The organism is Gordonia tangerina (genome assembly GCF_021556435.1).
Lineage (GTDB): Bacteria > Actinomycetota > Actinomycetes > Mycobacteriales > Mycobacteriaceae > Gordonia > Gordonia tangerina.
In genome coordinates this window covers 57,672-161,779 of record NZ_JAKGCU010000009.1, presented here as the reverse complement: position 1 = coordinate 161,779, position 104,108 = coordinate 57,672, and the positions used below count along the sequence as shown (strand labels likewise).

89 protein-coding genes and 1 riboswitch (1 of these 90 only partly in view) are annotated in these 104,108 nt (G+C 67.1%); of the genes, 40 read left to right on the top strand and 49 right to left on the bottom strand.

Features of this window, described 5'->3' with window-relative positions; translation table 11 throughout:
• Positions 1 to 165: 165 nt before the first annotated feature.
• From L1892_RS12385 to L1892_RS12375, 3 genes are all read right to left on the bottom strand, one after another.
• On the bottom strand, positions 166 to 1,473 hold the full coding sequence (locus L1892_RS12385; RefSeq protein ID WP_235723886.1) for a SatS C-terminal domain-containing protein: 1,308 nt from the start codon (positions 1,471 to 1,473) through the stop codon (positions 166 to 168).
• Positions 1,474 to 1,671: 198 nt separating this feature from the next.
• A complete protein-coding gene (locus tag L1892_RS12380; protein WP_235723885.1) occupies positions 1,672 to 2,604 on the bottom strand; it encodes a C40 family peptidase in 933 nt (310 codons plus the stop codon).
• Positions 2,604 to 2,957, bottom strand: coding sequence for a type VII secretion target (locus L1892_RS12375; protein WP_235723884.1), 354 nt, complete (start codon positions 2,955 to 2,957; stop codon positions 2,604 to 2,606). The genes L1892_RS12380 and L1892_RS12375 overlap by 1 nt, the downstream gene beginning before the upstream one ends.
• Before the next feature lie 69 nt (positions 2,958 to 3,026).
• Here L1892_RS12375 and upp point away from each other — a divergent pair, with 69 nt between their 5' ends.
• On the top strand, positions 3,027 to 3,650 hold the full coding sequence (upp, locus tag L1892_RS12370) for a uracil phosphoribosyltransferase (RefSeq protein ID WP_235723883.1): 624 nt from the start codon (positions 3,027 to 3,029) through the stop codon (positions 3,648 to 3,650).
• A 108-nt stretch (positions 3,651 to 3,758) separates the two neighbouring features.
• Here the strand turns inward: upp and L1892_RS12365 are convergent, their stop codons facing one another.
• Genes L1892_RS12365 through L1892_RS12355 form a run of 3 tightly spaced genes read right to left on the bottom strand, consistent with a single transcriptional unit; the run spans position 3,759 to position 7,069 of the window.
• Complete coding sequence (locus L1892_RS12365) at positions 3,759 to 4,550, bottom strand: ABC transporter ATP-binding protein (RefSeq protein ID WP_235723904.1); 792 nt, start codon at positions 4,548 to 4,550, stop codon at positions 3,759 to 3,761.
• A gap of 29 nt (positions 4,551 to 4,579) precedes the next feature.
• On the bottom strand, positions 4,580 to 6,259 hold the full coding sequence (locus L1892_RS12360; protein ID WP_235723882.1) for a phospho-sugar mutase: 1,680 nt from the start codon (positions 6,257 to 6,259) through the stop codon (positions 4,580 to 4,582).
• Positions 6,260 to 6,265: 6 nt separating this feature from the next.
• The gene (locus tag L1892_RS12355) at positions 6,266 to 7,069 is read right to left on the bottom strand and encodes a purine-nucleoside phosphorylase (protein WP_235723881.1); all 804 of its coding nucleotides are present in this window, start codon (positions 7,067 to 7,069) and stop codon (positions 6,266 to 6,268) included.
• Positions 7,070 to 7,105: 36 nt separating this feature from the next.
• Between L1892_RS12355 and L1892_RS12350 the strand changes: the two genes are divergently transcribed.
• A complete protein-coding gene (locus tag L1892_RS12350) occupies positions 7,106 to 7,804 on the top strand; it encodes an enoyl-CoA hydratase/isomerase family protein (protein WP_235723880.1) in 699 nt (232 codons plus the stop codon).
• A 10-nt stretch (positions 7,805 to 7,814) separates the two neighbouring features.
• Positions 7,815 to 9,008 (top strand): amidohydrolase, encoded by a 1,194-nt coding sequence (locus L1892_RS12345; protein WP_235723879.1) that lies wholly within the window; start codon positions 7,815 to 7,817, stop codon positions 9,006 to 9,008.
• A gap of 11 nt (positions 9,009 to 9,019) precedes the next feature.
• Here L1892_RS12345 and L1892_RS12340 read toward each other — a convergent pair whose 3' ends face one another.
• Positions 9,020 to 9,496: a gamma-glutamylcyclotransferase family protein gene (locus tag L1892_RS12340; RefSeq protein ID WP_235723878.1), complete on the bottom strand. Its 477-nt coding sequence runs from the start codon at positions 9,494 to 9,496 to the stop codon at positions 9,020 to 9,022.
• Between the two features lie 216 nt (positions 9,497 to 9,712).
• Between L1892_RS12340 and L1892_RS12335 the strand changes: the two genes are divergently transcribed.
• Positions 9,713 to 11,116, top strand: a complete 1,404-nt coding sequence (locus L1892_RS12335; protein WP_235723877.1) for an NAD(P)H-quinone dehydrogenase — start codon at positions 9,713 to 9,715, stop codon at positions 11,114 to 11,116.
• A gap of 63 nt (positions 11,117 to 11,179) precedes the next feature.
• On the opposite strand, the gene glpK is transcribed toward L1892_RS12335, so the two are convergent.
• Entirely contained in the window at positions 11,180 to 12,688 is a 1,509-nt protein-coding gene (gene glpK / locus L1892_RS12330) for a glycerol kinase GlpK (protein ID WP_266062012.1), read from the bottom strand.
• Between the two features lie 54 nt (positions 12,689 to 12,742).
• On the opposite strand from glpK, the gene L1892_RS12325 reads away from it, so the two are divergent.
• Positions 12,743 to 14,485 carry a glycerol-3-phosphate dehydrogenase/oxidase gene (locus tag L1892_RS12325; protein WP_235723876.1) on the top strand — a complete coding sequence of 581 codons (1,743 nt, stop codon included), beginning with the start codon at positions 12,743 to 12,745 and terminating at the stop codon, positions 14,483 to 14,485.
• A gap of 104 nt (positions 14,486 to 14,589) precedes the next feature.
• Positions 14,590 to 15,012: a pyridoxamine 5'-phosphate oxidase family protein gene (locus L1892_RS12320; protein WP_235723902.1), complete on the top strand. Its 423-nt coding sequence runs from the start codon at positions 14,590 to 14,592 to the stop codon at positions 15,010 to 15,012.
• A gap of 98 nt (positions 15,013 to 15,110) precedes the next feature.
• Here L1892_RS12320 and L1892_RS12315 read toward each other — a convergent pair whose 3' ends face one another.
• Positions 15,111 to 15,908, bottom strand: coding sequence for a DNA-formamidopyrimidine glycosylase family protein (locus L1892_RS12315; protein ID WP_235723875.1), 798 nt, complete (start codon positions 15,906 to 15,908; stop codon positions 15,111 to 15,113).
• Positions 15,901 to 20,538 (bottom strand): ATP-dependent helicase, encoded by a 4,638-nt coding sequence (locus L1892_RS12310; protein ID WP_235723874.1) that lies wholly within the window; start codon positions 20,536 to 20,538, stop codon positions 15,901 to 15,903. Before L1892_RS12310 ends, L1892_RS12315 begins: the two co-directional genes overlap by 8 nt.
• A gap of 37 nt (positions 20,539 to 20,575) precedes the next feature.
• A riboswitch (cobalamin riboswitch) is annotated at positions 20,576 to 20,715 on the top strand.
• A 32-nt stretch (positions 20,716 to 20,747) separates the two neighbouring features.
• Between L1892_RS12310 and L1892_RS12305 the strand changes: the two genes are divergently transcribed.
• From L1892_RS12305 to L1892_RS12290, 4 genes are all read left to right on the top strand, one after another.
• Positions 20,748 to 20,984, top strand: a complete 237-nt coding sequence (locus L1892_RS12305) for a CbtB domain-containing protein (protein WP_235723873.1) — start codon at positions 20,748 to 20,750, stop codon at positions 20,982 to 20,984.
• 26 nt (positions 20,985 to 21,010) lie between these two features.
• Positions 21,011 to 21,832, top strand: coding sequence for a CbtA family protein (locus L1892_RS12300; RefSeq protein WP_235723872.1), 822 nt, complete (start codon positions 21,011 to 21,013; stop codon positions 21,830 to 21,832).
• 2 nt (positions 21,833 to 21,834) lie between these two features.
• Positions 21,835 to 22,323, top strand: a complete 489-nt coding sequence (locus L1892_RS12295) for a histidine phosphatase family protein (RefSeq protein WP_235723871.1) — start codon at positions 21,835 to 21,837, stop codon at positions 22,321 to 22,323.
• 156 nt (positions 22,324 to 22,479) lie between these two features.
• On the top strand, positions 22,480 to 23,706 hold the full coding sequence (locus tag L1892_RS12290) for an acyl-CoA dehydrogenase family protein (protein ID WP_235723870.1): 1,227 nt from the start codon (positions 22,480 to 22,482) through the stop codon (positions 23,704 to 23,706).
• Here the strand turns inward: L1892_RS12290 and L1892_RS12285 are convergent, their stop codons facing one another.
• The 5 genes from L1892_RS12285 to L1892_RS12265 form a co-directional block, all read right to left on the bottom strand.
• Positions 23,707 to 24,984 carry an Nramp family divalent metal transporter gene (locus L1892_RS12285; protein WP_308191706.1) on the bottom strand — a complete coding sequence of 426 codons (1,278 nt, stop codon included), beginning with the start codon at positions 24,982 to 24,984 and terminating at the stop codon, positions 23,707 to 23,709.
• A complete protein-coding gene (locus tag L1892_RS12280; protein WP_235723869.1) occupies positions 24,962 to 27,733 on the bottom strand; it encodes a molybdopterin-dependent oxidoreductase in 2,772 nt (923 codons plus the stop codon). The genes L1892_RS12285 and L1892_RS12280 overlap by 23 nt, the downstream gene beginning before the upstream one ends.
• A complete protein-coding gene (locus L1892_RS12275; RefSeq protein ID WP_235723868.1) occupies positions 27,730 to 28,548 on the bottom strand; it encodes an FAD binding domain-containing protein in 819 nt (272 codons plus the stop codon). The genes L1892_RS12280 and L1892_RS12275 overlap by 4 nt, the downstream gene beginning before the upstream one ends.
• Positions 28,548 to 29,906, bottom strand: a complete 1,359-nt coding sequence (locus L1892_RS12270) for an 8-oxoguanine deaminase (RefSeq protein ID WP_235723900.1) — start codon at positions 29,904 to 29,906, stop codon at positions 28,548 to 28,550. Before L1892_RS12270 ends, L1892_RS12275 begins: the two co-directional genes overlap by 1 nt.
• A 91-nt stretch (positions 29,907 to 29,997) precedes the next feature.
• Positions 29,998 to 31,449 (bottom strand): MFS transporter, encoded by a 1,452-nt coding sequence (locus L1892_RS12265; protein ID WP_235723867.1) that lies wholly within the window; start codon positions 31,447 to 31,449, stop codon positions 29,998 to 30,000.
• A 416-nt stretch (positions 31,450 to 31,865) separates the two neighbouring features.
• Here L1892_RS12265 and L1892_RS12260 point away from each other — a divergent pair, with 416 nt between their 5' ends.
• On the top strand, positions 31,866 to 35,255 hold the full coding sequence (locus L1892_RS12260) for a pyruvate carboxylase (protein WP_235723866.1): 3,390 nt from the start codon (positions 31,866 to 31,868) through the stop codon (positions 35,253 to 35,255).
• A gap of 86 nt (positions 35,256 to 35,341) precedes the next feature.
• On the opposite strand, the gene L1892_RS12255 is transcribed toward L1892_RS12260, so the two are convergent.
• From L1892_RS12255 to L1892_RS12245, 3 genes are all read right to left on the bottom strand, one after another.
• Positions 35,342 to 35,821 (bottom strand): nucleoside/nucleotide kinase family protein, encoded by a 480-nt coding sequence (locus L1892_RS12255; protein WP_308191705.1) that lies wholly within the window; start codon positions 35,819 to 35,821, stop codon positions 35,342 to 35,344.
• Between the two features lie 98 nt (positions 35,822 to 35,919).
• Entirely contained in the window at positions 35,920 to 37,533 is a 1,614-nt protein-coding gene (locus L1892_RS12250) for a 4-hydroxyphenylacetate 3-hydroxylase family protein (RefSeq protein WP_235723865.1), read from the bottom strand.
• Between the two features lie 50 nt (positions 37,534 to 37,583).
• Entirely contained in the window at positions 37,584 to 38,150 is a 567-nt protein-coding gene (locus L1892_RS12245) for a flavin reductase family protein (RefSeq protein WP_235723864.1), read from the bottom strand.
• Positions 38,151 to 38,270: 120 nt separating this feature from the next.
• Here L1892_RS12245 and L1892_RS12240 point away from each other — a divergent pair, with 120 nt between their 5' ends.
• Positions 38,271 to 39,215, top strand: a complete 945-nt coding sequence (locus tag L1892_RS12240; protein WP_235723863.1) for an AraC family transcriptional regulator — start codon at positions 38,271 to 38,273, stop codon at positions 39,213 to 39,215.
• A 94-nt stretch (positions 39,216 to 39,309) separates the two neighbouring features.
• On the opposite strand, the gene uraH is transcribed toward L1892_RS12240, so the two are convergent.
• From uraH to uraD (L1892_RS12225), 3 genes are read right to left on the bottom strand one after another with little or no spacing between them, the layout of a single operon-like run.
• Positions 39,310 to 39,636, bottom strand: a complete 327-nt coding sequence (uraH, locus tag L1892_RS12235) for a hydroxyisourate hydrolase (protein WP_235723862.1) — start codon at positions 39,634 to 39,636, stop codon at positions 39,310 to 39,312.
• Positions 39,633 to 40,166 (bottom strand): 2-oxo-4-hydroxy-4-carboxy-5-ureidoimidazoline decarboxylase, encoded by a 534-nt coding sequence (uraD, locus tag L1892_RS12230; protein ID WP_235723861.1) that lies wholly within the window; start codon positions 40,164 to 40,166, stop codon positions 39,633 to 39,635. The genes uraH and uraD (L1892_RS12230) overlap by 4 nt, the downstream gene beginning before the upstream one ends.
• Before the next feature lie 10 nt (positions 40,167 to 40,176).
• The gene (gene uraD / locus L1892_RS12225) at positions 40,177 to 42,165 is read right to left on the bottom strand and encodes a 2-oxo-4-hydroxy-4-carboxy-5-ureidoimidazoline decarboxylase (protein ID WP_235723860.1); all 1,989 of its coding nucleotides are present in this window, start codon (positions 42,163 to 42,165) and stop codon (positions 40,177 to 40,179) included.
• A gap of 155 nt (positions 42,166 to 42,320) precedes the next feature.
• On the opposite strand from uraD (L1892_RS12225), the gene L1892_RS12220 reads away from it, so the two are divergent.
• Entirely contained in the window at positions 42,321 to 42,917 is a 597-nt protein-coding gene (locus tag L1892_RS12220) for a nucleotidyltransferase family protein (RefSeq protein ID WP_235723899.1), read from the top strand.
• Positions 42,918 to 42,925: 8 nt separating this feature from the next.
• Here the strand turns inward: L1892_RS12220 and L1892_RS12215 are convergent, their stop codons facing one another.
• The 8 genes from L1892_RS12215 to L1892_RS12180 all read right to left on the bottom strand — a co-directional run bounded on the left by L1892_RS12215 (position 42,926) and on the right by L1892_RS12180 (position 51,002).
• Complete coding sequence (locus tag L1892_RS12215) at positions 42,926 to 43,297, bottom strand: hypothetical protein (protein WP_235723859.1); 372 nt, start codon at positions 43,295 to 43,297, stop codon at positions 42,926 to 42,928.
• 13 nt (positions 43,298 to 43,310) lie between these two features.
• The gene (locus L1892_RS12210; RefSeq protein WP_235723858.1) at positions 43,311 to 45,119 is read right to left on the bottom strand and encodes an acetyl/propionyl/methylcrotonyl-CoA carboxylase subunit alpha; all 1,809 of its coding nucleotides are present in this window, start codon (positions 45,117 to 45,119) and stop codon (positions 43,311 to 43,313) included.
• A 192-nt stretch (positions 45,120 to 45,311) separates the two neighbouring features.
• Entirely contained in the window at positions 45,312 to 46,838 is a 1,527-nt protein-coding gene (locus tag L1892_RS12205; protein ID WP_235723857.1) for a condensation domain-containing protein, read from the bottom strand.
• Positions 46,835 to 47,287, bottom strand: coding sequence for a SufE family protein (locus L1892_RS12200; protein ID WP_235723856.1), 453 nt, complete (start codon positions 47,285 to 47,287; stop codon positions 46,835 to 46,837). The genes L1892_RS12205 and L1892_RS12200 overlap by 4 nt, the downstream gene beginning before the upstream one ends.
• Positions 47,284 to 48,180 (bottom strand): sulfurtransferase, encoded by an 897-nt coding sequence (locus L1892_RS12195; protein WP_235723855.1) that lies wholly within the window; start codon positions 48,178 to 48,180, stop codon positions 47,284 to 47,286. Before L1892_RS12195 ends, L1892_RS12200 begins: the two co-directional genes overlap by 4 nt.
• A 295-nt stretch (positions 48,181 to 48,475) precedes the next feature.
• The gene (locus tag L1892_RS12190; protein ID WP_372475010.1) at positions 48,476 to 49,135 is read right to left on the bottom strand and encodes a Maf family protein; all 660 of its coding nucleotides are present in this window, start codon (positions 49,133 to 49,135) and stop codon (positions 48,476 to 48,478) included.
• The gene (locus tag L1892_RS12185) at positions 49,132 to 49,377 is read right to left on the bottom strand and encodes an acyl-CoA carboxylase subunit epsilon (protein ID WP_235723853.1); all 246 of its coding nucleotides are present in this window, start codon (positions 49,375 to 49,377) and stop codon (positions 49,132 to 49,134) included. Before L1892_RS12185 ends, L1892_RS12190 begins: the two co-directional genes overlap by 4 nt.
• Entirely contained in the window at positions 49,374 to 51,002 is a 1,629-nt protein-coding gene (locus L1892_RS12180; RefSeq protein WP_235723852.1) for an acyl-CoA carboxylase subunit beta, read from the bottom strand. The genes L1892_RS12185 and L1892_RS12180 overlap by 4 nt, the downstream gene beginning before the upstream one ends.
• 138 nt (positions 51,003 to 51,140) lie before the next feature.
• Between L1892_RS12180 and L1892_RS12175 the strand changes: the two genes are divergently transcribed.
• Complete coding sequence (locus L1892_RS12175; RefSeq protein WP_235723851.1) at positions 51,141 to 51,938, top strand: biotin--[acetyl-CoA-carboxylase] ligase; 798 nt, start codon at positions 51,141 to 51,143, stop codon at positions 51,936 to 51,938.
• Positions 51,939 to 51,966: 28 nt separating this feature from the next.
• On the opposite strand, the gene L1892_RS12170 is transcribed toward L1892_RS12175, so the two are convergent.
• On the bottom strand, positions 51,967 to 52,572 hold the full coding sequence (locus L1892_RS12170; RefSeq protein ID WP_235723850.1) for a DUF6069 family protein: 606 nt from the start codon (positions 52,570 to 52,572) through the stop codon (positions 51,967 to 51,969).
• A gap of 110 nt (positions 52,573 to 52,682) precedes the next feature.
• On the opposite strand from L1892_RS12170, the gene L1892_RS12165 reads away from it, so the two are divergent.
• The 3 genes from L1892_RS12165 to L1892_RS12155 are packed head-to-tail and all read left to right on the top strand — an operon-like array spanning position 52,683 to position 55,294.
• Entirely contained in the window at positions 52,683 to 53,264 is a 582-nt protein-coding gene (locus L1892_RS12165) for a PH domain-containing protein (protein WP_235723849.1), read from the top strand.
• Entirely contained in the window at positions 53,261 to 53,935 is a 675-nt protein-coding gene (locus L1892_RS12160) for a response regulator transcription factor (protein WP_235723848.1), read from the top strand. Before L1892_RS12165 ends, L1892_RS12160 begins: the two co-directional genes overlap by 4 nt.
• 15 nt (positions 53,936 to 53,950) lie before the next feature.
• A complete protein-coding gene (locus L1892_RS12155) occupies positions 53,951 to 55,294 on the top strand; it encodes a sensor histidine kinase (protein ID WP_235723847.1) in 1,344 nt (447 codons plus the stop codon).
• Here L1892_RS12155 and L1892_RS12150 read toward each other — a convergent pair.
• Positions 55,266 to 55,826, bottom strand: coding sequence for a GtrA family protein (locus tag L1892_RS12150; RefSeq protein WP_235723846.1), 561 nt, complete (start codon positions 55,824 to 55,826; stop codon positions 55,266 to 55,268). The two genes, L1892_RS12155 and L1892_RS12150, sit on opposite strands and share 29 nt — an antisense overlap.
• A 78-nt stretch (positions 55,827 to 55,904) precedes the next feature.
• On the opposite strand from L1892_RS12150, the gene L1892_RS12145 reads away from it, so the two are divergent.
• Together L1892_RS12145 and purE are read left to right on the top strand one after the other, a co-directional pair.
• Positions 55,905 to 57,122 carry a 5-(carboxyamino)imidazole ribonucleotide synthase gene (locus tag L1892_RS12145; protein WP_372475008.1) on the top strand — a complete coding sequence of 406 codons (1,218 nt, stop codon included), beginning with the start codon at positions 55,905 to 55,907 and terminating at the stop codon, positions 57,120 to 57,122.
• Positions 57,119 to 57,664, top strand: coding sequence for a 5-(carboxyamino)imidazole ribonucleotide mutase (purE, locus tag L1892_RS12140; RefSeq protein ID WP_235723845.1), 546 nt, complete (start codon positions 57,119 to 57,121; stop codon positions 57,662 to 57,664). The genes L1892_RS12145 and purE overlap by 4 nt, the downstream gene beginning before the upstream one ends.
• Positions 57,665 to 57,743: 79 nt before the next feature.
• On the opposite strand, the gene L1892_RS12135 is transcribed toward purE, so the two are convergent.
• The 4 genes from L1892_RS12135 to L1892_RS12120 all read right to left on the bottom strand — a co-directional run bounded on the left by L1892_RS12135 (position 57,744) and on the right by L1892_RS12120 (position 61,679).
• Complete coding sequence (locus tag L1892_RS12135) at positions 57,744 to 58,562, bottom strand: dienelactone hydrolase family protein (protein WP_235723844.1); 819 nt, start codon at positions 58,560 to 58,562, stop codon at positions 57,744 to 57,746.
• Positions 58,563 to 58,567: 5 nt separating this feature from the next.
• On the bottom strand, positions 58,568 to 58,942 hold the full coding sequence (locus tag L1892_RS12130; RefSeq protein ID WP_235723843.1) for a nitroreductase family deazaflavin-dependent oxidoreductase: 375 nt from the start codon (positions 58,940 to 58,942) through the stop codon (positions 58,568 to 58,570).
• A gap of 61 nt (positions 58,943 to 59,003) precedes the next feature.
• A complete protein-coding gene (locus L1892_RS12125) occupies positions 59,004 to 59,726 on the bottom strand; it encodes a TIGR03089 family protein (protein ID WP_235723842.1) in 723 nt (240 codons plus the stop codon).
• A gap of 3 nt (positions 59,727 to 59,729) precedes the next feature.
• Positions 59,730 to 61,679 (bottom strand): LCP family protein, encoded by a 1,950-nt coding sequence (locus L1892_RS12120; RefSeq protein ID WP_235723841.1) that lies wholly within the window; start codon positions 61,677 to 61,679, stop codon positions 59,730 to 59,732.
• A gap of 377 nt (positions 61,680 to 62,056) precedes the next feature.
• Between L1892_RS12120 and rfbD the strand changes: the two genes are divergently transcribed.
• The 3 genes from rfbD to manB are packed head-to-tail and all read left to right on the top strand — an operon-like array spanning position 62,057 to position 65,018.
• Entirely contained in the window at positions 62,057 to 62,977 is a 921-nt protein-coding gene (rfbD, locus tag L1892_RS12115) for a dTDP-4-dehydrorhamnose reductase (RefSeq protein ID WP_235723840.1), read from the top strand.
• A gap of 51 nt (positions 62,978 to 63,028) precedes the next feature.
• Positions 63,029 to 63,922 (top strand): glycosyltransferase family 2 protein, encoded by an 894-nt coding sequence (locus L1892_RS12110; RefSeq protein WP_235723839.1) that lies wholly within the window; start codon positions 63,029 to 63,031, stop codon positions 63,920 to 63,922.
• Positions 63,912 to 65,018 carry a mannose-1-phosphate guanylyltransferase ManB gene (gene manB, locus L1892_RS12105; RefSeq protein ID WP_235723838.1) on the top strand — a complete coding sequence of 369 codons (1,107 nt, stop codon included), beginning with the start codon at positions 63,912 to 63,914 and terminating at the stop codon, positions 65,016 to 65,018. Before L1892_RS12110 ends, manB begins: the two co-directional genes overlap by 11 nt.
• Before the next feature lie 22 nt (positions 65,019 to 65,040).
• On the opposite strand, the gene L1892_RS12100 is transcribed toward manB, so the two are convergent.
• Positions 65,041 to 65,709, bottom strand: a complete 669-nt coding sequence (locus L1892_RS12100) for an O-methyltransferase (RefSeq protein WP_235723837.1) — start codon at positions 65,707 to 65,709, stop codon at positions 65,041 to 65,043.
• 266 nt (positions 65,710 to 65,975) lie between these two features.
• Here L1892_RS12100 and sigE point away from each other — a divergent pair, with 266 nt between their 5' ends.
• The 4 genes from sigE (at position 65,976) to tatB (ending at position 69,484) form a co-directional block, all read left to right on the top strand.
• Positions 65,976 to 66,584, top strand: a complete 609-nt coding sequence (sigE, locus tag L1892_RS12095; RefSeq protein WP_235723836.1) for an RNA polymerase sigma factor SigE — start codon at positions 65,976 to 65,978, stop codon at positions 66,582 to 66,584.
• Between the two features lie 199 nt (positions 66,585 to 66,783).
• Positions 66,784 to 67,359, top strand: a complete 576-nt coding sequence (locus tag L1892_RS12090) for a hypothetical protein (RefSeq protein ID WP_235723835.1) — start codon at positions 66,784 to 66,786, stop codon at positions 67,357 to 67,359.
• Positions 67,360 to 67,509: 150 nt separating this feature from the next.
• Positions 67,510 to 68,976 (top strand): S1C family serine protease, encoded by a 1,467-nt coding sequence (locus L1892_RS12085; protein WP_235723897.1) that lies wholly within the window; start codon positions 67,510 to 67,512, stop codon positions 68,974 to 68,976.
• A 49-nt stretch (positions 68,977 to 69,025) separates the two neighbouring features.
• Positions 69,026 to 69,484, top strand: a complete 459-nt coding sequence (gene tatB / locus L1892_RS12080; protein ID WP_235723834.1) for a Sec-independent protein translocase protein TatB — start codon at positions 69,026 to 69,028, stop codon at positions 69,482 to 69,484.
• Positions 69,485 to 69,499: 15 nt separating this feature from the next.
• Here the strand turns inward: tatB and L1892_RS12075 are convergent, their stop codons facing one another.
• From L1892_RS12075 to L1892_RS12060, 4 genes are all read right to left on the bottom strand, one after another.
• Positions 69,500 to 70,645 (bottom strand): Mrp/NBP35 family ATP-binding protein, encoded by a 1,146-nt coding sequence (locus tag L1892_RS12075; protein WP_235723833.1) that lies wholly within the window; start codon positions 70,643 to 70,645, stop codon positions 69,500 to 69,502.
• Positions 70,646 to 70,724: 79 nt separating this feature from the next.
• A complete protein-coding gene (locus tag L1892_RS12070; RefSeq protein ID WP_235723832.1) occupies positions 70,725 to 71,852 on the bottom strand; it encodes a lytic transglycosylase domain-containing protein in 1,128 nt (375 codons plus the stop codon).
• 287 nt (positions 71,853 to 72,139) lie between these two features.
• Complete coding sequence (locus L1892_RS12065; RefSeq protein ID WP_235723831.1) at positions 72,140 to 72,679, bottom strand: DUF1003 domain-containing protein; 540 nt, start codon at positions 72,677 to 72,679, stop codon at positions 72,140 to 72,142.
• On the bottom strand, positions 72,676 to 73,998 hold the full coding sequence (locus L1892_RS12060) for a magnesium transporter MgtE N-terminal domain-containing protein (protein ID WP_235723830.1): 1,323 nt from the start codon (positions 73,996 to 73,998) through the stop codon (positions 72,676 to 72,678). The genes L1892_RS12065 and L1892_RS12060 overlap by 4 nt, the downstream gene beginning before the upstream one ends.
• Before the next feature lie 160 nt (positions 73,999 to 74,158).
• On the opposite strand from L1892_RS12060, the gene L1892_RS12055 reads away from it, so the two are divergent.
• From L1892_RS12055 to L1892_RS12035, 5 genes are all read left to right on the top strand, one after another.
• Positions 74,159 to 74,647: a YflT domain-containing protein gene (locus L1892_RS12055; protein ID WP_235723829.1), complete on the top strand. Its 489-nt coding sequence runs from the start codon at positions 74,159 to 74,161 to the stop codon at positions 74,645 to 74,647.
• Positions 74,648 to 74,816: 169 nt separating this feature from the next.
• A complete protein-coding gene (locus L1892_RS12050) occupies positions 74,817 to 76,301 on the top strand; it encodes an ABC transporter substrate-binding protein (protein WP_372475007.1) in 1,485 nt (494 codons plus the stop codon).
• Entirely contained in the window at positions 76,298 to 77,452 is a 1,155-nt protein-coding gene (locus L1892_RS12045) for an ABC transporter permease subunit (RefSeq protein ID WP_235723828.1), read from the top strand. The genes L1892_RS12050 and L1892_RS12045 overlap by 4 nt, the downstream gene beginning before the upstream one ends.
• An 8-nt stretch (positions 77,453 to 77,460) precedes the next feature.
• Entirely contained in the window at positions 77,461 to 78,291 is an 831-nt protein-coding gene (locus L1892_RS12040; protein WP_235723827.1) for a carbohydrate ABC transporter permease, read from the top strand.
• A 3-nt stretch (positions 78,292 to 78,294) separates the two neighbouring features.
• Positions 78,295 to 79,473: an ABC transporter ATP-binding protein gene (locus tag L1892_RS12035; protein ID WP_235723826.1), complete on the top strand. Its 1,179-nt coding sequence runs from the start codon at positions 78,295 to 78,297 to the stop codon at positions 79,471 to 79,473.
• A gap of 78 nt (positions 79,474 to 79,551) precedes the next feature.
• Here L1892_RS12035 and L1892_RS12030 read toward each other — a convergent pair whose 3' ends face one another.
• Both L1892_RS12030 and L1892_RS12025 read right to left on the bottom strand, forming a co-directional pair.
• The gene (locus L1892_RS12030) at positions 79,552 to 80,409 is read right to left on the bottom strand and encodes a chromosome partitioning protein ParB (RefSeq protein ID WP_235723825.1); all 858 of its coding nucleotides are present in this window, start codon (positions 80,407 to 80,409) and stop codon (positions 79,552 to 79,554) included.
• The gene (locus tag L1892_RS12025; RefSeq protein WP_235723824.1) at positions 80,399 to 81,073 is read right to left on the bottom strand and encodes a metallophosphoesterase family protein; all 675 of its coding nucleotides are present in this window, start codon (positions 81,071 to 81,073) and stop codon (positions 80,399 to 80,401) included. Before L1892_RS12025 ends, L1892_RS12030 begins: the two co-directional genes overlap by 11 nt.
• Before the next feature lie 48 nt (positions 81,074 to 81,121).
• Between L1892_RS12025 and L1892_RS12020 the strand changes: the two genes are divergently transcribed.
• Positions 81,122 to 81,697: a suppressor of fused domain protein gene (locus L1892_RS12020; protein ID WP_235723823.1), complete on the top strand. Its 576-nt coding sequence runs from the start codon at positions 81,122 to 81,124 to the stop codon at positions 81,695 to 81,697.
• Positions 81,698 to 81,734: 37 nt separating this feature from the next.
• On the opposite strand, the gene L1892_RS12015 is transcribed toward L1892_RS12020, so the two are convergent.
• Entirely contained in the window at positions 81,735 to 82,808 is a 1,074-nt protein-coding gene (locus tag L1892_RS12015) for a magnesium and cobalt transport protein CorA (protein WP_235723895.1), read from the bottom strand.
• Positions 82,809 to 82,846: 38 nt separating this feature from the next.
• On the opposite strand from L1892_RS12015, the gene L1892_RS12010 reads away from it, so the two are divergent.
• On the top strand, positions 82,847 to 83,467 hold the full coding sequence (locus L1892_RS12010; protein ID WP_235723822.1) for a MarC family protein: 621 nt from the start codon (positions 82,847 to 82,849) through the stop codon (positions 83,465 to 83,467).
• Positions 83,468 to 83,480: 13 nt separating this feature from the next.
• The gene (locus L1892_RS12005; RefSeq protein WP_235723894.1) at positions 83,481 to 84,419 is read left to right on the top strand and encodes a glycine betaine ABC transporter substrate-binding protein; all 939 of its coding nucleotides are present in this window, start codon (positions 83,481 to 83,483) and stop codon (positions 84,417 to 84,419) included.
• Between the two features lie 22 nt (positions 84,420 to 84,441).
• On the opposite strand, the gene L1892_RS12000 is transcribed toward L1892_RS12005, so the two are convergent.
• Together L1892_RS12000 and L1892_RS11995 are read right to left on the bottom strand one after the other, a co-directional pair.
• Complete coding sequence (locus tag L1892_RS12000; RefSeq protein WP_235723821.1) at positions 84,442 to 85,272, bottom strand: SDR family NAD(P)-dependent oxidoreductase; 831 nt, start codon at positions 85,270 to 85,272, stop codon at positions 84,442 to 84,444.
• A gap of 22 nt (positions 85,273 to 85,294) precedes the next feature.
• On the bottom strand, positions 85,295 to 86,830 hold the full coding sequence (locus tag L1892_RS11995) for a flavin-containing monooxygenase (protein WP_235723820.1): 1,536 nt from the start codon (positions 86,828 to 86,830) through the stop codon (positions 85,295 to 85,297).
• A 185-nt stretch (positions 86,831 to 87,015) separates the two neighbouring features.
• Between L1892_RS11995 and L1892_RS11990 the strand changes: the two genes are divergently transcribed.
• A complete protein-coding gene (locus L1892_RS11990; protein WP_235723893.1) occupies positions 87,016 to 87,588 on the top strand; it encodes a TetR/AcrR family transcriptional regulator in 573 nt (190 codons plus the stop codon).
• Between the two features lie 151 nt (positions 87,589 to 87,739).
• Positions 87,740 to 88,633, top strand: a complete 894-nt coding sequence (locus L1892_RS11985; protein ID WP_235723819.1) for an endonuclease domain-containing protein — start codon at positions 87,740 to 87,742, stop codon at positions 88,631 to 88,633.
• Positions 88,634 to 88,813: 180 nt separating this feature from the next.
• Here L1892_RS11985 and L1892_RS11980 read toward each other — a convergent pair whose 3' ends face one another.
• From L1892_RS11980 to L1892_RS11965, 4 genes are all read right to left on the bottom strand, one after another.
• Positions 88,814 to 92,626, bottom strand: a complete 3,813-nt coding sequence (locus L1892_RS11980; RefSeq protein WP_235723818.1) for a multifunctional oxoglutarate decarboxylase/oxoglutarate dehydrogenase thiamine pyrophosphate-binding subunit/dihydrolipoyllysine-residue succinyltransferase subunit — start codon at positions 92,624 to 92,626, stop codon at positions 88,814 to 88,816.
• 161 nt (positions 92,627 to 92,787) lie between these two features.
• Positions 92,788 to 96,618 (bottom strand): ABC transporter ATP-binding protein, encoded by a 3,831-nt coding sequence (locus L1892_RS11975; RefSeq protein WP_235723892.1) that lies wholly within the window; start codon positions 96,616 to 96,618, stop codon positions 92,788 to 92,790.
• 20 nt (positions 96,619 to 96,638) lie between these two features.
• A complete protein-coding gene (locus tag L1892_RS11970) occupies positions 96,639 to 97,394 on the bottom strand; it encodes a hypothetical protein (RefSeq protein WP_235723817.1) in 756 nt (251 codons plus the stop codon).
• Entirely contained in the window at positions 97,387 to 98,463 is a 1,077-nt protein-coding gene (locus L1892_RS11965; protein ID WP_235723816.1) for a glutathione S-transferase family protein, read from the bottom strand. The genes L1892_RS11970 and L1892_RS11965 overlap by 8 nt, the downstream gene beginning before the upstream one ends.
• 103 nt (positions 98,464 to 98,566) lie before the next feature.
• Between L1892_RS11965 and L1892_RS11960 the strand changes: the two genes are divergently transcribed.
• The 4 genes from L1892_RS11960 to L1892_RS11945 form a co-directional block, all read left to right on the top strand.
• Positions 98,567 to 99,196: a PadR family transcriptional regulator gene (locus tag L1892_RS11960; protein WP_235723815.1), complete on the top strand. Its 630-nt coding sequence runs from the start codon at positions 98,567 to 98,569 to the stop codon at positions 99,194 to 99,196.
• A complete protein-coding gene (locus tag L1892_RS11955; protein ID WP_235723814.1) occupies positions 99,193 to 100,716 on the top strand; it encodes an MFS transporter in 1,524 nt (507 codons plus the stop codon). The genes L1892_RS11960 and L1892_RS11955 overlap by 4 nt, the downstream gene beginning before the upstream one ends.
• 220 nt (positions 100,717 to 100,936) lie before the next feature.
• Positions 100,937 to 102,082 carry a metallophosphoesterase family protein gene (locus L1892_RS11950; RefSeq protein WP_308191707.1) on the top strand — a complete coding sequence of 382 codons (1,146 nt, stop codon included), beginning with the start codon at positions 100,937 to 100,939 and terminating at the stop codon, positions 102,080 to 102,082.
• Positions 102,079 to 104,108 carry the 5' portion of an ATP-binding protein gene (locus L1892_RS11945; protein WP_235723812.1) on the top strand. Its footprint extends 583 nt past the window's final position, so only the first 2,030 of its 2,613 coding nucleotides appear in the window; the start codon lies at positions 102,079 to 102,081; its stop codon lies off the right edge, out of view. The genes L1892_RS11950 and L1892_RS11945 overlap by 4 nt, the downstream gene beginning before the upstream one ends.

The following is a 104,108-nucleotide window of genomic DNA, read 5'->3' as shown; positions in this document are numbered from 1 at the left end:
CACGACTCAATCGACTACCGTGAGACACGACATCCTCCTTGATGTGATTTGGGATACCAAGCCCCTCGACCACATCAGGAGGATGTCTCGGCTCTCACACCTTTCAAGGAATTACTAGGAGACCCGGAGCGCTAGCGCTAGCGGAGGGTCGTCACGAAGGGTCGCTCAGCCCTTCTTGACCAGACGGCCCTCGAAGTCGTGCACCAGGGCGCGCCATGCCTCCGACTCGTTCTCGAACGGGGGGCTCGGCGCCATCCGCTTGGGATCCGGGTTGATGGCGTAGTCCACGAACCATCCCAGCGGGGTGGTCGATCCGAGGGCTTCGCTCACCGAGTCGTCGTCGGCGTAGTCGGCCGCGTCGGAGAGCAACTCCACTGCGAGGTCGAGTTGGTTGCGGTCCATCCGGCGCGGTCCGTCGGCGATGTCGTCGGCGAGACCGGGCAGCACGTAGACGTTGTCGTCGATGACGTCGAACTCCAGCGACCCGTCAGTGGCTCCAGTGCGCACATCCTCGAACGTCGACAGGTCAGCGAGGTCGTGATCATCGGAGTCCGCGAGGAATCGGCTCAGCGAACGCGGCGAGGTGAAGACGAAAATCTTGCCGTTCGCCCCGAGGAAGACCGGGTCATCGCCGAGATAGCAACGCAGCGAGAGATATTCGTCGGCGTCGGTGACGATCCGGATCGGGTCGATGCCGACGCCTGCCCAGAAGTCGTCGTCGATCTCATCGTCGCTGTCGACCTCGTCGTCGGCATTCTCGGCACTGTCGTCGTCGGACTCGTCGCTGTCGTCGGACTCGACGGTGTCGTCGCCGTTGGTGCTCTCGACGAGATCCAGGTCATCATCGTCGGGTTCGTCTTCGTCCTCGGCGGACGCGGCAGCTTCGAGTTCGGCTTCGGCGGTCTCGACCGCGGACCGGTCGACCTTCGGGGTCGTGATGACATCGTCGATGGCGTCGATGACGTCGTCCCAATGCTTGGCGATGAGCCGACCGATGCGAACCCACAGATCCACGCCTTCGCGACCCTCGAAGTTGCGGGTTCCAGTGGTCACCGCACCCAGGATCGGGTTGCCGTTGAAGAACTTGGTGATGATGGTGAGTTCGCAGACCTCGCCGAGGATGCGAACGATCTCGAGCGCATCCTCCAGCTCCGCGATGACCTCGGGATTGGGATCCTCGGCAGCCAGTTCCGGCACACCGACGAGGTCGTAGCTGTGTCGGTCGTCGGGAACGAGTTCGTCGGCCTGCAGGCCCGCGACGGTCTCCCACGCCGGGTGGTCGACGAGGTCGTTGTCGTCGTCGGTGCGGATGAAGGCGGCCAGTTCGGCGACACCGGGGAATCCGTAGAGGTCCTCGTCGAGTCCGAGGAAGGCCTCCCACTCGTCGTCACCCTCGCGCCACCGGGGTGCCCAGAGGGTGAAACTGTTTCCGTCGGTGAGTCCGAGCTCGATGGGGACAATGTCTCCGGCCATGAGGACACAGCGTACTGATCGGACCTGTGAACTCCGGTAGCGGCCCCGCGACGGTCCGGTGAACGGCCGGAGCGCGAGCGGTCGCCGGGCCGGGGTCGTCGAGGTGGTCAGTGCGCGAGGTCCGGCCACCCGGGCTTCCGCCCGGCCGACCACGGTCGAGTGGGCGCCGTTTCGTATCGAGTGGGCGTAGGAGCCAGATCAGCGTGGACGGAAGAAGCCCTGGAAACCCTGGCCGGCGTTCGTCGTGCGTAGCGGCGACGTCTGGACGGGGTCTCCGGCCTCGACAAGTTGGTTGTTGCCCACGTACATCGCCACATGGCCGTCCCAGACGGCCAGGTCACCGGGTTGCAGTTCGGACTGGCCGACCGCGACACCGGCCATGTCCTGATCTTGGGCGAGGCGGGGGAGTTCGACGCCGGCCTGCCGATAGGCCCACTGGGTGAAACCGCTGCAGTCGAAACCGTCCGGTGTGGTGCCACCCCAGACATAGGGGACACCGCGTTGACTCAATGCGGCGCGCACCGCCTTCGCTGCTCGTTCGTTCGGGGCGTGCGCAATCGATCCGTCCGGCAATCGGATGGCCACCCCGGTGCCGTCGTTGCCGGACGGCGACGGCACCGAAGCCGGGGCCTCGGTCCGACCGATCGCCATCATCCGGTCAGTGTCGGATCGGAGGTCGGACTGGGTGCGCGCGACGATCTGCATGCCGCGCTGGACGTGGTCGAGTGCCACCGGCAGGATCATCGCGATGCCCTGTGGACTGAACAGCGCGGGTCCGAGCGCCGCGGCCAGCGACTGGAAGGAGTCGATCAACGCATTCAGCTGATCGGCGGCAACCTTCACCTTCGCGCCGGCCTGCTCGATGAGCTCGGCGATCTCGGCGCTGTCATCAGTGGTCTCGATCATCGTTCGATGTGTCCGATGAGCCGCGTCGACGGCACCGTCGGCGCCCGTGCCCAACCAATCGGTGGCGACCCGGTTGGTGGCCGCGACCGATTCCCGGCGCGTGTGGTCGAGTGACCCCACCGAACTGCGCAGCCGATCAGCCGGGTTGTCGGGCGGCAGGATGCCGGTGCCGAGGGCGGTGATCATGATGCGTAGCGGCTCGATGATGATCTCGATGGTCAGCATCAGAGATACAGCCCCTCCGTGTGATTCCCGATGTCCCGCGGCTTGTCGGTGGGTGGCCGCGACAACCAATGGCCGGCTCGAGCGTCGGCGTCGAGGTAGACGGTCGCGGCGCTGTCGGTGATGTCGCCCTGATCGCCGTGACGCGTTGCCAACGTGTCGAGGCGACGCGCGCGGGTGTCGAGTGTGTAGGCGGCCGCGACCAGGAAATCGGCGCCGATGACGCCGAACGTGTCGGTGAGGTCGCCCACCTCGCCTCGCTGGGCGTTCGCGTGCGCTCGCACCACGTCGGCCGCGGTGTGCTGGTCTCGGGCGTAGTCGGCCAACGAGGGGGTATGGACGGAGACATCGGTCATGTTTGTTGGACGCACGGATACCGCTTTCGGTTCCACCCGAGTCCCGGACACACCATTAAGGTGATCGTCATGCAGGTACAGATCGTCGACCATCCATTGGCGGCCGCTCGACTGACCACGATGCGCGACAAGACCACCGACAACGCGGCGTTCCGCGGAGCGTTGTCGGACCTGACCCAGATGCTGGTGTACGAGGCGCTGGCGGGGGCACCGAGCGTGACGGTACCCATCGAGACGCCGCTGACCGCCCACGAAGGATCGCGGCTGGCGACTCCTCCGCTGCTGGTACCGGTGTTGCGCGCCGGTCTCGGCATGGTGGAGCAGGCACACGCGATGGTGCCCGAGGCGCACGTCGGTTTCGTCGGGGTGGCGCGCGACGAGACCACCGCGCAACCGGTGCCGTATCTGGAATCACTGCCCGGCGACCTGTCGGGATTGCCGGTGTTCGTGCTCGATCCGATGCTGGCGACCGGCGGTTCGATGCTGCACACGATCGAGCTCTTGGTGGCGCGCCATGCCACCGATATCACCGCGGTGTGCGTGGTGGCGGCGCCAGAGGGGGTTGCCGCGCTGGAGAAATCCGGTCACCCGGTGCGTCTGGTGGTCGCTGCCGTCGACGACGGCCTCAACGACGTCGCCTACATCGTGCCCGGCCTCGGCGATGCCGGGGACCGCCAATTCGGGCCACGCTGACACCGGTCGACTGAGCGGTCCCGCGCGAACTGATCGGCGGGAGTGAGGTGAACGTTAGGAATTCCGCGACGTTCACCGCACACGGCAGTGCCCGAGCGCCGTGTCGGCTCAGGCGGCGACCGCCGCCCATCGCCCGGCCGCACGCCGCACCACCACATCATGCTCGAAACAAGTGCTGATCGTCGTCGAGGTCAGGGCCTCATCGACCGCTCCGGCGGCGATCACCTGGCCATCGCGCAGCAACATCGCGTGACTTGTGCTGGCCGGTAGATCTTCGAGGTGATGGGTGACCAGCACACTGGCCAGGCCGGGTACCTCGGAGCGGAGCTGGTCGATACCGGTCAGCAGCTTCTCGCGCGCCGCAAGATCCAGGCCGGTCGCAGGTTCGTCGAGCAGCAGCAACGCCGGGCGCGGCATCAGTGCCCGCGCGATGAGGGTCCGGCCCCGTTCGCCCTGACTCATCACCGGCCACAGCGATTCGCGGCGGGTGGTCATGCCCAGCAGCTCGAGAAGCTCGTCGGCGTGACGGTGCTCGTCGACGGTGTAGTCGTGCCGACGGTCGAGCTCGGGGGTGTTGGTCAGGCCGGTGAGCACCACCTCGTGGGCCGTGAGCGGTACGTCGATGCGCCAGCGCGGATCCACATGGCCGATGTGGGTGCGCAGTTGACGCATGTCCACCCGTCCCAACCGCCGACCCAGTACGTCGACGGTGCCGGCGGTGGGGTGGCCGCGGGCGCCGAGGATCGTCATCAGCGTCGACTTACCGGCCCCGTTCGGGCCGAGCAATGCCCAGTGCTCGCCATGCGCCACGCGCAGACTCACGTCGTGCAGCAGGGGGCGGCCCCCGCGGATCACATCGATGTTCGCGGCGTCGAGTAGTGGTTCGGGGGAGGACACCAGCCCACCGTAGCCAGGCGATCGATCCCGACTCAGCGCGGGAGGTCGGCGATGACGTCAACGGCGAGCGCATGCAACCGCGCGGATGTCGCGGCCACGTCGGACTCGCGCGGCTCGGCAACCAGTTCGAGGTAGTACTTGAGTTTGGGTTCGGTCCCGGAAGGCCGCACCATCACGCGTACTGAGGTCTCGGGATCGTTTGCGGCACCGGACAGTTCGACGGCATTGGTGTTTAGGTGATCCTGTCGGGTGGCGTAGTCGACGCTCGTGACGCTGATCCCGGCGAGGGTCGTCGGGGGATGTGTGCGCAGCCCCGCCATGATGTCGGCGATCCGGTCGAGGTCGGTGACCCGGATCGAGTGCTGGGTGGTCACATGAACTCCGTGTTCGACGAACAGTTCATGCAGCGCTGTCGCGAGATCGGAACCGGCGCTGACCCGTTCGTGGGTGAGTAGTGCCGCGACCACCGATGCGCTGATCCCGTCCTTGTCGCGCACGGCGACTGGATCGACACAGTGGCCGATGGCCTCCTCGTACGCGTAGAGCAGCGGTTCACCTGCGCGGACGAGCCATTTGAAGCCGGTGAGGGTCCTCGCGTACCGGGCGCCGGTAGCCTCGGCCACGGCCTGCAACAGTGACCCGGACACGATCGTGCCCGCCACGACGGGTGCGTCGAGATCGGTGGCCGCGAGCAGATGCCTGCCCAGCAGGGCGCCGGTTTCGTCGCCGGTGAGCATCCGCCAGCTGCCGCCGATACGAGCGCCGAGCGCGCATCGGTCGGCGTCGGGGTCCAACGCGATGGCGAGGTCGGCGTCGACGTCGGCGGCGAGTGCCAGGAGCCGATCGGAGGCCCCGGGTTCCTCGGGGTTGGGAAAACGCACGGTGGGGAAGTCGGGATCGGGTGCGAACTGCTCGGGCACCACCTCGACGTCGGTGAACCCGGCCCGGCGCAGAGCGGTGAGCGCCAGCGCGCCGCCCACACCGTGCATGGCCGTCAGCGCGATCCGAACCGGCGACCGTGGTACCCGTCCGAAGCGGTTCGTCAGCCGGGTCAGATACCGCTCGGTGTTGGCGGCCGCCCACGGATCATCGGCGGACACAGTCGTCCGGGGCACGGTGTTGGCCGGCGCGGCCGTCGCGATCAGCCGCTCGATCTGCGTGTCGTCTGGCGGGATCAGCTGGGCGCCACCGGACACGAAGACCTTGTACCCGTTGTCGGCCGGCGGATTGTGTGAGGCGGTCACCGCGATCGCCGCGGACGCACCGAGATCCCGGCAGCAGAACGCGATGAGTGGAGTGGGGGTGGTCCCCGGTAGCCGCACCACATCGAATCCCTGCGCCGCGAGCACCTCGGCGCAGGCATCTGCGAAGTCGGCCGACCCGTGGCGGGCATCGCGGCCCACCACTACCCTCGACCCGGCGTGCCCGCCGTCGATGAGCCAGCGTCCGAGCGCGACGGTCGTCCGCACGATTACTGCGACGTTCATCCCGGATGGCCCGGCCCGGACCGGTCCACGCAAGCCGGCGGTGCCGAAATGCAATGTGTGGGAGAACCGCTCGGTCAACTCGGCGGGTGTCAGCGCACGCAGCTCGGCGCGGGTGCGCGGATCGGGGTCGGCGGCGATCCAGGCCTGCGGATCTGATGTCGGCGGATCGGACGCCGCCTGTGGATCGGACACCCCTTGCGAATCCTGTGGATCAGGTACAGACATGGCGTGTCAGAGTTCGGCGATGATCGACGCCAGTAGCTCGCCCATCCGGGTCGCCGAGGCACGCCCCACCTCGAGTACCTCGGTGTGGCTGAGCGGTTCACCGGTGATGCCGGCAGCGAGGTTGGTCACCAGCGACATGCCCAGCACCTGCAGGCCCGCGGCACGCGCGGCGATCGTCTCGTGCACAGTGGACATCCCGACGAGATCGGCGCCCAGGGTGCGCAGCATCCGGATCTCGGCGGGCGTCTCGTAATGCGGACCGGGTAGCCCTGCATAGACACCGTCGGACAGTGACGGGTCGGTGCGTCGGGCGATCTCCCGCAATCGCGGCGCGTAGGCATCCACCAGGTCCACGAACTGCGCGCCCCGCATCGGAGACCGAGCGGTGAGATTGAGGTGATCGGCGATGAGGATCGGCTGACCGACCTTCATGTCGTCGCGTAGTCCGCCAGCCGCGTTGGTCAAGACGATGGTGTGCGCGCCTGCCGCTGCGGCGGTGCGCACGGGGTGGACCACGCGGGCCAGGTCGTGCCCCTCGTAGGCATGAATTCGGCCGAGCAGGATCAGCACGCGACGATCACCCACACGCACAGAGTGAACCGTTCCGCCGTGCCCCGCGGCCCGCGGTGCGCTGAAACCGGGAATGGACGCCATCGGCACGCTCGCGATGGGGCGGCCGAAGGCGTCGGCGGCCGGGGCCCAGCCGGAACCGAGGACCACCGCCACGTCGTGGGCGGCGCAATCGGTCTCGGCGGCGATGGTCGCGGCCGCGGCGATTGCGGCCGCGTCGGCGTCGGCTGTGGGGTCCATGGCCCCAACCCTAGTGCCCGACGATAAAGTCCCTACATGCCGTTTCTCAGTTCTGTAGGCGATGTCACCGAGCTCTATCTGGGCACCGAAGGGGTCGAGCTCGACGAGTCGAACCCGGAGAACCGGTTCCGTCTCGACTGGCTGACGACGGTCGAGAACGCGCTCGCCGAGGTCGCCGCGGAACCGACCCGGCCGCTGATCATCACGGCCACCGGCAAGTACTTCACCAACGGACTCGACACCGACCACATCCTGGCCGAGCCCAAGGCGTTGCCCGACTACCTCGACCGCGTGCACGCGCTGTTCAGCACACTTCTCACGTTGCCGGTGCCGACCGTCGCCGCGATCAACGGTCACGCCTTCGGTGCCGGGGCGATGTTCGCCCTGTGCGCCGACCACCGTCTGATGCGCACCGAACGCGGGTTCTGGTCACTGCCCGAGGTCGCGCTGGGGATGCCGTTCCCGTTGGGGATGAGTTCGTTGCTGCGTACCCGCCTCGCCGATCCGGTGGCCACCGAGGCGATGCTGACCGCGCGGCGCTACTCGGGCGAACAGGCACGTGCCGGTGGCATCGTCGAGGAAGCCGTCGACATCGACTCCCTGCTCGCCCGGGCGCGGGAGGTGGCTGCCGAGCGTGCACCGTTGGCGGGCCCCAATCTCGGTGAGGTCAAACGCAACCTGCGTCAGCCACTGATCGCTGACCTGCAGATCGCGTATCCGCGGAGGGCACTGTGAGGTTCTCGCGATGGCCGTGAGCGAACGCGGAATCCGGCCGGCGGCGCCACGCGACGTCATCGACGCCTGGTGGGCCGCGCACCGCGACGACGTGGTGCGGTGGCGCCGGGAGATCCACGCCCACCCGGAGTTGTCCCGCCAGGAGGTCAACACCACCGAACTGGTGATGGCCGAGTTGACCGCGGCGGGTCTGACCCCGCGTCGACTACCGCTGGGCACCGGCGTGGTCTGCGACATCGGCGGGGACGAGATGCCGCGGGTCGCGCTGCGCGCGGACATGGACGCGCTGCCGATCACCGAGCACACCGGTCTGGCCTTCAGTTCCACCGTGGAGGGTGTGTGCCACGCCTGCGGACATGACGCCCACACGGCGATCCTGATCGGCGTCGCCAAGTTGTTGGCGACGGTCGACGACCTGCCGGTCGGTGTCCGACTGATCTTCCAGGCGGCCGAGGAGGTCATGCCCGGAGGTGCGCTCGACGCGGTGGCGGCCGGAGTGATGACCGGCGTGGGACGGATCTTCGCGCTGCACTGCGATCCGAAACTACCGGTCGGTTCGGTGGGGCTGCGGGCGGGCGCCCTCACCTCGGCGGCCGATCACATCGATCTGCAGCTGCATTCGGCCGGTGGGCACACCTCGCGGCCCCATCTGACGGGCGACCTCGTCTATGCGATGGGGACGGTGATCACCGGGCTACCCGGAATCCTGTCGCGGCGCCTGGATCCGCGGTCGGGCACCGTGATGGTGTGGGGTGCGGCGAATGCGGGCACTGCACCCAACGCCATCCCGCAGGAGGGGCGGCTGCTGGGTACGGTCCGGACCGGTGACCACGAGAGCTGGGCGCTGCTCGAACCACTGGTGCGCAGCGTGATCGGCGAGCTGCTGGCGCCGCTGGGGGTCCGCTACGACCTGTCCTATTTCCGAGGTGTGCCGCCTGTGGTGAACGACGAACAAGCGATCGCCGCGATGCGGGCCGCGGTGGCGCAGATCGGCCCCAACGCGGTCGCCGACACCCCACAGTCACCCGGCGGGGAGGACTTCTCCTGGTACCTCGAACACGTACCGGGCGCGATGGGGCGGCTCGGTGTGTGGGATGGGATCAGCCCGCGTGTCGATCTGCACCAGCCCAATTTCGACCTCGACGAGCGTGCGCTGGAGATCGGGGTCCGCACGTTGGCGGGAATCGCGCTCGGCGACGTGTGATTCCGGGGGCCTCAGGGTTCCAGCGGACCCGGGCCCACGTTGCGTGACTCGCGTAGTCGGAGGTCCTGTACATAGTCGGCCGGAGCGCCGGCGATCTCGGCGGCCTCGGCCATCACCCCGAGGTATCGGGCCGACGGCAGGCCACCCTCGTAGGCGTCGAGGACGTAGAGCCAGGCCAGCACCGGGCCGTCGGCGGTGTCCACCCGCACCCGGATCTTGACGTGGATGCCCAGCTCCGAGCCTTCCCAGCGGTCGAGGTTCTCCTCGTCCTCCGGGGTGACGTCGTAGAGCACGATGAAAACCCTGGCATCGGGATCGTCGCGATCCTCGGTGACCGTTGCCAGCGAACCCTCCCAGCCGATGTCTCCGCCTCCGAAGGTCAGGCGCCAACCGTGTAGCCATCCGGTCCCCGCCATCGGGGAGTGCGGTGCTCGCTCGGCCATCTGCTCGGGGTGCATATTGGAGCCGTAGGCTGCGTAGATGGGCATTTAGGTCTCTGACCTGCACTTTCTCCGCGTGGCGGACGCGTGGGCGATCCGCGCGATCATTGAAAACGTCTCAACTCCCGATTGATCGTATTACGCAGGCGGACCCGATACGTCCGCGAGATGTGACGTGTGCCCGGATGGCGCGGGCGCGGTGGGCGGACCGCGGGCACCGGGGACTAGGTTGGTAGGCGGTACGGCGGCGAACAGGAGTGACTTGTGACCAAGATCGTGATCATCGGCGGCGGACCCGCGGGCTACGAGGCCGCGTTGGCGGCGGCCGCGTACGGTGCCGACATCACGGTGATCGATTCCGACGGTGTCGGCGGCGCGTGTGTGCTCTGGGATTGCGTTCCGTCGAAGACGTTCATCGCCTCGACGGGCATCCGAACCGAGGTGCGCCGTGCGGTCGATCTGGGGATCAACCTGAGCACCGACGATGCGTTGGTGACGCTGCCGCAGATCCATCAACGGGTGCGTGATCTCGCCTTTGCCCAATCCGCCGACATCCGGTCCCGGCTGATCAGCGAGGGGGTGAAGCTGGTGTCGGCGCGGGCAGCGCTGGAGGAACGTCAGATCGGGGTCTCCACCCATGGTGTCGTGGCGACGCTGCCCGACGGTTCGACCGAACGCTACGAGGGCGACGTGGTGCTGGTGGCGACCGGTGCCTCGCCGCGCATCCTGCCCGACGCCCAGCCGGACGGTGAGCGCATCCTGACCTGGCGTCAGCTCTACGATCTCGAACAGCTACCCGAACATCTCGTCGTGATCGGGTCGGGTGTGACCGGTGCCGAGTTCGTGCACGCCTACACCGAATTAGGCGTCAGGGTGACCCTGGTGTCCAGTCGTGACCGCGTGCTGCCCGGGGAGGACGAGGATGCGGCCCTCGTGCTGGAGGACGCGCTGGCCGAACGCGGGGTCGAACTGATCAAGCATGCCCGCGCCGACAAGGTGGAACGCAACGGCGATTCGGTGACCGCGCACCTCGCGGACGGCCGGACGGTGACCGGGTCACATGTGTTGATGACGGTCGGTTCCATCCCCAACACCACCGAGTTGGGACTCGACCGGGCCGGGGTAGAGGTCGATCGGGGCGGCTACATCACCGTCGACCGGGTCTCGCGCACGTCGGTCCCGGGTATCTACGCGGCCGGTGACTGCACGGGTCTGCTGCCGCTGGCGTCGGTGGCCGCGATGCAGGGGCGGATCGCCATGTACCACTCACTGGGCGAGGGCGTGAGTCCCATCAAACTCAAAACGGTTGCATCGGCGATCTTCACGCGTCCCGAGATCGCCACCGTCGGGGTCTCGCAGCAGGCCATCGACAACGGTGACTACCCGGCCCGGACCGTGATGCTGCCGTTGGCGACCAATCCGCGCGCCAAGATGAGCGGGCTGCGGCGCGGTTTCGTGAAGATCTTCTGTCGGCCGGCGACCGGTGTGGTGATCGGAGGCGTGGTGGTAGCGCCCACCGCCTCCGAACTGATCCTGCCGCTGGCGCTGGCAGTGCAGAATAAGCTCACGGTGTCCGACCTCGCGCAGACCTTCTCGGTGTATCCGTCGCTGACCGGTTCGGTCACCGAGGCCGCACGCCAACTCGTGCGTCACGACGATCTCGACTGACCTCCGCGATCTTGTAGTACGAACGGGCGAAAAACGATACGTTCGTACTACGAAACCGGGGGTTCAGGCCAGGTCGAGACTGTGCTCGACGGCGCGGTTCCAGCCGGCGTAGAGCTCGTCGCGGGTGGCCGCCGGCATCCGCGGCTCCCAGCGGGTGTGCTCGGCCCAGTTCTCGCGGATCTCGTCCTCGGACTCCCAGTAACCCACTGCGAGACCGGCGGCATATGCGGCGCCGAGCGCGGTCGTCTCGTTGACCACCGGCCGAACCACGGGGACATCGAGGATGTCTGCCTGGAACTGCATCAGCAGGTCATTGACGACCATGCCGCCGTCAACTTTCAGTGTCGACAACTCCACACCCGAATCGGCCTGCATCGCCTCGATCACCTCGCGGGTCTGGAAGGCGCTGGCCTCCAAGGCGGCTCGAGCGAGATGGCCCTTGTTCACGAACCTCGTCAGGCCGACGATGACCCCGCGCGCATCCGGCCGCCAGCGGGGTGCGAACAGCCCGGAGAACGCGGGCACAAAGTAGGCGCCGCCGTTGTCGTCGACGCCGGCTGCGAGCGTCTCGATGTCGGCGGCGTCAGCGAACAGGCCCAGGTTGTCGCGCAGCCACTGCACCAGTGATCCGGTTACCGCGATGGAGCCCTCGAGTGCGTAGCGGGCCTGTTGATCGCCGATTCGGTAGCACACGGTGGTCAGCAATCCGTGATCACTGAAGACGGGTTCGGTGCCGGTGTTGAGCAGCAGGAAGTTGCCGGTGCCGTAGGTGTTCTTGGCCTCGCCCGGACTCAGACAGGCCTGGCCGAAGGTGGCGGCCTGTTGATCGCCGAGGATCCCGGCCAGTGGCACGCCGGGCAGCGAGCCGTGTTCGCGCAGCGGGCCGTAGACCTCTGAGGAACTGCGGATCTCGGGCAGCAGTGCGGTCGGCACACCCATCTCGGCACAGATCTGCTCATCCCATTGCAGGGAGCGCAGATCCATCAGCATCGTGCGTGACGCATTGGTGACATCAGTGATGTGCAGTCCGCCGTCGCGGCCGCCGGTCATATTCCACGCGGTCCACGAATCCATTGTGCCGAAGCACAGTTCACCCGCCTCGGCACGATGACGAGCGCCCTCGACGTGGTCGAGTAGCCAGCGGATCTTGGGACCGGCGAAATAGGTGGACAACGGCAGTCCGGTCCGATCCCGGTAGCGGTCGGTCCCGACGTCACCGGCGAGATCGTCGCACAGGTCGTTGGTGCGGGTGTCCTGCCAGACGATCGCATTGTGGATCGGCACGCCGGTCTCGCGGTCCCAGATGAGCGTGGTCTCACGTTGGTTGGTGACCCCGCAGGTGGCGATGTCGCCGTGCTTGAGGTCGGCCGAGGCGAGTGCGGCGGCCATCACCCGCCGGGTGTTGCGCCAGATCTCGGCGGCGTCGTGCTCCACCCAGCCGGCCTGCGGAAATATCTGCTGGTGCTCGATCTGCTCGCTGCTGACGACGCGTCCGCTGCGATCGAAGATCATCGCACGGGTGGACGTGGTGCCCTGGTCGACGGCGGCGACATATGTGTTTGCGCTAGCCACGCGGCCAGTGTCGCACGCGGTGGCATTCGAGGAGATCAATTAGGCTGGGCAAGCATGAACACCGAGTTCAACCCGGACCGGCCGGCCGATATGGGTCCGCTTTACCGTGCGGAAGCGTGGCGGCGCCTGGGCAGTGAACAGTTCGACATCGTGGTCATCGGAGGCGGAGTCGTCGGTGTGGGAGCCGCGCTCGACGCGGCGACGCGCGGCTTGCGCGTCGCGCTGGTGGAGGCCCGTGACATCGCGTCGGGGACGTCGAGTCGGTCGTCGAAGATGTTCCACGGGGGTCTGCGATACCTCGAACAGCTCGAGTTCGGGCTGGTCCGTGAGGCGTTGCGCGAACGCGAATTGTCGCTGCGTCTGCTGGCCCCGCATCTGGTGAAGCCGCTGCCGTTCCTCTACCCCCTCACCCAGCGCGTCTGGGAGCGACCGTATGTGGCGGCTGGATTGTTCCTGTACGACCGCATGGGTGGAGCAAAATCTGTTCCGGGACAGCATCATGTCACCCGGTCCGGCGCACTTCGCGTGGCTCCTGCGCTGAAACGGAGTTCGTTGATCGGTGGCATCCGATACCACGACACGGTTGTCGACGACGCAAGGCACAGTCTGACCGTTGCCCGCACGGCGGCCAACTACGGTGCGGTCATCCGCACGTCCACCCAGGTGGTCGGTTTCCTGCGCGAGTCCGACCGGGTTCTCGGTGTGCGCGTTCGGGATTCGGAGACCGGCGACGTCACCGAGATCCGCGGTCACTGTGTGATCAACGCGGCCGGGGTGTGGACCGACGAGGTCCAGGCGCTGTCCAAACAGCGCGGCCACTTCCGGGTACGTGCGTCCAAGGGTGTGCACATCGTGGTGCCTCGAGACCGGATCGTCAGCGAGACCGCGATCATCTTGCGCACCGCGAACTCGGTGTTGTTCGTGATCCCGTGGGAGACGCACTGGATCATCGGCACGACCGACACCGACTGGAATCTCGACCTCGCGCATCCGGCTGCCACCCGCGCCGACATCGATTACATCCTCGAGCGGGTGAACGAGGTGCTGGTGACCAAGCTCACCCACAATGACATCGAAGGCGTCTACGCGGGGTTGCGCCCGCTGTTGGCAGGGGAGGACGACGAGACCTCGAAGCTGTCCCGTGAGCACGCGGTGGCGACGGTGGCGCCCGGGTTGGTGTCGATCGCGGGCGGCAAGTACACCACCTATCGGGTGATGGCCGCCGACGCCGTGGACGCCTGTACCGATTTCATCCCCACCCGGGTGGCACCGTCGATCACCGAGCGGGTGCCGCTGCTCGGAGCCGACGGATACTTCGCGCTCATCAACCAGTGCGAGCATCTCGGCCAGCGATTCGGGTTGCATCCCTACCGAATTCGTCGTCTGCTCAACCGGTACGGATCGTTGATCGATGACGTCCTCTACTACGCCGACGACGATCCGTCACTGCTGCGCCCGCTCGCCGCGGCACCGCAGTACCTGCGCGTGGAAGTGGTCTATGCGGCGATAGACGAGGCCGCACTGCATCTCGAGGACGTGCTCGCGCGCAGGACGCGCATCGCGATCGAGTACCCGCACCGCGGCGTCGACTGCGCGCGGGAGGTGGCGGAGTTACTCGCGCCCATACTCGGCTGGACCGAGGAACACACGGCGTTCGAGGTGGCCACCTATATCGCCCGCGTGGAGGCGGAGGTCGCGTCGCAGCGCCAGCCCGATGACGATTCCGCCGATGCGCTGCGTGCGGCGGCCCCGGAGGCTCGCCCCGAGATCCTGGAGCCCGTTCCGGTTCCTGAGTGACCCGCGCGGATGGTCGTGGTGCCCATCACAGGAAGATGGGGACCTTCGACTCTGCCGAACACGTTCCGGTGGACGGAGAATGGTGTATGGCAGAAGGACAGGACATGGTCGACAACGCGGTTGAGGAACTCACCACCGACGAGGCGTGGGAACTGCTCGGGTCCACCGAGTTGGGCCGCATCGGCCTCAGCGTCGGCGGTCACCCGGACATCTTCCCGGTCAATTACATTGCCGGAGAAGGTCGGATCACCTTCCGGACCGGCGAGGGTACCAAGCTCTCCGAGATCGCGGTCAACGAGAACGTCGCCTTCGAGGCGGACGACCACGATGACCAGCGCGGCTGGAGCGTCGTCGCGAAAGGTACCGCACGCGTGCTGGTTTCGACTCATGACATCGCTGCCGCCGACGAATTGTCACTGCGTCCGTGGATTCCCACGATGAAGTACAACTACGTCGAGATCGCGGTCACCGAGATCTCCGGGCGGCGGTATCTGTTCGGTCCTGAGCCGGAACGGTACCCGGTCTAGCTGTTTGCGAACAGCGCCATCGGGGGCGGGTATCGCCTCGCCTCAGGCTGCCGTCGCGAAACACTTTCTGTCGGACGGTGAACGGTGTCTGGCAAGCGTCATGACTGACACTGTCGGCAAAAGTAGATCACGCGATCCTCGCCGATCGAGCCGAGCTGGTCTCGCTCGATCGGCGAACCACATCTGCGACACAGTTGGCCGCGCCGACCGTAGACCCACATGCGTGCATTGGGCGCGGTCTGGCCGGTCGTGCTCCGGGCCGTCCGCAGCCGGTTGGCCCACAACACCCGGCGGGCCAGGTCGACCATGGCCGTGACGTCGACTTCGCGCACCGGTCGGGTGGGCAGCACCCTGCGAAGGAAGCACAGCTCGCTTCGATAGACGTTGCCGATGCCCGCGACGAGCCGCTGGTCGAGCAGCGCGGTTCCGATCGGCTCATCGGCGCGGGCCTCGATGCGGCGGATGGCCTCGGTGGGCTCCCACTCGGCGCTCAGCAAGTCCGGTCCCAGGTAGGCAAGGTCCTGATCGGGGGTCTCGGTGAGCTCCAGGATGCCGAGGTCGAAACCGACGGCTTCGTGCGTCGCGGTACGTAACACGACCCGTGCCTGGTACCCGGGACGACGCCATTTGGTGCCGATGGGGTGGACATGCCAGGCGCCCTCCATCTTCAGGTGCGAATGCAGACTGACCCTGGCGAGCCCCGAGTCGTCGTCATCGGATCCGCCGACATCGATGAGGAGATGTTTGCCCACCGATCGGACCGAGGTGACCGTTCGGCCGGTCAGGTCGGCGGTGGCCAGCGACGGTATCCGGAACTGTGTCCGCGTCAGCCGTTGACCGTCGAGCGCCGCCCGCAGTCGTGCGGCGGCGGCGAAGACGGTGTCGCCCTCAGGCATGCCTGCCGTAGCGCATGCGAACACCGCGCGGTGTGGTGGCGAATCCGGCCTCGATCAGGATTCGGCCGAAATCCGAGGTCAGCACGGGCTCGGAGTCGACCTGATCGATCATGAGCCGAGCCACGCGGCCCGAGCGGACGATCTCGGCGAGAGCGCCGGCGGCGGTCTGCAGAGCGGGAAGCGATTCGGTGAACGTCAGCAGGGTCTTGCCGCCTCGTTCGACGTACACGACGAGTTCGCCGCCCACCATGACCACCATGGCGCCTGGTTTGCGACCCGGGCGGTGTCGGCCGTCCTCGGCGCGGGTCGTCGGCCAACCCAAAGCGGCGCCAAACGGATTGGCCGGATCTGTGGCCGCCAGCACGATCGCCGGTGGGGTGCGCCGATCGTCGAGGGCGTGGCGACGCAATTCGTCGATGGTTGCGGTCGAAGCGAACTGCGCACCACCCAGGCCGTCGACGAAGTAGCCGCGCCGGACCTGACCGTTGTCCTCGAACACGGTGAGGGCCTTGTAGATCCGGTAGAACCCGCCGACAATGTCTTCGTTGGTGACACTTCCGCGCGTGATGACCCCATAGCGCGCGAGCAGCTGATCGCACAGCGCCTGCGTGGCCACCGTCGGGTCGGTGGTGATACGGTCGGGAACCACCCAGCGGCCACCGGCGGTGGGCGGGACACTCTGGCCGGCACCGTGTTCGGTGAGATAGCGGGTGGACAGCCGCTGCGCCCGAAGTCGCGGCGCGCGTCCACGGGCCCGGTGGGCCGGTGCCGATCGCGGCGACGACGAGGTGCGCCGCGGTGCCAACATCGCGCGCACCGGAGCGAACGAGTCATTGCTCACCTGACCTGCCCACACCAGATCCCAGAGGGCGGCCTCGATGTCGGCGGCGGACACGGTGCCGTCGGAGGACACCGACTCGGCGAGCTTGCCGAACCGTAGCGCGCCGCCGGGGGCCAGTGCGGCGGTGAGTCGGTCGTGCACTCCGGTGGTGTCGATCTCGTCGGCGGGAGCCAACGTGAGCGGTGCGACATCCACCGCATGCAGGGCGATCCAGCCGTCCGACCCACCGATACGGCCGTGCCCGGACCAGATCACCTCGCCGGAGCTGAGCAATTCGTCGAGCATCGCCGGACTGTAGTCGGTGACGCGGGCGGGTAGGACCACCGATTCCCACGCCGAGGCGGGCAGCGGGTAGCCGGCCAACTGGTCGATCACCGTCGCCACCCCGTCGACGCCGCGGAGTTGTTCCTCAGGGGTGACATGCTGCCAGGACGCGGTGAAGCGGGTGAGGGTCTCGTGGTCGACCGGCGCGACCTCGGCGCGGCTCGCCGCCAGAGAACCGCGACGGATCTGACCGAGCACATCGGCATGGCACCACTGGGTCGCGTGCGGTGCGCCGGTCCGGGTTTCCGTGCCCTGCTCTGTCTCCTGGGCCTCAGGGAGAAAATCCCCCTCGATGACCCGACGGTCGGCGGCCAGCCGGACGAGAGTGTCGCGGACGACCCCGACCGCCATGCCCAGTGCATCGGCGGCCTCGGTGACGGTGAACGGGCCGTGCGTCCGTGCATATCGGCTCACCAGATCCCCCACCGGATCACCCACCGGTTGCAGGAAGGCCGCCGGAATGCCCAGCGGGGCCGGAACGCCGAGACCGTCACGCAATCGGGCGGTGTCGTCGATCGACGCCCACAGCGCTCGGCCACGATGGGTGATCGAGATGATCTGGCCGGATCGGTGCAACTCGGTCAGCTGATCGATCGCGGGTGTTTCGCCGCGATAGCGTGCATCGACGTCAGCGGTGTCGAGAGGACCGAGCCAGCGCAACAGGTCGACGATGTCCTCGGCATCTCGGGCCTGACGCTCGGCAACGGTGCGCTGCAGGCGTGCGGTCACCTCGGCGATCACGCCGGGATCGAGCAGCTCGCGCAAGTCGACGCGGCCGAGCAGTTGCGCGAGCAGGCTGGTGTCCAACGAGAGCGCGGCGGCCCGGCGTTCGGCCAGCGGTGCGTCGTCGGCGTAGAGGAACGCCCCGATGTAGCCGAACAGCATCGATGCGGCGAACGGGGAGGGGCTTGCGGTCTCGGTCTCGACGACTCGGACCCGCCGCTGGCGGATTCGGGTGAGCAGGTCGGTGAGCGCAGGAAGGTCGTAGACGTCCTGCAGACACTCTCGCACCGTCTCCAGGATGATCGGGAAGTCGGGGAATTGTGAAGCGACGGAGAGCAATTGTGCGCTGCGCTGACGCTGCTGCCAGAGTGGGGCGCGACGGCCGGGGTCGCGTTTGGGTAGCAACAGGGCACGCGCTGCACATTCGCGGAATCGGGAGGCGAACATCGACGAGTCGGCGAGAGCGTCGGTGACCCACTGCTCGATCTCATCGGGATCGAGGACGAAGACCGACGCGCCCGGCGGGTCGTCGTCGGTGTCGGGCAGCCGCACGATGATGCCGTCGTCGGAGGCCGTGGTGGCGCCTTCGAGGCCGAGTGTCTGCAACAATCGTGCCGAGATCGCACTGGCCCACGGTGCGTGCACGCGCAATCCGTAGGGCGAGTGCAGAATCAGGCGCCAATCGCCGAGTTCGTCGCGGAAACGTTCCACCACCAATGTGCGGTCGGTGGGCAGGTGGCCGGTGGCCTCCTGCTGTTCGGCGACGAGGGCGGCGAGGTTCTGTCGGGCATTGTCGGTGAGCCCGAGCCGGTGCGCGTGTTCGGCCAATGTGTCGGGATCGGCCACCGCCCCGGTGAACTTGCCGATCGCCGCACCGAGTTCGGCGGGGCGACCGATCGTGTCGCCGATCCAGAACGGCAACCGGCCGGGCTGGCCGTAGGCCGGTGACACCAGCACCCGGTCGTGGGTGATGTCCTCGATGCGCCAACTCGTGGCACCGAGCGCGAAGACATCCCCGACGCGCGACTCGTAGACCATCTCCTCATCGAGTTCGCCGACGCGGGTCGACTTCTCGCCGACCATGAACACGCCGAACAGGCCGCGATCGGGGATCGACCCGCCGGAGGTGACCGCCAATCGCTGCGCCCCGCGGCGTCCGACGAGTGTCCCGGCATCCCGGTCCCAGGTGACGCGGGGCCGTAGTTCGGCGAACTCGTCGGAGGGAAATCGTCCGGAGATCAGGTCGAGGGTCGCCTCGTACACCTGGCGGCCGAGCTCGCGGTAGGGCGCGGCGCGGCGGACGAGGTCGTACCACTCGTCCACGTCGAGGTCGTCGACCGCGGCGGCCGCGATGGTCTGCTGGGCGAGGATATCGAGGGGATTCTGCGGTACCCGTAGTGCCTCGATGGCGCCGTCGAGCATCCGTTCCACGGTCACCGTGCAATGGATCAGGTCGGTCCGGTGCTTGGGGTAGAGCACCCCCTGCGAGATCTCACCCACCTGATGGCCCGCGCGGCCGATGCGCTGGAGTCCGCCGGCCACCGACGGCGGGGCTTCGACCTGCACCACGAGGTCCACCGCGCCCATGTCGATGCCGAGTTCCAGCGAGCTGGTCGCCACCACGCACGGCAGGCGTCCGGCCTTGAGGTCGTCCTCGATCTCGGCGCGCTGTTCCTTGCTGACCGAACCGTGATGCGCGCGGGCCAGGATCGGGGCGGCGCCACCGCTGGCGCCGCTGGCCATGATGTACGCGGGAGCACCGCCGGCGACGGTGGGGTTGGCGGACGGATTCGGCGCATTTCCGGTGCGCTCGGCGTGGATCTCGTTGAGGCGGGCGGTGAGCCGCTCGGCCAGTCGCCGCGAATTGGCGAACACGATGGTCGCGCGGTTCTTCTCGATGAGGTCCACGATGGACGACTCCACGTAGGGCCACAGCGACCCGGCGGTGGGGGAGAACGCGTCGTCGAGGTCTTCGCCGGCAGGTGTGTCCGGTGGTGGCGGGATGTTGGCCATGTCCTCGACGGGCACGTCGACCCGCAGATCGAAGGTCTTGGCCGCCTTGGGACGGACCACCGTGCACGGAGCGCTGCCGCTGAGGAACTCCGCCACGACCTCGGGTGGACGGACCGTCGCCGACAGTCCGATGCGCTGCGCCGGCTGGTCGAGCAGTTCGTCGAGCCGCTCGAGGGAGAGCGCGAGATGGGTACCGCGCTTGGTGGCTGCGACGGCGTGCACCTCGTCGACGATCACCACCTCGACGTCGGTGAGTGTCTCGCGGGCGGCCGAGGTGAGCATCAGAAAGAGCGATTCGGGGGTGGTGATCAGGATGTCCGGCGGAGTTTTGACCAGGGCCCGGCGCTCGGCGGCGGGGGTGTCGCCCGAGCGCACCCCGACGGTGATCGCCGGTTCGGGCTCACCGAGTTCCTGCGCCGCCCGGGTGATGCCGGTCAGTGGCGCGCGCAGATTGCGTTCGACATCGACCGCGAGCGCCTTGAGTGGGGAGATGTAGACGACACGTGTCCCGCGCTTCCGGTCGGGTCGGGCGGCGAGGCGATCCAGCGCCCACAGGAATGCCGACAGTGTCTTGCCGGAGCCGGTTGGCGCGATGACCAGGGTGTTGTTGCCGTCGGCGATAGAGGCCCACGCGCCGGTCTGCGCCGCGGTCGGTTCCTCGAACGCGCCGTCGAACCACCGCCGGGTGGGGGCGGTGAAGCGGTCGAGTACGGACGTCTTGCGGGGCACTCTGCCATCATCCACCACACGTCCGACAACGCCGGTAGTACAGTCATCACACACCAGTGCGCGGGGAATCCGGTGAGAGTCCGGAGCGGTCGCGCCGCTGTGATCCCGTCGCAGTACGGCCACCGAGGCCATCGGCGGCGGGAGAGCCAGAATGCCGCCTGGTGTGTGTTCGCCAACGGATGGGACGCGCAATCCCAGAAAGGACCACCATGACCGCCTCCACGCACTCATCATCGGCCCGCGCAGTGGCCGCGCCGAGCCTTGCGGTACCCAATGTCTCCGCGGCCAGCGCGGCGCTGTGGCTCAGCCTCACCGTGCTGCTCGCCGGGCTGGCCTATTACTTCCTCGGGTACGACCAGGGCGCGGTGAGCGTCTTCGGTTCCGACACCCACGTGCACGAATTCGTGCACGACGCCAGGCACTTCCTCGGTTTCCCCTGCCACTGATCACCACTGGCAGGAGACAACCGAACATGGAGAAGAAATTCATCGGCGCAGGCCTGCTCTCGGGCCTGGTCGCCGGCATCGTCGCGTTCATCTTCGCGCGGCTGTTCATCGAACCCCTGGTGGTCGAGGCGATCGACTACGAAGAGGGACGCTCCCACGCCGAGGAAATGCTCGCCGGTGAGCACGGTGGCCACGAGCACGGCGAGATCTTCTCGCGCTCGATCCAGGAGAACGTCGGAGCCGGGATCGGAACCATTGTGTTCGCGGTCTGCATGGGCGCGTTCTTCGCGGTCGCGTTCACCGTGCTGTGGGCCTACCTCGGCCGTCGTCACCCGGCCACGGACCCGCGGTTGGCCGCCGTGGCGCTGGGCGCGATCGGGTTCGTCGCGGTGTTCGCCGTGCCGTTCTTCGCCTATCCGGCCAACCCGCCGGCGGTGGGCGACGACGACACGATCGGTGCGCGCAGCGCGGCATTCCTGACGATCACCATTTTGTCGGTGGTGTTCGCAGTTGTCGCGGTGGTCCTGGCGTTGTGGCTGCGGCCACGGCTCGGCGGGCTCGTCGCGGGCGTGCTCGGGGCTCTCGCGTATCTCGTCGCGGTCTCTGTCACGATCATGCTGCTCCCGGAGTTCCACGAGGTGCCCGGCCCGCTGTCCGACGCCACCGGGCAGATCGCGTTCCCCGGTTTCCCGGGTGATGTCATCGGCGACTACCGGGTGTATGCGATTGCCAATCAACTGATCATGTGGACCGTGTTGACCGTCGTCTTCGCGCTGCTCCTCGGACGTCTCATGCGATCGGGTTCCGACGAATCCCCCGACGCCCACGTCGCTCAGGTCGACGCCTGACGATGCTGATCGTCACCGCCGGCCGCACCGGCCCCAACAGATCGGTGCGGTTCGGCGGTGATGCATCTCTGGACGATCGTGGACGACGCGACGTGGCCGGACTCCGCGCGGAGGTCACCGCGACCATTGGCGCCGGCCGTGTTGCCGGTGGTCCCGAGCGTGCGGTGGTCGAGTCGTCTGACGTGTTGCAGATCCAACCCGTGACGACACCAGCTCTCCGGTCCCTTGATGTCGGTCGGTGGACGGGGCGGATGCCGACCGAGATCACCCCGGATGACTTGGCCGCCTGGTTCACCGATCCGGTCGCCCGCCCGCATGGTGGGGAGAGCGTCGCACGGTTCGTGGAGCGGATCCACCGGTGGTATGTCACCGATGGCGCTGATACCGACTTGTGCGTCGTCTCGATGCCGGTTGCACAGGCACTGCTGTGTACCGACCCCGAGGAGTTCTTCGGCGTCGAGATCCGACCGGCGACGATCTATCACCGCTGACAACTCTCGCCTCGGACGGCCGGGACAGCGGACCCAAGACACGAATTTCGGAATCCGTACCTTTACAACCCGGGTGACGCCTGACACAGTAACCTGGCAGGAAAGTGGAACATGTTCAGCCCGTACTGGCGGGCGCGGCGGTGGGGAGTTGTGACGATGTTCGAGTGGTCCGAAGAAGACCTGATGGTGCGGGATGCGTTGCGCGCGTTCATCGACAAGGAGATCAAGCCGCACATCGACGAACTCGAGACCGGTGTTCTGCCGCCGTATGACATCACTCGCAAGCTGCTGGCGACCTTCGGTGTCGACGCCATGGCCAAGGACGCGCTGGAGAAGGAGCTCGCGGCAGAGGCGGCCGGTGAGAAGCCGTCGGGCGGCGGTGGCGGCGGTGGCATGTCCGGGTCGATGTTCATGATCGTCAACATCGAGCTGGCCGGGGTGTGCCTCGGACTGGTCGGTTCGATGGGCGTCAGTATGGGGCTGACCGCCTCGACGATCCGCGGCAAGGGAACACTGGCGCAGAAGAAGCGGTGGCTGCCCGAACTCGTCACGATGGAGAAGGTGGGCGCGTGGGCGATCACCGAACCCGATTCCGGGTCGGATGCGCTGGGCGGCATGAAGACCACGGTTCGCCGCGACGGTGACGACTACCTGCTCAACGGGCAGAAGACGTTCATCACCAACGGTCCCTACGCCGACACCATCGTCGTGTTCGCCAAACTCGACGACGGCAGCGACACCCCGATGCGCGATCGCAAAGTGCTCTCGTTCGTCCTCGACAAGGGCATGCCCGGTCTCACCCAGGGCAAGCCGTTCAAGAAGATGGGTATGACGAGTTCGCCGACCGGTGAACTGTTTTTCGACAATGTGCGCTTGGGTAAGGATCGTCTGCTCGGCGAAACCGAGGACACCGGCGCCGACACCCGCGGCGGTGAGGGCGCCAAGGCAGGATTCACCGCCGAGCGCGTCGGCATCGCCGCGCTCTCGTTGGGCATCATCAACGAGGCGCAACGTCTGTCCATCGACTACGCCAAGACCCGCAAGCTCTGGGGCCAGGAGATCGGCCAGTTCCAGCTCATTCAGCTCAAGCTCGCCGAGATGGAGGTGGCCCGGATCAACGTGCAGAACATGCTGTTCAGCGCGATCGAACGCGGTCAGGCCGGCAAGCCACTGAGCCTCGCCGAGGCCTCGGCGATGAAGCTGTACTCCTCGAAGGCGGCGACCGACGTCGCGATGGAGGCCGTACAGCTGTTCGGCGGCAACGGCTACATGGCCGAGTACCGGGTCGAGCAGCTCGCGCGCGATGCGAAGTCGCTGATGATCTACGCGGGCAGCAACGAGATCCAGGTGACGCATGTGGCCAAGGGGTTGCTGAGGGGCTGATCAGGCACCCGTCACCACCAAACCGATCAACGTCAGGTTGAGGAGCACGATCAGCACCGACGCGATGCCCGCGGTCAGCCGCAGGGGCCATCCGTCGGCGAACTCGCCCATCAACGACCGGTCAGCGGTGAACCGGCCCAGCGGGATCACCGCGAACGGGATGCCGAAACTCAGCACCACCTGACTGATGACCAGCGCCCAGGTGGGGTCGACGCCGAGAGCCAGCACCACCAGGGCCGGGATGACCGTGATCACCCGCCGGATGAACAGTGGGATGTCTCTGTGCAGTAGGCCGCCCATGATCGCCGCGCCGGCAGACGATCCGACGGAGGTCGACGCCAGTCCACTGGCCAGTAAGCCGATGGCGAAGACGGTTGCCATCGGAGATCCGAGGGCGTCGGCGACCGCGTCGTAGGCGCCCTCGATGGTGTCGGTACCTTCCTTGCCGCGCAGGTTCTGTGCGGCCAGCAACAGCAGTGCGACGTTGACCGCGCCGGCGACGATCAGTGCCACCACGACATCCCAGCGCGTGACCCGCACCAGTTGTCGTTGGCGCGTCGCCGACCGGGTGACCCCGTGTCGGTCGATGACCATCGCCGAGTGCACGTAGATGGCGTGTGGCATCACGGTCGCACCCAACATACCGGCTGCCAGCAGCACGGTCTCCGGTCCGTCCAGCCGCGGGACGAGCCCACCGAGTACCTCGTTTGCCGGCGGTGGATCGACCACCAGTCCGGCCAGGAAACCGATCACAATGATTGCCAACAGGCCGAGTATCACCTTCTCGAATGTGCGTTCCTGCCGCGGATTCTGTAGGAGCAGCACGGTCAACGAGACCGCGCCCACGATCACCCCGCCCAGCACCAGCGGCAGATCGAACAACAGCTGGAGGGCGACGGCGCCACCGAGCACCTCGGCCAGGTCGGTGGCGATGGCCACCACTTCTGCCTGAACCCAGAACGCCAGTCGCGGACGGGTGCTCAGACGGTCACCCAGCAGCCCGGGCAGGCTCTTGCCGGTGACGATGCCGAGCTTTGCCGACTGATACTGGATCAGCATGGCAATCACGTTCGCCAGCACCAGAACCCAGACCAGCAGGAAACCGTAGCGGGCGCCCGCGGTGATGTTGGCCGCGACGTTGCCGGGATCGACGTAGGCGATCGCGGCGACGAACGCCGGCCCGAACAACGCGAGGTTGCCGACGATGTTCTTGCGGGTTCTCGACACCCGTCTACGCGTGGTGCCGTCCTCGCCGCTACGCGTGCCGACCAGTGCCACCCACCTCACGGTCGATCAGGCGCCACACCCGGTCGCGTGACATCGGCTGTTCGAAGGGCCGCACACCGATCGCACGTCGGATCGCATTGGCCATAGCCGGGGCAACCGGGTTGTACGGGGACTCGCTCATCGACTTCGCCCCGAACGGACCCAACTCGTCGGACGTCTCGGCGAAGTACACCTCGGTGACCGGCACATCGGCCATCTGCGGCACCCGATAGGTGCGGAACACACCCGTCAGCGGGACCCCGTCGGCGAGCATGATCTCCTCGTAGAGCGTCGATCCGATGGCTTGGGCCACGCCGCCCTCGACCTGCCCGCGACACTGTTGCGGGTTCATCACCGTACCGGCGTCGGCCGACTGGATCGACTGCAGGATGCGCACCACCCCGGTCCGGACGTCGACCGCGACCCGAAAAGCCTGAACGTTGAAGGCAATCGACCGTACGTCCCCGGTCTCCTCGCCGTCGGCGGTCACCTGGTCCGCGGCCGGATCGAGGACATCGATCATCTCGTCGAACGAGACCATCCGGTCACCCACCAGCGCGCCGTCGGAGGTGAGCACCACGCGGTCGGGTTCGGCGTCGGCCACGGTGGCGGCAGCGCCGATCAGGTTCTCCCGCAGACTGGTACACGCCCGGTGCAGTGCTTTGCCGGCCACCGTCGTGCCGGCGGAGGCGAAAGCTCCGGTGTCGTAGTCGGCGGCGTCGGTGTCGCCGTGTCGCAACCGAATCCGCTCGGGGACGGTCTGCAGGGTGGCGGCCACGATCTGGGTGTGCACCGTGGTGGTGCCGTTGCCGAATTCGGCCGTCCCGATGCCGACGTGATAGTCGCCGTGCCGGTCGACGGCCACCTGCACTCGGGAGATGTGCCCGCGTGGGGCCATGGTGGCGATAGCCGCGAGCGCCATTCCCTCACCTACCCGCCAGTGCGGACCGGACGGCGGCTCGACGCCGTTGCCGCGATCGAGTGCCGCCTGCGCCAGGTCGAGGCACTGGTCGAGGCCATAGCTGCCGTAGACGAGATCGGGTTCGGGCTCGGCGTGGGCGGCCAGCAGCGGGTCGCCGTCGCGGACTGCATTGATTCGTCGGATGTCGAACGGGTCGATGCCGAGTTCGATGGCCAGCTCGTCGAGCGCGGACTCGATCGCGAAGATGACCTGCCCCAGACCGTAACCGCGGAAGGCGCCGGACGGCGGATTGTTCGTGTAGACGACCTCCGCGTCGACCCGTTTGATCGGACAGTTGTACACCGAGATCGACTCGGCGCAGGCGTGGAACATCACGCCGATCGCGTGGTTGCCGTAGGCGCCGGTGTCCGACAGCACGTCGATCTTCAGTGCGGTCAACACGCCGTCGGTGTCGGCGCCGAGATCCACGGCGACCCGGAACGGATGGCGATAGGTGGTGCGCGTCATCTCGTCGCTGCGGCTCATCTCATAGGCACACGGACGGCCCGTCCGTAGCACCGCCAACGCCACCAGGTCCTCGGTCAGCAGTTCCTGTTTGCCGCCGAATCCGCCGCCGACGCGGGCGCTGAAGACGCGGATCCGCTCCGGCGCGAGATCGAGGATGTGCGCGAGTTCGTCGCGGACCAGGAACGGCACCTGGGTGCTGGTCCGGATGACCAGCCGACCGTCGTCGTCGAGCCAACCGATGCTGCCGTGTGTCTCGAGCTGAGCGTGGGAGACCCGGGCGGTGGACCAGGTCCCCGAGACCGTGACCGCCGAATCGGCCAGCGCCGCATCGATGTCCCCTCCGAAACCGTGGTGGAAGTCGGCGATCACGTTGCGATCGGCGTGATTGACCCGATCCAGCGCGGTGCGGTCCGGGTGGATGGCCGGGGCGCCCGGTCGACGCGCTTCGCCGGGGTCGAAGACCGCCGGCAGGATCTCGTAGGAGACCTCGATGAGTCGGCAGGCCCGCTCGGCCGCGGCTGCGGTCTCGGCCACGACCGCCGCGACCCGTTGACCGACGAACCGGACGACGGGGTCCAACATCATCGTGTCGTCGGGGTCGTCCTCGCGATGCTCGTGACGAGCGGTGGAAAACCTTGTCTGCGGGACATTGTCATGGGTCAGTATCAGCGTGACACCGTCCACCCGCTCGGCGGCGGTGGTGTCGATGGACACGATGCGCGCATGCGCGTGCGGTGACCCCAGCACACGCAGATGGGTGAGGCCCTCGACGGTGACGTCGAACGTGTACGGTTCGGTGCCGGTGACCACGCGACGGGCCGCCGGTGGCGATACCGACCGGCCGATGCACGCCTCAGCCGCCTCTGGGGACGGGTCGGTGGGGTTCCGGAGATCATCGGCCGGGGCCACGGCCGCGGTGATCGCGTCGCGGATCGAACGGTAACCGGTACAGCGACAGATGTTTCCCTTCATCTTCCGGGGCAGATCATCGAGATCGGCGGCCTCGAGTGTGGACGCGGTGACGATCATGCCGGCGGTGCAGAATCCACACTGGAAACCGAAATTGTCGACGAACGACTGCTGCACTGGATGGAGGTCGTCCGGGGTACCGAGCCCGGTGACGGTCGTCACCGTGTGTCCCTCGACGCGTTGCGCCGGGTAGATGCACGAGTGCACCGGGGTGTCGTCGACCAGCACCGAACACGCGCCGCAGTCGCCGGCATCGCAGCCCTTCTTCACCTCGAAGTGGGCGTTGTCGCGCAGGAGCGTGCGCAGGCACTGGCCCGGACGCGGAGTGGCGTCGTGCATGTCGCCGTTGACGGAGAACTTCATGCCGTCACCCCACCGGCGAGTTCGGCGCGGATCTCTTCGGCGAGCACTGCCGAGGTGGCGCGTCGCCAATCCGCCGATCCGAGAGGGTCGGTGTAGAAGTCGTCGGCAGCCACGACCCGGTCGTGGAGTTCGTCGATGGTGGGGATCGCGTCGAAACGCATCACATGTGGGCGCAGGGTGGCGGCGGTGACGACCAGGATCAGTGTGCCGTCCTCGTCGCGACGGCCGGTCACCACCGCACCCGACCGGCCGAGTTCGGCCAGCGCGATCTTGCGGAACGCGGTGACCGATTGCATCGAGGTGCCGGGTATGTCGATGGCGCGCAGTATCTCTGCGTCGCCGAGTGAGTTTGTGCCGTTGCCGGTGATCAACTCCGCCACCGGGGTGCGACGTTCGCTGCCGTCGGGGCACCAGATGACGGCCGTGGCATCGAGGCCCGCTGCCAGCGAGACCATCGAGGCCGCGGCGAACGACCGACAGATGTTGCCGCCGACGGTCGCGACATTCCAGATCTTGAACGAGGCCAGGAGCGCGTTGGCGCACTCGGAGAACAGTGGTTGCGCACGCCAGGCCGATCGAGCGGGCAACCTGGTGATCTCGACGATGGGGCAGGTGGCGCCGATCCGCAGCCCGTCATCGGGAAGATCCTCGAATGCCGGCCAACCCATGGTGGTGAGGTCCACGATGCCGTCGGCGTCGACCTGCGGTTCGGAGAAGAACCAGGTGCCGCCGGCCACCACGCGCTCGCCCGGGCCGAGCCGCAGATCCTCGCGGGTACGGGCGTAGCGGTAGCGGTCGATGGTGTTGAGGTCCATCACCCGGCCTTCTCGATCAGTCGGCGATGTTCGCGCACCACGTCGGCGGCGATGCGTTCGGCATCGACGGTCCGTAACATGTTGTGCTCGACCACCTGTCGCCCGTTCACCCAGCTCGCGGCAATCGGCGGGATCGCGCCGAGCACGAGCGCCGCGACCGGGTCGTCGATTCCACTGTGTGCCACCGACGTCAGATCCCACAGCACCAGGTCGGCGAGTTTGCCCACCTCGATCGACCCGGTGTCGGCGGCGCGGCCGAGCACCTGAGCGCCGCCGATCGTGGCCAACTCGATGGCGGTGCGCGTGGTCAGGGCGGTGGGTCCACCACGGGCACGGGCCATCAGCACCGCCTGGTGGGCTTCCTCGAGCAGCCGGCACGACTCGTTGGACGCCGCACCGTCCACGCCGAGTCCTACGGGGACACCCGCGTCGACGAGATCGCGGGTACGGCAGATCCGGTTGCCCAGCCGGGCGTTGGAAGTGGGGCAGTGGGCCACTCCGGTGGACGTTGCGGCGAGCCGGCCGATCTCGTCGTCGTCGAACTCGATGCCGTGGGCGAACCACACGTCGTGGCCCACCCAGCCGACCGACTCCATGTATTGCAGTGGGGTGGAGCCGAAGTGCTGCTGGCAGTAGGTGTTCTCGTCCAGCGATTCGGCCAGATGGGTGTGCATGCGTACGTCGAGTTCGCGTGCCAGCGTTGCGGATTCACGCAGGAGATCAGTGGTGACGGAGAACGGTGAACACGGTGCCAGGGCGATGCGCAGCATCGAGTCGTCGGCGGGGTCGTGCCAGCGCGACACCGCGTCCGAACTGGCCGTAAGGATTTCGTCGATGCTCTGCACCACCGAGTCCGGCGGTAGACCGCCGTCCTTTTCCGAGAGGTCCATCGAGCCGCGGGTCGGGTGGAAACGCAGCCCGACTGTGGTTGCGGCGTCGATCTCGGCACCCAGTAGATCGCCGCCCTCGGCCGGGAAGACGTAGTGGTGGTCGGTGGTGGTGGTGCAGCCGGACAGTGCCAGTTGGGCGAGACCACCGAGGGCGGCGGTGCGCACCGCCGCCTCGTCGATGCCGGCCCAGATCGGGTACAGCGTGGTGAGCCATTGGAACAGCGTGTGGTCGGCGGCGAGACCGCGGGTGACCCACTGGTATAGGTGGTGGTGGGTGTTGACCAGCCCGGGGGTGAGCACGCACCCGCGCCCGTCCACCCTGATCGCGTCGGCGGGCAGCTGCGCCGGCGGAGCGCCGACGGAGACGATCCGCGTCCCCTCGATAACCACGCAGGCGTCGGCGAGTTCTCGGCGCTGCGGGTCCACGGTCACCACGAAGGCGTTGTCGATCACGGTCACCGACGGCACGGAATCTGCATCGGATGACGACCCATTGGAGGACACCCGCGTCACGCTACGACGATCGCGTTACGAATTCGTTTCGGTGGTCGGTCACTGGTCAGACGTCCTGCACTGAGATCGGCCTCCGGGGTGGAATCGCGAGCGCCAGCACGATGGCGAGCACGCACGCGCCCAGCGAGATCGCCGACGCCCACAGGTACCCCGATTCGGTGGGTACACCGACTCCGGTGCCATCGGCGGCGGGCACCGAGATCATCGACCATGTGAGGATCATGCCCACGACCGCCGCTGACGTGGATGTGCCGACCACCCGCATCAGCGCGTTGACGCCGTTGGCCTCGCCGGTCTGTTCCACGCGCACCGAACTCATGATCAGCGCCGGCATCGCGGAATAGGCAACGCCCAGGCCGGCACCGATGAGGCAGGCGACGCCGAGCATGACGCCCCAATTCATCGCCCACGGGCCGGTCAGCGCCACGATGAACACCACGTAGCCGGCGGCGATGACGGCGCCGCCGGTGGCCAGCGACACCCGTGGGCCGAATGCTGCGGTCAGTCGGGCGGAGACGTGGGAGAAGATGAACATCAGGATTCCGCTGGGGGCCAGTACGAGGCTGGCGGTGAACATGTCCAGACCCAGTCCATTGGGGCCGGTCGTCGGTGCCATCAGGAGTTGGATCGGGATCAGCTGCATCGAGTAGAAGGCGAATCCGGTGGCGACCGATGCGATGTTGGTCAACATCACCGGCCGTTCGGTCGCGACATCGAGAGCGATGAGCGGGTTGGCGCCGCGCCGCTCCACGAACCACCAGACCACGGCCACCACGACGAACGCCGCGAACATGCCGATGGTCAGCGGCGCCGACCATCCCCACTCCGATCCCTTCGAGAGGGGGAGCAGCAGGAAGACCAGCATCGCGGCCAGGCCGAGGGCGCCGAGCAGGTCGAAGCGGCCGCCGGTGCGCGACAGGCTCTCCGGAACGGTGAGCGCGATCCCGGCGGCGCCGAGTAGCGCGGCGGCCGCGCACGCCCAGAACAGTGCGTGCCAGCTGACGTGCTGGGCGATCGCGGCCGCGAAGGGCAGGCCGAGGGCGCCGCCGATCCCCAGCGATGCGCTCATCGTGCCCACCGACGACCCGAGATGCCGCGGCGGGACGATGTCGCGCATGACGCTGATGCCCAGGGCGATCGTGCCGAACCCGAGGCCCTGCAGTGCGCGACCGACCAGGAACGGGGGCAATGACGCCGACAGTGCGCACACGGCCGAACCGGTGGCCACACAGCCCATGCTTGCCACCAGCATCAGACGTTTGCCGTACATGTCTCCCAGGCGTCCGCCGATCGGCGTGATTACCGCACCGGCCAGCAGGGTGATGGTCAGCGCCCAGGTCGTGTCACCGGGATCGGCATTCAGCAGTGTCGGCAGCTGCGGGATCAGTGGCACGATGATCGTCTGCATCAGGGCGACGACGATGCCCGCGGCGCACAGGATCGTGACAGCAAGGCGCGGGTGGCGGTCGGGTACGAGCGCGCCAGAGTCCTCGTCCACCGGCCTCTTGATCGCACTCAATGCCCACACACCTCCGAGCGTCCACGCTATCGAGTGGGTGCTTGGTCCGGATCGGCGGACCCACCGAAGGTGGGTCCATATTTCGTTCGGTCGTCGCTTCCAGTGTCGTCGGAACCGATGTTGCGCCACCTTCCCAGCGGTCTGCGTGAATGCGGCAACCGGGCTGCCATACCGAGCGATTGCTCGGTGATGTTTCCGGAAACGCACAGGTCAACGGCATGATTGTGAGAACGCGGCGTCTCAGGCGTAGTCTTGAGCGTTTGCCTCGGGCGCCGTCGGCCGTAGAACACGCGCGCAGTACTCTGAGACACCCAGCGTGGATTGAATGCGGTACCGGTGCGCCCCCGACATTGTCGTCGCGAGAGCGCTCCGTCGCACTGACGAGAGAGAGACGCGTGTTCGAGAAAGTCCTGGTGGCCAACCGCGGAGAAATCGCCATCCGCGCCTTCCGAGCGTCGTATGAGCTCGGCGCCCGTACGGTGGCGATCTTCCCGTATGAGGACCGGAATTCGGTGCATCGGCTCAAGGCCGATGAGTCGTATCAGATCGGTACTCCGGGTCATCCGGTGCGCGCGTATCTGTCGGTCGATGAGGTGATCGCGGCGGCCGAGCGGTGTGGCGCGGATGCGATCTATCCGGGTTACGGGTTCTTGTCGGAGAATCAGGGTTTGGCCCAGGCGTGTGCGGATGCGGGGATCACGTTCGTGGGTCCGTCGGCGGATGTGTTGGAGCTGACGGGTAACAAGGCGACGGCGGTGGCTGCGGCGAAGGCGGCGGGGTTGCCGGTGTTAGCGTCGTCGGAGCCGTCGGCCGATGTGGCGGAGTTGCTCGCGGCTGCCGAGTCGATGCAGTTCCCGGTGTTCGTCAAGGCGGTGGCCGGTGGTGGTGGCCGGGGTATGCGTCGGGTGGAGAAGATCGCGGATCTGGCCGATGCGATCGCGGCGGCCTCGCGGGAGGCGGAGGCGGCATTCGGGGATCCGACGGTGTTCCTGGAGCAGGCGGTGGTCAATCCGCGCCATATCGAGGTGCAGATCCTGGCCGATACCCACGGCAATGTGATCCATCTGTTCGAGCGGGATTGTTCGGTGCAGCGTCGTCATCAGAAGGTGATCGAGTTGGCGCCGGCGCCGAACCTGTCACCGGAGTTGCGCGAGAAGATCTGCTCGGACGCGGTCGCGTTCGCCCGCCACATCGGCTACACGTGCGCCGGGACGGTCGAGTTTCTGCTCGACGAAAACGGTCAGCATGTGTTCATCGAGATGAATCCGCGCATCCAGGTCGAGCACACGGTGACCGAGGAGATCACCGATGTGGACCTGGTGGGCTCACAGCTGCGCATCGCGTCGGGTGAATCGCTGGACGATCTCGGATTGTCGCAGGACACTCTGGCGATTCGGGGTGCGGCGATGCAGTGCCGGATCACCACCGAGGACCCGGCCAACGGGTTCCGGCCCGACGTCGGACGCATCACCGCCTACCGCAGTCCGGGTGGTGCCGGGGTGCGTCTGGACGGCGGTGCGGTGCTCGGTGCCGAGGTGACCGGCCACTTCGACTCGATGCTGGTGAAACTCACGTGTCGCGGCCGGGATTTCGCGACCGCGGCGCGCCGTGCGCGGCGTGCGGTGGCCGAGTTCCGGATTCGTGGAGTGGCCACCAACATCCCGTTCCTGCAGGCGGTGCTCGATGATGTCGACTTCCGCGAGGGCCGGGTGACGACGTCGTTCATCGAGGATCGTCCGTGGCTGCTGACCTCGCGCAGCTCGGCCGACCGCGGCACCAAGATCCTGTCGTACCTGGCCGATGTGACGGTCAACAAGCCGCACGGCGAACGTCCGACGAAGGTGTATCCGCGTGACAAGCTGCCCACGCTGGATCGCGCCACCCTCGCCTCACCGCCGGACGGTTCGCGTCAGCGGTTGTTGGAGTTGGGGCCGGCCGGGTTTGCCGCGGATCTACGGGATTCGAAACGACTTGCCGTCACCGACACCACTTTCCGGGACGCTCATCAATCGTTGCTGGCCACCCGGGTCCGTACGACCGGGTTGATGGCGGTGGCGCCCTATGTGGCGGCGATGACCCCCCAGTTGTTGTCGCTGGAATGCTGGGGTGGGGCCACCTACGACGTGGCGTTGCGGTTCCTGAAGGAAGACCCGTGGGATCGGTTGGCGCAGTTGCGTGAAGCGGTACCCAACATCTGTTTGCAGATGTTGCTGCGGGGCGCCAACACCGTCGGCTACACCCCGTACCCGACCAAGGTGACCACCGCGTTCGTCGCCGAGGCCACCGCAACCGGTATCGACATCTTCCGGATCTTCGACGCGCTCAACAACATCGAGCAGATGCGTCCGGCCATCGACGCGGTACGCGAGACCGGCACGGCGGTCGCCGAGGTCGCCATGTCCTACACCGGTGACCTGGCCAACCCGAACGAGGACCTCTACACCCTCGACTACTACCTGCGGTTGGCCGAACAGATCGTCGATGCCGGCGCGCACGTGTTGGCGATCAAGGACATGGCCGGGCTGTTGCGGGCGCCGGCGGCGACGAAGCTGGTGTCGGCATTGCGCAGCAACTTCGATCTGCCGGTGCATGTGCACACTCACGACACCCCCGGCGGGCAGCTCGCCACCTATCTGGCGGCGTGGGAGGCCGGGGCGTCGGCCGTGGACGGCGCCAGTGCGGCGTTGGCCGGTACCACCAGCCAGCCGGCGTTGTCGGCGATCGTGGCCGCCGCTGCTCATTCCGAGCGTGACACCGGCCTCGATCTGCAGGCCGTCTGCGACCTCGAGCCGTACTGGGAGGCGCTACGCAAGGTGTACGCGCCGTTCGAGTCCGGACTGCCCGCGCCGACCGGACGGGTCTACACCCACGAGATCCCCGGTGGGCAGTTGTCGAACCTGCGACAGCAGGCCATCGCCCTCGGACTGGGCAACCGGTTCGAGGCCGTTGAAGAGGCCTACGCCGCCGCCGACCGCATGCTGGGTCGAGTGATCAAGGTGACCCCGTCGTCGAAGGTCGTCGGCGATCTCGCGTTGGCGTTGGTCGGCCGCGGCATCACCGCCGACGAGTTCGCCGCCAACCCGCAGGGCTACGACATCCCCGACTCGGTGATCGGTTTCCTGCGTGGCGAACTCGGCGATCCCGCTGGCGGCTGGCCCGAACCGCTACGCTCACTGGCGTTGGAGGGCCGCGCCGAGGCGGCGGCCACCGCCGAGTTGTCCGACGACGATTCGCAGGCGCTCGACACCCCCGGCCAGAAACGCCAGCACACTCTCAACCGGTTGCTGTTCCCCGGCCCCACCAAGGAATTCGACGACCACCAGGAGACCTACGGCGACACCTCCCGGCTGTCGGCGAACCAGTTCTTCTACGGGCTGCGTTACGGCGAGGAACACCGCGTCGAGCTCGAACCCGGTGTCGACTTGCTGATCGGGCTCGAAGCGATCAGCGAACCCGACGAGAAGGGCATGCGCACCGTCATGTGCATCCTCAACGGACAACTACGTCCGGTGCAGGTGCGTGACCGTTCCGTCGATGCCGAGGTCGCCGCGGCCGAGAAGGCCGATCGCGGCAATCCGCACCACATCGGCGCACCGTTCGCCGGAGTCGTGTCGCTGAGTGTGGACGTCGGCGACGAGGTCGCCGCCGGCGCTGCCATCGGCACCATCGAGGCGATGAAGATGGAGGCCACCATCACTGCGCCCGTCGGCGGCAAGGTCGTCCGCGTCGCCATCGGCCAGGTCACCCAGGTCACCCCGGGCGATCTGCTCGTCGAAATCGGGTAGCGGGGTCACGCCCGCGACAGTTCCCCATGTGAATCGGTATCCACATGGGGAACTGTCAACTGCGGGGGTGATTTCCGGCGTATCTGTCAGTCCTCCGTGTGGTTGGCTTGGCCGTCCACGACGAGATCTGCACGGTGCCTGCTCGCGGCGACCAGCCGGGCGTTGGGTTCGTCGACGGAGTCGACCCACGCGGCGGCATCGGCAAGGCCCTTGCCGGCGGCGCGGTGGCGACGTAGTAGCCGTTCGCGTCGGAGGGGACCCGGCGCGTCGACGTAGTAGAGGCGGCGTAGCAGCGGACGCACCGCGGACCATGGCGGGTTGTCGAGAGCAAGGTAGTTGCCCTCCACGACAATCACTCGGGCAGTGGGTACGACGACGAGCCGCGCGGCGATCGGTTCGCCCATGACATGGTCGAAGTCGGGGCAGTACACCGGTCGGTCGCCGCACGCGGTGATCCGTTCGAGCAGCGTGACGAAGCCGTCGGCATCGAAGGTATCCGGTGCGCCTTTGCGGTCGCCGCGGCCGATGTCGGTGAGCACGCGGTCGGATAGATGAAACCCGTCCATCGGGACGTATGCGACCGTGTCGGGGGCGGACAGCGCGAGCCGTCCCGGTTCCCGCGGGCCGTCGACGGTCCGCGGGAGCCGAGACGACCCGCGCGAGGCTAGCTCGACCGCCCGAACCAGCTGACGTCGTCGTTGCCGATGAGGTCGGGGACCGTCCAGCCGTCCAGGTCGTACTCGGACAGGCACTGTTCGGCGAGACCCTTCATGGATTCCACACCACCACGGTTCTGCGCGGCGAACAGCAACTCTGCCTTCACATTCTCGTGGTTGCCCGAGTAGTTGCGTTCGTAGAGTTCGTGCCGGCCGCCGAATTCGGAACCGATCGAATCCCACAGTGCCTTCATCACCTTCACCCGATCGACCGCGGTGATGCCGTTGGAACCGCGGACGTACTTGTCGAGGTACGGGCGCACGTCGGGGCTCTTGAAGTCGGCGGCGCTCGACGGCAGATAGATCAGGCCCGATGCGACGTCCTGCTCGATGATCTCCTTGATACGCGGGTAGCCCTGCATCATGAACATCCGGTAGGTGAGGCCGTATTCGAGGCGCGGGATCACGGTGTCGCCGATCCACGGTTCGGGGTTGTGGGCCATCGCGTCGGTGAGCGTCCAGAACAGGTTGCGCCAGCCGATCACCTCACCGACCCGGGTCTGCACGCCGCGAAAGCCGCCGGAACCGGTGGCGTCGAGTGCCTTCATCAGCAACCCGGCGATGAAGTCGAGTTTCACCGCGAGACGGGTGCAGCCCTGGAAGGTGAAGCGCGGCAGGAAGCCGGACTGTGGGAAGAAGGCGTTGATGCGCTCGACGTCGCCGTACATGAAGACGTTCTCCCAGGGCACGAGCACCTTGTCGAAGACGAAGATGGTGTCGTTCTCGTCCATCCGGCTCGACAGCGGGTAGTCGTACGGGCTGCCCATGACCGCGGCCTGTTCGGTGTAGGAGGTCCGGCAGATGAGTTTGATGCCGGGTGCGTCCATCGGCACGGTGCAGATGAGCGCGAATTCCTTCTTGCGGATCGGCAGCCCGTAGTGGGCGATGAAGTTGTAGTTGGTGATGGCCGAGCCGGTGGCGACGACCTTCGCTCCCGAGACGATCAGCCCCGCGTCGGTTTCCTTCTCCACCTTCATGAACACGTCGCCGACCTCGTCGGGCGGCAACTGACGATCCACCGGCGGATTGATGATGGCGTGGTTCCAGTACAGGACCTTTTCCTGTGACTCGCGATACCAGCGTTCGGCGTTGGCCTCGAACGGTGCATAGAGATCCTTGTTGGCATGCAGGGTGCCCAGGAAGCTGGCCTTGTAGTCGGGGGAGCGTCCCATCCAGCCGTAGGTCATCCGTGCCCATTCGGCGATCGCATCACGTTCTTTGATCAGATCTGCCGAGCTCGTGGGCGCCTTGAAGAACGGCATCGTCACGCCGCCGTTGCCGGTGTCGGTGGGCGCGGTCACCTTGTCGCGGGTGGCCGGATCGTGCATCGAGTCGTAGAGGCGAGCCGTCATCCGGATCGGGTTGCGGAAGGCTGGGTGGGTGGTCACATCTTTCACGCGCTCGCCGTGTAGCCAGATCTCGCGCCCGTCCTTGAGTGACTCGATGTACTCGTCGCCAGTCATCGGCCGGGAGGCGAAATTGCGCGTCTTGTTGGCCGCACTGTCGGCTGCCGGGTTGGTGGTCGGTGCGTCGGTGTCGGGCCGCTCGTCGAGAGTGGTCATGATTGATACCTCTTTCTGATCGATCGATCGTGACTGGTTATGAAAACGGTTCAGGCGGTGCGGGTTCCGGCCAGATGAAACGGGGTGAACGTGGTGGTCGAGTCGAACCATCCCGAATGCGGATCGTCGGCGCACAACGTCCACAGTGAGTTCACGCTCGGCTCGCCGAGATCGTGAAAGGTGCTGCGGTAGTACAACAGTGGTGACTTCCCGCTCGACGATGCGTCGACGATCTCGCCGATGAAGATGATGTGGTCGCCGCCGTCGTAGCTACGCCATGGGAGGCAACTGAGGGTGGCGGCGGCGCCCTGCAGGACCGGTGCGGTCGGCCCGTCGTCCCATCGGGGTCCCGGGTCGGCCGGCCTGCCGGCGAAATGCATTGCGATGTCGAGTTGATCGGCTGCCATGATGTTCACCGCGAATGGTGCATCGGTGAGGTACCCGCAGGCCTTGGACTTGCGCGTCAGGGTGACCTGGCAGAGGCGAGGTTCGAGCGAGACGGCCGTGAATGCGGTGACGGTTGCGCCGTGCGGCTCACCGTCGGCGTTTGTGCAGGTGATCACCGTGACGCCGCTGGCGAACTGGCCGAAGATGTTCTGTAGCGCCGTGCGTTCCATGTGACTACTCCTTTCGATGATCGCTAATGTGAGGTAGAACATATTTCGACGTCGGCCCCTTGACGATCCGCTGAACGCGACAGCGATCCGGAATGCGCGGCGAGGTCGTGAGGAGTGTCGATGAGTCAGCTGCAACAGCTTTCAATACCGGGTGATCCGGATTGGGATGCAGCGTCGGATGCGGTGTCCGCAGCCTATTTCCCACACGTGCTGCGGCCCCGTGTCGCCCGCAGCACAGCGACCGAGGCCGATGTCGCGGTCACGGTGCTCGGCCCGCTGCGTATCGCGCGGATCGGATGGGGCGCGGAGGTATCGATTCACTCCGACCATCCCGGCGCCTACGGCATCAACGTCCCGCTCAACGGTGTGCTCGAGACGTCGGTCGCCGGACATTCGGTGGTGTCGACCAGCGGGTCGGCGACGGTCAATCCGCCCGACACCCCCACCGACATCACCCGCTGGTCGAGCACTTGCACGATCGTCGGCGTCAAGATCGACCGCGACTTCCTGCACCACGAGATGTGTCGGGTGACCGGGCAACCCGACACGTCCATACCCGATCAGCTCGATCTTCGTTCACCCGAAGGCGCGAGTTGGTTCCGTCTGGTGCAGTCGATCGCCGGACAGCCCGCCGACGACCCGCTACTGGCCAACCCGTTGGTCGCCGAACAACTCGCCGGATCGTTGACCGATGCGTTTCTCTTGGCGGCCGTCCCCGACGATCGGGGCGATCATCTGCTGCCTCGACCGCGGATCGTGACCCGAGTGCTCGACGCCCTGCGCGCCGACCCGGCACGGCCCTGGACGGCCGCGGACATGGCCGAGTCGGCCGGGGTGAGCGTGCGTCGCCTTCAGGAGGGCTTTCGGCAATACGTGGGGAAGACGCCGCGTGAATGTCTCACCGAGATCCGACTCGCTGCGGTTCACGACGACCTCATGCGCGGAACGTCGGCGTCGGTGACCGACGCCGCGATGAAGGCGGGTTTCACCCACACCGGACGGTTCGCCGCCGCGTTCCGACAGCGATACGGCGTCTCGCCGTCCCAACTACTCACCGACCGCTGAGCGCGCGACCGGTGGGGGAGTTCTGGACGCAGTTTCGAGTTCCGGCCAGGAGCCCGAACTGCGGCCAGAGCCTGCAGGTGCGGCCGGCACCGGGTCAGCTACCCCGATATGTCGAGTAGGCGTACGGGCTCAGCAGCAGCGGCACGTGGTGGTGGCGCTGCGGATCGCCGACCTCGAAGCAGATGTCGACCTCGGGGTAGAAGCCGGTGAGCTGCTGATCGGCGAACCAGCTGCCGGTGTCGAAGACGAGATGGTGGATGCCGGCGATGAGCGCGTCGGTGTTGACCTGCGCGATCCGGCCGTCACCGTCGGTGACGCCGGCAGCGAGTTCGGTGCCGGAGGCATCCTGCAGGGACACCGCGACGCCGACGGCGGGTGCGCCGCTGACGGCATCGAGGACGTGGGTCGACAAACCGGTCACGCCTGGGCCTCCTCGTCGAGGTAGATGCTTGCCGGTGTCAGCATACGGACCAGTCGGCTGCGGTTGATCTTGGCGAGTTCCATGCGCATCACCCGGCGTTCGGTCTCGGGGTCATTGCTCATGCGCTGCTTGAGGATGTCGAGGAGCTCCGCGGCGGGGCGGCCGTTGGCGAACACCAGGTAGACGTGACCGAACCTCTCCTCGTAGGCCGCGTTGAGTTCCTTGAGCTCGGCCAGCACATCGGCGTCGGCGCCGGTGACCCCGGACTGTTCGCGCTTCGACGACGGATTGTCGGCGCGGTCGCCGATCCGCGGGTGTCCGGCCAACGCGTCGTCGAGATCCTTCTCGGTGAGCTCGGCCAAGATCAGGTCGGCGTATTCGAGCAGCGCCTCGTCGTCGGAGAACGGCCGGGCCGAGGCCACGCGCACTGCCCAGATTCGGGAGCTGCAGCATTCGAAGAGCTGATTGATGGCCTGACGTTCGGACAATTCGTTGAAACTGGACAATCCTCGCCAATCGACACGACGCATGCGCCCCAGCCTAAGAGAGTTCCGGTTGTCGGGTGAATCGGGCCGACGTGAACGGGTTGGCATCGGCGACGAGATCGTCGAAGCGGTAGTTCGCGATCTTGGCGATCTCGATCAACGCGAACGACTTCTCGCTCGTCTCCGAGTTGTCCATGCGTGCCCAGCCGTTTCGCAGGACCCGGTCGTAGCGTTCGGTCTCGCGGGCACAGATGACGAGCGGGAACCCGAAGTGCTCTTGGTAGGCGGCAGCCAGATTCACCACATTCTCGTGCTCGGTCTCCTCGAGGTGAGACAGCCCCTTGTGGTCGACAGCAACCAGCTCGCCGGTCTCCTCGTCCTCGGCGCCCAGATCCGGGAAGGCGCGGATGAGCGCCAACTGTTCCTCGTCGCTGCCGGTGAGCATCGCCTCCTGGAACGCGCTGCGCAGGTCGTGGACGTCCTCGAACGGCTTCTGATCCCAGGCCCGGTCGAGCACCCAGTCGACGTTCTGTACGACGCCGCCGAAGGTGTCCCGGAACTGCTCCTTGGACATCGTGTTGACCTCGTCAAGGGTGATCGCGCCGCCACCGGCCACCGCGGGCCCACGGCCACCCACATGGAAGAACAACAGATTCAACAGGATGGCGGTGATCGCGCCCATGGTGATCCCGGTGGAGAACGGGATCTGCAAGAAGATGTTCGGCATCGCCTCGTCCACTCCGGGCAGCGCAGGCACGTCGACCTGCTCACCGGACTTCTCGATCACGGTGGTCGGGGCGGCTGACTGGGAGAACTGCACATACAGCGCGACGGCCAGCGACGTCGCCGAGATGATCAGGTTGCGATGATCGGTGAAATCGACCGAGGTGAGTGTCTGGATGCCGACGATCGCGACGGTGGCGAACATGATCAACGCGGCACCGCCGAGGACCGGCGCAGGAATCGACTCGACCACCTTCGCCAGCTTGGGCAGCACCCCCAGAATGATCATGATGACGCCCGCACAGGCGACCACCCAGCGACTCTTGACGCCGGTGAGCCGGACCAGACCGACGTTCTCGGAGAAGGCCGTATAAGGGAACGAGTTGAACGAACCGCCGATCATGGTGGCCAAGCCGTCGGCGCGCACGGTGGCCGCGACGTCCTCTTTTTTGATGCGCTTGCCGACGATCTCGCCGGTCGCGAAGACCGACCCGGTCGATTCCACCGCGACAACGAGGAGCACCACGATCAGTGAGACGATTGCGACGATGTCCCACTGCGGCCAGCCGAACGCGAAGGGCGGGGTGAAGCCCAGCCACGACGCCTCGCCGACCGAAGAGAACGAGGCGTCGCCGAGGAGCCACGCGATGAAGGTGCCGACCGTGAGGCCGAGGAGCACCGCGATCGTCGCCATGAACCCGCGGAAGAAGCGTTGCATCAACACGATCAGCAGGATGGTGCCCAGTGCATAGCAGACCCAACGCCAGTTGGCGGAGTCGTGTAGATGGGTGGCGGGATCGCTCACCGCGTCGCCGGCGCCCACCGGGATGAGACAGATACCGATGATGGTGATCAGGGTGCCGGTCACCACCGGCGGCAGGAATCGGATCAGCTTGGCGAAGAACGGCGCGATCAGAAAGGTGAACACGCCGGCCGCGATGACCGCGCCGTAGACGGTCTGCAGCCCGACACGTCCGCCGCCGTGATTGTTGGCGATCTGGATGACCGGCGCCAGGGTCGCGAAGGTGATTCCTTGCAGCAGTGGCAGCCGGACGCCGATCTTCCAGAATCCGACGGCTTGTAGCAGCGAGGCGATGCCGCAGGTGAACAGGTCGGCGGTGATCAGCATCGTCAGCGCTTCGTCGTCGAGGTCGATGGCGCGTGCGATGAGCAGGGGGACGAGGACAGCGCCGGCGTAGAAGGCCACCACGTGCTGGGCACCGAGCGCCACCAGTTTCCCGGGTGGGGGTACCTGGTCGACCGGATGCACCCGGCGTTTGCGCTGCGGTGCCCCGATGGGGGCGCTGGAATCGGTTGCCATTGGCCTCATCACCTAGAGTTCGTAGCCCTGCCGTGAACGATCGCCGCGCACAGCAGATAAATAGTGAACCTCGATGCGGATTCCCGCTCGGCGGTGGATCGTATATTTCGACGTGGTAAAAGGTGCGGAACGGACAGGAGGCCAGTGCGGTGGCGATGACGGGACCCGAGAGCCGTGACCCGCCGGACACGTCTGCGAGTCGCGTCGGTGCGGTGTGTGGCGTGGTGCTCGCAGCCGGCGCCGGAAGTCGCTACGGAATGCCGAAAATCCTTGCACACCAAGGTCAGTGGCTCGCGATCGCGGTGCGGGCGCTGCGCGACGGGGGGTGCGACGAGGTGGTGGTGGCGATGGGGGCGAGTACTGTCGAACCACCCGGCGGGGCATCGGTGCTCCACGTCGACGACTGGGCGACGGGTCTGTCGGCGACAGTGCGCGCCGCCGCGGGATGGGTGGCACAGCGGCGGGATCCCGCCGCGATGGTTTTACATGTTGTTGACACACCCGATGTGGGGCCGGAGGTCACCGGCCGCGTCGTCGACGCGGCGCAGCGTCGGCGGGATGTGGTGGCACGCGCGGTGTTCGACGGACGGCCGGGCCACCCGGTGTACATCGGGTCCGACCATCTCGACCCGCTCGGTGCTCATCTGCAGGGTGACGTCGGGGCGGGACGGTATCTGGCGACCGTCGCGGGTCTGCGCACCGTGGAGTGCGGCGACCTGGCCACGGGCCGCGACCGCGACCTGCCGGACTGATCTCGCTCTCAGAGCCCGGGTAGGCCGTCCGGCACGGTGTGTGGCAGGGCCACGTCGAGTACGCCCGCGGCGAAGCGGGTCACCGGGCCGCCGGCGGCACGCAACGCGGCATCGTATCCGGCGCGTGCGCGACCGCAGTAGTGGGTGGGCTGACCGTGGGTGACGTCGAGTCCGATGACGGCGATCGTCTCGCCCGTGGTGGGGATGCAGATGCCCCACACGAACAGATTCTCCGATTCCCATCCACGCGCGACGACCTCGGTGTATCCGAGCGGATCGGGCACACCGAGGTCGTCGAGTGCGGGGACGTCGGAGATCCGTTCATCGGCACGCAGCGCGCGCAGATACCAGGCTCCGGCGTTGATCTCGACCGGTTCCATGACCGGTGCGTCGCTACTTCAGTTCGAGCAGCACGGTGCCCTGGGTGACGGCGGCGCCGGCCTCGATCGCGAGTCCGGTGACCACACCGTCCTTGTGGGCGGTGACGGGGTTCTCCATCTTCATGGCCTCGAGCACGACGACGAGTTCGCCGGCGGAGACCTGCTGGCCCTCCTCCACGGCGACCTTCACGACGGTGCCCTGCATGGGCGCTGCAACGGCGTCACCGGAGACGGCGGCATTGCCACCCTTTTTGCGGGACCGGGCCTTCGGCTTCTTGCGGACCACGCCGTTGGCGCTGCCGCCACCGCCGCCGAGCGCGAGATCACCCGGCAGCGAAACCTCGACGCGTCGGCCGCCGACCTCGACGACGACGTTCTGGCGCGGCAGCGACTCGTCGTCCTCGATCGGCTCACCACCGGTGTATGGCTCGATCGGGTTGTCCCAGTCGGTTTCGATCCACTTGGTGTAGACATCGAAGGTCTCGACGCCGTTCTCGTCGGTGTGGCCGTGGAAGGCCGGGTTCTCGACGATATGGCGGTGGAACGGGATGACCGTGGCCAGGCCCTCGACTTCGAACTCGGCGAGCGCGCGCGCCGAGCGCTCGAGCGCCTGCTCGCGGGTCTCGCCGGTGACGATGAGCTTGGCGAGCATCGAGTCGAACTGTCCGCCGATCACGTCGCCGGCAACGACGCCGGAGTCGACGCGCACGCCGGGACCGGTCGGCTCCTTGTACACCGTGACCGGCCCGGGGGCGGGCAGGAAGTTGCGGCCGGCGTCCTCGCCGTTGATGCGGAACTCGAAGGAGTGCCCGCGCGGCGTCGGATCCTCGGAGATCTCCAGCTTCTCGCCGTTGGCGATGCGGAACTGCTGACGAACCAGGTCGATACCGGAGGTCTCCTCGGTGACCGGGTGCTCCACCTGCAGACGGGTGTTGACCTCGAGGAAGGACACCAGGCCGTCGCTACCGACGAGGAACTCGACCGTGCCTGCACCGTAGTAGCCCGCCTCGCGGCAGATGGCCTTGGCCGACTCGTGGATCTTGGTGCGCTGCTCGTCGGTGAGGAACGGCGCGGGGGCCTCCTCGACCAGCTTCTGGAAGCGACGCTGCAGCGAGCAGTCGCGGGTGCCGGCGACGATCACGTTGCCATGCTGGTCGGCGATCACCTGGGCCTCGACGTGACGGGCCTTGTCCAGGTAGCGCTCGACGAAGCACTCGCCGCGACCGAAGGCGGCGACGGCCTCGCGGGTGGCCGACTCGAACAGGTGCGGGATCTCGTCGATGGTGTAGGCCACCTTCATACCGCGTCCACCGCCGCCGAAAGCCGCCTTGATCGCGACCGGTACGCCGTGTTCCTCGGCGAACGCGACGACCTCGTCGGCGTCCTTGACCGGGTCCTTGGTGCCCGGCGCCATCGGTGCGTCGGCCTTGAGCGCGATGTGGCGGGCGGTGACCTTGTCGCCGAGGTCGCGGATGGACTGCGGCGACGGGCCGATCCAGATCAATCCCGCGTCCAGCACAGCCTGCGCGAAGTCGGCGTTCTCGGAGAGGAAGCCGTAGCCGGGATGGATGGCGTCGGCGCCCGACTTGGCCGCGGCGTCGAGGATCTTGTCGAACACGAGGTAGGACTCGGCCGAGGTCTGGCCGCCGAGCGCGAACGCTTCGTCGGCGAGCTTCACGAACAGCGCATCGGCGTCGGGTTCGGCGTACACGGCGACGCTGGCCAGACCGGCGTCCCGAGCGGCCCGGATCACTCGCACCGCGATCTCGCCACGATTGGCGATGAGGACCTTGGAAATACTGTTCGCAGAGCTACTTGGCACTTGTTCTCCTGGGCGTCGTGACGCTCGGTGGAGCGGCACTTGGTCGTTATGAATCACATCACGCGTCTGGGGTTTCACCCGTCCGGCCGATCGTGACGGCCCTCGGAGTGAGGCACGACACTCGAGTCTAAGTGTCACGCGTTCAGGGCAATACCCTAGCCCACCGATCAAGCGATCGGTCGCCCCCTCCGGTTACTCGTCGGTACGAAAAGTGCTCGCGTCGCCGAGCTCCCTGATCAACCGGGCGAAATCGTGCAGGTAGGCCTGGACGGGACCGACGGGACCGGTGTCCGTGTCGCCGGGTACGGCGGCCGGAGTGGGATAGTTCACGTCGGCGCCCGGGACGTTCTGACGATCAGGCGACGCTGCGGGTTCCGGTGGGAAGCGGGCCGACACCCGCATGCCGCCGGGTGTCCGATTGATCCAGATATAGACCTCGTGGGGTGCATAACTGTGGCTGCGCAACACCTTCGCCCGGCCCGCGTCGGCCTCGGCCGCCCCCGGGGCATATCGCGTGTCGATGAACGAGATCACGAACAAGGGTTCGCCGCTGTGGCCGAGGAGTTCGGCGACCCGCAGGAACGGCAGCCCGGCGCCCTGGCGGGACCGTTTGAGTTCGGCGGTCGCCCGTGTGACCGCCTGATCGAAGGTCGGTGAATCGGAGACGTCGAGGGTGAACGGGGCCACCGCGACGAACCAGCCCAGCGCGGTGAGCCAGCGAGCGTCGTCGCGGGTGTGGCGGGGGAGCACGCAGCGGAACTCGTCGTCGCCGGTGCGATCGTGATGCACCAGGGCGCACGCCGCGAGCACACCTGCGGTCAGCGTGCCGCCGGCCTGCGAGCAGACCGCGGTGAATCTGTTGGCGGCCGCGTCGTCGAGGATCAGGCCGTACAGCGATTGCTGGGCGACGGCGGATTCGTCGCTCGGATCGGGGGCGGGTGACTCCAGCTCGGCGCGGTCGATGGTCGCGGCCTCGGAATCGGCGGTGAAGGCCGGCATGCCGCCGTGGCCGGCGCGCAGGAAATCCGTCCACGTCCGTACCGCTGGGTGGTCGCCGCCGGTCTGGTCGGCCATTCGGCGTTCCTGGGCGCTGAAGTCGACGTAGCTGCCGACGGGCGCCAGTTCGGGTTGCTCCTGACGCCGTGCTGCGCGGTAGAGGGTGGCGAGTTCGTGTTGCGCCATGATCAGCGAGTAGCCGTCGACGAGCGAATGGTCGGCGGCGAACAGCAGGGTGAACGAGTCCTCCCGGCCGACGGTGGCGAACATGTAGGCCGGCCAATGCAGCGGCGCCGTCGCACGGTCGAAGGCGCCGGCGATCTGTTCGACCAGCGGACCCGACTCGGTGTACCAGCCGATGCGGCCCATCTTGAGCTTGACGGTGCCGGGCTCTGTGCTGAGTCGTTGGAGGCCGTCACCGCGGATGATGACGTGGCTGCGCAACACCTCGTGTCGGTCGATCCACTGCAGCAGGGTGGTCCGGATGGCCGGGATCGACAGCGGTTCGGCGAATTCGATGGCCAGACCCAGCCAGGATTCCCGGCCGCCCTCGCGTCGGGTGCGCAGCCGATAGTCGAACGCCGACCGCAGATGCTGCTCGTGATTGTGCGACGTGAGGCGGGAATCGCGGCTCCAGGAACCCAGGCCACCCGAGACATACGGCATCCACTCGACGAGTCCGCCAGGCTCCACCGACTCGTCGCGGATCTGGACGAACTTCATGTCGAACTGGTGGGGGTGCCGGGTCCGTCCCCGGCCTGACGTCGCACCTGTCCTTTGATCCGGGCGAGCATGCCCGCCATACCCCGCAGTCGCAGCGGACTGACCGCCGAGCCCAGCCCCAGATCGTGATAGAAGTCCGCCGGCACCGCGAGGATCTCGTCGGCGGGCGCGCCGTCGAGGCCCTGATACAGGATCGAGGCGAAACCGCGGGTGGTCGGAGCCTCTGCCGGCGCCGTCAGGTACAGCCGCACATGATCAGTGTCGGCGGCGTCCACCGACAGGAATACCGGCGACTGACACTCCGGCACCGGCTCCATCGCGTCCTGTTGGAGGTGGGACGGGAGCTCGGGCAGTTCACGCGAGAACTCCAGCAGCAACGTCACCTTGTCGGCATCGCCGAGTGCGCCGAAGTCGTCGACGATCTCGGCGAGAGCAGCCGGCAGTGTCATGTCGTCGCCGGGGCGGCGCCCGGCTCGGGGCCGATGGCGATGGGCACCCGCACCGCGTTACCCCATTCGGTCCACGACCCGTCGTAGTTGCGCACCTTGTCGTAGCCGAGCAGATGGGTCAGCACGAACCAGGTGTGGCTCGACCGCTCGCCGATGCGGCAGTACGCGATGGTCGGGGTTGACGGATCGAGGTCGGCGTAGATCTCCTCGAGTTCCTTACGGCCGCGGAAGCGGCTGTCCGGTGCGGCGGCCTTGGCCCACGGGATGGAGATGGCGGTGGGGATGTGGCCCCCGCGTAGCGCACCCTCCTCTGGGTAGTCCGGCATGTGCGTGCGTTCGCCGGTGTACTCCTGCGGGGAGCGCACGTCGACGAGCGGTTGGGTACCGAGCGCCTCGAGCACCTCCGGCGCGAATGCGCGGATTCGGGAGTCATCACGCTCGACGACGGGGTAGTCCGATCGCGGGTACTCGGGCACATCGAAGGACGTGTCGCGATCCTCCGACATCCAGGCGTCGCGGCCACCGTCGAGCAGCCGGACGTCCTCGTGGCCGAACAGCGTGAACACCCACAGCGCGTAGGCGGCCCACCAATTGCTCTTGTCGCCGTAGATCACCACGGTGTCGTCGCGTTCGATCCCCTTGCTACGCATGAGCTCAGCGAACTGTTCACCGTTGATGTAGTCGCGGGTCACCGGATCGTTGAGATGAAGATGCCAGTCGATCTTCTGCGCGGTCGGGATGTGACCGATGTCGAAGAGCAGGACATCCTCGTCCGACTCGACGATCTTGAGTCCCTTCGCACCGAGATGCGCCGACAGCCACTGGGTGCTGACCAGACGCTCCGGATGCGCGTACTCGGCGAATGCCGGATTCGGATCGGTCTCCACGCTCAACTGCGGTCCCTTCAATCTGTGGTCGCCGATGCGGCATCGGGCGGTCTGACGGACACGGCGATCCGGTGTCTGGCAATGAGCCTACCCACTGCCGAAGTCGCGTGGCGTGCCGACTCACGGTCGTGTCGGCGAGCTGAGAGCTCAGCCGACGCGGTGCCCTTCCATGGACAACTCGCCCAGCCGATGTGACACGGCGTCAAGGACATCGTCGAGGGTGTGTGATCACGACGACGACCCTGGACACTGATGCCGGAATCCGTGCACTTGCCACGACATGCAGGTGTGTCGGCCCAGATCAGTTGTCCGATTTGCCAGTTGGGTCCGACAGCCACAAGTCGACGACCGACACCCCCACCTCGCCGAGCAGACGACGAACGGTCGGCAGGCCGATCCCGAGCACCGATGACGGATCGCCGTCGACGGAGTCCACGAACCAGCCGCCGAGCCCATCGAGGGTGAAGGCGCCGGCCACCGAGAGGGGTTCGCCGGTGGCGACGTAGGCATCGATCGTCGCGTCGTCGACGTCGGCGAATCTGATGGTCGTCGACGCCGCGGCGTGCGCGGAGGCGGCCACCAGGCCGTCGTGGATGCGGGTGACACAGTGCCCGGTGATGAGTTCGGCCGAGCGGTTGCGCATGGTGCGCCACTGGCTCTGCGCGACCTGTGCGGTGTGCGGTTTGCCGCTCAGCCGGCCGTCGAAGAACAGCATCGAGTCACAGGTGAGGACCACCACATCGGAGGCATCGCAGTCGGCGAGGACATCGGCCACCACGGCGTCGGCCTTGGCCTGCGCCAACCGGACGACGATGTCCTCGGGTGGAAACGCCGCCATGGTGGTCAGCAGGGCGTCCTCGTCGACGTCGGAGACGATCACCCGCGGGTCGAGTCCCGCGTCGCGCAGCACCCGGAGGCGGGCCGGCGACGCCGACCCGAGCACCACCTCCGGTGCGCTCACCACCTCAGATTGGTGAAGCTGCCCGGTGCGCCCCAGATCGGCCGCAGCCGGTCCTCAGGGCGTCCCCAGTCGTCGCGTGGCCCGGCGTCGGCGATGCCGCCACCGGAGGACCCGGCGGCGGAGGCGACGACCGCGACGAGGGCGGCGAGTTCCTCATCGGTCGGGTTACCCCGGACGACGCGCAAAAACGGTGCGGACTGTGTCTGCGTTTCGGCGTCGGCGCCGGTCTCGATGTCGCTCACAGCGGAATGTTCCCATGCTTCTTCGGCGGCAGCGTGACCATCTTGCGCTCGAGCAGGCGCAGCGCGGTCGCCACCTGGCCACGGGTGTGGCTGGGCGGGATCACCGCGTCGACGTAGCCACGTTCGGCGGCGACGTACGGATTGACCAGAGTGTCCTCGTACTCCTGCTGCAGTTCGAGGCGCAGTGCGTCGACGTCCTCGCCGTTCGCCGCAGCTTCCTTCAGCTTGCCGCGGTAGACGAATCCGACCGCGCCGGAGGCGCCCATGACCGCGATCTGGGCCGTCGGCCAGGCCAGATTGACGTCGGCGCCCATGTGCTTGGACCCCATCACGTCGTAGGCGCCGCCGTAGGCCTTGCGCGTGATGATGGTGATCTTGCCGACGGTGGCCTCGCCGTAGGCGTACAGCAGCTTGGCGCCGCGGCGGATGATGCCGTTGTATTCCTGGTCGGTGCCGGGCAGGAAGCCGGGCACGTCGACCAGGGTGACGATCGGGATGTTGAAAGCGTCACACGTGCGGACGAACCGGGCGGCCTTCTCCGACCCCTTGATGTCGAGGCAGCCGGCGAACTGGGTCGGCTGGTTTGCGACGATGCCGACGCTGCGGCCGTCCACCCGGCCGAATCCGACGATCACGTTGGTCGCGTACTCGGCCTGCACCTCGAGGAACTCGTCGTCGTCGAGGATGCGCCGGATGACCTCGTGCATGTCGTAGGGCTGGTTCGGCGAATCAGGGATCAGCGTGTCGAGTTCGAGGTCCTCATCGGTGAGGGTGTCCTCGATCGAGCCGGCAGCCGGCTGGTCCACCGGCAGGCGCGGGGCCTCGGCCCGGTTGTTGCTGGGCAGGTAGCCGAGCAACTCCTTGACGTACCCGAGCGCGTCTTCCTCGTCGGAGGCCACGTAGCTCGCGGTACCCGACTTCGTCATGTGGGTGTTGGCGCCACCGAGGTCCTCCATGGTGACGTCCTCGCCGGTGACCGTCTTGATGACGTCCGGGCCGGTGATGAACATCTGACTGGTCTTGTCGACCATCACGACGAAGTCGGTCAGGGCGGGGGAGTAGACGTGGCCGCCGGCCGCAGCGCCGAGGATCAGCGAGATCTGAGGGATCACGCCGGAAGCGCGGACGTTGCGGTGGAAGATCTCGCCGTACAGGCCCAGGGAGACCACACCCTCCTGAATACGTGCGCCGGCACCGTCGTTGATGCCGATCAGCGGCCGTCCGGTCTTGATCGCCAGGTCCATCACCTTCACGATCTTCTCGCCGTACACCTCGCCGAGGCTGCCGCCGAAGACGGTGGCGTCCTGGGAGAAGATGCACACCTCGCGGCCGTCGATGGTGCCGTAGCCGGTCACCACTCCATCGCCTACCGGGCGGCGCTCGGCCAGTCCGAAGTTGGTGCTGCGATGCCGGGCCAGCGCATCGAGTTCCACGAACGAGCCCTCGTCGAGGAGGTGAGTGATCCGCTCGCGCGCGGTGAGCTTGCCCCGCTCGTGGATTTTGTCCACCACGGCCTCGCCCACGGGGTGCTTGGCCTCATCGAGGCGGTTACGCAGATCGGCGAGTTTTCCCGCCGTCGTGTGGATGTCGGGGGCGGAGCCGTCCTCGCGCGAAGCAGTCGTCATGGACACCGATGCTAACGACCCGGGTGTGAGCCACGTCAAGCGGATCAACGTGAGATATGCCTCAGGTTCCCGAGCGATCGGTCGGGGAACGCGGATATGGCGTTGACCTGCACCTGTGGCGCGGTAGCGTCATCACCTATGAGTAACCATGCCGCCGATCTCGATGCCGATCGACTCCTCGAACTCCTGTCCGGTACCCGTTGGCGAGCGGTGGAGGTGGTGGCATCGACCGGCTCCACCAACGCAGACCTGGTCACACAGGCGGCTTCCGGCGACGTCGACGGCACGGTGCGGTTGACCACCGATCAGACGGCGGGGCGCGGCCGCCACTCCCGGGTGTGGTCCGCGCCGGCGGGGAGTCAGGTGGCCATGTCTGCGGCGGTCGCGGTGGGGTCCGAGACCGAGCATCTGGGTTGGTTGTCGTTGCTCGCCGGACTGGCGGCGGTCGACGCGATCGATGAGGTGGCGGGTCGACGGCCAAAGCTGAAATGGCCCAACGATGTCCTGATCGACGACCGGAAGGTGGCCGGCATCCTGGCCGAGTACACGAACACACCTCGCGGGGGTCTCGCGGTGATCGGGATCGGGATCAACACCTACATGTCGGCCGAGGACCTGCCGGTGCCGACAGCGACGTCCTTGCAGATCAGCACCGGAACCGAGGTCGCGCACACCGAACTGGCGGCGGCATTCCTGCGTGGGCTCGGGGATCTGTTGACCCACTGGCCCGACGACCTGGACCGACTGAGCGCTGCCTATCGCGATCGCAGCGACACCGTCGGCAGGCGGGTACGGCTGGTGATGCCCGGTGACCAGACAGTGACCGGCACCGCGGTCGGCGTGGACGCGATGGGTCGGATCGTCGTCGACGCCGAGGGCCGCCAGGTGGTCGCGGCGGCCGGCGACGTCACCCACCTGCGGCCGCTCGACGACTGAGACCTCGCGCGTCGGTCGTCTGGCTGCTTCAGCTGTCCTGGATGCTCTTGTGTCCCATGGCGGGGATCAGCGAGATGATCGGTAGCCCGATGATCAGATGGAGAATGGCGGTGGCGATGCCGACCGACAGTTCCGCGGACAGGATCAGCGGGATGATCACCGCCGCGGCGATCAGCAGACCGACGATCCAGCGGAAGAACTGATTCGGCGACGGGGTCACCATCTGCAGCACGTACCACAGCGCGCCGGCCGCGAGTGCGCACAGGAACGCAACCACCGCGAACCAGAACTCGTCACGCGCCAACGGATTCCACACCCCGAACCGGCCCGCTTCGTTTACCCGCTGCACGATCGCGCGGATGATCCACGCGGCCAGCCATGCGGCCAGGCCGGTCACGACACCGGTCATCACCACACCGCCGACGAACATTGTCGGATTGACGTTGGGTCCCAGCCGCGGTTTCTGGCGTCCGGCGTCGGCGGGCTGATACGGGTCCGCCGCATACGAGTAGGTCGGATCCGAGTGATCGGATCTCGGGGCGGGCTGCTGGCTGTAGGCCCGGGACTCGGGGTACCCGGGTTCATAACGCGCGGTCCGTGGATCGCGCGGGTCACGTGGATCGTGGTAGCTCATGTCTGTCGGACCTCGAGACTTCTCGTCACCTGCACGGCTTCACCGGAAGTGTACCCACGCCCGGTCGGAGTTCGGCCGTCCCGTGCTCGCCGGACATTAAGCTTTAGGCCATGTCCTATCCACGGGAGAACCTCGCCCCGGGCGAGGAGATCGTGCTGCATCGGCATCCCCACTGGAAGTGTCTGATCGGCCCGTTCCTACTGTTCCTGGTGGTCACGGCCGCGGTCGGGCTGCTGGGCGGCGTGATCACCGGTGCCGACCTCGGTTCCACCACTCGACTGATCCTGTTGGGCATCGTCGGCGTGCTGTGGCTCGCGGCATTGGGTTGGTTCTTCGTCCGGCCGCTCGTGTCGTGGGGGTCGACGCATTTCGTCCTCACCGACCGGCGGGTGATCTTCCGCAACGGCATCATCACCCGATCGGGGATCGACATCCCGGTGCGCCGCATCAACACCGTCGAGTTTCGGCACGGTCCCATCGACCGGCTGCTGCGCACCGGCACCCTGATCATCGAGTCGGCGTCGGACGAACCGTTGGCTTTCGACGACATCCCGCAGGTCGAGCGTGTGCATGCGCTGCTGTACCACGAGGTACTCGACGTGGCCGAGAACGAGCCGTTCACCGACGGATACGACGGTGAGGCGGCCGACGACATGCCGCAACGTCGGCACGACGAGGGGAGCAGGCGATGACCGACGTGCTGTTGGCCGAGGATGACGCCGCGATCGCGGAGCCGCTGGCCCGGGCACTCACCCGCGAGGGGTACGGCTGCGAGGTCGTCACCGACGGCGCGCAAGCACTCGATCAAGCCCTGGACAGTCGGTTCGAACTGTTGATCCTGGATCTCGGGCTGCCCGAGATCGACGGGCTCGAGGTGTGCCGCCGGGTGCGCTCGGAACGGCCGACGCTGGCGGTGCTGATGTTGACCGCGCGCACCGACGAGGTGGACTTCGTGGTGGGCCTCGATGCCGGCGCCGACGACTACGTCGGCAAACCGTTCCGGCTCGCGGAGCTGCTCGCACGGGTCCGGGCACTGCTCCGTCGTCAGCAGAGCGCCGACGTGGTGCTCGACGGGGGCGATATCCAACTCGACACCCGCGGACGGCGGGTACTGGCCAACGGCGCCGACGTCGTGCTGGCCAATCGCGAGTTCGATCTGCTGCGTTTCCTGATGGAACGCTCCGGGCAGGTGGTCAGCCGTGACGAGATCCTCACCGAGGTGTGGGGGTCGGCGGATCTGCGCTCGTCGAAGACCCTGGACATGCACATCTCCTGGTTACGGCGCAAGATCGGCGACGACCAGTACGACCGCCCGAGGCACATCGTGACGGTGCGCGGCGTCGGTTTCCGATTCGACCCCTGACCCGGGTGACCCGCGATGCGCCGCCGGATTCTGAACACGATGATCGCCATGTGTCTGGCGGTCGGCCTGCTGCTGGGTGTACCGCTCAGCGTGATCGCCTGGTGGTGGGTGTCGGACAACGCGCATCAGACGCTCGACGGGCGCCTCAAACTGATCTCCGATCAGTTGATCCGTCAAGAGGGTGAGGCCGGCAGCCTCGCGCCAGGGCAGCTGGATGTCGACGCCTTCCGGCTGCTGATCCCCGAGAACGGTCGCCTGACCGTGCGCTACCCGGTCGACGGTGGTGCCGACGCGATGGTGGTGATCGGCGACCGGATCGACGGAGCGGCGATGGGTGACTCGATCGGACTCGGCAACGCGGGGTCACTGCTGCTGGAGATCCCGCTCGAGCAGGTGCGCGACGACCAGTTGGTGGCCGTGGGGATCGTGTTGCTGGTGGTGGCCAGTTCGATCGCGGCCGGCACCATCGTCGCGGCAGTGACCGCCGGAAGGATCGCCGATCCGCTCATCGACCTCGCCGACCGGGCCGCGGCCATGGCACGGGGCGACTTCCGCTCGGATTGGAAGTCCTACGGCATCGGAGAACTCGATCGGGTCTCGCGCGCACTGGGTGATGCGAACGCCGAGATCGCGCTGCGGCTGGAACGCGAGGGCGAGATCGTCGGCGACGTCTCACATCAGCTGCGTAGCCGTCTCACCGCCATCCAGTTGCGCCTCGACGAGTTGTCGATGCATCCCGACTCGTCAGTGGTCGGCGAGGCGGAGGCGGCGTTGGAGCAGGTGGAGCGACTATCCAGAGAGCTCGACGAGATGGTCGCGGCGTCGCGGAACGACCCGGCGGTGCCTGACGACATCGACGTGGCGGAGCTGGTGAACACGCTGATCGGCGATTTCCGTGCGTCCTTCGAGGCGGCCGGACGCACCATCTCGGCGCGGTTCGACGGTCGGGCGACCGCGGTGAGTGCGCGGCCCGGGCGCCTACGCGAGGCGTTGAGTGTCCTGGTGGACAATGCGTTGCAGCATGGTGGCGGGACGTGTCACATCCAGGTCGACGATCTGCCGTCGGGCGAGATGTTGCGCGTGTCGGTCTCCGATGAGGGCGACGGTGTTCCCGACCCGTTGGTCGGTCACATCTTCCGGCGGGGATTCTCTGCGGGCCGGGGTAATGGGGTGGGATTGTCGCTGGCACGGGCCTTGGTGGAGGCCGACGGCGGGCGCCTCGACCTCACGTCGCGCCGGCCCGCGGTGTTCTCCCTGGTGATTCCGTCGACCCACGGCAGCCGCCTCGGCGGCGCGGTCGACGGTGATCCGCCGACCGGGGAGACCGAGATCAGGCGTGACCGAGTTCCTCATCGATGAGTTCGGCGTCGCTCGGATGCAGGTCGGTGGAGCCGGCGTCCCCACCGCGCAATTGTTCGACCGGGAAGGCGAATTTGCGCAGCGCCCAGAAACGGAACGCCATCTGCAACAGGTTGCCGATCAAGAAGCCCAGGACGAAGTCGAGTACCACCAGCTCGGTGGTGGTGACATTGCTGCGCAGGTCGAAGACGTTGTTGGCCACCCATAGTGGTGCCGCGGCCAGGATCACGCCGATTCCGCTGATCGCGAAGAACAGCAGCGCCTCGTGATGGCGTTCGCGGCCACCACGGTTCTTGAACGCCCACTCCCGGTTGAGGATGTAGCTCAGGATCGTGGCCAGGGTCCCCGAGATGATGCGGGCCACCACCGGCTTCGGTTCCAACACGGTGAAGGTCAGCGCGTAGAAGATGACCAGGTCGAAGACGAAGGTGGTGCCCCCGACGAGAGCGAACTTGATCAGCTCGTGGTGTTGCATCGCGAGCCGACGAACCGGCTCGGGGAGTCGAGCCACGAGCTCGTCGATGAAGGGCACAAGATCCGAGTGTACGAAATCAAACCGAAGAGTAACTTCGCCGGTCGGTCATGCGCACGACGTGGCGAACGTGCCACGATGTTCGGCGTGACATCCAGCATGCCAACCGTGACGATGATCGGCGGTGGTCAGCTCGCCCGTATGACCCATCAGGCGGCCATTGCGCTCGGACAGTGTCTGCGCGTGTTGGCGTCGAGCGAGACCGATCCTGCCGCCCAGGTCAGCGCCGACATCGTCCTCGGCTCACACAATGAGCTCGCCGACCTCCGCCGCGCCGCGCAGGGCGCCGCCGCCCTCACTTTCGATCACGAAGGTGTGCCGCTGAGCCATCTGCAGGCGCTCGAGGCCGAGGGCGTGGCGGTGCGCCCGCCGTCGGCGGCGCTGCACTTCGCGCAGGACAAGCTCGTGATGCGGGTGCGGCTGGTTGAGCTGGGCTTGCCGGTCCCGGACTTCGCCGACCTGACCGACGCCGGCTCGGATGCGCGCGCACGGTTCGTCGAGTTCGGACAGACCCACGGTTGGTCGATCGTGCTCAAGGCGATCCGCGGGGGCTACGACGGGCGTGGTGTCTGGCTGCTCGACAACCGTGACGAAGCGCTGTCGGTGTTCGACGAACAATTCGGTGCCGGGGTCGGTCTGATCGCCGAGCAGAAGGTCGCGATGCGTCGCGAGTTGTCGGCGATGATCGGACGATCCCCGTTCGGGCAGGGCGCCGCGTGGCCGGTGGTGGAGACGATTCAGCGCAAGGGGCAGTGCGCCGTGGTGTTGGCACCGGCGCCGGATCTGTCCGACGAGGTCGCCGAGCAGGCGCAGCAGATGGCGCTGCGGTTGGCCGAGGCACTCGGCGTCGTCGGGGTGATGGCGATGGAACTCTTCGAGACACTCGACGGTGAGCTGCTGGTCAACGAACTCGCGATGCGGCCACACAACAGCGGGCACTGGACCATGGACGGTGCGGTGACCTCTCAGTTCGAGCAGCATCTGCGGGCCGTGCTCGACTACCCGCTCGGGGACACTGCGGCGCGGGCGCCGGTGATCGTGATGGCCAATATCCTGGGTGCCGAAACGGCGCCGGAGATGACGATGGACGAGCGTCTGCATCACCTGTTGGCCCGCATGCCCGATGCCAAGGTGCATCTGTACGGTAAGGGCGAACGGCCCGACCGCAAGGTCGGGCACGTCAACATTGTCGGTGGCGATACCGATTCGCCCGCGACCGTGCGGGAACGTGCGGAACGCGCCGCGCACTGGATGTCTCACGCCGAGTGGACCGATGGATGGGATGCGCACGCATGACCGAGACCGAACCCAACGATGCGGGGTATCACGAACCGATTCGGCCGCGGGTCGGATTGATCATGGGCAGCGATTCGGACTGGCCCACCATGGAAGCCGCCGCCGAGGCGTTGGCCGAGTTCGAGGTGCCCTTCGAGGTCGGTGTGGTGTCGGCGCATCGCACGCCGCAGCGGATGCTCGACTACGCCTCCGGCGCAGCCGATCGCGGGATCTCGGTGATCATCGCGGGCGCGGGTGGTGCGGCGCATCTGCCCGGGATGGTCGCCTCGGCTACCCCGCTGCCGGTGATCGGCGTGCCGGTGCAGCTGCGCACCCTCGATGGTCTGGACTCGTTGCTTTCGATCGTGCAGATGCCGGCGGGTGTGCCGGTGGCCACCGTGTCCATCGGCGGGGCGCGCAACGCGGGGCTCCTGGCGGTGCGGATCCTGGGTTCGTCGGACGCCGGATTGCGGTCGCGCATGGTCGATTTCCAGCAAGGGCTCCAGGCCATGGTGCTGGAGAAGGACGAGGCGCTGCGCACCAAGCTGCTCGGGGACGACTGAGCGGTCACCGACGGCCACAAGTGCCGTAGATCGGTGTCGCCAGGTGACTCAGATCTACGGCACATTCCTGTCCGCAGCCCTAGTGGCGCAACTTCTCGGCGAAGAAGTCGAGCACCTGCTCGCGTGCGTCATACGTGGGCTGCCCCGGCTCGTCGATGAGGTCTTCGGTCAGCACCGAATGTGGCTGCGGCAACATGGAATCCGGGCTGGCCGAGGAGTCGGGTAGCTCGACGGCCAGGAACGCGTCACCGAGTTGTTCCCGGAGGAAGTCGAAGCGCGACCGCGGGGCCAGACGATCACCCTCGAACCGTAGGCCCATCACCTGCAGCCCGGCGGCGCACCGACTCTTCACCCGCGCCAGGTCGGCGTCGCTGAGATCGATGGACCGGTTGCGTGCCGGTATCACACCGAACGGTAAGGACGGCTGGGACAGCACCGGGGCAAGCAGACGGTCGTCGGTGGCCATTGCCAGTGCGAAGCCGCCGGTGAAGCACATCCCGACGGCGCCGACGCCGGGTCCGCCGCACCGATCGTGTTCCTGGGCCGCGAGTCCACGCAACCAGTCGGCGATCGGTGAGGTCTTTCCGGTGGCCAGCACGGTGAACTCCCGGCTGATGCACGCCCGGGTGATCGTCTCGGCCATGTACCGCGTGGATCCGACGCGGCCGAGCGCGTCGGGCCGCGGATCTCGGCCGTCGACACCGAACAGTGAGGGCATGACCGCGGTGAGTCCGCGTGCCGCCACCTTCCGGGCGAAGTCGGCGACTTTTGGGCTGATGCCGGGCATCTCGGCGATGACGATGACCGCTGGGCCCTCACCCTTGGCATACACCGTCTTCGTGGCCGTTCCGACGGTGACATCGCGCGCGGTGAAATCGTCGAGAGCATCGTCGGGCACCGCGGTCACCCTTCGACGAGAGTGCCGATGAGGACGGACTCGAACATGCGGGCCGGGATGCGCGCACCGGACGCCACATCCGGGGAGTCCGACGGGATGATGCGCGGCCGAACCACCTTGTAATGCTTGGATTTGCGCACCAAACCGAATTCATTGGCAGCCTGCACGTTGCGTACCCAGTCGGTGTGGCGTCCGTAGGTCAGCACGATCGAGAGCCGGTCGTCGTCGACCCAGGCGAGCACCGGGATCGAGTACTCCTTTCCAGACTTGCGCCCCACGTGTTCCACCATCGCCCACGGCGCCAGCCGCGGAGCCCATTGGCGCTGGATCGGATTGGTCACCTTCTTGTTGAATCGCGCAACCGCCTTGGGGATCTTCATGCCTACGAGGATGCCCCACGCGAGCGGATTTGAGGACCCTCTTCGGACGAATCCGCACGCGTCAGCGCAGTGTGAGGTCCGCACGTTCGGTGTCGGCGAGTCCGGCCAGCCGCTCGTCGTCGGGATGCGACACGGTGACGAGAGAGGCGCCAACGGCCAGCGGCGCAACGAGATTGCCGATGACGCCGCGAGCATCGTGCCACCGGCGGACGGTGAGGACACGTGTCCCGGCCGAGACTCCGTCGGCGGCTGCGGCGCGCCGTGCGGTGGCGAGCACCGTGGCGGTGTCGTCGTCGTCGAGCACCGGTCCGGCGGGCACACCGGTGGGGGAGTACTGGTCGCCATGGACGCGTACCGCGGTCGCGAAGTCGGTGACCCCAACGGGCAGGTCGCGCACGCCCATCGCGAACGGATCTAGTGAGGCGACGAGCAGCTCATCGACATCGTCGTGAGCGTCGATGCGTTGCGCCGACGTCACGGCGACGCCCACAGCGCCGGTGTCGCCGGAGCTGCCCGGCAAGCGGACGCGCGCACCGGCCCACCACGCGCCGAGTAGGATCGCTGCGGTCTGCCAATGCTCCGGAAGATCGACAACGACCTCGTCGCCGGGCGCGAGGCCGAGTTCGTCGACAAAGAAGTTCGCCGACTTCGCGGCCCAATTCCCCAGGGTGGCACCAGAAAGTTCGGTACGTTCACCGCTTCGGTGGTCGTAGTAGGTCAGCAACGGTTGCGACCAGTCGGCGACGGCGGCGAATACGGCGGCAGTGATGGTGGTGTCGGTCATCGATCAGTTCACACAGGTCGGGCCGTCGGTGCCGGCCGTGATGGGCGGGCGGTTGTTGCCGACGCGCTCGCTGGCCGGGACGTTGTCGACCTGGGTTCCGGTGTCGAGGATCGAACCCGGGCCCTCGTAGGTGTTGGTGAGCACGGCCTTCAGACGCTTCTCCGGTAGTGAGGAATCCACGCGCACTTCGGCGCCGCCGAGATCCTTGGCCAGTTGGCGGGCCCCGGCGTCCTCGGCGTGGGTGTACACGACCGTGTCGCGGTCGTCGGCACTGCCGCTGAGGGTGTCGCCGGACTGGAACCCCTTGGTGGTCAAGATATTGGCGACGTTCGATGCGAGACCGTCGATAGTGCCGGCGTTGACCACGTCGACAGTGTAGTCGGCGCGTTCCGGTGTGCCGTCGTCCTGCTTGCGGTTGAGGAGGTTGTCGGTGAAGGTCCGCACCTGGTTGGGGTCGACCTCGACGACGCTCTGCTGGCCGTCCTCGCTCCACCCTTGCTCGGTGACCACCGGGATGGTGGCGAACTTGACGCGTCCGCCGCTGAGGTCCTTGAGTTGTTCGGCGAGTTTCACGACATCCCAGTTGTCGTCGATCACGACCGACCGGGAGACCGCCCGCTGCAGTTCGGACAGCTTGCCGGGGTCGGCGAGCATGTTGGCCGACAGCATCTTGTTGGCCAGCGAGGCCATGAACACCTGCTGCCGAGTGATGCGATCGAGGTCGCCGCGCGGCAGCCCGTGGCGTTGCCGGACGAAACTGAGTGCCTTGGGGCCGTTGAGGGTTTGTTCGCCGGCGCGGAACCGTGCCCCCGAATACGGTTCGTTGACCGCGTCTTTCAGGCAGACGTCGACGCCGCCCACGGCATTGGTCAGCAGCACGAAGCCGAGCAGACCCACCTCGGCGTAGTGGTCGACGTGCACGCCGGTCAGGCCGGTCACGCTGTCGATGAGGGCCTTGCGTCCGGCCTGCGTGCCGTCGTTCTCGGCCGCCGCGGGCGTCGCACCGGCCTCGACCGCGCGCTGGCGCACACCCTCCTTGGTGGTGCCGTATGCCGCATTGATCTTCGACATCCCGATGCCGGGAACCTCGACGTAGGAGTCACGAGGGATCGAGATCGCCGTCGCCGACGATCCGTCGTTCGGGATCCGGATCAACAGGATGGTGTCGGTGTTGGTGGCGACTTCCTCGCCCGAGCGCAAGAGTTTGAGTTCGTCCGCCGACAGCGGATTGCCCTTGGCATCGGTGCGTGAATCGGTGCCGACGAGCAGGATGTCGACCGCGCCGTCGTCGGCGCCGCCGAGACCCAGGCCACCCAACTGGGTGATGTTGGAGTTGAGATTGTTGACGTTGTTCCACGCGTAGCCGGTGCACAACAGCACCGACACCGAGAGCAGCGCGACGAGCCCACGACCGATGCCGGCCCGGCTGGTCTTGGCCCGCCAGGACGGGCGCGACGGCGGGGTCGGGCCGATTCCGTCTGGACGCGGTTCGCGGGGGCGCCGATCGGAACCCGATGTCGCGGTCGCTGCTGCTGCCGGCCGATCCGGTCGGCCTCGCCGTTCGGGCTGCGCCGCCCGACCTCGAGAGCGCGGGTGTCGGGGGTCGGAGGGGCCGCCACCACGTTGATCGGCCTCGGCTGCCGGGCGTCGTCGCCGCCGCGGTGAATCTGTGGCGCCGCCGGTGTGGATTTCGTCGGATGCGGTCGAGACGACGTCGGGCCGGCGGCCCCCGACACCTCGGCCCGCGGGAGGTGAGGACACGGGTCGCCGGCGTGGCGGAGGTGCCGACACATCATCAGGGCTCGGTCGGCGGCGCTTCGGCTGCCCGGACGCGCGCGGGTCGACGCGGTCCTCCGGAGAGCGCCTGCGGCGGCGTTGCTCGGGTCCCGACCCCGGGGCCTGTTCCGGCGGCCGCCGGCGAGGTGTGGGTGGCTGCTCCCGGCCGCCTGTCATCCTCCGGTCACCAGCCGGCGCCCCCTCTGGCCTCTTCCGGTCGGTTGGCTTCCGGTCCGCCGATGACGTGGGACGTGGCGTGGACTCGTCGGGGCGTGTGCGACCACCGTGACGTCGGCGTGCATCACCAGGTCGAGACTCCACGAGCGGGTCATCACCTTTCGTCGTCGGTCACCACGGCTCTGCTGGCATGCCGGTCACTGTTGGGTGTGACGCATGTGTGTGCAGATGTCGGTGATGTTGGCGTTTCAGATGTTGCAGTTCTGACGCCAGGCTATTGAAGTGGCGTAGGAAATCCGGGAACGCCACGCCGTAGCAGTCCCGCGAGACTCACATCACCGACCGCCATCGCGTCCGGGCGGCCCGCGTGCGGCACGATGGCAGCCATGAGTCCGACGTTCTTCGTCATCGGTGCGACCGGACAGCTCGGCACCGCGCTGCGGGCCGACGCGGATGCGCCCGCCAACATACGTGCGCTGGGGTCGGCTGACGTCGACATCGCCGACGCGGTGTCGGTGTCCACGGCGTTGTCCGATCTGGGGCCGGGTGATGTGGTGCTCAACTGTGCGGCCTACACCGACGTAGACGGTGCGGAGTCCGACACCGCCCGCGCCTACGCGATCAACCGCGACGGACCGGCGAATCTCGCGCGAGCAACGCGTGCGGCGGGGGCCTGGCTGATCCACGTCTCGACCGACTACGTCTTCGCCGGCGCGGCGGCGACCACCACCGCCCCACGCCGCACGCAGCCGTACCAACCCGGCGACGTCACGGGTACCCCGGAGACGGTGTACGGCGCGTCCAAACTCGCCGGCGAGCAACTCGCCGTCGAGCTCGATCCGGCCACCACGATCGTGCGGACCGCGTGGGTCTACACCGGCGGTCCGAACAGTCGTGACTTCGTCGGCACCATGCGGCGCCTGGAGTCGTCCCGCGACACGGTGTCGGTGGTCGACGACCAGACCGGATCGCCCACCTACGCCGCAGATCTGGCGGCCGGGCTCTGGGAACTCGCGGCGCGCGGCCGCGACCGGAGGGTGGCCGGCGCGGTGCTGCACGCCACCAATTCCGGCAGCGTCACCTGGTTCGCCGTGGCACGCGCGGTGTTCGCCGAGGTGGGGGCCGATCCGGACCGGGTGCATCCGTGCACCACCGCGCAGTTCCCTCGTCCCGCGCCGCGACCGGCGTACTCAGTGTTGTCGCCGACCGCGTGGGCCGAGGCGGGCCTGGCCCCATTGCGTGACTGGCGGGCAGCCCTGCATGCCGCCGTGACGCTCGATCACGCTTCGGTGGACTGACACGTGTCGCAGCCGCGCAGGACATCCGTCGACGTTGGTTACCCTTACCCGGTGACCGCTGAGTTGGCCGTCGTGACGGTGACGTATTCGTCGGGGAGGCATCTCTCGACCTTCCTGGAGAGTTTGGCGAAGGCCACGTCGGCGCCACCGCCGCGAGTCGTCATCGCCGACAACGGTTCCACCGATGGTGCGCCGGAGACGGCAGCCCGCGAACACGACAACGTGACGCTGGTCCACACCGGCGGGAACATCGGCTATGGCGGCGGCATCAATCGGGCCGTCGCCGAACTCGACCCGTCCGTCGAGTTCATCGCAGTGGCCAACCCCGACGTCGAGTGGTCGCCCGGCTCGCTCGACGAACTCCTCGCGGCGGCCCGACGGTGGCCCCGTGCCGGTTCGCTTGGTCCGCTGATCCGCGAACCGGACGGCTCGGTCTACCCATCCGCGCGCCGTGTACCCGATTTGATCTCCGGCGCCGGACACGCCGTTTTCGGCTCGATCTGGAAGTCGAATCCGTGGACGACGGCCTATCGCGCCGACAACGCCGAGCCCAGCGAACGGTCCGTCGGGTGGCTGTCGGGGTCGTGCCTGCTGGTGCGGAGGGCGGCGTTCGACTCGGTGCAGGGCTTCGACTCCCGGTACTTCATGTACATGGAGGACGTGGATCTCGGCGACCGGCTCGGTCGGGCCGGTTGGCTCAACGTCTACGTGCCCGGCGCGGAGGTCGTGCACACCAAGGGGCATGCGGCCGGACGTGATCCGGACGCCATGTTGCCCGCCCATCACCGCAGCGCGTACCGCTTTCAGGCAGACCGACACCCCGGGGTGTTGCAGGCGCCGGTGCGGCTCGCGTTGCGGATCGGACTCGCACTGCGTTCGCGGGTCGCGGTCATCGCGGCCCGCAGGTCTGGGGAACGACACCGAGGAGGAAGCCATGACCAGTGACAACCCAGTCGACGCGCCGTCGGGAGGCGACGGCGTGCAGGCCGTGGTACTCGTCGGCGGGAAAGGCACGCGGTTACGTCCGCTGACGTTGTCGGCACCCAAGCCGATGCTGCCGACGGCCGGCGTGCCGTTCCTCACGCATCTGCTCTCCCGCATCAGGGAAGCCGGCATCGTCGACGTGGTGCTGGGCACCTCCTTCCAGGCCCACGTGTTCTCCGAGTACTACGGCGACGGATCGAAGCTCGGACTGAACCTGACCTATGTCACCGAAACCGAGCCGCTCGGCACCGGTGGGGCCATCCGCAACGTGCTCGACCAACTCACCGCCGACACCATCCTCGTGTTCAACGGTGACGTCCTCGGCGGCACCGACGTCCGTGAGGTCCTTGCCACACATCGGCGCAGTGGGGCCGACGTCACCATGCACCTGGTGTCGGTGAGCGATCCGCGCGCCTTCGGCTGCGTGCCCACCGACGACACCGGCCGGGTCACCGACTTCCTGGAGAAGACCCAGGACCCGCCGACCGATCAGATCAACGCCGGTACCTACGTTTTCCGGCGTGCGGTGATCGAGGAGATCGAACCGGGCCGACCGGTGTCGGTGGAGCGCGAGGTGTTTCCCAAGCTGCTCGCCGACGGTCGGCACATCCAGGCTCACGCCGACCACGCCTACTGGCGGGACATGGGTACGCCGGAAGACTTCGTCCGTGGGTCGGCCGACCTCGTCCGCGGCATCGCCCCATCGCCGGCGCTCGGTGACCGCCGAGGTGAATCGCTCGTGCACGAAGGTGCCGGCGTGGCACCCGGCGCGGTGCTGATCGGCGGCACGGTGGTCGGCCGCGGCGCCGAGATCGGTCCGCGCGCCCGCCTCGACGGCGCCGTCATCTTCGACGGGGCGGTCGTCGAGGCCGGGGCAGTGGTGGAACGCAGCATCGTCGGCTTCGGTGCCCGGCTGGGTCCCCGCGCGCTCGTCCGCGACACCGTGATCGGTGATGGTGCCGACGTCGGCGCCCGTTGCGAACTACTCCGCGGCGCCCGCGTGTGGCCGGGGGTCCAGCTGCCCGACAACGGAGTTCGGTTCTCGACCGACGTCTGATCGACAGGACCGAGGGGCGACTCTAGCGCGCTTTGGCGGCAGCCAGCACACCCGCCCCGAGCGGGATCACCACCGGCAGTAGGCGCTCGTCGTCGGCGATCAGCAATGCGGCCTCGCGTGCGGCGACCGCGGCGGGTTCCGTGCGGGTGGGGTCGGCGACGGCGCCACCCGCGGTCGCATTGTGCACCACCACCACGCCGCCGGGCCGCAGCATGCGCACCGCCTCGGTCACGTGCCGGGGGTGGTCGATCAGTGGCCCGTCGACGAAGACCAGGTCATAGGACTCGTCGGCGAGTCGCGGCAGCACGTCGCGCGGGGTGCCGTTGATCAGCCGAGTGCGGCCCGAGGCGATGTCGGCGCCGGCGAACGACTGGCGGGCTGCGCGATGATGCTCGGGCTCCGGGTCGATGGTGGTCAGCACACCGTCCGAGGCCATGCCGTTGAGCAACCACAATCCGCTCACGCCGACCCCGGTCCCGATCTCGACGACCGCATGGGCGTCGCAGCTGCGCGCCAACAGCGCCAGCAACGCACCCACCGCCGGCGCGACGGCCGCGGCACCCAGCTCGTCGGCCCGGGCGCGGGCCGCCAGCAAGGCGTCGTCCTCGACGATCGCAGATTCGGCATAGTCGATCAGCGTGTTGCCCGCCGAGGCGGCCGCATCGTCGGCGCCTCCTTCTGAATCCGTCACCCTTCGAGGTTATGTCCCCGCGTGGCCTTTCCGTGCGCGGCGCGCCACTCGTGGTACAGAACGGCGTGGTCAGGCCCCATTTGTCGACCGGCCAGACATCCTCAGCGAAACCTCAGGTCTCTCATACGGCGACCACAACACGATGGGAGAGGGTTTCAATCAGCGATGTCCTCGCCCGGCGGAATAGTTTGGCGAGGGTCCTGGTTTACCATCGTGAACATCCGTCATCCGATGAGATGACCGGGGAAGGGAACTGGCCACTCAACATGACTGATCCCCTGGGGTCTGCAGACGTCGTCCCCGCCGGCACTGCCGGCTTCGACGCAACCGGCGACGGCAATCTGATGCCGTCATGGGACGAACTGGTGCGCGAACACGCCGATCGTGTGTACCGGCTCGCCTATCGGCTGTCCGGCAATCAGCATGATGCCGAAGACCTCACGCAGGAGACGTTCATCCGGGTCTTCCGGTCCCTGTCCAACTACAAGCCCGGCACATTCGAGGGCTGGCTGCACCGCATCACCACCAACCTGTTCCTGGACATGGTGCGCCGGCGGAGCAAGATCCGGATGGAAGCCCTGCCCGAGGAGTACGACCGGGTGCCCGCGGACACCCCCGATCCGCAGCAGATCTTCCACGACGCCAACCTCGACCCCGACTTGCAGGACGCGCTCGACGCGTTGCCGCCCGAGTTCCGCGCCGCCGTGGTGCTCTGCGACATCGAGGGGTTGTCCTACGAAGAGATCTCCGCGACGCTCGGTGTGAAACTGGGTACGGTGCGCAGCCGCATCCATCGTGGCCGCCAGGCGATCCGTGACCACCTCAATGCCCGCGGTCACACCAGCAGTCGCTCGGTCGCCGTCGGTTCCTCCTAGCGGCCTCGTCCCTGACATCTGCGGACGCCAGGCATCTGCAGATCCCGGGAACCGCGGCCGCCCGGGCTTCGTTGTCATCTTCGGATAGGCTGGGTGGCCGCGCGTTGTCACACTCCGCGCGATTGCCATCGGAGTATCGGTGGCGGCGCCGCCGATCAGCAGGTGACGTGAGGCACAGGGCGAGAGAGGTGAACGTCAGATGGAGATGAGCCGAGGAAGGCCAACCTCGGGGCAACCGGACTCGCGGCAACCGGGATGGGGCATCGATGGCCCGCTTCCCACATCCGATCTCCGACGACGCCGACGATCCTCATGGAACCCCGCCACCTGGACTCCGGTGACCGCCTCGTTGGCGCCCAATCGCGACTATCGAGCGCCGGGAACGGCCGGGGGACGCCGATTCGCCTCCACCGAGCATCTCGCCGCGGAGGCCGTCGCCGCCTTTGTCGACGCCGAACTCGGGATGACAGCTCACCTGCGCGCCACGCAACATCTCGCGCAGTGTCGCGAATGCATGGCCGCGGTCGACGCGCAGGTGACCGCTCGCACCCGGCTGCGGGCCGCCGGCGACGTGTCCATGCCCGCCGGGCTGCTCGGTCAGCTGAGCCAGATCCCCACTCGCGAGATCGACGTCACCGCCATGTCGTCGGATACACCGACCGATCGCGTCGGTTTCGATCCGGCCGACGGCGGATCGGCGCGGCCGAATATGCCCACCGATGCCTTCGAATCGGGTTCGACGCGTGCGCGGATGAGCCGTTGGCGGGGCCGCTGACAGGTGGACGGTAGTAGGGACGACGCAGTCGATCAGGCGAACAGGGCCGCCGAGGGCGCCACGACTGAGCAGACGGCCGGCGCGCAGCCGACGAACGACGCGCTCAGCGAAGCCGACGACTCCGTGTGGGGCGACGACGCCACCGGCGACATATACGGCGAGACCACCCACACATCGGCCGGCGGCCCATCCGGTCCGCATCGCGCCGCGGTCTCACCCCAGACTGCAGCGGTGTTCGGCCGGCCCGACGGGGTGGCGGGTTCCTTCACGGAGTCACCCGAGTCGCCCAACGATCGGCCGGTCCCGGAGATCTCCGCGCCGGATCCGGTACTCGCAGAGGCGTTCGGCCGTCCGGCCGGGGAGACCGAGACCCTGCAGCGTGATCCGCTTGCGTCCTATGGCCGGGACGAGGCTCCGTCGGCCCCGCCGGATCCCTGGCGTGACCCGGAGTCCAGGGTGGCCCTGGCCGATCCGGCGCTCACCGCACCGACGAGCGCCGAGCCGACCGAAGCCGGACCCAGGCTCGGTATCCGGGACATCCTCTTCGGCCGACGTGTGAGTTGGCATGTGCTCGCGACACTGGCGGTGCTGGCATTGTTGGTGGGCCTGGTCGGGGGCCTGATGGGTCGATGGACGGCCGAGGTCGTCTCACCACTCAACTCCGACTCCGTACGGCTGTCCACCGGCGAGTCCGACGATGACGCCGAACCCCGGTCTCCGGTCGCGAATGTTGCGCGGGCGGTGGAGAAGTCGGTGGTGGCACTCGATGTCCGGACCTCGAGTTCGGTGGGCACCGGATCCGGCTTCGTGATCGACGAGAACGGCTACATCGTGACCAACAACCACGTCATCGCGATGGCCGCCAACGACCGCAACGCGAAACTCGAAGCCGTCTTCTTCGACCGTCGGCGGGTGCCCGCGCGCATCGTCGGCCGTGACACCAAGACCGACCTGGCCGTGGTCAAGGTGGACAATGTCGACAACCTGAAGGTGTCGACGATCGGCAATTCCGACGATCTGCAGATCGGGCAGGAAGTCGTCGCCTTCGGCTCGCCGTTGGGTCTCGACCGTACCGTGACCAGTGGCATCGTCAGCGCCTTGCACCGTCCGGTGCCGCTGCGACCCGATGCGGAATCCGACACCGACGCCGTGATCGATGCCATCCAGACCGATGCGGCGATCAACCCGGGTAACTCCGGCGGCCCGCTGGTCGACGACGACGCCGAGGTGGTGGGTATCAACACCGCCGGACTGGTGCCCGGCGGCGGGTCGATCGGCCTCGGCTTCGCGATCCCGATCAACCAGGTGGTGCCGATCGCGCAGACGTTGATCCGCAACGGCGAGGTCCGTCATCCGCAGATCGGTGTCAACGCCAGTTCGGTGCGCAACGACCGGGTGTTGGGGGCACAGGTGCGCAACGTGGTCGCCGGCGGACCGGCCGACCAGGCCGGTGTGCGCGAGGACGACGTGATCACCTCGTTCAACGAGCGGACCATCGAGAGTGCCGACGAATTGACCGTGGCGGTCCGCACCGCGAAGATCGACGACACGGTGCCCTTCACATACTGGCGTAACGGGCGGACCTTCACCGGTACGATGACGCCCGCCAGTGATTGACCAGACCGCCTGACGGTACGGCAGCGGGCACGAGCGATGGGGAAGCACAATGTTCAGCAGCATCGGTTGGGGTGAGATCGCCGTACTGCTGGCCGCCGGTCTCATCATCCTCGGGCCGGAACGGCTCCCGGGTGCAGTGTCCTGGACGATGAAGTCGTTGCGGCAGGTCCGTGATTACGCGACCGGCGCCACCGACCAACTCAAGAACGAACTCGGCCCCGAGTTCGACGACCTGCGCAAGCCGTTGTCCGATCTCAACGAACTGCGCGGCATGACTCCGCGCGCCGTGGTCACCAAACACCTGCTCGACGGCGACGACTCGGTGTTCAACCTCGGACTCGACGCGACCACGGTGGACCGCACCACCACCGAGACCCCGCAGATCAAACCGGTCTCCCGGCCGCTGCCGGATCCTGTCACCGATGCCAGGTCATCGACGGACGGTGACGCAGACTCATCGGCGCCGACGGTGCGCGGTCACCGCGTCAGCGACTGGGACGCCACCTGAGCCGTCTGTTGCCGGTCAGGCGTGCCGAGTGGTGTCGATACCGAGACTCATCCCGGCGAGCCCACGGCGCCGGACCGCCAGTTTTTCGGCGATGGCACGCAACGCCGACCCCGACGTCGAGTCCGGGGACGAGAGCACAACCGGCACACCGGAGTCGCCGCCTTCGCGCAAGGTCGTCTCCAGCGGAACCTGTCCCAGCAGCTCGACCTGGGCGCCGACCGCTCGGGTGAGCCGTTCGGCGACCCTCTCCCCGCCACCGGACCCGAACGGCTCCATCCGGGAGCCGTCCGGCAGCTCCATCCAGGACATGTTCTCCACCACGCCCAAGATCTTCTGGCGGGTCTGCAACGCGATGGCACCGGCACGCTCGGCGACTTCGGCGGCGGCCTGCTGCGGCGTCGTCACCACCAGGATCTCCGCCCCGGGGATGAGCTGAGCGATCGAGATGGCCACATCGCCGGTGCCGGGTGGCAGATCGAGCAGCAGGACGTCGAGGTCGCCCCAGTAGACATCGGCGAGGAACTGTTGCAGTGCGCGATGCAGCATGGGGCCACGCCAGGTCACCGGGGTGTTGCCGTCGGTGAACTGGCCGATCGAGATGAACCGTACGCCGTGACTCTGCGGCGGCATGATCATCCGCTCGACCTGGGTCGGCTTGGCATCGCTGCCCAGCATGCGGGGTACCGAGTGCCCATAGATGTCGGCGTCGAGGACACCCACGCTGAGACCGCGTTCAGCGAGTGCAACGGCGAGATTGACCGTCACGCTCGACTTGCCGACGCCGCCCTTGCCGGAGGCGACCGCGTAGACGCGGGTCAGCGAGCCGGGCTGCGCAAACGGGATCACCGGCTCGGCCTTGTCGCCTCGAAGCTTCTTGCGGAGCTCGGTGCGCTGTTCGTCGTCCATCACGCCGAGCTCGACGCGGACCGTACCGACGTCGGGCACGTCGGCCACTGCGCTTTCCACCCGGCCGCTGATCTCGGTACGCATCGGGCAGCCCGAGGTGGTCAACAGGACGACGATGTCGACACTCGCATCGTCGTTGACCGCGACGGACCCGACCATCCCCAGGTCGGTGATGGGTTTGCCGATTTCGGGATCATTGACCTTGCTGAGCGCGGCGCGAACCGCCGATTCGGTGGGTACAACTCCGGTAGTCATCACCTGCCAGCTTAACTGTCGGGCAGACGGGCATCGGCAGACGTCCACGTCCACCGGTCGGATACCGCAGGGCGGTCGGTCAGCGGGGCGCTCCGGGGGCAGGGGTGGTGCTCGGAGCGCCGGGCTTGCGGTTGGTGCCCGAATCGCGCGGGCCTGCCGGTTGCTGCGGCGCGGTCTTGGGTCGTAGTTCGGGCGGCAGCAGTTCCGGCGGCACCAGATCCGGTGGCAGACACAGCTGGCCGAGACAGGTCGGTGCCGGCGTCGTCGTCGACGGCGGGCTCGACGGGGCAGACGAACGCTCGCTCGGGGTGGATGGCGTCGAGGACGTCTTCGACGACGACGACTTCTTCGGCTTGCGCTTGGGTTCCGGGATGGGATTGGTCGGCATGACGCCGGTGGCGTAGGCGCCTGCCCAGCTCAGTACGTTCGCCACGTACTCCATCGAATGGTTGTAGCGCAGCACCGCCGACACCTTGTTCTTTTCGGCCATGATGTCGCTGACGCCCGCACACAGGTAACGCCCGGCCGAGTACGTCGCGTCGAAGACGTTGTTCGGATCCGACTTGCCGTCGCCGTTGGCGTCGGAGCCCCAGCTGGCCCACGTACTGGGGATGAACTGCATCGGGCCCATCGCGCGGTCATGGGTCGCATCGCCGTCGATCCGACCGCCGTCGGTGTCTCGGATGACGGCGTTGCCGGCCAGTGAGCCGTCCAGGACGGGTCCGGCGATCGGATTTATGGTGGTGCCGTACTGATCCACCGAACCGTTTGATGCGTGATTGGACTCGATGCGTCCGATACCCGCGAGCAGGAACCAGGGCAGTCGGCACTGGGGAGATTCCGCGGCAACCCGGTTGGCGGCCAACTTGTATGCCTGCAGGACGACTCCCGGGATGCCGAGCGGACCGCTCGGCAGGGCCGCGGTGATCCGGAACTGCGGCGCCACGGCCGGCTCGGCCGCCTTGGGGGGCGGGGCGAAGCCGAGCAAGGTCACCGGCGCGCCGGGAACGATCTCGGCTGAGGTCGGGGGAGCGGCTGCGGCGACGGCTTCGGATTGGGCGGAGATCGCACCACCGGATGCGCTCGACGTCGCCGCACCGAGGAGCATCGCGCCCACCAACAGGCCGCCGCTTCCGACCGTCAGGGCGCGACGAGGTACGTGTGCGCGCCGCGGGCCCCGGGCGCGACGGAAAGGACCCGGGCTCATCGGCGCAACCTCGGTGACGCCGCCCCGTTCATCGTCGGCGTCCGCATCTGCGTCACCGATATCGCCTGCCTGTCCACACCCACTCCGATGGTCCACCGCTCATGCATGTCCGCCCCGAACCCTCGCGGCTTGGTGTCGGCATCGACCCTGTGTGTGCCGGGTGTCCCGGACGTCTCCCCGGGGCCGGCCGACGTGTGACCCACGATACATATGGGTCGACCGCCCCAATACCGGAACCCGACAATTCTTGGCCACGCCCATCTGATCGGTGGGTGAACGGTCGGGCGTTACCGACGCGCGTCGTTCCGAGCGCCGCTGTCGGTCTGCTCGCCGTCCTCCTCGTCGGCCGACGGCGCCAAGCGTTCGGTGAGTTCGGTCAGCAGGTCATCGAGTTCGCGGCGCAGGTAGTCGCGGGTGACGGTGTCGCCGACCGCGAGCCGCACCGCGGCGAGTTCGCGTGCGAGGAACTCGGTGTCGGCCTTGGTCTGCGCCGCGCGCATGCGGTCCTCGTCGAGCGCGACCTTGTCGCGGTTCTCCTGACGGTTCTGCGCGAGCAGGATGAGCGGCGCCGCATACGCCGCCTGCGTGGAGAATGCCAGGTTGAGCAGGATGAACGGGTAGGGATCCCACCGCCAGGACACCGCCACCAGGTTCAGGGCGATCCACACGATGACCACCACGGTCTGGATGGCCAGGTAGCGTCCGGTACCCAGGAACCGGGCGATCCGTTCGGCGTGGACGCCGACCACGTCGGAGTCCAGATTGAACGAGAATCGCCGGCCCCCGCGGGGTGTGTCGAGGCGGCGACCGCTCTGTTCGGGGCTCACGCACCTGCTCCTGCGGTGTCGGCGCCGGTGATCCGGGGGATGGGTCCGGTGTCGTCGGTGTCGGTCTCCCGCCAGTCACGGGGCAATATCTCGTCGAGCAGGTCGTCGACGCTGACGGCTCCGACCAGGTGACCTTGGTCGTCGACGACGGGCCCGCACACCATGTTGTAGGTCGCGAAGTACCGGGTGACGGTCTCCAGTGAGTCCTCGGGGTGCAGCCGGGACAGATCGGTGTCGATGATCCCGCCGACGAGGTGGGCGGGGGGTTCGCGTAGCAACGCCTGCACGTGCGCGCAGCCGAGATACTTGCCGGTCGGTGTCGACGTCGGCGGGCGGACCACGAACACCAGACTCGCCGCCGCCGGGGTGACATCCGGATCGCGTACGCGGGCAAGCGCTTCGGCGACGGTGGTGGAGGCGGTGACGATGATCGGCTCGGGGGTCATCAAACCGCCCGCGGTGTCGGGGGAGTGGGTCAGCAGGCGGCGGACGGGCTCGGAGTCCTCCGGGTCCATGCGTTCGAGCAGCGACTCGGCCTCTGCGTCGGGGAGCTCGCCAAGCAGGTCGGCCGCGTCGTCGGGATCCATCGCCTCCAGCACGTCGGCGGCACGCTCGGGCTCGAGATTCTTCAGCACTTCGGTCTGGTCGTCGGGTGGCAGTTCCTGGAGCACGTCGGCGAGGCGCTCGTCGTCGAGGGCGGCCGCGATCTCGTCCCGGCGCTTGCCGGGGAGCTCACGCAGCGCGTTGGCGACGTCGGCGGCCCGCATGCCCTCGAACTGTTGCAGCGCTTGAGCAACGCCCTGGCCGGGCAGGTTGAGGTCGGTCGGGGTGAGTCCGTGCACGTGGGTCCAGTCCACCACGTGGGTCTCCCCGCGCCGCCGCAATCCCCGACGCCCGGTGCGAACCGCCACCCGCGACACCACCCAGTCGCGGGTGCGGGTGCGTTCGATGCCCAGGTCGACCACGGTCACGTCGATGCCCGCCAAGTCGGTCAGGTCCGGATCATCAACGCGGACACGGGAATCCAAAATCTGACCGACTGCCAACGCCTCGCCCGGGCGTAGGTGGAGCCGACGGAGACTGACCGTTCCGGTGTTGAGTGTGACCGCCTGGGGCTCGATGGCGGTGACCCGCAGCATGGGGACGAAGATCCGTCGTCGGGTGGTGAGTTCGACCGCCAGGCCGAGCGCACGCGGCTGTTGTCCGGTCAGGCGGACCGCGACGACGACATCACGCACCCGGCCGATCGACTCGCCATCGGGTCCGAGCACGGCCAATCCGACCAACCTGGCCACGTACACCTTGCTCACCACCGCCATGGGAGTAAGGGTAGTGGTATCGGGATGCGCCCTGCGCGCGTCCCGACCCGCCGCAGTGCCTCCGCGGCGGGGCCGATCCTGCCCGCCGCGGTGCCGAATGAGTGTGTCGCGGGCGCCTGACGAACGCGCGCCGCAGGCGCCGAAGAAAGAAGGACGCGAGATGACGAACCCGATGCGCCCCGGTCGCGAGACCCCGGGTCTGCCGACGCCGCCGACGGGATGGCCGATCGGTTCCTATGGCACCTACGCCGAGGCGCAGCGCGCCGTCGACCACCTTTCCGACCAGAATTTCACCGTGCAGGATGTGACGATCGTCGGCGTTGACCTGATGCAGGTCGAGCGCGTCATCGGGCGTCTGACCTGGGGAAAGGTGATCGGCGGTGGCATTGTCTCCGGTGCCTGGCTGGGCTTGTTCTTCGGTCTTCTCGTGTCGTTGGTGGTAACCGGCGCCGGCTTCGCGCCGATCGTGTTCGGCTTGATCGGCGGCATCATCTTCGGTCTGATCTCGACGACCATCCCGTACGCCGCGACCCGGGGGCAACGCGACTTCGCGTCCACCATGCAGCTCGTCGCGGGCCGCTACGACGTGCTCTGCGACCCCCGTACCGCCGAGCGGGCGCGGGACATGCTCAGCCGCCTGTCCAACTGACCCGACCCGGTGGGAAATGGGCGCGGGCCAGATCACGATTCTCCTACGTTCTGGCACGCCCTTACCGAATGTGTTGCATGTCACGAACTGTGACGGCTAACGTAGCGCCTCAGACGCTGACCGGTGCGGCCTCGAAGTCTTGCACCGCGAACGACATCGAGGAGGCTGCGTGCGGTTCCGGGCTGGCAGTTCCGAATCCGGTCTATCGACAACCCATCTGAGGCGGCAGCGCGGGCTGCGGCGAAAACTGGTGGTGGCGGCGGCCGCGCTGGCGACTGCGCTACCCATCGTGACCGCCTGCGGCTCGGGCTACACGCCACGGGTGATCAACATCTATCCACCCGCCGACGGCGCGTCGTTCATCGACAAGGTCGGGCAGAAGTGCTCGGCCGAATCCGACGGCGCCTACCAGATCGTCACCACCCCGCTGCCCAAGTCCGCCGACGACCAACGTCTGCAGCTGGCACGGCGGCTCGCAGGCAATGACCACGGTCTGGACCTGATGGGCATGGACGTGGTGTGGACCGCCGAATTCGCTGACGCGGGATGGATGGTCCCGGTGCCCGATGACCTGGCCGCCGACGTGGAGCGCGACACCTTGGGGGGCCCGCTGGAGACCGCGACGTGGAAGACCGACGATGACGCGGAGAAACGGCTCTACGGAATCCCCACCTGGACCAACACCCAGTTGCTCTGGTACCGGCCGGACGTGTTGCGTGAGTACCTGAACAAGAACCGTCCACCGACCACGTGGGACGAGATGCTCGCCGACACCCAGGCGGTGCTGGCCAAAGGCGGGCCGAGCTACATCATGGTGCAGGGTCGTCAATACGAGGGCCTCATGGTGTGGTTCAACTCGGTGCTGGCCAGTGCCGGTGGGGAAATCGTCGATCCCGACGATCCGAGCAAACAGACACTCAACGACACCCCGGCCCATCGTGAGGCAACGCTGCGGGCCCTTCGGACACTCAAGGCCGTGGCCACCGCGCCCGGACACGACCCGTCGCTGACCAACTCCGACGAGTCGGCGGCCCGTCTGGGTATGGAGAGCGGCAACGCCCTCTACCAGGTCAACTGGCCGTTCGTCTTCTCATCCATGCGCAGCAATGCCGCGGCGGGCGACGTGCCGTTCTTTCCGGAGATGACGGAGTTCGGACCGATGTTCGCCGATCCGGACAATCCGCCTGCGGACAGCGATCTCGCTCCGGTCAATCGGGTGGTGCGAACCAAGTTCGACTTCGCGCCCTATCCAGGTGTGAGTCCGGATATGCAGACCAAGACGACACTCGGCGGTATCAACATCGCAGTGGCCAGTACCTCGCAACAGCAGGACCTGGCATTCGAGGCCGCGGCCTGCCTGACCAATCGTGATGCGCAGCGCGTGTATTCGATCGAGGGCGGCACCCCGCCCACGATCGCGTCCATCTACGACGACCCGGACTTCCAGGACGCCTACCCGATGGGCGACGACATTCGAGACCAACTCAGCGATCAGACCGCGGCGTTGCGTCCGGCATCGCCGGATTACCAGGCCATCTCGACACTGGTCACCGCCACGCTGAGTCCGGTCGGAGCGTGGGATCCGGAGACGATGGTCGATGAACTCGCCGACCAGGTCCAACGCGCGATTGACGGGGAGGGGCTGATCCCATGACCACGGGAGACAACGACGATCCGCGGACCCGGCCGGGTCGGCATTCGATGCCCGACGACGCGACCCCGCGTGAGCCCTCGGTTCGGCCGCCCGAGGTGACGCGCCGTCCGGACTCGGGCGCACCGGCATCGGGGGGCTGGGTCCCGCCGCAATCGGGTGCCGCGGCAGGCCGTGCGCCGGAGTTCCCGGCAGCGGCCTCGACCGCGCCGCAGGGTGCGGTCGCGACGGCGACCCGTGACCCGGCAGAGCCGTCGCGGCGCAAGAGTGCGATCAGTGAAGGCAAATCCGCCGAGCGTCGGCTGGCGTTCTGGCTGGTGGCGCCGGCCGCGCTGATGATGCTGCTGGTGACCGGGTACCCGATCATCTACGCGTTCTGGTTGTCGCTGAACAAGATGAGTCTGTCGGCGCCAGGCGAGCGCGAGTTCGTCTGGTTCAGCAACTATCTGACGGTCCTGAGTTCGGATTACTGGTGGACCTCCTTCTTCGTGACACTGGGCATCACCGTGGTGTCGGTGGCCATCGAGCTCGTGCTGGGTATGGCGATCGCGCTCGTCATGCATCGCACCATCTTCGGGCGCGGCACCATCCGGACGGTGGTGCTGATCCCGTACGGCATCGTGACGGTCGCCGCTGCCTTCAGCTGGTACTACGCATGGACGCCGGAGACCGGGTATCTCGCCAACCTGTTGCCCGACGGCAGTGCACCGTTGACCGAACAGTGGCCTTCTCTGGCCATCATCGTGCTGGCCGAGGTGTGGAAGACGACGCCGTTCATGGCACTGCTGCTGCTGGCCGGTTTGGCGCTGGTACCCGACGATCTGCTCAAAGCCGCCCAGGTGGACGGCGCAGGAGCGTGGACGCGGCTGTGGCGCATCATCATCCCCTTGATGAAACCCGCCATCCTGGTGGCCCTGTTGTTCCGCACCCTGGATGCGTTCCGGATCTTCGACAACATCTACGTGTTGACCAGAGGGTCCAACAACACCTATTCGGTGTCGATGTTGGGTTACGACAACCTGTTCAAGGCATTCAACCTCGGAATCGGTTCGGCCATCAGCATCCTGATCTTCATCTGTGTGGCGCTCATCGCGTTCATCTTCGTCAAGGGCTTCGGCACCGCCGCGCCCGGCTCTGACAACGAGGGGAGGTAGGGCCGGACATGTCGCAGAGTGTGTCCAATCGGGTCTGGTGGACCGTCGCCAACGTTCTGGTGGTGCTGTACGCCGTCATCCCGCTGCTCTGGATCATCAGCCTGTCCTTCAAGCCGCCGGGCAGTATCAAGGACGGCAACTTCATCCCGCAGCAGTGGACCTGGGACAACTACAAGGGAATCTTCGAGACCAGCGCGTTCACCAGTGCGCTGCGCAACTCCATCGGTATCGGGCTGATCACCACGCTGATCGCGGTGATCCTCGGCACGATGGCCGCCTATGCCGTTGCCCGGCTGGACTTCCCGGGTAAGCGCCTACTCATCGGTGCCGCCCTCCTCATCGCCATGTTCCCGCAGATCTCGCTGGTGACCCCGTTGTTCAACATCGAGCGCAGTATCGGCCTGTTCGACACCTGGCCCGGCCTGATCCTGCCGTACATCACCTTCGCGCTCCCGCTGGCGATCTACACGCTGTCGGCGTTCTTCCGAGAGATCCCCTGGGAGCTGGAGAAAGCGGCGAAGATGGACGGAGCCACGCCGTGGCAGGCGTTCCGTAAGGTGATCGCTCCGCTGGCCGCACCGGGTGTCGTGACCGCCGCCATCCTGGTGTTCATCTTCGCCTGGAATGACCTGCTGCTGGCGCTGTCGTTGACCTCCACCGAGCGGGCCATCACCGCGCCGGTGGCGATTGCGAACTTCACCGGCGACTCACAGTTCGAGGAACCGACCGGGTCGATCGCTGCGGCCGCCGTGGTCATCACGATTCCGATCATCATCTTCGTCCTCTTCTTCCAACGTCGAATCGTTGCCGGCCTGACCTCCGGCGCCGTGAAGGGATAACCCGTGGCCGAGATCACCCTGAGCAAGGTAACCAAGCAGTACCCCGACGGGTCGACGGCGGTCCACGGGGTCGACATCGACATCGCCGACGGCGAGTTCATCATTCTGGTCGGGCCGTCCGGATGTGGAAAGTCGACCACGCTGAACATGATCGCAGGACTCGAGGACATCACGTCCGGCGAGCTGCGGATCGGCGGGGAGCGGGTCAACGAGCGCGCGCCCAAGGACCGCGACATCGCGATGGTCTTTCAGAGCTATGCGCTCTACCCGCACATGTCGGTACGGGAGAACATCGCCTTCCCGCTGACGTTGGCGAAGATGAACAAGTCCGAGATCGCCGCCAAGGTCGATGAGGCCGCCAAGATCCTCGACCTCGGACCGTATCTCGACCGCAAGCCCGCCAACCTCTCCGGTGGGCAGCGTCAGCGCGTGGCGATGGGCCGTGCGATCGTCCGCTCGCCCAAGGCGTTCCTGATGGACGAGCCGTTGTCGAACCTCGATGCCAAGCTGCGCGTGCAGATGCGTACCGAGATCGCGCGACTGCAGAACCGGCTGAACACCACGACCGTCTATGTCACCCACGACCAGACCGAGGCGATGACTCTCGGCGATCGGGTGGTGGTGTTGCGCGGCGGATACGTGCAGCAGATCGGTACCCCGCAGGAACTCTACAACGAGCCGGCCAACCTGTTCGTCGCTGGATTCATCGGCTCTCCCGCGATGAACTTCCTGCCCGGGCGGCTCGGTTCCGACTCCATCGAAACGCCGATCGGCTCGATCTCCGTTCCCGATCACCAACAGGTGGTCGCCAATGCCCAACGCGCGCAGAGCAATGGCGAGGTACTCATCGGCATCCGGCCCGAGCATCTCGAGGATGCCGCACTCGTCGAGACCTCGGTGCGGGAGAAGGGCGCGACCTTCACTGCATCCGTGGATGTCATCGAGAACATGGGGTCGGACAACTACGTCTACTTCTCGGTGGACACCCCGCACGCGACGAGTGACGCGCTCAGCGAGTTGTCCGCCGACGCGGGCGGTGTGGACATCGGTGGCGGGCAAATGATCGCGCGGGTGTCCCCGGAGTCGTCGATCAGTCGCGGCAGCAACGCCGAACTCTATTACGACACCTCGCGTGTCGCGGTATTCGACCAGTCCTCCGGCGCGAACCTGCGTCTCGCCTGAGGGGGAGTCACTCTGACCGCTCAGCAGGTAGCTTCCCCTGGTCGGTGAGGAGCGAGCGTGCGGCGTCACGAAGGGCGTTCACCGGCGCCGACGATGCCCCTGTTCGTGCAGCTTGCGGATGATCTCGTCATCCCAGATGTGCTTGCGCACCAGGCGATACCGTTCGCACGCGAGCCACATGTACAGTTCCGCGTCGCTCTCGAGGTCGGTGCGGATCTCGGCTCGGCGCGCCATCCGCACCACCGGTAGGAACTCCTCGCCGAACCAGCGGCGGGCCACCTCGGCTCGCCCGAGATACTCGCCGAGTTCCTGGCTGAGGCGAAACCCCCACGCCTCCACGTTCTCCGCGAGTTCTGCATAGTCGAACGGGTCGGCGAGCCTGATCGCCTCGGCCTGCGCGCTGGGCAGTGGAACCCGCGACAGGAACAGCCGCCGATGATCCTTGAGCAGTAGGTCCGAGGTGACGTTGATGCCGTCGGCGGAGATGCGGGTGTGGATCTCGGTCACATACGCGTCGATGGTGCGGAAGTGCCGCGCGATGGCGATGGACACACGGTGATGGCCGTCGAGGACGAAGTGCATCGACCCCACCCGGTACAACTGCACCGGCGGCACCGATTCGCCACGGCGCTGCGCCGCGGCCAGTCGCTGCCAACGCTCCCGGATCCGGGACGACGTGGGTCGGAAGTACCGATCGAAATCCCTGGTACGGTCCACGCTTCCGACGATCGTGCTGACCTCGACCTGTTGTAGGCCCAACGCCGTCTCGCCCACGCGGCCGAGTGCGGCGACGACCTCGTCGAACGGCAACACGGTGTTGACGTCGGCCGGTTGGCGCGTGAACCACGCCATCAGCCGCGACATCTCGGCATGCCTGCGCATGCGGGTGAAGTCGTTCTCGGCGTCGGCGTCGGGAAAACCGGTGTCACGAGCCATGTCGTCGCCTCACGACCTGGAATTCCCGGCTGCCCGGCTCGATGTCGAACTCGCAGTAGCCCACGACATTCATGGAGATCGTGTCGTCGCCGATCATCTTGTCGGCCGGCCGCATTCCGTACGGATGCACATGCCCGTGCACCAACAGGGTGGGGCGCAACGACCGCACGAGGCCGTGATAACAGTCGAATCCGCGATGCGGGGCGTCGTCGCCGTCCCCGACCCCACGTGCCGGGCTGTGGGTCAACAGAATGTCGGGCGTCGGCCGCGAGCAGGTCAACCGCCAGGAGCGCAGCCGCTGATGGACATCGGTGTATTGGTTGGGGCCGCTGTTGTAACGCCGACAGCCGCCGAGCCCGCTGATCCGCAGACCGGCGACGGTCGTGGTGCGGCCGTCGACGTTGATCGCGCCACGTGGCCCGGGTTCGGCGGCCGGTAACCCGGCACGGACCCAGCCTGCGCGTGCCTGCCGGTAGCCCGACAGATCCCGATCGTGATTGCCGGGTACGAAGACGCACGGCGCGTCGCAGAGCGTGGCGAGCACCTCCAGGTATTCGAACGGAAGGTCGCCGGCACCGAGGATGACGTCGGGCCGACCTTCGATACCCATACCGAAGGTCAGCGACTCCACGACCTCGTCGGCCACCGCCAGCACACGAACCACGCCTGTCAGGTTACGGGGCCGGTCAGCGCGGCGACTACGGTTGGAGCCGTGAGCGATGCAGTCACCGACCGGATCAGTGAGTTCCTCGGCGAGCGTATGTCCACGCAACCGCAACGTGCCTCGGTCACCTTCCTGGGAGTGGAGCCGATCGAGGTACTGCGGTTCGCCGGCGGCGACGATGTCGTCTACGTGACCCTCGGTTGCGCCCGGCACCCGATGAGCGAACCCAGCGATCTCCACGCCGACCCCGTCACGGGGCCACGCGCCGAGGTCGTGGTGCGATTGCACGCGTCGACCCCGTTGCCCGGCCTGCACAAGCGGATGGCGACGGTGGCCGCGGCGCCGGCCGTCGAAGGCCTCATCCTGGCCCCTGATGCCCTCGTCGACCTGTCCGAACCGGTCTGGGACGGGGCGGCACCGACGGCGCTGCTCCTCGAACCCGATGACCTCGGCGACCTGGTGTTACCGGAGCCGATGGATCCGGTTCGATTCCTGCGTGCCGTGCCGATCACCGCGAACGAGGCCGCATGGGTACGGCTCAAGGGCGCCGACGCCCTGCGTGAGGCCTGGCGTGAAGCCGGAATCGACGTGATGTCGCCGGAGCGAGCCGCCGCGAAGCTCTGAGCGGTCCTAGGAGGAAAACGCCGGTCGGCGTCCGGCGCTACAGCCAGTGGTGTCGGCGCAAAATCACCCACAGCGCGGAGCACGCGACGAGCAGTCCGACGATCACCGTCGGATAACCCCAGCGTTCGTCGAGTTCTGGCATGTACTCGAAGTTCATGCCATAGATCCCGGCCACCAGGGTCGGCACGGCCGCGATCGCGACCCACGACGAGATCTTGCGCATGTCGGTGTTCTGCTGGATGCCCACCTTCGCCGCCGCGGCACCGAGCAACGAGGTGAGAACCTCGTCGTACTCCACGACCCGGTCGATGACAGTGGTGAGATGGTCGGCGACGTCACGGAAGTGCCGCCTGATCTCCTTTGGCACCATCGGATTGTCGGCGGTGAGCCGGGCCAACGGCCCGGTCAGCGGGGTCACTGCGCGTCGCAACTCCAGAACCTCGCGTTTGAGCAGGTAGACGGGGTCGATGTTGAGGGAGCGCTGGGTCCCGAACACCGAGCTCTCGATGGCGACGATGTCGGTTTCCATCCGATCGGTGACCGCGAGATAGCTGTCCACGACGAGGTCGGAGATCGCGTGCAGCACCGCGGTCGGTCCCAACTCCAGTCGTGTGGGCCGGGCCTCCAGCCGCCGACGCAATCCGGACAGGTGCGTGTGATCGCCGTGGCGGACGGTGATGACGAAATCCGGACCGACGAAGATCATGATCTCGCCGGTCTCGACGACCTCACTGGCCTTGTCCATCGACTCGTGCTCCACGTACTTCACCGTGCGCAACACCAGGAACTGGGTGTCGTCGTACACCTCGAGCTTCGGTCGCTGGTGGGCGTTGACGGCGTCTTCCACCACCAACTCGTGCAGCCCGAAGACCCGCCCGACGTCCTGCATCTGTTCGTCGTCGGGGGAATGCAGGCCGAGCCAGACGTACCCCTCGCCACTCGCGCGCACCTCGTGCAGCGCTTCGCGGTAGGACACCCGCCCGGGGCGGCGATCGCCGTTCACGTAGACGGCACAGTCGACCACCGCGCGGGCCGCGGGCACCGGGATACGCGGCAGCGGACGCTTGTCGCGGCGCGGCGTGACGAATCCGCCGGGCCGCAGATGCGGCATCGAGGGCACGAGGTGGATGCTACTCGTAGGATCACCGCGTGCCCTTCGACGTGACCGTCTACACCACCACTTTGATCACGCTGATCGTGATCATGGATCCGCCCGGCCAGGTACCGGTGTTCCTCAGCCTGGTGGGCCACCGATCGGCGGAGTACCGGCGCCGCGCCGCCTGGCAGGCTCCGCTGGTCAGTCTGCTGGTGATCAGTGTGTTCGCGATCGGTGGCAAGGCGATCCTGAACTATCTGCACATCGGGATCCCGTCCCTGCAGGGTGCGGGCGGGCTGCTGTTGCTGCTGGTGGCGCTGCAGTTGCTGACCGGACTGGGCTCTGCGGGCAAACCCGAGGCCAGCGACGATGTCAACGTGGCATTGGTGCCACTGGGGACCCCGCTGCTGGCCGGACCGGGCGCCATCGCAGCGGTGATCGTGGCGGTGAGCGCCGAAGCGGGTAACGCCGGGGGCTATGTGGCGATCGCCGCGGCCATCATCAGCGTCCACTTGATCGTCATGATCGTGCTGCGCTATTCGACGATCCTGATCCGCCTGCTCGGCATCGGCGGTATCACGTTGTTGGCGAAGATCGCGGGTCTGTTGCTCGCCGCCATCGCGGTCCAATTGATCGCCGACTCCGTCGCTGGGTTCGTCGCCGCGGGCGGCTAACGTGGGGCGCGTGATGAAGCGCGCACTGACGGCTGTTTTGACGATCTGTGCCCTCGCGGCGACCCTCCTGGCGTGCTCTGAGGACACCTCGCCGGGCCGAGAGGTGACGTTGGGCGCACCGGACTCATCGGCGATGATCGTGATGGCCCAGGTCTATGCCGGCGCACTCCGACATGCGGGTAGCCCGGTGTCGACAGAAATACACACCGGTGACTACCGGCAACTCCTCGACGAGATGGACACACTCGACGTCGACCTGTTCCCGGCATTCAGCGGAAACCTGCTCAGCCGGCTCGCGCCGCAGCTCGAGCCACGAACCGCCGAGGAGGTCTACACCGATCTCAACCGGTCACTCCCGCAGGGGGTGTCGGTGGGTGACGCGACGATGGTGACCGCCACACCGCAGGTCTTCGTCGCTGCTTCGACGGCCGACGACGGGCAGGTGAGCGACCTCGCCGACTGCGGCCGGCTGCCCGCCGACCTGCCGGTGGTGATGATCGGTGCGCCACAGCAGGGTGTGGTGGCGGCGTTCGCTGCGGCCGGATGTCGCTTCGGTCCGGTGGAATCGGTGGACTCGGTGTCTGCGGCCGCCGACCGGATCGCCTCGGGGCAGGCGGTCGGCGTCCTGACCCCGCTCGACGTCGCGGGTGACGACGCGGAGGGGTCGGTCGGTGACATTCGTGCGCTGCGGGTGTCGGTGCCCGACGCCACCGCATCGGCGACAGCCTCGGCCGCGCCGTCGGCGACGGCCGTCGTCGACGTTGGGCCGCGACCCGAGGAACTGGTGCCGGTCTATCGCAGCGCGGCTCTCACCCTCGACGAGGTCAAGACGATGAATGTGGTCGCCGGCGAGATGACCACGGCGGATCTGGCAACGCTGGCTCGCGCCGTGGACACCGGCGCAGACCCGGCCGAACTCGCGGGCGAGTGGTTGGCCGAACACGGTCTGTGAACCGGTCCGGCCAACCGCCTGGTCAGCGGGCCTTGGACAACGCCCAGCCGGCGATCCGGGCGACGACGCCCTGATAGCCCGAGGCGACGACGCGGACCCAGAGGTCGAGCAGTTTGGCGTCGGTACCGACGAGCACGCGGGCGCGGTTGCGGCGGACGCCGTTGATGATGACGTCGGCGGCGTCGGCCGACGTCATCCGGGCGAGGTAGCGGTCGAAGAACTCGGCAGTGGACTTCTGGTTGTGCTCACCGGACGTGGTGGCGTTGCGCGCGATCGCGGTCTTGATACCGCCGGGGTGCACGCAGGTGACCTTCACCGGGTGCTTGGCGACGATCATCTCTTGGTTGAGGGCCTCGGTGAAGCCGCGGACTGCGAACTTCGCCGAGTTGTAGGCGGCCTGCCCGGGTTCGGACAGTAGCCCGAACAGCGACGAGGTGTTGACGATGTGGCCGTCTCCGGACGCGATGATGTGTGGCAGGAAAGCCTTGGTGCCGTTGACGACTCCCCAGTAGTCGACGTCCATCACCCGCTCGATGTCCTTGAACTCGGTGCGCTCGATCTCCCCGTGATGGGCGATGCCGGCATTGTTGAAGATGACGTTGACGATGCCGTAATGGGCCACCACGGTGTCCGCGTACTCCAGCACGGCCTCCCGCTCGGCGACGTTGAGCAATTGCGCGTGCACGGGTGCCCCCGTCTCGGCGACCAGCTTCTCGGTGACCGCCAGGCCTTCCGGGTTGAGGTCGGAGATGGCGAGTTTGGCGCCCATCCGGCCCAGCTTCACCGCGAGGTCGCGGCCCATTCCCGAACCGGCGCCGGTGATGACGACGACCTTGTCACGAAAGTCCTTCATGGTGTGTCTCCTTCGACGGCATTCAGGCGGTGACCGAGGCCGGCCGCTTGTCGGTGGTGTCTGTGGTTGCCGGGGCGTTGCGAGTGCGCTCCACATCGTAGGCGGCGATGTCGAAACGCTTGGTGACTCGTCGGAAGTTGAACGTGAAGCCGGGCCACAGCGTGGTGATGTTGCCGTGGTGATCCTTGTACCAGGACGCACATCCGCCGTTGACCCACACACTGTTGCGCAGGCTGTGCTGGATCTCCGCGTTATAGGCGCGCTGAGCGTCGAACTTCACGTCTGTGCGTGTGATGCCCTGCTGGCGAACCGTTTTCACGTAGTCGACCAAGTAGTTCAGCTGCGACTCGATCATGTACACCATCGAGGTGTGGCCCAGACCCGTGGACGGGCCGATCATCAGCATCATGTTGGGGAACCCGTTGACGAACGAGCCCTTGTAGCCCTGCATGCCGATCTCGTCCCAGACCCCGGCCAGGCTGCTGCCGTCGGTGCCGATGATCTTGCCGAACACCGGGGAGTCGGTGACGTGGAACCCGGTGGCCACCACGATGACGTCGACGTCGCGCACACGTCCGTCGGCGGTGCGGATGCCCGACTCGGTGACGCCCGCGATCGGATCGGTGACCAGGTCGACGTTGGATCGGGCGATCGCCGGGTACCAGTCGTTGGAACGCAGAATCCGCTTGCAGCCGACCTGGAAGGTGGGGGTCACTTTTCGCTTGAGCTCGCGGTCGCGGATGGACCGGGCGATGTTGGCGCGGCAGATGAGCTCGACCGGTTTGAGTGACTTGGGGGAGTAGGTGAGTCCGAACGCGGTGACCTCGTTGGCCGCGTAGACGACGCCGCGCATCGCCGTCTGGAACCCCGGCACGTTCTCGAACGCCCAGTGCTCTGCTGCGGTGTACGGACGTTCCGTCCGCGGCACGATCCACGGTGCGGTGCGCTGGTAGACGTCGAGGCGGCCGGCGACCTTGGCCAGTTCGGGCACGAGCTGGATCGCCGACGCGCCGGTGCCGATCACCGCCACTCGCTTACCGGTGAAGTCGTAATCGTTGTCCCACCGAGCCGAGTGCACGATCTTGCCGTCGAAGTCGTCGAATCCGTCGATGTCGGGCAGGTTGGGCTCGCACAGCGGGCCGACCGCGCCGACCATGATCTCAGCGCGCACCTGCTCGTTCTGCCCCTCGCGGACGACGTCGAGAATCCAGCGTTGCTGGTCCTCATGCCATTCGGCGCGCTCGACCTCGGTACCGAAGCGGGTGTGGCCGCGCACTCCGTGTTCATCGGCGACACCGTTGATGTACCGGTGGATCTCCGGTTGATGTGAGTACGAGCGCGACCATCGGGGGTTGTGCGCGAATGAGTAGGAGTAGAGCTGCGACGGGACGTCGCAAGCGGCCCCCGGGTAGGTGTTGTCGCGCCAGGTGCCGCCGAAGTCGGCCCCGCGATCCAGGATCACGAAATCGTCGACACCGTTCTGCTTGAGCTTGATGGCTGCGCCCAGGCCGGAGAAGCCTGCCCCGACGATGGCGATCTGTACATCGATCATTGTCATGGTCTCACCGTAGCGTTCTACTGAATGAGCGTCAATAGTTTGTTGAACTATGATCAATAGCGGCCTACGGTGGAGTGGACCAGCACGAATGCGCGGAAACGAACGCGGGAGAGGACACGTAAGCTGTGACGGTGACCCGAGGTTCTGCGACACAACGTCCCGCCGAGACGGCGAAACGGACCCGGATGAGTCCGGAAGCACGGCGCGACCAGTTCATCGATCTCGGCCTGCAGATGGTGCGCGATCGTCCGCTGGAACTGGTGTCGATCGACGCCATCGCCGAGGCCGCAGGCGTCTCCCGCGCACTGCTGTTCCACTATTTCGCCTCCAAACAGGAGTTCCACGTCGCGATCGCTCGGGCGCAGGCCGACGAGATGCTCGAGTGCACCGCGCCCGATGAGTCCCTCGGTGATCCGCTGGCGATGCTGTCGGGCTCGATGTCGGCGTTCATCGACTACGTCAGCACCAATCGCGAGGCGTATATGGCTTTCATGCGTGGGTCGTCGAGCGCGGACCCTGCCATGCGCGAAGTGTTCGACGGAACTCGCGCGGTGATGTCGGCGCGCATTCTCGACCACGCGCCCGCCCTGGGCATCGACGTCACACCGGTGGTGGAGATGACTGTGCAGGGCTGGATCTCATTCGTGGAGGAGACCACCATCAGCTGGCTCACCGAGCCGGTGGTCACGCGTGACGAACTGCTGGGCGTCATCACCGCGTCGCTCCCGGCGTTGGCCTCGGTCGTCCAGCACCCCTGATCGCCGGCAGAACCCCAAATCTCGCCGACAGAACCCGGATTCGCGCCGACTGAACCCTCGGCCCTACCGCAGGCTGTGGATAACGGCGTGAATTGTCCCCAGGCGCACGATTGATGTCGTTGTGGAAGCGCCGGTGCCCTGCAATGTCCTCATGGCACGCAATTCACCGAATGGCGACAAGTACCTTGTCCGACGCAAGAAGGCCGTGGCGTCCACTGAAATGTCGGCGGAGCAGTTCGCTGTCGCGTTCACACGGTTGCATGGTGACAGCTACGTCGAACGATCGGCTGTTCTCGCGCCCCGTGAGAGGATCATCGCGACTGCACGGACTGCGCCCGACGACGTGGTCGTCGGTGGGATCGCTGCGAAAGTCATGCACGGCGGCACATGGCATGACGGGGATTTCACGGTCGAGCTGATCCGCGCTCCTGACGCCGGCAACAAGCGAGGGCGCGGACGGGCGGTTCATCGCACAGACCTCGAGCCCGATGATGTCGTGGACATCGATGGTGTGAGGGTGACGTCGGTGTTACGAACTGCCCTCGACATTGGTCGGGTACCGCCGGAATGGCGCGCGCTCGGTCATCTCGACGACCTCGCATCAGCGACCGGCTTCTGCCCCGAGGACCTGGCCGCCTACGTCAAGCAGTTCCCAGCGCGCCGCGGTATCCGCCAACTGCGTGCGCTGATTCCGATGATCGACGGCAGATCGGAATCACCGCCCGAGAGCTGGCTCCGACTCCTGGTGTTCCGAGCCGATCTTCCGACACCGGATCTGCAGGTCGAGGTGGTCGATCCGGTTGATGGGCACGTCTTCGCGCGGATCGACCTCGCCTACGAGCAACTCAAGATAGCGATCGAGTACGACGGTGAGGACTTTCACTCGACGCCTGCACAGAAGGCCCATGATGAGGCCCGTGACGCCAAGCTGAGGGCACTCGGATGGATTGTCATACGTATCAATGCTGAACGGATGCGCACCGATCAGTGGGGAATCGTCATGGAGATCGAGAAGGCTCTGCGTGTGCGTGGCGGGTACTTCTGACCACCAGCCTCGGCGAGCGATTCCGTCGCCGCAATTGTGGGTTCTGTCGGCGGAATTTGGGGTTCTGTCGGCGTGAAACAGGGTTCTGTCGGCGAAGGCGCAGCCACCCCACTTCGTTGCGGAAGTGGGGTGGCTGCCGTTCGGTTAACCGCCGCGAGGTGCGGTCAGGAGGCCGTCACATCAGGAGAAGCACTCGTCGAGGATCTCCTGCTGCTCCACGGCGTGCACCTTGCTCGAGCCCGACGACGGTGCCGACATGGCCCGACGCGAGATGCGCCGAAGACCGCTGAGCACGTCCGGCAGCACCTCGGGCAGCCACAGGCCCAGGAACGGCCACGGACCCTGGTTGGCCGGCTCTTCCTGGACCCAGCGGAAGTCCTCGGCGTTCGGGTACTGCTCGAGGGTGTTGCGCAGACGGCGGTGCGGCACCGGGTACAGCTGCTCGATGCGCACGACAGCGACATCTTCGCGCTTCTCCTTGTCGCGGCGCGCGGCGAGTTCGTAGTAGAGCTTGCCGCTCACCAGCAGCACTCGCTTGACCTTGCTGCGATCGGCGCCACCGAGGAACCTCGGGTCGTCGAGTACCGAGCGGAACTTGTCGTCGGTGAACTCCTCGATGGGGCTGACGGCATTCTTGTTGCGCAGCATCGACTTCGGGGTGAACACGATCAACGGACGGCTGATGCCGTCGAGCACGTGGCGGCGCAACAGGTGGAAATAGCTCGACGGGGTCGACGGCAGCGCGACAGTCATCGATCCCTCGGCACAAAGCTGAAGGAATCGTTCGATACGACCTGAGGTGTGGTCGGGGCCCTGGCCCTCGTGCCCGTGCGGCAGCATCAGGACGACGTCGGAGAGCTGTCCCCACTTGGCCTCGCCGGAGGAGATGAACTCGTCGATGATCGACTGCGCGCCGTTGACGAAGTCGCCGAACTGGGCTTCCCACATCACCAGCGCGTCCGGGTTGCCGACCGAATAGCCGTATTCGAAGCCGACCACCGCGAACTCCGACAGCGGCGAGTCGTAGACCATGAACCGGCCCTCGGCGCTGTCGCCGGCGATGGTCTTCAGGTTGTTGAGCGGGGTGTACTCCGCGCCGCTGTCGCGGTCGATGAGCACCGAGTGCCGCTGGGTGAACGTGCCGCGCCGGGAGTCCTGACCCGACAAGCGGACCGTGCGGCCCTCCAACACGAGCGAACCGTAGGCGAGCAGCTCGGCAAAGGCCCAGTCGATCTTCCCGTGACGCGACATCTCGTGGCGACGTTCCAGCACCGGCTTCACACGCGGATGCGCATCGAAGCCGTCGGGGGTGTGGAAGAACGCGTCGCCGATGGCCTCGAGGACCTCCTTGTCGACGGCGGTCACCAGCTTGGTCGGCAGGGTCTGATCGGCCTGGATCGAGGGGCTCGGTTCGGCGTGATACTTCTCGAGTTCCTTGACCTCGTTGAACACCCGCTCGAGCTGACCTTGGTAATCGCGCAGAGCGTCCTCGGCCTCCTTGGTGGAGATGTCACCGCGACCGATCAGGGCTTCGGTGTAGCTCTTGCGGACGCCGCGCTTGGTGTCGATCACGTCGTACATGGCCGGTTGGGTCATCGACGGGTCGTCGCCCTCGTTGTGGCCGCGGCGACGGAAGCAGACGAGGTCGATGACGACGTCCTTGCCGAAGGCCTGACGGTAGTCGACCGCGAGTTTGGCGACCCACACGCACGCCTCCGGGTCGTCGCCGTTGACGTGGAAGATCGGCGCGCCGATCATCTTGGCGACGTCGGTGCAGTACTCGGTCGACCGGGAATGCTCCGGGGCCGTGGTGAAACCGACCTGGTTGTTGACGACGATGTGGATGGTGCCGCCGGTACGGTAGCCCGGGAGCATCGCCATGTTCAGTGTCTCCGCGACCACACCCTGACCGGCGAAGGCGGCGTCGCCGTGCAGCATCAATGGCAGCACCGAGAACTGATCGTCGTCGTCGAGCAGGTCCTGCTTGGCGCGGACGAGACCCTCGAGAACGGGGTCGACGGCCTCGAGGTGGCTCGGATTGGCGGTCAGCGAGACGTTGATCTCGTTGTCGCCGAACATCTGGTAGTACTTGCCCTCGGCGCCGAGGTGGTACTTCACATCGCCCGATCCGTGCGCCTGCGACGGATTCAGGTTGCCCTCGAACTCGGTGAAGATCTTCGAGTACGGCTTCCCGACGATGTTGGCGAGCACGTTGAGGCGGCCGCGGTGGGGCATGCCGATGACGACCTCGTTGAGACTGTGTTCGGCACCCTGGTCGATCACGGCATCCATCATCGGGATCACCGACTCGGCACCCTCGAGCGAGAAGCGCTTTTGACCGACGTACTTGGTCTGCAGGAACGTCTCGAACGCCTCGGCGGCGTTCAGCTTCGACAGGATGTACTTCTGCTCGGCGACCGGCGGCTTGACGTGTTTGATCTCCACCCGGTCCTGCACCCAGCGCTGCTGTTCGGGCTCCAGGATGTGGGTGTACTCGACACCCACATGGCGGCAGTACGCATCGCGCAGGATCGACAGCACGTCGCGCAGCTTCATCTTCTCCTGGCCGTGGAAACCGCCGACCTTGAAGCTGCGATCGAGGTCCCAGAGAGTGAGGCCGTAGGTGAGCACATCGAGGTCCGGATGACTCGCGCGTGCATCGCTGTCCATCATCAGCGGATCGATGTCAGCCATCAGATGCCCGCGGTTACGGTATGCCGCAATGAGTTCCAGAACGCGTGTGCTCTTGTCCACCAGTCCGGCGGGGATGTCGCGGCGCCAGCGGACCGGCTCGTAGGGGATGTGGAACGCGGTGAAGATCTCGTCGTAGAAGGCGTCGTCCAGCAGCAACTGGTGGATGGTCCGCAGGAAGTCGCCCGACTCGGCACCCTGGATGATGCGGTGGTCGTAGGTGGAGGTCAGCGTCATCAGCTTGCCGACGCCGAGATCGGCGATCTGCTCGTCGCTGGCGCCCTGGAACTCCGCTGGATATTCCATCGCGCCGGCGCCGACGATGGCGCCCTGCCCCTTCATCAGGCGCGGTACTGAGTGCACGGTGCCGATGGTGCCCGGGTTGGTCAGCGAGATGGTCACACCCGAGAAGTCCTCGGCGGTGAGTTTGCCGTCACGCGCACGTCGGACGATGTCCTGGTAAGCGGTGTAGAACTCCGCGAACCCCATCGTCTCGCAGTTCTTGATCGCGGCGACGACCAGCGTCCGATTGCCGTCTTTGCCGACCAGGTCGATGGCCAGGCCCAGGTTGGTGTGCGCGGGGGTGACCACGTTGGGCTTGTTGTCGACCTCGGCGAAGTGGCGATTCATGTTCGGGAACGCCTTGATCGCCTGGACGATGGCGTAGCCGAGGATGTGGGTGAAGCTGATCTTGCCGCCGCGGGTACGGGCGAGATGATTGTTGATGACGATCCGGTTGTCGATCATCAGCTTGGCCGGGACGGCGCGAACGCTGGTGGCGGTCGGGATCTCCAACGACGCCGACATGTTCTTGGCGATCGCGGCGGCCGGGCCGCGCAGGACCTTGTTCTCGTCCTCGCTGGGTGCTGTGGCCGCGGCCTTCGCCGGCTCCTTGGCCTTCTGCGAACGGGCCGATCCGTCGCGGCTGGCGGTGCTCTGGCCGGAAGCGGCCTTGGTGGCCGTCGATTCCTTGGTGGGTCCGGCCTTGCGGGCGGCAGCCTTTGTCGGCTGCTGGTCGAGGGTCACCTGCTTGCTCTGCTTGGCCGGCGCAGACTTCGAGGTGGACTCTGCCGAGGCCGACGGCGTTGCCGGGGCCTTCGCGGCCGACGAGGTCGCCGGAGCTGCGGTGGCGGGGGCGTCAGCGGTGGCCGCCGTATCGGACGAGCCGTTCGAGTTGGGGTCGTAGTCGGCCAGGAAGTCATGCCAACTCGGATCGACCGACTTCGGGTCCTTCTTGTATTGCTGGTACATCTCCTCGACCAGCCAGGTGTTTTGTCCGAAATCCGAAATCGAACTGCTCACAGCGCCTACTCGCCTCAATTCCCTCTGGTGTCGGGTCGCTTGTCACCACGTAAGTCCCTTGTGAAGACTATCGGTGAACCACCTGCAGATGGTACGCGTGCCGAGTCGGTGGCGTGCGTCTGACCTCACCGAACACAGCATCTTGAGGTGTATGTCACCTGTCACCTGAGGCGGATGTCACCGGCGGTGGCGATACCGTCGGCGTCTGGGGCGACACCGGCATCCCAGAACGCGCGGTACCGTCCGTTCAACGCCAGTAGCTCGCGGTGTGTTCCCCACTCGACGATTCGGCCCCCGTCGACCACGGCGATGACATCGGCCCGTGCCGCCGTGGCGAGGCGATGGGCGACGATGACCGACGTCCGGCGGTGGGTGAGGGCCTCGCCGGCGGCGAGTACGAGCGCCTCGGTCGCCTGGTCGAGGGTGGCGGTCGCCTCGTCGAGCAGGAGCAGGTCGGGGTGAACGAGTTCGGCGCGCGCGAGCGCGATCAGTTGGCGCTGCCCCGACGACAGACCCTGCCCCCGCTCGCCAATCGGGTGGTTCATCGCGCCGGGCAACTCGGCGATCATGCCCGCGGCGCCGACCGCCGACGCCGCCGCGGCGATCTCTGCCCGCTGGGCATCGGGTCGGCCGTACGCGATGTTGTCGGCGACGGTGCCGGTGAACAGATGTGGTTCCTGTGGCACGACTCCGATGCGGGCGCGGTAGGCCTCGAGTTCGTGGTCGCGGATGTCGGTCTCGTCCATCCGGACCGAACCCGAGGTGGGGTCGTAGTAGCGGGCCAGCAACTTGACGATGGTCGACTTGCCCGCGCCGGTCTTGCCGACCAGCGCCAGCGAGGTGCCGGACGGGACCGTGAGGTCGATCTCGGTCAGCGCATCGCGATCGGCGCCGGCGTAACGGAAGGACACGTCGGCGAAGTCGACGCGGCCGTCGAAACCCGCTGCCGGTACGGGAGTGTGACTGTCGCGACGGTGCAGCGAACTCGGGGTGCGGATCAGGTCGCCGATACGGCGTAGGCCGACCGCGGCCTGCTGGTATCCGTCGAATACCTGGGAGAGCTGTTGTACCGGCCCGAAGAGCATCGACAGGTAGAGGACGAACGCGACGAGGGTGCCCGCCGACAGCGAGCCCTGGGAGATCTGGTGTGCGCCGACCGCGATTGCGACCGCGGCGGCGAGGTCGGACATGAAAGTGATGAACGGGAAGTAGATCGAGATCGCGGTCTGGGAGACCATCCGGGCGCTCAGCCACTCATCGGTGCGGCGGGTGAAGCGTGCCGTCGCGGTGGGCGTGTGCCGATAGGTCTGCGTGGTCTTGATACCGGCGATGTTCTCCTGAAAGTCGGCGTTGACCAGGCTGACCAACTCCCGTGACCGGGTATAAGCCACCGAGGAGATACGGCGGAACACCACGGTGGCGACGATCAGCACCGGAAAGACCGGCAGGATGAGCGCACCGAGTAACGGATCGGTGATGAGCAGGGCCACCGTGACCCCCACCAGGGTGAGCGCAGCGACGACCGCAGTGGACAGGCCCGTCTGCAGGAACGTGGACAGTGCGTCGACATCGGTGGTCATCCGGGTCATGATCCGACCGGAGAGTTCGCGCTCGTAGTAGTCCAGACCCAGCCGCTGCAAGTGCGCGTAGCTGCGGACGCGCAGACCGAACAGGACGCGTTCGCCGGCCCGGGTCGAGGTGATCGTCATCGTGGCGGCGGCCAGCCAGCCGACGCCCACCAGTGCCACTCCCACCGCGCTCGCCCACCACAGCGTCGTTTCGTCGGTGTGCGTCGCGGCGTCGATGACGGTGCGCGCCAGGGAGGGAAAGGCCAACCCGACGAGGGTGTCGATCGCGATGGTGACGATTGCGGCGCCGAGCAGCCAGCGCACCGGCCGCAGGAGTTGAGCCAAGGAGAAGTCCCGGTTGTCCGAGCGGGCAGTGTTCACGTCGATGGTGGGCTGCTCGTCGGCGGGTGGTAGCGCGTCGACTGCGGCGGTGAGTTCGGGCGTCGCCGGCATCGAGCCGAGGGCGCCGCCCATGCCACCGCCGCCCCTGGCGCCGCCGCCACCCGGGCCTCGGGTGGGTGTCACCGGTCGTCGGATGGTGTGATCGGGTGCGGGACTGGGTGGCCACAGGTCGTCGAGCGCCGGGCCCCCAGGCACTTCCGGGAGGGTCTCGCCGACCACCTGTTCAGGGTCGGCCGAGGACATCAGGCTGGCGAACAACCCGCACCGCGCGTCCAACTCGTCGACGGTCCCCACGTCGACGATCCGCCCGCCGTCGAGAACGGCGACCCGGTCGGCCAGGGCCAGCGTGGACCGGCGGTGTGCCAGCAGCAGCATCGTGCGGCGCTCGGCGCGCAGCCCACGCAGGATCCGGACCTCGGTGGAGGCGTCCACCGCCGAGGTCGCGTCGTCGAGGACCAGTACGCGGGACCCGGCGTAGAGCGCGCGGGCCAGGGCCACGCGCTGGCGCTGGCCGCCGGACAGGGTCAGTCCCCGCTCGCCGACGACGGTGTCGAAGCCATCGGTGAGGCCGTCGATGAACTCGAGCGCGTCCGCGCGCTCGGCGGCCGACACCAGTCGGGCGCTCGGTGGCGCACCGGAGGCGAGGCTGATGTCGGCGCCGTCGGGCCCGAGCATGATGTTGGCCGCGATGGTGTCGGAGTACAGGAACGGTTCGTCGAAGACCACCGACACCGCGTCGTGCAAGGCGTCGGATGCCAGTGCGTCGATTGGGTGGACCGTGTCTCCGACGAGCAGCTCGACCGCACCGCGCTCGGGCCGGTAGTAGTGTCCGACCAGATCCGCGAGGGTGGACTTTCCCGACCCGGGGCGGCCGACCACGGCGACACATTCGCCGGGCCCCACAGTCAGGTCGACCCCGTCGAGGACCTGTCGGTCACCGAATGCGAACCCGACGTCGCGTACCCGCAGCCCGATCGGCCCGTCGGGCAGGGTCGCGGTGTTGTGTTCGGCCGGGTCGCGCGGATGGTCGATCACGTCGTAGACGCGATCGACGGCGGCGCGCGCGAGTTGCGCGCTCACCACGAGGTTGGTGAGTAGTCGCGCCAATGCGGTCATCGAGGCGATGTAGGTGGCGAAGGCGAGGAAGGTGCCGGCCGTGATGTGGCCGTGCATGGTGAGGTATCCGCCGAGCGCGATCACGGCGACCATGCCTAGTTGTGGGATGGCGGCCATTGTGGGGGTGAAGCGGGCGTTGATCCGTCCGGCCCGCATTCGCAGCGAGAACAGGCGGGTGCCCAGGCCGACCAGTTCGTCGACTGCACGGCGTTCCTGACCGAACCCCTTGACCACACGGACACCGGTGACGGTTTCCTCGACATGCTGTGCCACGTCGGCGGCCGCCTGCTGGGCAGACCAGGTGGCGGCGAACAGCTTTCGGCGAGTGCGCATCACGACCAGGGCGACCAGCGGGAAGATCGACAATGCGACGCAGGTGAGCAGGGGTGACAGATAAGCCATGATGCCGATGGCGAACACGACCTGGACCGCGGCCCCGATTGAGAGTGGCGCCATGGCCAGCAGGCCCTGCACGATCTGCAGATCCGAGATCGACCGGGAGACGATCTGGCCGGTACGGATCTGGTTCTGCGCGTTGCCATCGAGATGCAGCAGCGTGTCGAGCAACTTGCGACGCAGCCCGTTCTGCACGGTCACCGACAGCCGTCCCGCGGTCAGGCGCCGCCCGAACTGACATCCGTAGCGCACCACCGCCAAGACGACGAGCGCGATGACGATGAGCCGGATCGACAACCCGTCGGAGACGGCGCCGGTCGCGTGGTCGATGGCCGCCTTGGCAAGTAGCGGCGCGATCAGGTCGACCGCGACCGCCACCGCTGTCACCGCCAGTGTGATGGTGACCAGCGCGCGATGGCGTCCACATTCGGCGACGAGTCGCCGGATCCAGCCGCGTCGGGTGGGGGCGTCGTCGGTTGCCGGCGGCGTCCCCTTGTCACCGTGCCGCACTCGGGATTGGAGCGCGGAGATCACCGACGTCCCGGCGGAAGCCCGGTACCGGCGACGACCTCGCCGTCGATCGTCCACGTGGTCGGCGGTGGGCCGAACGCCTCGCGTGCGTTGGCAATGACGCGTTTGCCCAGGGCGCGGTTGCCGACCCCGCCGATCATTGCGCCGATGCCGGCCGGCAGGAGTTTGCCGAACAGCAGTGGCGCGCGCTTGAACGCATACTTCTTGGCCACCTTGTTGACGAGTGTTTTGTTCAGCTTCGCCAGGCCGCCGCCGGGAATGCTCGCGCCGCCCAGCCGCCGCAAGGCCCCGCCCCGGGTGCCGACGAGGCGCCCCAGCGCGACGACGCCCTCCTCGCCGAGCGCGACGGCGAGGACGAGGGTTTTGCGGCGCTCGGAATCGTGCACCGGGATGCCGTGTACCTCGGCGATCGACAACGCGAGCAGGGCCGATGCCTCGAGGAAGAACGCGGTCTCGCCGGTCATCGCGCCCAGTGCGGTCATCGTGCCCACGCCGGGGACGGCGGCGGTCGCGCCGACGGCGCCGCCGGAGCCGGTGACGGCGGTGAGGTAGAGCTTCTCGAGTCGCGCGATGATCTGCGCCGGCGTCTCCTCCGGATTCGCGGTTCGCAGGCTACGCACATATCGGGCAACTGCCGGCGCCTGCAGGCGTTGCGCGCGATCGAGGAGACCGCCCGTCACGTCCACGGCCTTGCCGGGAGGGCGCTGCTGGTCGCCCGAATCCCCGCTTCCATGGGTCCGGTCGCGATCAGCCATCGGTCGGCACTCCGTCCGCGGCGGGCACGACCTCGCCGGGCTGTGGCGGTCCGGGGGGTGTGCCGTCGCCGAAGGGGCGACCCCCGAGTTCCTCGCGATGATGGGGAGTCAGCCAGTTGTGGAGGTCAGGACCCACCGGGATGATGCCGGTGGGGTTGATGTCTCGATGCACCACGTAGTAGTGGCGTTTGATCTGGGTGAAATCGATGGTGTCGCCGAATCCGGGCGTCTGGAACAGGTCGCGGGCGTATGCCCACAACACCGGCATCTCCGCGAGCTTGCTGCGATTGCACTTGAAGTGGCCGTGGTAGACGGGATCGAAGCGAGCCAGGGTCGTGAACAGTCTGATATCGGCCTCGGTGATGGTGTCGCCGACCAGGTAGCGCTGGTTGGCCAGGCGCTCGGAGAGTTCGTCGAGCTTGGCGAACAGCCGGTCGTAGGCCTTCTCGTAGGCCTCCTGGTCCCCGGCGAAGCCGCAACGGTAGACACCATTGTTGACCTCGGTGTACACACCCCGGTTGACTTCGTCGATCTCACCGCGCAGATGTTCGGGATAGAGCTCCGGTGCGCCTTCGCGGTGGTGGTCGGTCCATTCGAGTTCGAAGTCGATGGTGATCTGCGGGTAGTCGTTGGTGACCACCGCACCGGTCGGGATGTCGACCACCGCGGGCACGGTGATCCCCTTGGGGTAACCGGGGAACCGTTTCTCGTACGCGTCCTTGAGACGAGGGATCTGCAGCACCGGGTCGAGGCCCTCGGGGTCGAGGTCGAAGGTCCACGAGTCCGAGTCATGGGTGGGTCCGCACATGCCCATCGACAGCGCGTTCTCGAGGCCGAGGAGGCGGCGCACGATGATCGTCCGGTTGGCCCATGGGCAGGCCCGGGCGACGACCAGGCGGTAGCGGCCTGCCTCGACGGGGTAACCGTCGCGGCCGTCGCGGGTGATCCGTGTGTCGATGTAGTTCGTGTCCCGGACGAACTCCTGTCCGGTGGTCACATAGACACCCTGCTCGGTCGCCGCTCCCTCGGTGGGGGCGGCCGCGGCGGTGCGGGGGCTGTTGGTGGTCATGTGATCCACAGTAATGACCCCGTCCGACGGTTGGCAGAAGATGGTCGAAACGGTATATTCCATCTGGAATATTTGACTTCGGATAGCGAGCGAGGATCAGCGCATGTCGGCGAACGGGATGTTGCCGCCCCTGGCGGTACTCGTGCTCGGGCTGGTGGCCGAGCGGCCGATGCATCCCTATGAGATGTTTCAGACCACGATCGAGCGGCGCGAAGACCGCCTCGTGAAATTCCGGCCCGGCACGCTCTATCACACGGTCGACCGATTGTCCGACAAAGAGCTGATCGAGGTTCACGACGTCGAGCGGGAGGGCAATCGCCCCGAGCGGACGATCTATCGCATCACCGCCACCGGCCGCGCCGCCTTGGCGCGCAGCCTCGAGCAGCTGCTCGAAGGGCATCCGACGGAGTATCCACAGTTGTATCTGGCGCTCTCGGAGGCCCATGGACTGCCGCGGTCGCGTGTCATCGAGCTGCTCACCACGCGGCTGACGCAGATGTGCGCCGAACTCGAGAACCTGCGCGTGGGCGCCGCCGAGGCCGCCGACAGCGGCAAGGCGGAGATGTTCTATCTCGACATCGGCTGTCGCATCACGACATTGAGTGCGCAGATCGACTGGCTCCGTGGCCTGCTCGAACGTTTGACAAACCACTCCATCGCCTGGCTCGACGACCCGGACTTCCGGGCCGTCGCCGCCTCCACCGCACCGCACGAGAAGGACGCCGACGCATGACCTCTCCATCAACCCCCGCCGTGCCGCTGACCACCCGGCCCTGGGCGGCGATGCTGGCGCTGTGTGTCGGCTTCTTCATGATCCTCGTGGACATGACGATCGTCGCCGTGGCGCAGCCGCAGATCCAGACCGCACTCGACACCGACGTGAACGGCATCGTGTGGGTCACCAGCGCCTACCTGCTCACCTACGCGGTCCCGCTGCTGATCACCGGCCGTCTCGGCGACAAGTACGGGCCGAAACGCGTCTACCAGATCGGCTTGCTGGTATTCACGATCGCGAGCGTCTGGTGCGGATTCTCCGACACCATCGGTGAACTCGTTGCCGCCCGAGCCCTCCAGGGTGTCGGCGCCGCCTTGATCACCCCGCAGACGATGGCGCTGATCACCCGCATCTTCCCGCCGGAGAAGCGTGGTGCGGCCATGGGCGTCTGGGGCACCGTCGCCGGCGTCGCGACGCTGGTGGGACCGCTGCTTGGCGGCATCCTGACCGACGGATTGGGCTGGGAGTGGATCTTTTTCGTCAACCTGCCGGTCGGCGTCGTCGGCCTGGTGTTGGCCGCTGTGCTCGTGCCCGACGTGGAAACGCACGACCATCAATTCGACTGGCTCGGTGTCGCCTTGTCGGCAGCGGGTATGTTCGCGCTCGTCTTCGGAATTCAGGACGGCGAGAAGTACGGCTGGAACGCCTTGATCTGGTCACTGATCATCGGCGGCGTGGTGCTCATGGCTCTGTTCGTGTGGTGGCAATCGCGCATCAAGGGCGAACCGTTGGTGCCGCTGTCGCTTTTCGCCGACCGCAACTTCTCCCTGGCCAACATCGGGATCGCGTCGATGGGCTTCGCGATCTCCGGTCTGATGATCCCCACGATGTTCTTCCTGCAGCTCGTCGGTGGCATGTCACCCACCCGGGCTGCGGTGATGATGGTGCCGATGGCGTTGCTGACCGGTGCACTCGCGCCGATCGTCGGTCGGGTCCTCGACCGGGTGCACCCACGTACGATCATCGCCTCTGCGTTGCTGCTGAACGCCGTTGCGGTCGGCTGGCTAGGCATGATCGCCCGTCCGGAAACCCCGGTGTGGCTGCTGATCATCCCGATGTGTCTGATGGGCGTCGCGTCGGCCGGGATCTGGGCGCCGTTGGCAGCCACGGCGACCCGCAACCTGCCGTGGCATCAGGCCGGCGCCGGCGCCGGCGTGTACAACACCACGCGGATGATCGGTTCGGTGCTCGGCAGCGCCGCGGTGGGCGCGCTGATGCAGACGCGTCTGGCCACTCTGCTCCCGGGAGTCGACACCGAACACCACAGCGCCGGCGGCCAGCTACCCGATGCGGTCCGGGACGGCTTCGCCACCGCCATGGGTCAGTCGCTCTACCTGCCCGCGGCAGTGTTGTTGATCGGCGTGGCAGCGGCCCTGTTCTTCGTCACACCTCGTCATCAGGCCGGTGTGCCCGCGCCTGGTGGGCAGGGTGCGCAGGCCGGCGACAGCGCGGCGGCCGGGCCCGTCGCAACGGCCTGATCCGCGCGGCACCGCACCAGCTCACGGCTTCGCCTCCCACAGTGTGTCGGTCCACGCTCGTAGGATGCGGCTCGAGAGTGGGAGGTGAGACATGACCGTGCCGTTGTTCGACCTGCCGGGGTTCGATCCCGACCAGACACAGCCGAACCGGTCCCGGCCAGTGGCGGCGGGCGCAGGCCGGCTCGAGTCGCCGGGATCGGTGGCCGGGTCCGCGCACGAGGTGACCTTCCTGCACACGGCCGATTGGCAGTTGGGGATGACGCGGCGCCACCTCGATGCCGACGCCGCGCATGCCTACACCGCCGCGCGCCACGAGGCCGTCGAACGCATCGGCACACTCGCCGCCGAGGTGGACGCCGAGTTCGTGGTGGTGTCCGGGGATGTCTTCGAAGACCATCGGGTGTCGTCGAAGATCATCCGCCGCACCCTCGACGCTCTCGGCGCCTATGGAATCCCCGTATACCTGTTGCCGGGCAACCATGATCCCTTCGACGCGGCGGGGATCTATCGTTCCCGGACCTTTGCGCAGGCTTGCCCGGACAACGTCACGGTGCTTTCGGGTGCAGGTGTGCATCAGGTGCGCGCGGGTGTCGAGCTGATCGCTGCGCCCTGGTCGCACAAGCAGCCGGGAACCGATCTGGTGGCCGCCCAGGTAGCACGTCTCGCGCCTGCCGACGCCATCCGGGTGATGGTGGGCCACGGCGGTGTCGACGCGTTGACCCCGGGCGGCGACGAGGCGCTCATCGGGCTCGCCGCGGTGGAGGCCGCGGTCGACGGTGGCCTGCTCGACTATGTCGCTCTGGGCGATCGGCACTCGGTCACCTCGGTGGGGACCACCGGACGGGTGTGGTACCCGGGTGCACACGAGGTCACCAACTTCGATCACATCGAGCAGGAGCCCGGCCATGTCCTCGCGGTCACCCTGCGCCGTTCCGGTTCGTCGCGCGATGTCGACGTGGTTCCGCATCGGGTGGGGCAGTGGTCATTTCGGACGGTGTCGGCCGACATCGCCGGACTCGCCGACATCGAGGCGTTGCGCCGGCGACTCGACGACATCGACGACAAACCGAGGGTGGTGCTCGGTTTGCGGCTCGTCGGGTCGGTGTCGGTCACGGAGGGGGCAGCGCTCGACGAGTTGCTCGAGGAGGCCGCCGACCGATTCGCCTCGGTCACCCGGCCGGACGGCGCGGAAGATCTCGTGGTGGTCGCCGACGATGGTGACCTAGCCGACCTTGGGGTCGGGGGCTACGTCCGGGAGGCCGCCGAGGAGCTGTTCGACCGCAGCGGATCCACCGACCTCGACGAGGCGCGCAACGCGCGCGATGCGCTGGCCCTGTTGCATCGCCTCACCGGGAGGATTCGATGAGGCTCCATCGGATGCGTCTGCACGAGTACCGGGGTGTCGCCGACCGGGACATCCGGTTCGCCGAACGCGGGGTGACCGTCGTCGAGGGCGCCAACGAGGCGGGCAAATCCTCGATGATCGAGGCTCTTGAGTTGCTGCTCGACGTCCGTGCCGAGAGCAAAGCGGCGAAGGTCCGTGCGATCATGCCGGCCGGCCGTGAGGTGGGTACCGAGGTCGAGGTCGAGATATCCTGCGGCCCTTGGCACTTCACCTACTCGAAGCGGTTCAATCGGCAGCCGGCGACGAATCTGAGCATCCATCGGCCGCGTCCAGAACAGCTCACCGGGCGCGACGCGCACGAACGCGTACTGGAGATCCTGGGCGGACACGCCGATCTCACGCTGTTCCGCGCTCTTCGGTTGTTGCAGGCCGATGACGCGGCCGGTCGTCCGATGGGCGACAGTGCCGCTCTCGCCCGTGCTCTGGATCGGGCTTCGGAGTCCGACAGTGACACAGCGGATTCCGCGTCGGCGGAGGTTGCCGAACAGGCCCTCATCGACGCCGCCGAGGCCGAGTACCGTCGCTACCGGACCTTGGGTCAGGGCCGGCCCACTGGCGAACTCGCCGCCGCGATGCGGACCGCCGACGAGCTCGACAAGCGTTGCCGGACACTTGCCGACGCCCGAGACGCGGTCGACGCCGATGCGCAGCGCCTTCGCAGCCTCCTCGATCGCCGGTCCGAACTCGCGCGCACCCGGGAGTTGCGTGAGGTCGAGCGCGACGAACTCGCGATCAGCTGGACCGAAATCGAGCGTCTACAGACCGAGCAGGCGGCGGCCGACGCCGAGGTGCGGCATCTGCTCACGGCCAGTCAGCTGGCGCAGCGCGATGTCGTCGATCGGGAGCGGGTCGCGGCGCAGATCGCCGCAGCGACGGTCGATGCCGAACGGCTGGGAGCCGGGATCGCCGACCACGATGCACGGGCGCAACGCGCTGAGACCTCGGCGCGACACCTCGAGGACGAGTTGCATGCCGTCCGCGAACGCTGGCAGATGGTCCAGACCGCGTTGTCGGCGGCGCAGTCCGCGCAGCGCGTTCGAGAACAACGTCGCGAACTGCGCGATCTCGATGAACGGCTCGTCGAACTCGATCGCATCGCCGCCGAGTCGTCGACTCTCGACGAGTCGCTGCGGGCCAACACCGTCGATGCGTCCGCGGTCCACACCGCGGTCGACCTGGCGCGGCGTCGTGCGGTGGCTCAGGCGCGGCTGGAAGCGGTCGCGGCGCGCTTCACCGTCGAACCGACCGGTGCGAGCACTGTCACCGTGGATGGTGAGGCCGTGGCCGACACCGCCGATCGGGTGGCCGTGACCGACGCGGTCATAGAGGTCGCCGGAGTGGTCACGGTCACGGTCCGCCCCGGTGCCGACACCGCCGCTCCGGCACAAGAACTCGCAACGGTAGACCATGAGATAGCGGCGTTCTGTGCCACCCACGGGCTCGCCGGCCTCGACGACCATGCGGATCGGGCGCGAGAGCGCGCGAGCCTGGTGGAGCGGCGGGCGAGTTCGCAACGACGGGCACGCGAACTCATCGGTGACCGAAGCCACCGTGCCATGGTCGAACGACGTGACGAGCTGCGCACCATCATCGAGACGGAGTCGGCAGGCGCCGACGTTGACCCCGATGACATCGCGTCGCTCGCGGGGACCGAGCGTGAGCTCTCCGAACTGGTGATGTCGGCGGAACGTGCGGTCACACAGCAGCATTCGGCCGCACGGGAGGCCCGCACCGAGGGGCGTATGGCTCGGGAGGAGCGCGAGCGACTGGCTGGCCGCATGGTCGAGCTGGAAAGACGCCGCGCCGAGATGCTCGCGCAACTCAGCGACGATGATGCGCGACGAACGGTGCAGGCCGCGGCCACGCGGCTCGGTGAGGCACGTGACCGGCTCGGTCGACTCGAGACCGAGCTCGCGCGTCTCGACGTCGCCGAGATCGAGTTACGGCGGGAGCGGGTGACCGCCGACCTCGCCGCGATTGCGCGCGA

Excerpts from the sequence above, each read along its gene's own strand:
- L1892_RS12385 (WP_235723886.1), bottom strand. The coding sequence starts at position 1,473 with ATGGCCGGAGACATTGTCCCCATCGAGCTCGGACTCACCGACGGAAAC.
- L1892_RS12380 (WP_235723885.1), bottom strand. The coding sequence starts at position 2,604 with ATGCTGACCATCGAGATCATCATCGAGCCGCTACGCATCATGATCACC.
- L1892_RS12375 (WP_235723884.1), bottom strand. The coding sequence starts at position 2,957 with ATGACCGATGTCTCCGTCCATACCCCCTCGTTGGCCGACTACGCCCGA.
- upp (WP_235723883.1), top strand. The coding sequence starts at position 3,027 with ATGCAGGTACAGATCGTCGACCATCCATTGGCGGCCGCTCGACTGACC.
- L1892_RS12360 (WP_235723882.1), bottom strand. The coding sequence starts at position 6,259 with ATGTCTGTACCTGATCCACAGGATTCGCAAGGGGTGTCCGATCCACAG.
- L1892_RS12355 (WP_235723881.1), bottom strand. The coding sequence starts at position 7,069 with ATGGACCCCACAGCCGACGCCGACGCGGCCGCAATCGCCGCGGCCGCG.
- L1892_RS12350 (WP_235723880.1), top strand. The coding sequence starts at position 7,106 with ATGCCGTTTCTCAGTTCTGTAGGCGATGTCACCGAGCTCTATCTGGGC.
- L1892_RS12345 (WP_235723879.1), top strand. The coding sequence starts at position 7,815 with ATGGCCGTGAGCGAACGCGGAATCCGGCCGGCGGCGCCACGCGACGTC.
- L1892_RS12340 (WP_235723878.1), bottom strand. The coding sequence starts at position 9,496 with ATGCCCATCTACGCAGCCTACGGCTCCAATATGCACCCCGAGCAGATG.
- L1892_RS12325 (WP_235723876.1), top strand. The coding sequence starts at position 12,743 with ATGAACACCGAGTTCAACCCGGACCGGCCGGCCGATATGGGTCCGCTT.
- L1892_RS12320 (WP_235723902.1), top strand. The coding sequence starts at position 14,590 with ATGGTCGACAACGCGGTTGAGGAACTCACCACCGACGAGGCGTGGGAA.
- L1892_RS12315 (WP_235723875.1), bottom strand. The coding sequence starts at position 15,908 with ATGCCTGAGGGCGACACCGTCTTCGCCGCCGCCGCACGACTGCGGGCG.
- L1892_RS12305 (WP_235723873.1), top strand. The coding sequence starts at position 20,748 with ATGACCGCCTCCACGCACTCATCATCGGCCCGCGCAGTGGCCGCGCCG.
- L1892_RS12300 (WP_235723872.1), top strand. The coding sequence starts at position 21,011 with ATGGAGAAGAAATTCATCGGCGCAGGCCTGCTCTCGGGCCTGGTCGCC.
- L1892_RS12295 (WP_235723871.1), top strand. The coding sequence starts at position 21,835 with ATGCTGATCGTCACCGCCGGCCGCACCGGCCCCAACAGATCGGTGCGG.
- L1892_RS12290 (WP_235723870.1), top strand. The coding sequence starts at position 22,480 with ATGTTCGAGTGGTCCGAAGAAGACCTGATGGTGCGGGATGCGTTGCGC.
- L1892_RS12280 (WP_235723869.1), bottom strand. The coding sequence starts at position 27,733 with ATGAAGTTCTCCGTCAACGGCGACATGCACGACGCCACTCCGCGTCCG.
- L1892_RS12275 (WP_235723868.1), bottom strand. The coding sequence starts at position 28,548 with ATGGACCTCAACACCATCGACCGCTACCGCTACGCCCGTACCCGCGAG.
- L1892_RS12255 (WP_308191705.1), bottom strand. The coding sequence starts at position 35,821 with ATGGACGGGTTTCATCTATCCGACCGCGTGCTCACCGACATCGGCCGC.
- L1892_RS12250 (WP_235723865.1), bottom strand. The coding sequence starts at position 37,533 with ATGACCACTCTCGACGAGCGGCCCGACACCGACGCACCGACCACCAAC.
- L1892_RS12245 (WP_235723864.1), bottom strand. The coding sequence starts at position 38,150 with ATGGAACGCACGGCGCTACAGAACATCTTCGGCCAGTTCGCCAGCGGC.
- L1892_RS12240 (WP_235723863.1), top strand. The coding sequence starts at position 38,271 with ATGAGTCAGCTGCAACAGCTTTCAATACCGGGTGATCCGGATTGGGAT.
- uraD (WP_235723861.1), bottom strand. The coding sequence starts at position 40,166 with ATGCGTCGTGTCGATTGGCGAGGATTGTCCAGTTTCAACGAATTGTCC.
- uraD (WP_235723860.1), bottom strand. The coding sequence starts at position 42,165 with ATGGCAACCGATTCCAGCGCCCCCATCGGGGCACCGCAGCGCAAACGC.
- L1892_RS12220 (WP_235723899.1), top strand. The coding sequence starts at position 42,321 with ATGACGGGACCCGAGAGCCGTGACCCGCCGGACACGTCTGCGAGTCGC.
- L1892_RS12215 (WP_235723859.1), bottom strand. The coding sequence starts at position 43,297 with ATGGAACCGGTCGAGATCAACGCCGGAGCCTGGTATCTGCGCGCGCTG.
- L1892_RS12205 (WP_235723857.1), bottom strand. The coding sequence starts at position 46,838 with ATGAAGTTCGTCCAGATCCGCGACGAGTCGGTGGAGCCTGGCGGACTC.
- L1892_RS12200 (WP_235723856.1), bottom strand. The coding sequence starts at position 47,287 with ATGACACTGCCGGCTGCTCTCGCCGAGATCGTCGACGACTTCGGCGCA.
- L1892_RS12180 (WP_235723852.1), bottom strand. The coding sequence starts at position 51,002 with ATGACGACTGCTTCGCGCGAGGACGGCTCCGCCCCCGACATCCACACG.
- L1892_RS12175 (WP_235723851.1), top strand. The coding sequence starts at position 51,141 with ATGAGTAACCATGCCGCCGATCTCGATGCCGATCGACTCCTCGAACTC.
- L1892_RS12170 (WP_235723850.1), bottom strand. The coding sequence starts at position 52,572 with ATGAGCTACCACGATCCACGTGACCCGCGCGATCCACGGACCGCGCGT.
- L1892_RS12165 (WP_235723849.1), top strand. The coding sequence starts at position 52,683 with ATGTCCTATCCACGGGAGAACCTCGCCCCGGGCGAGGAGATCGTGCTG.
- L1892_RS12160 (WP_235723848.1), top strand. The coding sequence starts at position 53,261 with ATGACCGACGTGCTGTTGGCCGAGGATGACGCCGCGATCGCGGAGCCG.
- L1892_RS12155 (WP_235723847.1), top strand. The coding sequence starts at position 53,951 with ATGCGCCGCCGGATTCTGAACACGATGATCGCCATGTGTCTGGCGGTC.
- L1892_RS12145 (WP_372475008.1), top strand. The coding sequence starts at position 55,905 with ATGTTCGGCGTGACATCCAGCATGCCAACCGTGACGATGATCGGCGGT.
- purE (WP_235723845.1), top strand. The coding sequence starts at position 57,119 with ATGACCGAGACCGAACCCAACGATGCGGGGTATCACGAACCGATTCGG.
- L1892_RS12130 (WP_235723843.1), bottom strand. The coding sequence starts at position 58,942 with ATGAAGATCCCCAAGGCGGTTGCGCGATTCAACAAGAAGGTGACCAAT.
- L1892_RS12125 (WP_235723842.1), bottom strand. The coding sequence starts at position 59,726 with ATGACCGACACCACCATCACTGCCGCCGTATTCGCCGCCGTCGCCGAC.
- L1892_RS12120 (WP_235723841.1), bottom strand. The coding sequence starts at position 61,679 with ATGACAGGCGGCCGGGAGCAGCCACCCACACCTCGCCGGCGGCCGCCG.
- rfbD (WP_235723840.1), top strand. The coding sequence starts at position 62,057 with ATGGCAGCCATGAGTCCGACGTTCTTCGTCATCGGTGCGACCGGACAG.
- manB (WP_235723838.1), top strand. The coding sequence starts at position 63,912 with ATGACCAGTGACAACCCAGTCGACGCGCCGTCGGGAGGCGACGGCGTG.
- sigE (WP_235723836.1), top strand. The coding sequence starts at position 65,976 with ATGACTGATCCCCTGGGGTCTGCAGACGTCGTCCCCGCCGGCACTGCC.
- L1892_RS12090 (WP_235723835.1), top strand. The coding sequence starts at position 66,784 with ATGGAGATGAGCCGAGGAAGGCCAACCTCGGGGCAACCGGACTCGCGG.
- tatB (WP_235723834.1), top strand. The coding sequence starts at position 69,026 with ATGTTCAGCAGCATCGGTTGGGGTGAGATCGCCGTACTGCTGGCCGCC.
- L1892_RS12075 (WP_235723833.1), bottom strand. The coding sequence starts at position 70,645 with ATGACTACCGGAGTTGTACCCACCGAATCGGCGGTTCGCGCCGCGCTC.
- L1892_RS12070 (WP_235723832.1), bottom strand. The coding sequence starts at position 71,852 with ATGAGCCCGGGTCCTTTCCGTCGCGCCCGGGGCCCGCGGCGCGCACAC.
- L1892_RS12060 (WP_235723830.1), bottom strand. The coding sequence starts at position 73,998 with ATGGCGGTGGTGAGCAAGGTGTACGTGGCCAGGTTGGTCGGATTGGCC.
- L1892_RS12055 (WP_235723829.1), top strand. The coding sequence starts at position 74,159 with ATGACGAACCCGATGCGCCCCGGTCGCGAGACCCCGGGTCTGCCGACG.
- L1892_RS12045 (WP_235723828.1), top strand. The coding sequence starts at position 76,298 with ATGACCACGGGAGACAACGACGATCCGCGGACCCGGCCGGGTCGGCAT.
- L1892_RS12040 (WP_235723827.1), top strand. The coding sequence starts at position 77,461 with ATGTCGCAGAGTGTGTCCAATCGGGTCTGGTGGACCGTCGCCAACGTT.
- L1892_RS12030 (WP_235723825.1), bottom strand. The coding sequence starts at position 80,409 with ATGGCTCGTGACACCGGTTTTCCCGACGCCGACGCCGAGAACGACTTC.
- L1892_RS12015 (WP_235723895.1), bottom strand. The coding sequence starts at position 82,808 with ATGCCGCATCTGCGGCCCGGCGGATTCGTCACGCCGCGCCGCGACAAG.
- L1892_RS12005 (WP_235723894.1), top strand. The coding sequence starts at position 83,481 with ATGAAGCGCGCACTGACGGCTGTTTTGACGATCTGTGCCCTCGCGGCG.
- L1892_RS12000 (WP_235723821.1), bottom strand. The coding sequence starts at position 85,272 with ATGAAGGACTTTCGTGACAAGGTCGTCGTCATCACCGGCGCCGGTTCG.
- L1892_RS11995 (WP_235723820.1), bottom strand. The coding sequence starts at position 86,830 with ATGACAATGATCGATGTACAGATCGCCATCGTCGGGGCAGGCTTCTCC.
- L1892_RS11990 (WP_235723893.1), top strand. The coding sequence starts at position 87,016 with ATGAGTCCGGAAGCACGGCGCGACCAGTTCATCGATCTCGGCCTGCAG.
- L1892_RS11985 (WP_235723819.1), top strand. The coding sequence starts at position 87,740 with ATGGCACGCAATTCACCGAATGGCGACAAGTACCTTGTCCGACGCAAG.
- L1892_RS11970 (WP_235723817.1), bottom strand. The coding sequence starts at position 97,394 with ATGGCTGATCGCGACCGGACCCATGGAAGCGGGGATTCGGGCGACCAG.
- L1892_RS11965 (WP_235723816.1), bottom strand. The coding sequence starts at position 98,463 with ATGACCACCAACAGCCCCCGCACCGCCGCGGCCGCCCCCACCGAGGGA.
- L1892_RS11960 (WP_235723815.1), top strand. The coding sequence starts at position 98,567 with ATGTCGGCGAACGGGATGTTGCCGCCCCTGGCGGTACTCGTGCTCGGG.
- L1892_RS11955 (WP_235723814.1), top strand. The coding sequence starts at position 99,193 with ATGACCTCTCCATCAACCCCCGCCGTGCCGCTGACCACCCGGCCCTGG.